Origin of the sequence: Tenacibaculum halocynthiae (assembly GCF_964512825.1) — a bacterium.
Taxonomy (GTDB): domain Bacteria; phylum Bacteroidota; class Bacteroidia; order Flavobacteriales; family Flavobacteriaceae; genus Polaribacter; species Polaribacter halocynthiae.
Map to the genome: position 1 here is coordinate 1 of NZ_CAZELG010000012.1, position 115,343 is coordinate 115,343.

Annotated in this window: 111 protein-coding genes (1 of these 111 running past the window's edge); 35 read left to right on the forward strand and 76 right to left on the reverse strand. The window is 29.0% G+C overall.

Going from position 1 to position 115,343, the window contains the following annotated elements:
- Positions 1–386: 386 nt before the first annotated feature.
- Entirely contained in the window at positions 387–725 is a 339-nt protein-coding gene (locus ACKTTQ_RS03345) for a helix-turn-helix domain-containing protein (protein ID WP_408048390.1), read from the reverse strand.
- A 483-nt stretch (positions 726–1,208) separates the two neighbouring features.
- Between ACKTTQ_RS03345 and ACKTTQ_RS03350 the strand changes: the two genes are divergently transcribed.
- Positions 1,209–1,766: an REP-associated tyrosine transposase gene (locus ACKTTQ_RS03350; protein WP_408048391.1), complete on the forward strand. Its 558-nt coding sequence runs from the start codon at positions 1,209–1,211 to the stop codon at positions 1,764–1,766.
- Positions 1,767–1,798: 32 nt separating this feature from the next.
- Here ACKTTQ_RS03350 and ACKTTQ_RS03355 read toward each other — a convergent pair whose 3' ends face one another.
- The 3 genes from ACKTTQ_RS03355 to queG form a co-directional block, all read right to left on the reverse strand.
- Positions 1,799–2,059, reverse strand: coding sequence for a Txe/YoeB family addiction module toxin (locus ACKTTQ_RS03355; protein ID WP_408048392.1), 261 nt, complete (start codon positions 2,057–2,059; stop codon positions 1,799–1,801).
- Positions 2,060–2,308: a type II toxin-antitoxin system Phd/YefM family antitoxin gene (locus ACKTTQ_RS03360; RefSeq protein WP_408048393.1), complete on the reverse strand. Its 249-nt coding sequence runs from the start codon at positions 2,306–2,308 to the stop codon at positions 2,060–2,062.
- A 111-nt stretch (positions 2,309–2,419) separates the two neighbouring features.
- Entirely contained in the window at positions 2,420–3,349 is a 930-nt protein-coding gene (queG, locus tag ACKTTQ_RS03365) for a tRNA epoxyqueuosine(34) reductase QueG (protein WP_408048394.1), read from the reverse strand.
- 124 nt (positions 3,350–3,473) lie between these two features.
- Here queG and ACKTTQ_RS03370 point away from each other — a divergent pair, with 124 nt between their 5' ends.
- A complete protein-coding gene (locus ACKTTQ_RS03370; RefSeq protein WP_408048395.1) occupies positions 3,474–6,095 on the forward strand; it encodes an AsmA-like C-terminal region-containing protein in 2,622 nt (873 codons plus the stop codon).
- On the opposite strand, the gene ACKTTQ_RS03375 is transcribed toward ACKTTQ_RS03370, so the two are convergent.
- The 22 genes from ACKTTQ_RS03375 to ACKTTQ_RS03480 all read right to left on the reverse strand — a co-directional run bounded on the left by ACKTTQ_RS03375 (position 6,096) and on the right by ACKTTQ_RS03480 (position 28,292).
- Positions 6,096–7,388, reverse strand: a complete 1,293-nt coding sequence (locus tag ACKTTQ_RS03375) for a phenylacetate--CoA ligase family protein (protein WP_408048396.1) — start codon at positions 7,386–7,388, stop codon at positions 6,096–6,098. It lies immediately after the preceding gene.
- Complete coding sequence (locus ACKTTQ_RS03380; RefSeq protein ID WP_408048397.1) at positions 7,385–9,058, reverse strand: C45 family autoproteolytic acyltransferase/hydolase; 1,674 nt, start codon at positions 9,056–9,058, stop codon at positions 7,385–7,387. The genes ACKTTQ_RS03375 and ACKTTQ_RS03380 overlap by 4 nt, the downstream gene beginning before the upstream one ends.
- Positions 9,059–9,066: 8 nt before the next feature.
- Positions 9,067–10,605 carry a phytoene desaturase family protein gene (locus ACKTTQ_RS03385; protein WP_408048398.1) on the reverse strand — a complete coding sequence of 513 codons (1,539 nt, stop codon included), beginning with the start codon at positions 10,603–10,605 and terminating at the stop codon, positions 9,067–9,069.
- 1 nt (position 10,606) lies between these two features.
- Complete coding sequence (locus ACKTTQ_RS03390) at positions 10,607–14,269, reverse strand: 1-acyl-sn-glycerol-3-phosphate acyltransferase (RefSeq protein ID WP_408048399.1); 3,663 nt, start codon at positions 14,267–14,269, stop codon at positions 10,607–10,609.
- Positions 14,262–15,440, reverse strand: coding sequence for a DUF2062 domain-containing protein (locus tag ACKTTQ_RS03395; protein ID WP_408048400.1), 1,179 nt, complete (start codon positions 15,438–15,440; stop codon positions 14,262–14,264). The genes ACKTTQ_RS03390 and ACKTTQ_RS03395 overlap by 8 nt, the downstream gene beginning before the upstream one ends.
- A 14-nt stretch (positions 15,441–15,454) precedes the next feature.
- Positions 15,455–15,826 carry a hotdog family protein gene (locus tag ACKTTQ_RS03400; RefSeq protein WP_408048401.1) on the reverse strand — a complete coding sequence of 124 codons (372 nt, stop codon included), beginning with the start codon at positions 15,824–15,826 and terminating at the stop codon, positions 15,455–15,457.
- Positions 15,827–15,829: 3 nt separating this feature from the next.
- Entirely contained in the window at positions 15,830–16,441 is a 612-nt protein-coding gene (locus ACKTTQ_RS03405; RefSeq protein WP_408048402.1) for a porin family protein, read from the reverse strand.
- A 71-nt stretch (positions 16,442–16,512) separates the two neighbouring features.
- A complete protein-coding gene (locus ACKTTQ_RS03410) occupies positions 16,513–17,121 on the reverse strand; it encodes a hypothetical protein (RefSeq protein ID WP_408048403.1) in 609 nt (202 codons plus the stop codon).
- A complete protein-coding gene (locus tag ACKTTQ_RS03415; RefSeq protein WP_408048404.1) occupies positions 17,102–17,722 on the reverse strand; it encodes a LolA family protein in 621 nt (206 codons plus the stop codon). The genes ACKTTQ_RS03410 and ACKTTQ_RS03415 overlap by 20 nt, the downstream gene beginning before the upstream one ends.
- Positions 17,715–18,491 (reverse strand): polysaccharide deacetylase family protein, encoded by a 777-nt coding sequence (locus ACKTTQ_RS03420; protein WP_408048405.1) that lies wholly within the window; start codon positions 18,489–18,491, stop codon positions 17,715–17,717. The genes ACKTTQ_RS03415 and ACKTTQ_RS03420 overlap by 8 nt, the downstream gene beginning before the upstream one ends.
- Entirely contained in the window at positions 18,485–19,501 is a 1,017-nt protein-coding gene (locus ACKTTQ_RS03425) for a beta-ketoacyl synthase chain length factor (RefSeq protein WP_408048406.1), read from the reverse strand. Before ACKTTQ_RS03425 ends, ACKTTQ_RS03420 begins: the two co-directional genes overlap by 7 nt.
- Positions 19,501–20,700 (reverse strand): beta-ketoacyl-[acyl-carrier-protein] synthase family protein, encoded by a 1,200-nt coding sequence (locus tag ACKTTQ_RS03430; protein WP_408048407.1) that lies wholly within the window; start codon positions 20,698–20,700, stop codon positions 19,501–19,503. Before ACKTTQ_RS03430 ends, ACKTTQ_RS03425 begins: the two co-directional genes overlap by 1 nt.
- Positions 20,701–20,958, reverse strand: a complete 258-nt coding sequence (locus tag ACKTTQ_RS03435; protein ID WP_408048408.1) for a phosphopantetheine-binding protein — start codon at positions 20,956–20,958, stop codon at positions 20,701–20,703.
- Positions 20,958–21,581 (reverse strand): 3-oxoacyl-ACP synthase, encoded by a 624-nt coding sequence (locus tag ACKTTQ_RS03440; RefSeq protein WP_408048409.1) that lies wholly within the window; start codon positions 21,579–21,581, stop codon positions 20,958–20,960. The genes ACKTTQ_RS03435 and ACKTTQ_RS03440 overlap by 1 nt, the downstream gene beginning before the upstream one ends.
- 2 nt (positions 21,582–21,583) lie before the next feature.
- Positions 21,584–22,711 carry a beta-ketoacyl-[acyl-carrier-protein] synthase family protein gene (locus ACKTTQ_RS03445; RefSeq protein WP_408048410.1) on the reverse strand — a complete coding sequence of 376 codons (1,128 nt, stop codon included), beginning with the start codon at positions 22,709–22,711 and terminating at the stop codon, positions 21,584–21,586.
- A 5-nt stretch (positions 22,712–22,716) separates the two neighbouring features.
- Positions 22,717–23,145: an acyl-CoA thioesterase gene (locus ACKTTQ_RS03450; RefSeq protein WP_408048411.1), complete on the reverse strand. Its 429-nt coding sequence runs from the start codon at positions 23,143–23,145 to the stop codon at positions 22,717–22,719.
- Entirely contained in the window at positions 23,132–23,584 is a 453-nt protein-coding gene (locus ACKTTQ_RS03455; protein ID WP_408048412.1) for a hypothetical protein, read from the reverse strand. Before ACKTTQ_RS03455 ends, ACKTTQ_RS03450 begins: the two co-directional genes overlap by 14 nt.
- 7 nt (positions 23,585–23,591) lie before the next feature.
- A complete protein-coding gene (locus tag ACKTTQ_RS03460) occupies positions 23,592–24,473 on the reverse strand; it encodes an LpxL/LpxP family acyltransferase (RefSeq protein WP_408048413.1) in 882 nt (293 codons plus the stop codon).
- Between the two features lie 15 nt (positions 24,474–24,488).
- Positions 24,489–24,731, reverse strand: a complete 243-nt coding sequence (locus ACKTTQ_RS03465) for an acyl carrier protein (RefSeq protein WP_408048414.1) — start codon at positions 24,729–24,731, stop codon at positions 24,489–24,491.
- A 6-nt stretch (positions 24,732–24,737) separates the two neighbouring features.
- Positions 24,738–25,955 (reverse strand): beta-ketoacyl-[acyl-carrier-protein] synthase family protein, encoded by a 1,218-nt coding sequence (locus ACKTTQ_RS03470; RefSeq protein ID WP_408048415.1) that lies wholly within the window; start codon positions 25,953–25,955, stop codon positions 24,738–24,740.
- Positions 25,956–25,965: 10 nt separating this feature from the next.
- Positions 25,966–26,712 (reverse strand): 3-oxoacyl-ACP reductase FabG, encoded by a 747-nt coding sequence (gene fabG, locus ACKTTQ_RS03475; RefSeq protein WP_408048416.1) that lies wholly within the window; start codon positions 26,710–26,712, stop codon positions 25,966–25,968.
- A gap of 59 nt (positions 26,713–26,771) precedes the next feature.
- A complete protein-coding gene (locus ACKTTQ_RS03480) occupies positions 26,772–28,292 on the reverse strand; it encodes an HAL/PAL/TAL family ammonia-lyase (RefSeq protein WP_408048417.1) in 1,521 nt (506 codons plus the stop codon).
- Positions 28,293–28,378: 86 nt separating this feature from the next.
- Here ACKTTQ_RS03480 and ACKTTQ_RS03485 point away from each other — a divergent pair, with 86 nt between their 5' ends.
- On the forward strand, positions 28,379–29,632 hold the full coding sequence (locus tag ACKTTQ_RS03485; protein WP_408048418.1) for an NAD(P)/FAD-dependent oxidoreductase: 1,254 nt from the start codon (positions 28,379–28,381) through the stop codon (positions 29,630–29,632).
- 35 nt (positions 29,633–29,667) lie between these two features.
- On the opposite strand, the gene ACKTTQ_RS03490 is transcribed toward ACKTTQ_RS03485, so the two are convergent.
- Positions 29,668–30,276, reverse strand: coding sequence for a hypothetical protein (locus tag ACKTTQ_RS03490; protein WP_408048419.1), 609 nt, complete (start codon positions 30,274–30,276; stop codon positions 29,668–29,670).
- Between the two features lie 313 nt (positions 30,277–30,589).
- On the opposite strand from ACKTTQ_RS03490, the gene ACKTTQ_RS03495 reads away from it, so the two are divergent.
- On the forward strand, positions 30,590–33,055 hold the full coding sequence (locus ACKTTQ_RS03495) for a DUF5686 and carboxypeptidase regulatory-like domain-containing protein (RefSeq protein ID WP_408048420.1): 2,466 nt from the start codon (positions 30,590–30,592) through the stop codon (positions 33,053–33,055).
- On the opposite strand, the gene ACKTTQ_RS03500 is transcribed toward ACKTTQ_RS03495, so the two are convergent.
- The 3 genes from ACKTTQ_RS03500 to ACKTTQ_RS03510 form a co-directional block, all read right to left on the reverse strand.
- On the reverse strand, positions 33,050–33,298 hold the full coding sequence (locus ACKTTQ_RS03500; protein ID WP_408048421.1) for a hypothetical protein: 249 nt from the start codon (positions 33,296–33,298) through the stop codon (positions 33,050–33,052). The two genes, ACKTTQ_RS03495 and ACKTTQ_RS03500, sit on opposite strands and share 6 nt — an antisense overlap.
- A gap of 80 nt (positions 33,299–33,378) precedes the next feature.
- Positions 33,379–34,461: a CNNM domain-containing protein gene (locus ACKTTQ_RS03505; RefSeq protein ID WP_093869717.1), complete on the reverse strand. Its 1,083-nt coding sequence runs from the start codon at positions 34,459–34,461 to the stop codon at positions 33,379–33,381.
- Positions 34,462–34,543: 82 nt separating this feature from the next.
- Positions 34,544–34,927: an ankyrin repeat domain-containing protein gene (locus ACKTTQ_RS03510; RefSeq protein WP_408048422.1), complete on the reverse strand. Its 384-nt coding sequence runs from the start codon at positions 34,925–34,927 to the stop codon at positions 34,544–34,546.
- Between the two features lie 176 nt (positions 34,928–35,103).
- On the opposite strand from ACKTTQ_RS03510, the gene ACKTTQ_RS03515 reads away from it, so the two are divergent.
- The 3 genes from ACKTTQ_RS03515 (at position 35,104) to ACKTTQ_RS03525 (ending at position 39,180) form a co-directional block, all read left to right on the forward strand.
- Complete coding sequence (locus ACKTTQ_RS03515) at positions 35,104–36,051, forward strand: OmpA family protein (RefSeq protein ID WP_408048423.1); 948 nt, start codon at positions 35,104–35,106, stop codon at positions 36,049–36,051.
- A gap of 23 nt (positions 36,052–36,074) precedes the next feature.
- Positions 36,075–36,662, forward strand: a complete 588-nt coding sequence (locus ACKTTQ_RS03520) for a hypothetical protein (protein ID WP_113786138.1) — start codon at positions 36,075–36,077, stop codon at positions 36,660–36,662.
- 187 nt (positions 36,663–36,849) lie between these two features.
- Positions 36,850–39,180 carry a GH92 family glycosyl hydrolase gene (locus ACKTTQ_RS03525; RefSeq protein WP_408048424.1) on the forward strand — a complete coding sequence of 777 codons (2,331 nt, stop codon included), beginning with the start codon at positions 36,850–36,852 and terminating at the stop codon, positions 39,178–39,180.
- 41 nt (positions 39,181–39,221) lie between these two features.
- On the opposite strand, the gene ACKTTQ_RS03530 is transcribed toward ACKTTQ_RS03525, so the two are convergent.
- The 8 genes from ACKTTQ_RS03530 to ACKTTQ_RS03565 form a co-directional block, all read right to left on the reverse strand.
- A complete protein-coding gene (locus ACKTTQ_RS03530) occupies positions 39,222–40,361 on the reverse strand; it encodes an ATP-binding protein (protein WP_299133174.1) in 1,140 nt (379 codons plus the stop codon).
- Positions 40,362–40,367: 6 nt separating this feature from the next.
- Entirely contained in the window at positions 40,368–41,120 is a 753-nt protein-coding gene (locus ACKTTQ_RS03535; RefSeq protein ID WP_113786141.1) for an SDR family NAD(P)-dependent oxidoreductase, read from the reverse strand.
- Positions 41,121–41,256: 136 nt separating this feature from the next.
- Entirely contained in the window at positions 41,257–42,183 is a 927-nt protein-coding gene (locus ACKTTQ_RS03540; RefSeq protein WP_408048425.1) for a hypothetical protein, read from the reverse strand.
- Between the two features lie 151 nt (positions 42,184–42,334).
- The gene (locus tag ACKTTQ_RS03545; RefSeq protein ID WP_299133168.1) at positions 42,335–43,183 is read right to left on the reverse strand and encodes a DUF3078 domain-containing protein; all 849 of its coding nucleotides are present in this window, start codon (positions 43,181–43,183) and stop codon (positions 42,335–42,337) included.
- 78 nt (positions 43,184–43,261) lie between these two features.
- Positions 43,262–44,110, reverse strand: coding sequence for a DUF3078 domain-containing protein (locus ACKTTQ_RS03550; protein ID WP_408048426.1), 849 nt, complete (start codon positions 44,108–44,110; stop codon positions 43,262–43,264).
- A gap of 28 nt (positions 44,111–44,138) precedes the next feature.
- Entirely contained in the window at positions 44,139–44,645 is a 507-nt protein-coding gene (locus ACKTTQ_RS03555; protein ID WP_408048427.1) for a DUF2480 family protein, read from the reverse strand.
- Positions 44,646–44,653: 8 nt separating this feature from the next.
- Positions 44,654–44,974, reverse strand: coding sequence for an iron-sulfur cluster assembly protein (locus ACKTTQ_RS03560; RefSeq protein WP_093869706.1), 321 nt, complete (start codon positions 44,972–44,974; stop codon positions 44,654–44,656).
- Positions 44,975–44,984: 10 nt separating this feature from the next.
- Positions 44,985–45,410, reverse strand: a complete 426-nt coding sequence (locus ACKTTQ_RS03565) for a SufE family protein (protein ID WP_408048428.1) — start codon at positions 45,408–45,410, stop codon at positions 44,985–44,987.
- Positions 45,411–45,600: 190 nt separating this feature from the next.
- On the opposite strand from ACKTTQ_RS03565, the gene ACKTTQ_RS03570 reads away from it, so the two are divergent.
- Complete coding sequence (locus tag ACKTTQ_RS03570) at positions 45,601–46,527, forward strand: PfkB family carbohydrate kinase (RefSeq protein ID WP_093869704.1); 927 nt, start codon at positions 45,601–45,603, stop codon at positions 46,525–46,527.
- A gap of 79 nt (positions 46,528–46,606) precedes the next feature.
- Positions 46,607–48,505: an amidophosphoribosyltransferase gene (locus ACKTTQ_RS03575; RefSeq protein WP_093869703.1), complete on the forward strand. Its 1,899-nt coding sequence runs from the start codon at positions 46,607–46,609 to the stop codon at positions 48,503–48,505.
- 87 nt (positions 48,506–48,592) lie between these two features.
- Here the strand turns inward: ACKTTQ_RS03575 and ACKTTQ_RS03580 are convergent, their stop codons facing one another.
- The 8 genes from ACKTTQ_RS03580 to ACKTTQ_RS03615 form a co-directional block, all read right to left on the reverse strand.
- Entirely contained in the window at positions 48,593–48,991 is a 399-nt protein-coding gene (locus tag ACKTTQ_RS03580; RefSeq protein WP_093869702.1) for a hypothetical protein, read from the reverse strand.
- Between the two features lie 107 nt (positions 48,992–49,098).
- Positions 49,099–51,765, reverse strand: coding sequence for a TonB-dependent receptor (locus ACKTTQ_RS03585; RefSeq protein WP_093869701.1), 2,667 nt, complete (start codon positions 51,763–51,765; stop codon positions 49,099–49,101).
- 146 nt (positions 51,766–51,911) lie between these two features.
- Entirely contained in the window at positions 51,912–53,480 is a 1,569-nt protein-coding gene (gene pgi / locus ACKTTQ_RS03590) for a glucose-6-phosphate isomerase (protein WP_408048429.1), read from the reverse strand.
- Between the two features lie 2 nt (positions 53,481–53,482).
- A complete protein-coding gene (locus ACKTTQ_RS03595) occupies positions 53,483–54,760 on the reverse strand; it encodes a peptidoglycan DD-metalloendopeptidase family protein (protein WP_299133153.1) in 1,278 nt (425 codons plus the stop codon).
- Between the two features lie 88 nt (positions 54,761–54,848).
- A complete protein-coding gene (locus ACKTTQ_RS03600) occupies positions 54,849–55,625 on the reverse strand; it encodes a DUF3108 domain-containing protein (protein WP_093871975.1) in 777 nt (258 codons plus the stop codon).
- Positions 55,626–55,712: 87 nt separating this feature from the next.
- Entirely contained in the window at positions 55,713–56,633 is a 921-nt protein-coding gene (locus tag ACKTTQ_RS03605) for a tryptophan 2,3-dioxygenase family protein (protein WP_093869698.1), read from the reverse strand.
- 166 nt (positions 56,634–56,799) lie between these two features.
- A complete protein-coding gene (hppD, locus tag ACKTTQ_RS03610) occupies positions 56,800–57,963 on the reverse strand; it encodes a 4-hydroxyphenylpyruvate dioxygenase (RefSeq protein ID WP_093869697.1) in 1,164 nt (387 codons plus the stop codon).
- 148 nt (positions 57,964–58,111) lie between these two features.
- On the reverse strand, positions 58,112–59,269 hold the full coding sequence (locus ACKTTQ_RS03615; RefSeq protein WP_093869696.1) for a homogentisate 1,2-dioxygenase: 1,158 nt from the start codon (positions 59,267–59,269) through the stop codon (positions 58,112–58,114).
- Between the two features lie 290 nt (positions 59,270–59,559).
- Here ACKTTQ_RS03615 and ACKTTQ_RS03620 point away from each other — a divergent pair, with 290 nt between their 5' ends.
- From ACKTTQ_RS03620 to ACKTTQ_RS03650, 7 genes are all read left to right on the forward strand, one after another.
- On the forward strand, positions 59,560–61,968 hold the full coding sequence (locus ACKTTQ_RS03620; RefSeq protein ID WP_408048430.1) for a TonB-dependent siderophore receptor: 2,409 nt from the start codon (positions 59,560–59,562) through the stop codon (positions 61,966–61,968).
- A gap of 124 nt (positions 61,969–62,092) precedes the next feature.
- Positions 62,093–62,422: a hypothetical protein gene (locus ACKTTQ_RS03625; RefSeq protein WP_093869694.1), complete on the forward strand. Its 330-nt coding sequence runs from the start codon at positions 62,093–62,095 to the stop codon at positions 62,420–62,422.
- Between the two features lie 2 nt (positions 62,423–62,424).
- The gene (locus ACKTTQ_RS03630) at positions 62,425–62,727 is read left to right on the forward strand and encodes a hypothetical protein (protein WP_093869693.1); all 303 of its coding nucleotides are present in this window, start codon (positions 62,425–62,427) and stop codon (positions 62,725–62,727) included.
- Positions 62,727–64,793 (forward strand): PepSY-associated TM helix domain-containing protein, encoded by a 2,067-nt coding sequence (locus tag ACKTTQ_RS03635; RefSeq protein ID WP_408048431.1) that lies wholly within the window; start codon positions 62,727–62,729, stop codon positions 64,791–64,793. The genes ACKTTQ_RS03630 and ACKTTQ_RS03635 overlap by 1 nt, the downstream gene beginning before the upstream one ends.
- Before the next feature lie 7 nt (positions 64,794–64,800).
- Positions 64,801–65,466, forward strand: coding sequence for a class I SAM-dependent methyltransferase (locus ACKTTQ_RS03640; protein ID WP_408048432.1), 666 nt, complete (start codon positions 64,801–64,803; stop codon positions 65,464–65,466).
- 2 nt (positions 65,467–65,468) lie between these two features.
- Positions 65,469–66,014 (forward strand): flavodoxin, encoded by a 546-nt coding sequence (locus ACKTTQ_RS03645; protein WP_408048433.1) that lies wholly within the window; start codon positions 65,469–65,471, stop codon positions 66,012–66,014.
- Between the two features lie 185 nt (positions 66,015–66,199).
- A complete protein-coding gene (locus tag ACKTTQ_RS03650) occupies positions 66,200–67,336 on the forward strand; it encodes a DinB family protein (RefSeq protein WP_299133137.1) in 1,137 nt (378 codons plus the stop codon).
- Positions 67,337–67,362: 26 nt separating this feature from the next.
- Here ACKTTQ_RS03650 and ACKTTQ_RS03655 read toward each other — a convergent pair whose 3' ends face one another.
- The 11 genes from ACKTTQ_RS03655 to ACKTTQ_RS03705 form a co-directional block, all read right to left on the reverse strand.
- Positions 67,363–67,698: a 2Fe-2S iron-sulfur cluster-binding family protein gene (locus ACKTTQ_RS03655; RefSeq protein ID WP_408048434.1), complete on the reverse strand. Its 336-nt coding sequence runs from the start codon at positions 67,696–67,698 to the stop codon at positions 67,363–67,365.
- A gap of 6 nt (positions 67,699–67,704) precedes the next feature.
- Entirely contained in the window at positions 67,705–68,052 is a 348-nt protein-coding gene (locus ACKTTQ_RS03660; protein ID WP_113786153.1) for a hypothetical protein, read from the reverse strand.
- 12 nt (positions 68,053–68,064) lie between these two features.
- Positions 68,065–68,964 (reverse strand): sterol desaturase family protein, encoded by a 900-nt coding sequence (locus ACKTTQ_RS03665; RefSeq protein WP_233487119.1) that lies wholly within the window; start codon positions 68,962–68,964, stop codon positions 68,065–68,067.
- Positions 68,965–69,037: 73 nt separating this feature from the next.
- A complete protein-coding gene (locus ACKTTQ_RS03670; RefSeq protein WP_408048435.1) occupies positions 69,038–69,358 on the reverse strand; it encodes a hypothetical protein in 321 nt (106 codons plus the stop codon).
- Between the two features lie 48 nt (positions 69,359–69,406).
- Positions 69,407–70,462, reverse strand: a complete 1,056-nt coding sequence (locus ACKTTQ_RS03675; RefSeq protein WP_093869685.1) for an NAD(P)/FAD-dependent oxidoreductase — start codon at positions 70,460–70,462, stop codon at positions 69,407–69,409.
- Positions 70,463–70,593: 131 nt separating this feature from the next.
- Complete coding sequence (locus ACKTTQ_RS03680) at positions 70,594–70,830, reverse strand: NifU family protein (RefSeq protein ID WP_093869684.1); 237 nt, start codon at positions 70,828–70,830, stop codon at positions 70,594–70,596.
- A 6-nt stretch (positions 70,831–70,836) separates the two neighbouring features.
- Complete coding sequence (locus tag ACKTTQ_RS03685) at positions 70,837–71,967, reverse strand: Mrp/NBP35 family ATP-binding protein (RefSeq protein ID WP_093869683.1); 1,131 nt, start codon at positions 71,965–71,967, stop codon at positions 70,837–70,839.
- Positions 71,968–72,123: 156 nt separating this feature from the next.
- On the reverse strand, positions 72,124–72,459 hold the full coding sequence (locus tag ACKTTQ_RS03690; protein WP_093869682.1) for an MGMT family protein: 336 nt from the start codon (positions 72,457–72,459) through the stop codon (positions 72,124–72,126).
- A gap of 3 nt (positions 72,460–72,462) precedes the next feature.
- Positions 72,463–73,074: a LysE family transporter gene (locus ACKTTQ_RS03695; RefSeq protein ID WP_408048436.1), complete on the reverse strand. Its 612-nt coding sequence runs from the start codon at positions 73,072–73,074 to the stop codon at positions 72,463–72,465.
- 12 nt (positions 73,075–73,086) lie between these two features.
- Complete coding sequence (trmB, locus tag ACKTTQ_RS03700) at positions 73,087–73,758, reverse strand: tRNA (guanosine(46)-N7)-methyltransferase TrmB (protein WP_093869680.1); 672 nt, start codon at positions 73,756–73,758, stop codon at positions 73,087–73,089.
- Between the two features lie 12 nt (positions 73,759–73,770).
- Positions 73,771–73,989: a DUF6341 family protein gene (locus ACKTTQ_RS03705; RefSeq protein WP_093869679.1), complete on the reverse strand. Its 219-nt coding sequence runs from the start codon at positions 73,987–73,989 to the stop codon at positions 73,771–73,773.
- A 42-nt stretch (positions 73,990–74,031) separates the two neighbouring features.
- Here ACKTTQ_RS03705 and ACKTTQ_RS03710 point away from each other — a divergent pair, with 42 nt between their 5' ends.
- Positions 74,032–74,937 carry a DUF6427 family protein gene (locus tag ACKTTQ_RS03710; RefSeq protein ID WP_408048437.1) on the forward strand — a complete coding sequence of 302 codons (906 nt, stop codon included), beginning with the start codon at positions 74,032–74,034 and terminating at the stop codon, positions 74,935–74,937.
- Between the two features lie 2 nt (positions 74,938–74,939).
- Here the strand turns inward: ACKTTQ_RS03710 and upp are convergent, their stop codons facing one another.
- From upp to ACKTTQ_RS03735, 5 genes are all read right to left on the reverse strand, one after another.
- Complete coding sequence (gene upp, locus ACKTTQ_RS03715) at positions 74,940–75,593, reverse strand: uracil phosphoribosyltransferase (protein ID WP_113786157.1); 654 nt, start codon at positions 75,591–75,593, stop codon at positions 74,940–74,942.
- A gap of 83 nt (positions 75,594–75,676) precedes the next feature.
- The gene (locus tag ACKTTQ_RS03720) at positions 75,677–76,225 is read right to left on the reverse strand and encodes a hypothetical protein (protein ID WP_408048438.1); all 549 of its coding nucleotides are present in this window, start codon (positions 76,223–76,225) and stop codon (positions 75,677–75,679) included.
- Between the two features lie 74 nt (positions 76,226–76,299).
- Positions 76,300–78,675 carry a TonB-dependent receptor domain-containing protein gene (locus tag ACKTTQ_RS03725; protein WP_408048439.1) on the reverse strand — a complete coding sequence of 792 codons (2,376 nt, stop codon included), beginning with the start codon at positions 78,673–78,675 and terminating at the stop codon, positions 76,300–76,302.
- A 140-nt stretch (positions 78,676–78,815) separates the two neighbouring features.
- Positions 78,816–79,943, reverse strand: coding sequence for a helix-turn-helix domain-containing protein (locus ACKTTQ_RS03730; protein WP_408048440.1), 1,128 nt, complete (start codon positions 79,941–79,943; stop codon positions 78,816–78,818).
- Positions 79,944–80,012: 69 nt separating this feature from the next.
- A complete protein-coding gene (locus ACKTTQ_RS03735; protein WP_408048441.1) occupies positions 80,013–80,786 on the reverse strand; it encodes an alpha/beta fold hydrolase in 774 nt (257 codons plus the stop codon).
- A gap of 65 nt (positions 80,787–80,851) precedes the next feature.
- Between ACKTTQ_RS03735 and brnQ the strand changes: the two genes are divergently transcribed.
- A complete protein-coding gene (brnQ, locus tag ACKTTQ_RS03740) occupies positions 80,852–82,144 on the forward strand; it encodes a branched-chain amino acid transport system II carrier protein (protein ID WP_408048442.1) in 1,293 nt (430 codons plus the stop codon).
- A gap of 37 nt (positions 82,145–82,181) precedes the next feature.
- Here brnQ and ACKTTQ_RS03745 read toward each other — a convergent pair whose 3' ends face one another.
- The 5 genes from ACKTTQ_RS03745 to ACKTTQ_RS03765 form a co-directional block, all read right to left on the reverse strand.
- Positions 82,182–82,823 (reverse strand): hypothetical protein, encoded by a 642-nt coding sequence (locus tag ACKTTQ_RS03745; protein ID WP_408048443.1) that lies wholly within the window; start codon positions 82,821–82,823, stop codon positions 82,182–82,184.
- Positions 82,810–84,489, reverse strand: coding sequence for a hypothetical protein (locus ACKTTQ_RS03750; protein ID WP_408048444.1), 1,680 nt, complete (start codon positions 84,487–84,489; stop codon positions 82,810–82,812). The genes ACKTTQ_RS03745 and ACKTTQ_RS03750 overlap by 14 nt, the downstream gene beginning before the upstream one ends.
- Before the next feature lie 222 nt (positions 84,490–84,711).
- On the reverse strand, positions 84,712–85,212 hold the full coding sequence (locus tag ACKTTQ_RS03755; protein WP_093869672.1) for a DUF3575 domain-containing protein: 501 nt from the start codon (positions 85,210–85,212) through the stop codon (positions 84,712–84,714).
- A gap of 62 nt (positions 85,213–85,274) precedes the next feature.
- On the reverse strand, positions 85,275–88,652 hold the full coding sequence (locus ACKTTQ_RS03760) for a hypothetical protein (protein ID WP_408048445.1): 3,378 nt from the start codon (positions 88,650–88,652) through the stop codon (positions 85,275–85,277).
- 87 nt (positions 88,653–88,739) lie between these two features.
- Positions 88,740–89,522 carry an amidohydrolase gene (locus ACKTTQ_RS03765; protein WP_408048446.1) on the reverse strand — a complete coding sequence of 261 codons (783 nt, stop codon included), beginning with the start codon at positions 89,520–89,522 and terminating at the stop codon, positions 88,740–88,742.
- A gap of 78 nt (positions 89,523–89,600) precedes the next feature.
- Here ACKTTQ_RS03765 and ACKTTQ_RS03770 point away from each other — a divergent pair, with 78 nt between their 5' ends.
- Positions 89,601–92,354, forward strand: a complete 2,754-nt coding sequence (locus ACKTTQ_RS03770; protein WP_408048447.1) for a PD-(D/E)XK nuclease family protein — start codon at positions 89,601–89,603, stop codon at positions 92,352–92,354.
- A gap of 25 nt (positions 92,355–92,379) precedes the next feature.
- Here the strand turns inward: ACKTTQ_RS03770 and ACKTTQ_RS03775 are convergent, their stop codons facing one another.
- On the reverse strand, positions 92,380–92,913 hold the full coding sequence (locus tag ACKTTQ_RS03775; RefSeq protein WP_299133101.1) for a GNAT family N-acetyltransferase: 534 nt from the start codon (positions 92,911–92,913) through the stop codon (positions 92,380–92,382).
- 48 nt (positions 92,914–92,961) lie between these two features.
- The gene (locus ACKTTQ_RS03780; protein WP_299133100.1) at positions 92,962–93,384 is read right to left on the reverse strand and encodes a molybdenum cofactor biosynthesis protein MoaE; all 423 of its coding nucleotides are present in this window, start codon (positions 93,382–93,384) and stop codon (positions 92,962–92,964) included.
- 107 nt (positions 93,385–93,491) lie between these two features.
- Between ACKTTQ_RS03780 and ACKTTQ_RS03785 the strand changes: the two genes are divergently transcribed.
- The 3 genes from ACKTTQ_RS03785 (at position 93,492) to ACKTTQ_RS03795 (ending at position 96,311) form a co-directional block, all read left to right on the forward strand.
- A complete protein-coding gene (locus tag ACKTTQ_RS03785; protein ID WP_093869666.1) occupies positions 93,492–93,782 on the forward strand; it encodes a YciI family protein in 291 nt (96 codons plus the stop codon).
- A gap of 59 nt (positions 93,783–93,841) precedes the next feature.
- Complete coding sequence (locus ACKTTQ_RS03790) at positions 93,842–95,029, forward strand: phosphoglycerate kinase (RefSeq protein ID WP_408048448.1); 1,188 nt, start codon at positions 93,842–93,844, stop codon at positions 95,027–95,029.
- A gap of 241 nt (positions 95,030–95,270) precedes the next feature.
- On the forward strand, positions 95,271–96,311 hold the full coding sequence (locus tag ACKTTQ_RS03795; protein ID WP_408048449.1) for an NADP(H)-dependent aldo-keto reductase: 1,041 nt from the start codon (positions 95,271–95,273) through the stop codon (positions 96,309–96,311).
- A gap of 99 nt (positions 96,312–96,410) precedes the next feature.
- Here the strand turns inward: ACKTTQ_RS03795 and ACKTTQ_RS03800 are convergent, their stop codons facing one another.
- The 3 genes from ACKTTQ_RS03800 to ACKTTQ_RS03810 all read right to left on the reverse strand — a co-directional run bounded on the left by ACKTTQ_RS03800 (position 96,411) and on the right by ACKTTQ_RS03810 (position 102,169).
- Positions 96,411–97,688: a porin family protein gene (locus tag ACKTTQ_RS03800; RefSeq protein ID WP_408048450.1), complete on the reverse strand. Its 1,278-nt coding sequence runs from the start codon at positions 97,686–97,688 to the stop codon at positions 96,411–96,413.
- 82 nt (positions 97,689–97,770) lie between these two features.
- Complete coding sequence (locus ACKTTQ_RS03805) at positions 97,771–99,288, reverse strand: G-D-S-L family lipolytic protein (RefSeq protein WP_408048451.1); 1,518 nt, start codon at positions 99,286–99,288, stop codon at positions 97,771–97,773.
- A gap of 4 nt (positions 99,289–99,292) precedes the next feature.
- Positions 99,293–102,169, reverse strand: coding sequence for a TonB-dependent receptor (locus ACKTTQ_RS03810; protein ID WP_408048452.1), 2,877 nt, complete (start codon positions 102,167–102,169; stop codon positions 99,293–99,295).
- Positions 102,170–102,360: 191 nt separating this feature from the next.
- Here ACKTTQ_RS03810 and ACKTTQ_RS03815 point away from each other — a divergent pair, with 191 nt between their 5' ends.
- The 3 genes from ACKTTQ_RS03815 (at position 102,361) to serS (ending at position 105,021) form a co-directional block, all read left to right on the forward strand.
- The gene (locus ACKTTQ_RS03815) at positions 102,361–103,299 is read left to right on the forward strand and encodes a bifunctional riboflavin kinase/FAD synthetase (protein WP_113786171.1); all 939 of its coding nucleotides are present in this window, start codon (positions 102,361–102,363) and stop codon (positions 103,297–103,299) included.
- Between the two features lie 151 nt (positions 103,300–103,450).
- Complete coding sequence (locus tag ACKTTQ_RS03820) at positions 103,451–103,678, forward strand: helix-turn-helix domain-containing protein (protein ID WP_158530821.1); 228 nt, start codon at positions 103,451–103,453, stop codon at positions 103,676–103,678.
- Between the two features lie 68 nt (positions 103,679–103,746).
- Complete coding sequence (gene serS / locus ACKTTQ_RS03825; RefSeq protein ID WP_113786172.1) at positions 103,747–105,021, forward strand: serine--tRNA ligase; 1,275 nt, start codon at positions 103,747–103,749, stop codon at positions 105,019–105,021.
- Between the two features lie 57 nt (positions 105,022–105,078).
- Here serS and ACKTTQ_RS03830 read toward each other — a convergent pair whose 3' ends face one another.
- A complete protein-coding gene (locus ACKTTQ_RS03830) occupies positions 105,079–105,222 on the reverse strand; it encodes a hypothetical protein (RefSeq protein ID WP_176974359.1) in 144 nt (47 codons plus the stop codon).
- Between the two features lie 207 nt (positions 105,223–105,429).
- On the opposite strand from ACKTTQ_RS03830, the gene ACKTTQ_RS03835 reads away from it, so the two are divergent.
- The 5 genes from ACKTTQ_RS03835 to mgtE all read left to right on the forward strand — a co-directional run bounded on the left by ACKTTQ_RS03835 (position 105,430) and on the right by mgtE (position 109,966).
- On the forward strand, positions 105,430–107,205 hold the full coding sequence (locus tag ACKTTQ_RS03835) for a tetratricopeptide repeat protein (protein WP_093869657.1): 1,776 nt from the start codon (positions 105,430–105,432) through the stop codon (positions 107,203–107,205).
- A gap of 82 nt (positions 107,206–107,287) precedes the next feature.
- Positions 107,288–107,617, forward strand: coding sequence for a DUF4286 family protein (locus ACKTTQ_RS03840; protein WP_408048453.1), 330 nt, complete (start codon positions 107,288–107,290; stop codon positions 107,615–107,617).
- Between the two features lie 2 nt (positions 107,618–107,619).
- Entirely contained in the window at positions 107,620–107,814 is a 195-nt protein-coding gene (locus ACKTTQ_RS03845) for a hypothetical protein (protein ID WP_408048454.1), read from the forward strand.
- Positions 107,815–107,823: 9 nt separating this feature from the next.
- Positions 107,824–108,636, forward strand: coding sequence for a 16S rRNA (adenine(1518)-N(6)/adenine(1519)-N(6))-dimethyltransferase RsmA (gene rsmA / locus ACKTTQ_RS03850; RefSeq protein ID WP_408048455.1), 813 nt, complete (start codon positions 107,824–107,826; stop codon positions 108,634–108,636).
- Positions 108,617–109,966: a magnesium transporter gene (gene mgtE, locus ACKTTQ_RS03855; RefSeq protein WP_093869653.1), complete on the forward strand. Its 1,350-nt coding sequence runs from the start codon at positions 108,617–108,619 to the stop codon at positions 109,964–109,966. Before rsmA ends, mgtE begins: the two co-directional genes overlap by 20 nt.
- Here mgtE and ACKTTQ_RS03860 read toward each other — a convergent pair.
- Together ACKTTQ_RS03860 and ACKTTQ_RS03865 are read right to left on the reverse strand one after the other, a co-directional pair.
- A complete protein-coding gene (locus tag ACKTTQ_RS03860) occupies positions 109,953–110,639 on the reverse strand; it encodes a LysE family translocator (RefSeq protein ID WP_093869652.1) in 687 nt (228 codons plus the stop codon). The genes mgtE and ACKTTQ_RS03860 overlap by 14 nt on opposite strands.
- A gap of 59 nt (positions 110,640–110,698) precedes the next feature.
- The gene (locus ACKTTQ_RS03865; RefSeq protein ID WP_093869651.1) at positions 110,699–111,742 is read right to left on the reverse strand and encodes a ferredoxin--NADP reductase; all 1,044 of its coding nucleotides are present in this window, start codon (positions 111,740–111,742) and stop codon (positions 110,699–110,701) included.
- A 163-nt stretch (positions 111,743–111,905) separates the two neighbouring features.
- Here ACKTTQ_RS03865 and ACKTTQ_RS03870 point away from each other — a divergent pair, with 163 nt between their 5' ends.
- The 5 genes from ACKTTQ_RS03870 to ACKTTQ_RS03890 are packed head-to-tail and all read left to right on the forward strand — an operon-like array spanning position 111,906 to position 114,934.
- On the forward strand, positions 111,906–112,244 hold the full coding sequence (locus ACKTTQ_RS03870) for a PadR family transcriptional regulator (RefSeq protein ID WP_408048582.1): 339 nt from the start codon (positions 111,906–111,908) through the stop codon (positions 112,242–112,244).
- A 2-nt stretch (positions 112,245–112,246) separates the two neighbouring features.
- A complete protein-coding gene (locus tag ACKTTQ_RS03875) occupies positions 112,247–112,903 on the forward strand; it encodes a hypothetical protein (protein WP_408048456.1) in 657 nt (218 codons plus the stop codon).
- Complete coding sequence (locus tag ACKTTQ_RS03880; RefSeq protein ID WP_093869649.1) at positions 112,903–113,571, forward strand: hypothetical protein; 669 nt, start codon at positions 112,903–112,905, stop codon at positions 113,569–113,571. The genes ACKTTQ_RS03875 and ACKTTQ_RS03880 overlap by 1 nt, the downstream gene beginning before the upstream one ends.
- 2 nt (positions 113,572–113,573) lie before the next feature.
- Positions 113,574–114,230 carry a hypothetical protein gene (locus tag ACKTTQ_RS03885; RefSeq protein WP_093869648.1) on the forward strand — a complete coding sequence of 219 codons (657 nt, stop codon included), beginning with the start codon at positions 113,574–113,576 and terminating at the stop codon, positions 114,228–114,230.
- Entirely contained in the window at positions 114,227–114,934 is a 708-nt protein-coding gene (locus tag ACKTTQ_RS03890; protein ID WP_093869647.1) for a hypothetical protein, read from the forward strand. Before ACKTTQ_RS03885 ends, ACKTTQ_RS03890 begins: the two co-directional genes overlap by 4 nt.
- Before the next feature lie 10 nt (positions 114,935–114,944).
- On the opposite strand, the gene rsmI is transcribed toward ACKTTQ_RS03890, so the two are convergent.
- Positions 114,945–115,343 carry the 3' portion of a 16S rRNA (cytidine(1402)-2'-O)-methyltransferase gene (rsmI, locus tag ACKTTQ_RS03895; protein WP_093869646.1) on the reverse strand. It continues 273 nt past the right edge of the window, so only the last 399 of its 672 coding nucleotides appear in the window; its start codon lies beyond the right edge, outside the window — the gene reads right to left on this strand; the stop codon is at positions 114,945–114,947.

The following is a 115,343-nucleotide window of genomic DNA, read 5'->3' on the forward strand; positions in this document are numbered from 1 at the left end:
ACTAACTAGCTAGCATTCATAGTTCACTTTTACTTTTCTTTTTAAATATAACTTATATCTTAATAAGTTACCTTATCACAAAGTAAAGGCTAGTTTGTAACTAGTGGCGTATATGAGTAAGCGGTAAGAATAATAAAATATAAAGTCATAACGATAAAATGTTATGGCTTTTTTGCTATAAAACTATCATCAAGATTAAGGACTAGAATTTTTAACAAGAAAATGCAATTATAAAAATCATAAACTATTGATTTCCTCTGATGGTGCTAGTATGTCCGAGTGATGCTACTGCTAGTTTTTATAACTAGTAGCGGTTATGAGTAAGTAAATAGAATTTAAATTATTAAAATAATAAAGATGAAACCACCTTTAACGAGGTGGTTTTTCTATTTATAAGCTTGTTGTGTTTTATCATCACGTAAACACATATCAATAAAGTCAAAAATATACTTTTTCTTCTCTTCCGATAAATTAGAAATATCTTCAATACGCTGTAAAACTTCTTTATCCTTTACCAAAACAGAAGTGTCGCCAGCAAGAAAATCAAGAGAAACATTAAGAGCTTGTGCAAGGTTTTTGGCAATGTCAATCGATGGTGTACGCTCGTTACGTTCGTATCTTCCAATAATAGCAGAAGACGTACCAATCATAGAAGCTAAATCTTCACGTTTGATATTCTTTTCTGTTCTAATATTTTTTAATCTATTACCAAAAGTTGTGCTCATAATGTATCAATAGTTACCGTTCTGTAAGGGATTAAGCAAAAATATAGCAGCAAACTGTAAAAAAAAATCCAAAAGTATTGTTTAGAAATAACAGATTGTTTACTTTTGTTACCAAAGTGTAATAAAAAATATTTTTAATTATGTTCAATACTTCCAATCCAAACAACTACAGTTATATCACAAAACCCCCAGCTCCCGCTATTTTGTAACTAGTGGCGTATATGAATAAGCGGTAAGAGAAATAAAGTATAAAGCCATAACGGTAAAATGTTATGGCTTTTTTGCTATAAACTATCTTAATAAGTAGCTATTTTAGATAAAAAATTCTAAAAGACTATGGGTGGAAGTTCTATAATATAGATTTTATTTTGTTTAACTAAATAAAACTAAACTTGTTGGCCACTAGTTAATACTAGCGGTAGCAAATGAACCAAAATAATTAATAGAAAATAAGAAACCTATTTTTTGTATTTTAGCTATGCTATGAGTAGAAATTATAAATTCCATAATAAATCAGGTTTATATTTTGTAAGTTTTGCAACTATAAATTGGATAGATGTATTTACAAGACAAATATATTTTGATGTGTTAGTAGATAGTATAAACTACTGTAGAAAAGAAAAAGGAATGGAATTATATTGTTATTGTTTTATGCCAAGTCATGTCCATTTTATATTCCGTTCCTCAAAAAGTGAACCTTCAGAATTATTGCGAGATTTTAAACGACATACTTCTAAAAAAGTAATAGAATGTATAGAAAACAACCCACAAGAAAGCAGAAAAGAATGGTTGTTATGGATGCTTGAAAGAGCAGGTAAAAAGAATGCAACTACTACTAAACGTCAATTTTGGCAACAAAACAACAAACCTATAGAATTATGGAGTGAGAAAGTTATCAAACAGAAAATAGACTACATACATAATAATCCAGTAGAAAGTGGTTTAGTAGTAAACCCTGAAGATTGGAAATATTCAAGCGCAAGAAATTTCCAAGATGATGCTACAATTTTAGAAATTGATGATATTGGTTTTATTAATTAAATCTTTTCTTAATAACATGACAGTATCATAAGTTACTTACCGTAATGATACCGACATGCTGCTATCAAAATTTGTTCCTTATCATATTTATAAACTAATCGATGCTCTGATGTTATTCTTCTTGACCAATACCCTTGTAAGTCACCTTTTAAAGCTTCAGGCTTCCCTATGCCCTCGAAAGGTGTCCGTTTACAACTTTTTATCAAATCGTTAATTCGTTTAACTATTTTTTTATCAACTTTTTGCCAATACAAATAATCATCCCAAGAAGAACTAGACCAAGTTAATTTCATCTATTCTATTAAATCTTTATCTAAGCCAGAACCTCCTTCTAGCTCTTTAATAGAATCTAATAAAACATCTCTATTTTTTCCCGTTAATAAATAAGTGGTTTCCTTTAGTGAGTTATATTCATCTAGTGAAATTAATACAAGGTCTTTACCGTTTTTACGTTTAATAACAATATCACTTACATCATTAACTACTTTATCAAACCAATGCTTTAAATTTGAACGAAAATCTGTATAATTTACTGTTTCCATAAAGCAAAGATACATAAAAAGTACTTAAACAAGTACTTTATTAGTTAATAAATATCATTAAACTAATTAAATAACAAAATCTGATTGAATAATATAAAGAAAAAGATTTAGTTAATCACTCTCCAAAAAAGAAATAGTACATTGCAAACCACTAAACTTGGTTCGTTTTACTGCAGATTTTTTAAATACTTTACTAAACGTTTCTTGGGTTAACTCTTGCCAATCTCGCTTAGTCATTTCTAATAAGTTTTCTTGAGGTGAAAACAAAGGTTCAGTATGTGGTTTTGAAAAACGATTCCATGGACAAACATCCTGACAAATATCACATCCAAACATCCAGTTTTCCGTTTTTTCTTTGAACGCTGTAGGAATAGCATCTTTTAATTCAATTGTTAAATATGAAATACACTTACTACCATCAACCGTATTATTTGGCAAAATGGCTTCTGTTGGGCATGCATCAATACAACGAGTACATGATCCACAATGATCAGTAGTAAATGGATGATCATACACCAATTCTAAATCAATAATTAATTCAGCTAGAAAGAAAAAAGACCCTTGCTGTTTCTGTATTAATAATGAATGCTTCCCATTCCAACCCAAACCTGCTTTTTCTGCCCAAGCACGTTCTAAAACTGGAGCAGAATCTACAAAACAACGCCCAGACACCTCCCCTATTTCATCATGTATAAGCTGTAATAATGCTTTTAACTTATTTTTTATAATATGATGATAATCTTGCCCATAAGCATATTTAGAAATCTTATAGCTATCTTTTGATTGAACTTCCTCGGGAAAGTAATTATACGTTAGTGATATTACAGATTTTGCGCCCTCTACTAACAATGTTGGATCTAAACGCTTATCAAAATGGTTTTCCATGTACTTCATTTCACCATGAAAATCATTTTTTAACCACGCTTCTAAACGAGGCGCTTCTTTTTCTAAAAATTCGGCTTTTGCAATACCACATTCTAAAAACCCTAATTTCTTAGCTTGGGCTTTTATAAAATTAGAATATTGCTCTTTTTTACTCATTTATTGTTCGTTTTCAAAAGCAAAATTACCAAAACTTTTATTTTTATAGTTTTCTTAGCGATATGTTAACAAATAAATACTGAACTTTGCCCGTTAATAATATATACTTTAAAATATTTCCTCTATGAAAAAAGTTTATAAAATATTGATTGGCTTTATTTTAGTCATTTTCATTTTATTAGTAAGCATTCCTTTATTATTTCAAGATAAGATTCTTGGTTTGGTTAAAGAAACTGTAAACAACAACGTAAATGCAAAGGTTGATTTTTCTGATGGTAACTTAAGTTTACTCAGGAATTTCCCAAATGCATCTGTTACACTTTCTAATGTTTCAGTAATAAATCATAAGCCTTTTGATGGAGATACTTTACTGTATGCGAAAGACGTTGTTTTAAAACTAAAACTTACTGAACTTTTTAAAGCTTCTTCTGACCAATTAAACATAAAATCTTTTACTATTGACAATGCTTTGGTAAACGTAATGGTTAATGAAAAAGGAAAAGCAAATTATGATATTGCTAAACCTTCTACTGAAGTTACAATTAATGAAGAAGCTTCAGAAGAAAGTGAACCTTCTACTTTTGGATTATCAATTGACGGTTATAGTATTAGTAATACCACTATTAAATACAACGATAAAAAAGGAAAAATGTCTCTTTTATTGAACGACTTTAATCATAGTGGTTATGGTGATTTTTCTCAATCAAACTCAGAATTAACTACCAAAACAACATCTACTATTTCATTTGGAATGGACAATGTTTACTATGCAAAAAATCAAAAGATATCTTTAGATGCTATTCTTGGAATGGATTTAGTAAACAAAAAGTTTTCATTTTTAAAAAATGAAGCTAAGCTGAATAACCTTGCACTTGTTTTTAATGGTTTTGTTCAAATAAATGAGAATAACCAAGAAGTACATATCGATTTTAAAACTCCATCATCTGACTTTAAAAATTTTTTAGGCTTAATTCCAGAGGTTTATGCTAAAAACATCGCTGATGTTAAAACCTCAGGAAACTTTAGTGTAGCCGGAAAAGTATTTGGAACCATTGATGAAAAAAACATTCCAAAACTGGATATAGCAGTAAATGCTAAAAATGCCTCTTTTAAATACCCTGACTTACCTAAAAGTGTTCGCAACATAAATATCAACGCTCAATTAAAAAACACTACTGGAAAGGTTAAAAACACCTTTATAACCATTGACAATCTTTCTTTTAAAATTGATGAAGATGTTTTTTCTGGAAAAGGAAGTTTATACAACTTAACCACAAATCCGTTAGTAAAAGCAAATTTAAACGGAACCTTAAATTTAGCCAATATTAACAAAGCCTACCCTGTTGATTTAAAAAATGAATTAAGCGGTAAATTAAAAGCAAATTTGCGAACTAGCTTTGATGTTGATGCTATTAAAAAGAACATTGTTGGGCGTATTAAAAATGATGGTACTATTGAGGTAAGCGATTTTGTTTTTTCTTCAAAAGATATTGTAAACCCTCTTGAAATAAAAAACACCAAAATTAATTTTGATCCTAAAGTAATTTCACTAACAAAGTTTGACGCTAAAACTGGAAAAAGTGACATGAATGCTACTGGAAAAATTAATAACCTTCTTGGATTTTTATTGTCAAACAAAAAACTACAAGGTACTTTTAATGTGAAATCTAACAATTTTTATGTGAGTGATTTCATGCAAAAAAACACAGATACTCCTACCAACGATGATACTTCAAAAGAAGAATCGGAAACTAAAGAGATTTCAACAGAAGAATCACTAAAAATTCCAGCTTTCTTAGATTGTAAAGTTTTAGCAGATGCTAAAACTGTTCATTATGACAACTTAACTTTAAAAAATGTAAAAGGAACTTTATGGTTAAAGGATGAAAAAGCTATTTTACAAAATGTAAATGCAGGAATTTTTAACGGGCAAATAGCATTAAATGGAGAAGTAAATACCCAGAAGAAGCAACCTACTTTTGCTATGAAATTAGGAGTTAAATCATTTGATATTTCTCAATCTTTTACTAGTATGGATTTATTAAAATCATTAAGCCCAATTGCTGGTGCTATGAATGGAAAATTAAATTCAGACATTAATTTAAGCGGTAGTTTGAATAAAGATTTCACCCCAAACTTAACTTCTGTTTCTGGAAAAGCTTTAGCTCGACTTTTAACTACTAAAATTAACCCTGAAAATTCAAAAGCTTTAAGTTTATTAGATAATAAATTATCATTTATAGATTTAACAAAACTAGATTTATCAGACATAAAAACACATTTATCGTTTAAACAAGGAAAAGTAGCAGTAGCTCCTTTTAAATTAAAATATAAAGATATTGGCATTAATATAGGAGGAAGTCATGGTTTTGATCAGAGTATGAATTATAACGTTACTTTAGATGTTCCTGCTAAATACTTAGGAAGTGAGGTATCTGGCTTATTATCAAAACTAAGCGCTAAAGATCAAAACATAACGGTACCAGTTACTGCAACGATTACAGGAAACATGACATCTCCAAGTGTTACTACTGATTTATCTTCTTCTGTTTCAAAATTAAGTCAGAAATTAATTCAACAACAAAAAGACAATTTAGTTAAAAACACGTTAGGAAATTTACTAGGAAATTCTAAAAAGGATACAACTAAAACCTCAACAAGTACCAAAGATGCAACCGTTAATAAAGTAAAAGATGTTTTAGGAGGTTTATTTGGTAAAAAGAAGAAAGAAAAGAAAAAGAAATAACTATGTTATTCTTTTATCAATAATATCTACAGGTTTCCTACTTAATTTAGGAAACCTTAGTTTTTGTATTTCGTCTTTGCTAGTAAATTCTATATGTGGAACAACTCTTAGCTTTGTTTTACATCTTTCTGCAACTCGTGTTTTTAGCTTTCCTTCATCTGAATTTGTTTCTATTTTTAAAACAACCTCATCTGTATCAATTTCATTATGATAAATTTCAATAACAAAATTTATTATTTCATTAAATTCATTTAAAACACTTTTAATAGCTTCAGGGAAAATAGTAGTTCCTTTTAGCTTTATCATTTGTTTCTTCCTTCCTAAAACTGACCCTATTCTATATGTGTTTCTACCACATTTACATGGTTCATTATGTATCGTAACAACATCTCCTGTTTTATATCTAAGCAAAGGCATTGTTTCTACCCCCAAAGTGGTTATTGTTAACTCTCCAGGCTCTCCTTCTTTAACAGGTTTATTATTTTCATCTAACAACTCAGTTATAATAAGTTCTGGATGATGATGCCCTCCGTTTTTTTCTTTACAATCTGTAAAAGCTGTACTCATCTCTGTAGAAGCATAGGTGGAAAATAATTCAATATCCCATTCTTCTTTGATTTTTTTAGCCAATGCATTTAACGTGAAATTTTGGTTTCTTACCGGCTCACCTATACAAACTGCCTTTTGAACACTAACTTCTTTTAAGTTTATTTGGTGTTTTTTAGCATAGCTTATGAGTTTTAATAAAAAAGAAGGCACAACTACTAAACATGTTGGTTTTAATCTAATAATTGAATCCCATTGTAATTCAGGACTACCAACACCTGTTCTTATAACTGATGCACCTAACTTTCGTATTCCTAAAAAATACGCTAGCCCTGCCATAAAACGTTTATCAAGGGTTGTGGTAAGTTGTACTACATCTTTATTCGTTATTCCCGCACAAGCAAACGAAATATATTCATTATAAGAAAGTCTATCTAAATCATTGTTAGATAACATAAAAGTAACAGGGTCTCCTAATGTTCCTGAAGTAGTAACAATATCAATTATTTCTTCCTTTTTTACACAGATAAAATCTTCATTATTTATTTGCAAATCTTCTTTTGTAGTAACCGGTATTTTTTCTAGATCTTCTACTGTTTTAATTGTAAAAATATCGATACTATTATCTTTGAATCTTTTTTGATAAAATTTCGAATTTTCTTCTAAGTAACTCAAAAGAGTTCTCATTTTTTTTTCTTGAAAAATCTTAATTTCTGAAAGGGATGCTTGTTCTATTTTAGGAATCATTTTTTTAACTTTCTCTTTAATTTTCTAATATATGATTCAATACTCTTTTTATCTTGATAAGTAGTTACTTCTTTTTCTTTAGCTTTTAAAAACATCGTTAAAGAAGCTCGATAATATTTTTTACTATAATAATATTTTCCTACCAAATAATACACTTTCCAAAAGCTTTCATTATTTTCTATATAACTTTTTAAAAGTGTACTGTTTATATTTTGCTTGTTTTTTAATAGTAGTTCAATTTCTTTTTCTTGTTTTCTATAGATTTCATAGTTTTTATATGCTTGTGAATACAAGAAATCATCCTCTTTTATTAATAATTCTTTTTTAGATAATGAGTAGTTTGCTTTTTTGTTTTCATTATTAAAAATCTCATTCAAATCGTACGCTACAAACTTCCCTAATTGGTATGGGTTAGTTGACACCCAAACTAATCGTTCTGATGGCTTAAATACTATTCCGTGATGTGCTAATAACTGGTTCAATGCTTTCTCATTCCCAAAACCTATCTCTTTTCCCTTAAGCCCTTCTTTATTCCTTAAAATATCAACAGCATCTTTTGGTGTTACCTTTTTAGTTGCCCCTATTAATTCTTGCATTTTTAAATATCTATACTTAGAATGACTTTCTTCAATGTGTTTTGTGTTTTTTTTATCATTTTTATATGCTTCACTTTGAAAATGATTAGAACAAATTAACTGACTAGTATTTTCAACATCATAAACCCCAAAATTACTAGGAGAAACTTCTATTGTAACTGCTTTATTATCTTTTGCACTACCAACTAAAATAGACTCTGACACAAAAACTTCTCTCTTTTTTGCAATTTCTATTGCTTCATCTATGGTTGATGCATATTGTAAAATTTCTCTGGTAACTATAGATATTGGTGTTTTAGCAACAAGAGGCATTTTTGATTTCCCTGCATTTATAGTTACTGTTAATCCATGCTCATTCATACCAGACATAACACCAATCATTCCTGCCCAAGTTACCGACATAAATTTATGTCCGTTTGTAGGATTTACAAATGCAATTATTTTTTCTTTAGCGAAATCATCACCTGCATAAAAATCAAAATTTCTTCCTAAAACCAACTTCCCATCAACTGTTTTATCTCCCCAAACGGCAAATGAAGAACAGCCTACTAATGCTAAATCTTTTAATGCATGCCCAATATCATGAGCACCATGCAAGTACAATATTCTTAAATATTCATTTGCTATTGAATTGTATTTTGGAGATGCATATTTTGACAATCCATAAATCTCCGTTTTATACTCCTCTGATATATGCAAATACATTTTTCGATTAAACCAAGCTAAGAATTTCCTTAATAAAAATTGTTTGAATTTTGAAGGGACTATCTTTTTTACTTTTGAAAGAAATGCATCTTCTTGTTTATGAAAAAGTTCTTGAGTTAAACTTCCTGTTTTTAAGCCTATTTCTAGCGGATTTCCAGACACATACAATTCCCATAATCCTTCTTCGTTTTTTGAAATAAAATTAGCACCAATATTAAAAACAGTATCTGAAATTTTATTTCTCTTTTCAATGGTCGTTTTATAGTGTGATATATCAGGAATATCATGCAATGACTTTGATATACCACAAGAACTGAAAACCAGTGCTATTAATGCAATTAAAATATATGTATATCTTCTTTTACACATTACACACATTATTTTTTAATTGAATTCGCTTCTAAAATTTTGTCTAATAAATATTCTCTCCCTACTAATTCTGAACAGGTTATTACAGCACTTATAGTTACTCCTAAAATACCATGCATGTTTAAACTTTGTCCGGTAAACAGTAAGTTTTTAATTTTTGTTTTTGGAGCTATAAAAGATTTTAAAGGATTGCTAATATCTTTAACATATCCATAAGCTGCTCCTTCATTATTACCTATATAATCTCTATAAGATAATGGAGTTGATGTGTGTATTTCTTCAATACATTCTCTTATATTAGGTATTTTCTTCTCTATTTCTTTAATAAAAACCTCAGCTTTCTCTTCTTTAAACTCCTCATACGTTTGCCCTCTTTCGTTTTTGTCTGCAACTGTATTTTTAGTAGTAAGCCATGGTTGCATTTCTGAAAAATGCATATAAGTCATTCCTGTAAGACTCTCTCCCCACTCTTCAGTTCCTTTTTTTATCCCCATAGATAACATATATGATTTGGGCCAATTTTCTTGTGTATAATCTTGTCCTTCCCAAACTGAATTTTCATCTTTAAAATGGTAATAGTTTCTATTTTTATATTTTAATGTTTTTGGTTTTAAAACTATATACAAACTAAAAACAGAAATGCCGTTTTCTATATTATGTATTCTATTAACGTATGATTTTCTTAATGTTATTTTATCTTCTACTAATCTTAATGTTTGTTTAGGGTCTACATTAGATATAAAAGTATCCCCTTTAACAATGGTTCCATCTCTAGTAACTACAGATGTTATTTTATTGTTTTCATCAAAATTAAATTTACTCACTTCTTTATATTTATATGCTTCTCCTCCAAACTCTTTAATTTTTTTTATCAGTGCCTTAGATATTTGACCACCTCCATTTACACACCTATAAGCACTTTCTATATATGAATTAACAGCGAGTGCATGAACATAAAAAGGTGTTTTATTCTTATCTCCTGCATACAATAAATTTGTTCCAGATAATACAGCTTTTAGCTTTTTATTAGTGGTAATACTATCAATATAATTTTTAGCTCCTAATTCAAACATTTCAACATTATCATAATACGGAGCACCATGTTTTAAATGATACAAAGGAAATTGATTACATGTTTCTAGTAACTTTTCACTATATGCTTTTATTGCTATTTTCTCTTCTGGAAACTCTTCTACTAATTTTTTAATAAAGTTTTCATAACCTTGGGCATGTTTGTATTCTTTTACATCATTATCAAATGTAATTATATCAAATCCGTCTTCATCCATTTTATGTAGATTAAGACTGTCCATAATACCTAAATACTTAAAATACTTATATAGGTTTTGCCCTTCAGACAATCCTCCTATATAATGTACGCCTGTATCAAAAATAGTTTTATTCCTTACAAAGGTTTGTAAATTACCTCCAAACTGATTGTTTTTTTCTAGTATACATACACTTTTCCCCTCTCTAGCCATTATGTTAGCTGAAACTAATCCTCCTAAACCACTTCCGATAATTACGATATCGTATTTTTCTTTCATTCTATCTTTTTAAAGTAACTAGTTTATCTTCTTCACTAATCGTATAATTATCAAAGTTATAATTATTTTGATATGTATCTTTTATAAAAAAGATAGTGCTATTATTTTTCTCCTTAATTTGTTTAAGTTCGCTATCTTCTAATTTTCTATCTATAATAATTATAGCTTCTTCCTGTAAAAGAACTTCTTCTAAATTTTCAGAGATTTTAATTTTCTTGTTTTCCATTAAATAATTACTCTCTATAATTTCTTTAATCTCTTTAGTCTTCGCATGAATAAAAACCTTCCTATCTAATGAGTTTAATGTCAGTAAAAAATCAAGTCCTCCATAACTTTCCGTTACATGAATAATAGTTGTTTTTTTTGCTATTTTTTTTAGTAAATTATTATACAGTACTATATGTTTTTTAAAATCTTTTTTAACATAGCTTCTTACATTTTTTTCTTTATACTGATAGCTTTCTAGTATTGTTTTATAAAAATAAGTGTGATCTTCTAACTCCTCTCTTAAATTATTATGCTCTTCTTTAAAATACGTACTTATTTTTTTTGTTCTCTCACTATAGTTAACTCCAAAGGATACATCTGAACTTGAAATTCTCTTTAAAATTTTTGTCGTTATCGTTCCTTTATTTATAATAAAACTTGTTTTAGGAAGTACTTCTGAAGCTCCATGAATTAAAACAGGAATAATATCTAATTTAAATTTTTCAGCTAGGTAAAATGCTCCTTTGTGAAATCTTTTTATTTTATTAGTTTCTGACCTAGTTCCTTCTGGAAAAACCATTACGCTATATCCTTGCTTTATTTTTTCTTCTAAATGCTCTAAACCGTTTTCTATTCCTGCAGAAACAGGATAAAAACCTGCTAATTGCACTGCTTTTCCAAATATAGGCGAGTTATAAACCCAATCATTTACTAAAAAAATAAGTTTTGGGTGTAATTTACCAATAGTCAATATGTCTAAGAACGAATTATGATTGGCAATGATTAATGCTTGTTTAGAAAAGTCTTCTTTAAATTCATTAATTGTTTTATTTCTTAAAAAAGGATAAGACCATAAAACAGATCCCATAAATTTGGAAATCACTTTATGAAACCATTTCATCTTCTTCTTTTTACTAATAGGTATAATTTTCATTATACTTACACTAAATAACGATAGTACTATACCTCCTACTCCAAAATAAGTAAACGATAGTATTGAAAAAATAAACTGAGGTATTTTTAATTGCTTTTGCTTATGTGTACCTATAAAAAGTTTAAACAATAATGGCTGAATTGTAAATGCTATAAAAATAGCAGAAATAATACCAATAACAGAAACTATTGAAATAGAATATAATGCTGGATGTTTTGCAAATATTAAAACCCCTACTCCTAAAATTGTGGTTAAAACTGATAAAAGTATTGCTATTTTATGATTAGGTAAGTAACTTCCTTTTGTTTGGTATTCTTTTACTAATGCGTTAGTAATAAATATGCTATAATCAATACCTAACCCAAAAATAAATGTAGATATTATAATATTAAAAATATTAAACTCAACTTTTAAAAGCCCCATTAAACCAACGGTTATCACCCATGTTAAAAAAACTGGTATAATACTTATTAGAGTTAAATAAATGTTTCTGTAAAAAAATAATAACAATACTGCAACTACTAAAAAAGACCATATCATTAATGAATTAAAGTTATTTTTAAGCCCTCCTAAAAAAACTTCATTCATTTCTTTTCTATCTATAAGTATTTCTTCTTCATTATCTTTAAATAACTCTCTAACTTCTTGGGTAAATTCTTTTTCAACCTTTAGAATGTTGGTTATCGTTGTAAACCCATTTTTTGTAACAATATAATCTTTCACAGGGATTATTGAACTTTCCTTGTATGTATTAATATCTATTTTGTTAACCGTAGCTGAAAGTTTATTTATAAAACCAGAAAAAGTTGTTGGTTTAAATCCAACTTTTTTCGCACTTATTTCTATATTATTCGTTAATTCTTCTATTTTTTCATCAGTCCAAAAAGCTTTCCATTTTTCTGATTTTATATTTTGACTTTTTTCTGATCCAATAAAATTACTGATGGTTTTTATTTCAATAATTTTATTTTCGTTTTTTAATTTTTGTAGTTTTCTTAATATTCTTTCATTAATTTGTAAAGCTTCTTCTTCAGAGTTTCCGTAAGCAACTAAGTATATAGATTTTTTTGAAATATTAATTAAACCATCTAATTCTTTTTCTATTTCTATTAGTTGATCTGATTTATAATTTAATGCTGATAAATCTTGATTAAAAGATACTTTTTTATACGTAAAACAACTAATTATTATTAATAGTAAAGAACCTATTATAAGTATTTTACTAGTATGAAATTTATACGTAACAATACGTTCTAATATATTTTGTTTTGCTTTTTTATTCTTCTTAAATGTATAAACATGAGGTATAAAAAATAAAGCAAACAATGATGCCCCTATAACGCTTATAGCTGCAAAAATCCCCAAATCTTGCAAAGCTTGTGAATTAATAAAAAGTAAACATAAAAAAGCGCTAGCTGTAGTTAAGCTACTTATAAGAATTGGTTTACAAATTTCATTATATAACTTTTTCACACTTCCTTCGTTTCTTAAAAAAGTAAGGATATGAAGTGAATAATCTAAAGTAATTCCTAACAATACTGAACCAATACCTAATGATATAGCTGAAACTTTTCCTCTTATAAAAAAGAGTACCGCTACAGCCAAAACCCCTCCAAAAAGTGTAGGTATAAATAATATAAAAGGGATGGTTATTTTTTTATAGAAAACAATTAAGATTACTATTAATATTGATAAAGCAATGCTTACTGTTATTTGAATATCAGATTTTATCTGTGTTGCATTTTCTACTGCTCCTACAGTAGCTCCGTAGTATTTTCCAGAAATTTCATCTTCATATTTAACTGTAAGTTTTTTAGCTATATTTTTTAATTCATTTATAAAGAACGTATTCTTTGCTGTTTCACTTGAGGCGTATTGAGTATTAATGAATAGAAGAATGTTCTCTTCATCTTTACTCATTAAAAAACCATTCTTTAAAATAAAATTATCCCCAACGCTTAAACTTTTTAAATTATTTAAAACCAAAAAGGTTAATCCTAAAGGATCTCTTATTATTTGCTTTTTTACAATGCTTCCTGTAGGAGATACTAATGTTTTAAAATTTTTCCGTGTTAAACTCTCTATATTCTCTTTTTTAAGTTTTTTTTTAATTTCAATATAATCGCTTTCACTTAAAAACAACGGAAGGTTTTTATATATAAAATCCGTAGTGTTTAGAATATTAGAATCATCTATCTTTCCTTCTATACTTTTTATATATGGAGCTGTATGCTTTGAAATACTATCTACTAATTCGGAAGCGTAACTTATTAATTCTTTTACTTTAGAATTTTCTTTTCTAGTTATTTTAACTATTAATTTATCAGAAAAATTTGTGGTGTTTAGTACTTTTTCAAGTTTTTTAGACTCTTGTGATTTTGGAATTAACTTTAAAATATCTTCTTCAAAAGATATTTTAGAGGCTAAAAAAAAGGTGCTTAAAAACAATACGACAAAAACAATAATACCTACTGTTTTTCTTCTTTTAAAAAAATTATATGTTATATAAAAAAAATTACTCATTGATACCTTTACTTGCTTTTCTAAATATAAAATATGCTATCACACTACTAACTAAGGCTAAACAAAAAGCTAAAGAGAGACTTCCTATAACATATACTTTTAAATGAGTTAGCATTTTTAAATTTTTAATATTTTCAAACTTAAAAGCAACTTTTTCATTTAAAATTAACTCCCCCATTTTTACACTTAAAAATACGATGACAGGAATTAAAGGAGGTAAACTTATATTAGAAAAAGCAAATGAAATTGCTTTATTTAGTTTAAAAATGTATGCAAATGAAATTGCTAAAACCCCTTGAAAACCCCAAAATGGTGATATTCCTAAAAATATCCCTAAAGCAATTGATAATGCTTTTTTTAAAGGCGACTCATTACTTCCTAAAACATCTTCTTTAAAGAACTTTTTTAGCCCTTTTTTTTTTAACCTTCTTAAAAGGTTTCTTGGTTTAATGTATAAAAAAGTTACTAACACCAACCAAGTGTTTAAAATACTTATTCTTGTAAAATCTTTTACTGGTCTGAAGTGTGATACCCGTTCACTTTCATCATATAATACTTTTACTGGTACATTTTCTACAGGAATATCTCGCCAAGCAATTTTTACAATAACTTCTATTTCAAATTCAAATTTAGTAGTATAAAATTGAACTTGACTAATCGGTTTTAATGGGTATAGTCTATAACCTGATTGGGTATCTTCTAGTTTTATTCCAGTTTCTACCCAAAACCAAAAATTAGAAAACTTATTTCCGAAACTACTTTTTTTAGGAACTGAGCTTTGATCCATGTTTCTAGCTCCAATAAGTAAAATATCTTTTTTAGTATATTCTTTTAGTCTTTCTAAAAAAACAGGGAGGTCATCTGGAAAATGTTGCCCATCAGAATCAATTGTAATAGCAAATTCATACTCAAGGCTATTTGCTAATTTAAATCCTTGTCGTAAAGCACTTCCTTTACCTTTGTTTTTTGTGTAGCTAATTTGTTTTAAAAAAGAGTAGTTTTTTAAAATGTTTGACGTTTGATCTGTAGATCCATCATTGACAATAATAATATTTTGGGTGTATAATAAAACCCCTTCAATTACTCTTTGTAAGGTTTTTTCATTATTATAAGTTGGTATAATTACACAACACTTATAATCATCAAAATTATATTTACGTTCATTATTCACCCTACAAAAATATTTTATTTTATGTTAAAGGTAGCATTATATTTTAAAGCTATTGTTCCGTTAGTAAATTTACTAATGTTTTTAATTCTTATTGAATTCAACTCTTTAATAATTACTGTTTCTAGTTGTAGTTCTTTATTTACATTGGGATTTATTAATGCTGTAAATTTCACATTAGAAACTTTAAATAGTTGCAATTCTAATTGTAAAGTATGCTCTACAATTTCTTTTATTATTTGCATCATGCAAACACCTGGTGTAACCGGGTTGTTAGGAAAATGACCATCAAAAACTTGATGGTCATTATTCAAAATCATTGTTGATTTCACAACGTTATCATCAAGTAAACTATTTGACTCTAACGTATAAAAATTTTCTAATAACATTTCTTATAGGTCAAATTCGTATCCTAAACTTAGTTGAAAAACTTGGTTTAACACTAAATCATTGATATTAGTTGTAGAAGCATTAGTCCCAACATTTCTACCAAATAGATCTGTTATTCCTTGTTTATACCTAACATCAACATTTAATCCAAAAGGAAAGTTATAACCAACTCCTCCCATTACACTAAAATCAAAACTTGATGGATCATTAATATTTTCGTTACTTACAAGAATATCTATAACTGGAGCAACTTGTAAGTTAAATCTACCTCTTCCTAAAAAGAATTTATTATTTACCACAAAAGAAAGGTAATTTGCTTTTATTTTCACGTCACTAACACTTGTTCCGTTTATTCTTATCCCTTTAAGTTCAGCACCTTGTTCAGAGTATAATACTTCAGGGTGTAAAGTATATAAATCAGTAAACTTAAAAGATACAGTTCCTCCAATATGAAATGATGTTCTTCCTTCATTTCCTGACGTGTTATTTACTGTATTTAAGTTTGTAAAGTCAGAAAAGTTTAATCCAGCTTTAACACCAGGTTTAATCTTTACTTGTCCATACGAAATAACACTTGTTAAAATAGCAATTAGTAATAGCGTAATTTTTTTCATTCTATAAATTTTAATTTAAATTAGGTGGCAAAAATACTGATTCAGTGAGAAACAGGCAAAAGAAGTTTTTTTTAGAAATCAAGTAGTTTTAAACTTATTTCAATCGGATATTTTTTATGTTGAATTTGTATTTCTTTATCTTCTTTTTTAAATGTAAATAATGTTTTTTCTTGATACCTAGATGTAGTTACAATTTTTTTTAACTTCTTAGTAGTATTATCTATAAAATAGTAATTGTATTTTTTATTGAATTTTGTTTTATAAACTAAATCTTCTTTCGATTTGTATGTTTGTAGTATCTCAATTTTGTTTTTTAAAAGCGTTAAAAAATCATTTTTCAACAACTTAATCACTGCTTTTTTATTAATCTCCTCTAAAATAAAACGTGTTATTATCTTATCTTTTTCTTTTTCAAAATCAAATATTTTATTTCCAAAACTAGATGTAAAAACAATCCTGTAATTAAGTCCTTTTATCTTTTTAAATACTAAAAACCCTCCAAATTTATTTCCAAATGCTTTTATTTTTGTTTTATAAACATAATCTTTAGACAATGAAAAATAAGGGTTTTCAATGTGTGTTTTCTGCTGTAAGGTTTCTTCTAGCAACCCTTTCGTTGTAGGTAAAGAGCATGATACTACACTAAATAAAATAAGAATACTAATGGTTAAAAGCCTCATTAGAAATTTGTTTGTTTAGTTGTTTGTTTTTAAATATGATTTTAGTGTAGTCCGTTTTATTTTCTTTCATTTTTATTTCTACAACATCAGTCGTTTTACTATCAAAAGTTAACTCAAAACTAGCTATTAAACCTTTAACCATTTCGTTTTCAGGTTTAAAACTTACTAAGTACGTTTTTTTTGTTTTATAATATTCCATTATAAAATCTTCATCATTAAAAAGGTTTCCTTTGATACTATTAATAATCATATCATTGAAATTCTTAAAAAGCTTATTTGAACCAATATCAAAATTATTTTTATCTCCTTCGTCATTAATGTATAACTTATCATCTTTAAAAATGGCAATATATTTATACGGTTTTTGATATTCCCATTTTATTAAGTTTGGAGACTTAAATAAAAGCTTCCCTTCAGTTTTTATTTCATTTGTTAAAAACTCTAGGTGTTTATATTGAATAAAATCACTTGTAATTGTTTCAGTATTTTTAGCAGTTTCTTTTACTTTTAATTTTAGTTCATTAACTTCTTTTACTGTTAGTTTTGTTTGAGAAAAAACTATTTGTGTTAAAAACAAGAAAACTATAATTAATCTATTCATATGCTTTTTCATTTGTTAATGTTTCTAATGACACTATATTGTAGTTATTATTTTTTAAAAAAATCAATAATTGTTCCAAAACGGGTACTACATTATTTTGGTTATCGTGCAAAAGTATGATTGCTCCTGGTTTTATCTTAGGAAGAATTCTTTTTAAAACTTTATTTTCATCTTCTATAACCGTATCTAAAGACCTAATACTCCATCCTAAAACACGGTGTTTTGTTTTATTTAAAGCTTTTGCTATTGACGGATTAGTAACGCCAAAAGGAGGTCTAAAAAACCTTGGTTTCTTATTTATTACCTTTTCTATTACCCTGTCTGTAAACAGTAACTCTTTTTCAATTTTCTTAGTAGATAAAAAACCCCAGTTATTACTATGATTAAATGTATGATTTCCTATTACATGCCCTTTCTCGTTAATCTCTCTTAATAACTCAGGATACTTTTCTATTTGTTTTCCTATACAAAAAAAACTGGCTTTTGCATTAAACTCTTCTAGTAATCCCAATACTTTTTGAGTGTATTGAATATTAGGACCATCATCAAATGTTATGGCTATTTGCTTCGTTTCAGTTTGAACAAAATTAATCGCTTTTACGTGATAATTCCATGTAATATTAAATGAACCAATGCTTGTTATAATTAACCAAGCAAAAAAAACAATTAAATAAAAATATAAGGGAATTACTGTAAGAAAAACAGCATATAAAACCATGCTTAATAACAGAATAACAGCACTTATATTTACTCGTTTAAAATTTAGCATCTTTTTACTAATACTAAACTGTGCTGTGTTCCTTTATATTGATTATAAAGTAACACATGTTTATACTCTTTTTTAACAATGTTATTTATATAAAACTCTTTCGGTAATTCTTTTTTTCTTAAAAGATTTACTGATGTATATAATCCAAAGGCTGATGCTGTATAAAATTCACCACATACATTCTTGTATTGTAACTGTGTCGTTTCTTTAAATAGTTTTTTTTGTAAAACAGTATAAAAACTATCATACTCACTTCCATTAATTCCTAAACAAATGGCATCAATATCATCTAGTTCTACTTTGTTCTCTTTCAAAAAAAGAATTACTTTGTTCTCTAGATCTTCTTCTTTTATTTTTTGAAAACAACAAACATCAACTAATTCAGCTAAGGTGTTTTCTTTTTTTTCATTTTCTATTACAAAAAAATTTGCTCCTTCACTAAATGGGACTTTTTGAGTGTTTCTTTTGCAATATTCTTTTATAAATTTATTCCCTAACTCATCTACCCCTCCTACTAATATTTTAGTACTCCCTTCGTTTAGTTGCATTTGAGCATCTATTAATGCAGCTTCAAATGAATTAGCTCCATTTACATAAGTTACATTATAAGCATTACTTTTTTCTAATAATGCTATTTGTGCAGCAACGGTATTATGAGTTGATTGAATAAAAGAAGTTGGAGTTAAATATTGTTCATCATTATCAATTACAGCATCCAAGAATTTTTCAGAATCTTCAATACATCCTAAACCTGTTCCTGTAATAATTGCATCTATTTCTGATACTTCTGCCGTATTAAGTGCTTTTTTTGCAGTAACAACCCCCATTTTAACTCCTGAAGCCATCCTTCTACTTTTTATAGGAGAGATATATTCTTTATAATTAGGTTTAATTGCATTTACAATCTTTTCATTAGGAAACAACAGTATTTGATTTGTTTCAAACACATCTGCATTAAATGTTTCTTGTGAAGAAATTGAAACTGCGCTATTTATAAAACTAGATTTCATTAAACTTTTGAAAAAATTAATGTTGAACAATTACCTCCAAAACCAAACGAATTAGACAACACTGTTTTCACTTGCTTTTTACTCGTTTTTGTTACTGGAATAAGTTTTGTTTTTTCCATTTCTTTTTGAAAATTCAAATTAGCAAATAATACATTGTTCTGTATTGCTAAAATAGAAAAAACTGCTTCTATAGCTCCAGCAGCTGCTAATGTATGGCCTGTAAAACCCTTTGTTGAACTAAAATCAGGTACTTCAGTATTAAATATTCTTTGCAATGCTACACTTTCTGAAGCATCATTATTAGGTGTTGCTGTTCCGTGTGCATTGATATAATCAATATCTGAAGGTTTTAAATTAGCTGTTTTTATTGCTTTTTGCATTGCTAAAAAAGCTCCCTCTCCATTTTCTGACGATGCTGTTTGGTGATGTGCATCATTTGCGTTTGCGTACCCAGATATATAAGCTAATACCTCTTTATTTTCTTTTTGAATAACTGCTTCTGATTCTAAAACTAAATATGCAGCAGCTTCGCCTAAATTTAAACCTTTTCTATTATTATCAAATGGGTGGCATTTTTCATCAGATAAAATCATTAGTGTTTTAAATCCATTAATTGTAAATTTTGATAAACAATCAGTACCTCCAACAATTACTCTATCCATTTTTTTTGCTTTAATTAAACGCGCTCCTAACATTATAGCATTGGTTGCTGATGAACATGCTGTACTAATTGTTGTTACAAAATCTTCAACACCTATAATTCCTGCTATTTCCTTAGTACTTTCAGCAGCATTATGACTATTTAAATATTTTTCATTTTCTTTTTTTTCGAAAAATGAATTACAATATTTCTCAGTCATATCCATTCCACCTACACTAGTAGATGATATGAATCCTGTTTTATACGCATTAATATTTTTTATTTTGGCGCTTTTCACTGCTTCTTTCGCTGCAATCCCTCCTAATAAAGTAGTTCTAGAAAAACGAATCTCTTCAGGTAATAAAAGTTCCTTTGTCAGTTCAGCGTTACTTCGTTTTATTTCTCCTACTTTAATATCGTTTACGTGTCGTGTATTAATGTTTTCTAGCCTAGTTATTCCATCTTTTTCTTGAAGTAATGACGTTAAGTTTTCTTCAACATTTTTACCTATTGATGAAATAATTCCAATACCAGTAATTGCTACACCTTTATTTTGCATTTATTTTATTCTATTTTCAGCAATATAACTTGATAAAACGGCTATTGATTTAAATATTTCTTTCCCTTCAGCTGGATCCGTTAATTTTATTCCATAGTCTTTATCTAACATCACAATAAGTTCTAATGCATCAATAGAATCTAATCCTAAACCGTCTCCAAATAAAGCATCATTATCTTCAATATCTTCAATAGTTAAATCTTCAAGATTTAATTGCTCTATTATTTTTTCTTTAAGTTCCTTTTTTAATGCTTCCATTATCTTATTGATTGGTATAATTTATTAATTTTTTCTTCAGAATACTCTTCTCCCCCTTCTTTTGACACTAAATACATAACTGATGTATACTCATCATTATCAACATCAACCCATCCGCATAGTACAAATTTAGCTTTATTTGTGTTAATTAAAATAGTAGCGTATTCCGTTATTCTTTTAACATCAAATTTTTCTGCTACTAAAAAAGCATTTTCCCCATAAATTTTATGTTTTATACAAACTTCACCAATACCTATATTAGGTAATGTATATACAAATACTGCTGGACTTGGGTAATAATTTTCTTTTTCTTGTATAGATTCTTGGTATTTTCTATCTGTATTTAAACTTGCACTTTTATTTGCTAAAACAATAGCTAACTCATCTTTCTCTTCTTCGAGAATAGCGCAGTTTTTTAATAAGATTTCAGCTGTTAAAAAAGTAAGTTTACTAGCATCATCCATTTTAAAAAACTTACTATAGTCATTACTATATTCCCTGTAAAGAGTTTTAAAGAACTCTTTTACTGTTAATCCTTCTTCTTCAATATTCACTTCACCATTACATAAAACAGTGTTTTTTGTAATAGCACAATATCCATTTATTTTTAATCTTTCTTCCAATATTATTTTTTAAAAATAGCTGCAGCATTACAACCTCCAAACCCTGATGCTGTTTTAAGAAATGCGTTTATTTTATGTTTTTTAGTGTCTTTTATTACATTTATAGCTTTTGAAGCACCTAATTCATCAAATCCTAAAGAAGGAAATAAAGTATCAGTTTTCATAGATTCAATACCTAATATAGTTTCTAATAAACCTGAAGCTCCCAATGTATGCCCATAATACCCTTTAAAACTATTTACAGGAATTTCATCTAAATTCATTCTATTAAAAGCGATAGCTTCCATTTCATCATTAAACAAAGTTGCAGTTCCATGTGCTGATATATAATCTATTTTTTCAATATACTTTTTTGATTCTTGTTTTGCTTTTTTTATACTTCTAAATAATCCTTCTCCTGTTCTAGATGGTCCTGATATATGATTTGCATCATTACTTGAGGCTTCTCCTATAATTTGAACTCCCTCTTTTTCAGCTGTTATTACTATAGCGGCGGCGGCTTCACCTAAAGTTACTCCATTTCTATTTTTAGAAAAAGGCTTACAAGGTGCATTACTAATTGCTTTAAATGAGTTGAAACCTGATAGTGTAAATTCAGAAATTATATCTCCACTCACGATAAATATAGTATCATAAATACTAGATTGAATAAATCTTTTAGCCATAATTACAGCTAAAAGACCAGAAATACATGCATTGGAAACAATTATTGGATCTTCTTTAAATCCGAAAAAACTTTTAATTGTTTCTCCAAGTTTTGGTAAATAAGCTCTTTTAGGTGAAAACTTATTCTCTTTATCTAAAGCATCTATATTCCCTTTAGTAGTTGATATTATGACTCCTATTTTACCAAGTCTTATATCTTTAGTTTTATTTACGACATTACTTAATGAGAGTATCATCATTTTTTCTAACTTAGTGTATTCATTAACTGTTTCACTTAGTTTAGAAAATTCTTCATCAACTTTTTTTTCATTTAATTGTGAAGCATAATATGGCTCATCAAAAATCTTAGTGTTTTCCCAACGTTTAATTCCTGATTTCTTTTGCAAAATATTATTCACGTTTTCTTGGGTTGTAAACCCAAGTGGTGATATTATATTAGTATATGAAGCATAAACGTTTCTCATTGAATTTATAAATTCATTTTCATTTTCCACTCTTCAAAAAATGACGGTACATTTAATGATAGTTCTCCTTTTTTATTTAAAAAAACTTGAGTAGTTTCTCCTGTACAAACCACCTGATCTTTTTCATTTTTTATTTCGTAAGTAAAAATCATTTTTGCAGCTAAAGTATCTATAAAGCGTACTTCTATTTTTGCTATTTCCCCGTATTTAAGAGGTAATTTATGCTCACATGACGATTTTACTATAGGTGTTACGTACCCGTAATCATTTACATCTAAATAGGTTATTCCATATTTTCTACCAAAGGCCTCTCTTCCATCTTCGAAATATTTTATATAATTTCCGTGCCAAACAATACCTAAAGGGTCCGTTTCATTAAATCGTACTCTTATTTCATATGTAGCCGTTAAATCTGTTTCTTTATTCTTTTTCATTTTCCTTTTTAAGAACTGTTTTCATTTGGGCAGACATAATAATTTCACCATCTAGCTTAGTCATTCCTTTTACTAAAGTTACTCCCATAATTTCTTGTAAGATTTCAACTTCAGTTTCTAGTATTTCTCCTACTCTAGGTAGTTTTTTTATTTCTATTCCTTTAATCGCACCAATATAACCTTCCGGTGCTTCTAAATTATTTATATAAAAATGATATCCCGTATATAAAGCTACTGTTTGTGCCATATGCTCTATCAGCCCTGGTTCCTGTAACTCTGAATTTTTAACAAAAAGGTTTTCTTTCTCAATTTTCAACTCAGAAGCCACCTTATTCTCATCGTAATATGTAAGAGTAGAGACCATTACTATTGGGGCTCTTTGAGGAATTAATTTAAGAATTGTTTCTCTTTCTGTGATTTTTTCTTTTAATAAATTCATATCCTTTTTATTTAAAATCCTCCCAAAAATCAAAATAATTAAACCATTGTAAAGGGTATCTTTTCACAATCATTTCTAGATTTTTTGTGTATGTATTTAATAACCCTAAACTATCTCTATGTTTTACTTGTGTTGTTCTGGCAAATAAGTGATAATGCTTTTTATTTTCTTTCATTACATAAACAAAAACAACTGGAACCTTTAACCTTGATGCTATTAAAAAAGGCCCCGCTGGAAATTTCGCTTTCTTCCCTAAAAAATCACTCTCTAAAAACTTTGTTCCTTCAACATATCTATCACCAGTTACACAAACTAATTGGTTTTTTGCTAATGCTGCATTTATTTCAAAAATATGAGATAAATCATCTTTGATTATAATAAAACTAATATCAGATTTTACTGTAACAGAATCTAAATATTCTTTTATCGCTTTACGCTCTAAATCTGTTGTAAGTAAACTTATTTCAGCTTTTTCTTCTAATTCATTTAAAAAATATTGTGCTATTTCGAAGTTACCAACATGTGCACTAATAAGTACTCCTCCCTTTTTCTCTTTCAAAAGTGTTCTTAAATTCTCAATTCCATCAAATTCATATGTAAACTTATTTCTTAGTCCTGAAGAAATGGCTATTTTATCAATAAGTATTTGACCAAATTTGAAATAACTTTTATAAACCTTTACGAAACTCAGTGTTTTTGAAAACTGATGTCTTCGATTGAAATATGCAAAGATAACCTTAGTGCTTTTTCTAGAAAAAACAAAAAAGTAAGCGGCAACAAAATATAATAGAAGATACGCAGTAGAAACTCCTAGTTTTTTAATACTATAGACAAAAATCTTGTATCCTAAAACAGTTCCTCTTGATTTCCCGTTCCAAGTTTCTGCCATTTACACAAAGTAAGTTTAACTTATTTTACTTTCTATTAAGTCATAAAAGTTTTGCAACGTTACAATGTTTACAAAATCTTCTCCTACCAATTTAACTCCAAAATTAGCCTCAATTGCGACTACTAAATCCACAAAATCTAGACTATCTAATTCTAAAGTTTCCTTTAAATTAGCTTCTGGCTTTATATCTTCTGCTTCAACCTCAAATTCATCAATAAGAAAATCATTTATTTTCTCTATGATTGCTCCTTTATCCATCCTCTTTTAACTATTTTTAATTACTAATGCTGAGTTGGTCCCCCCAAACCCAAAAGAATTCGACAAAAATACATTTATTTTTTTATCTATCGTTTTTGTGACTAAATTTAATTTTTTTGCATTCTCATCAGGGTTCTCTAGGTTAATATTTGGTGCAATGAAAGAGTTTTTCATCATTAATATTGAATAAACCACTTCACTTGCGCCTGCCATCCAACACTCATGTCCTGTCATAGACTTTGTTGAACTTACATAAGGCCCTTCTTCTCCAAATATTTCAAATATTGCTTTAGCTTCATTAGTATCTCCTACAGGTGTTGATGTTGCATGGGCATTTACATAATCTATTTCATCAGGTTTTAAACCTGCCTGTTCTATTGCTTTTTTCATTGCTCTAGATGGTCCTTCAACATTAGGTGTAGAAATATGTTCTCCATTAGATGAAAAGCCATAACCTACAATCTCAGCTAAAATTGGAGCCCCTCTTTTCATTGCAGACTCATAACTTTCAACTATTAATGTTGCACCGCCACCACTAGGAACAAGTCCATCTCTATTAGAATCAAATGGTTTAGAAGCTTTTTCTGGTGTTTTAGTTAAAGTTGAAAATACACCTAAACCATCAAAACTACCCATAGCTAAGTCATTTATCTCTTGTGCTCCACCACAAACAATACAATCTTGTAAACCGCTTTTTATAAGCTGATAAGCCATACCTATTGAATGAGATCCGCTTGCACAAGCTGCACTTACAGTGAAATTAATTCCTTTAAACTTAAATATTGTTGAAAGATTCATTGTTACTGAAGAATTCATTCCTTTAAAAATTGCTCCAGACCCAACAAGTGTCGTATCTTTTTTCTCTCTAATTTTATCGACAGATTCTATTACTGATTTTGCAGTACTATCATTACCGTAAAGGATTCCTACTTCATTATTTAATAAAAAATCTTCGTCTATTTTTGCGTTTTCTAACGCTTCTATAGTAGCTAAATAGGCATATTCTCCTTCTTGTCCTAAACTTATTCTTTGCCTTCTTGTTAATTGTTTTTTCAAATTTGGCTCATCTACCATACCAGTTAAACAAGACCTATACCCCATTAACTCTCTTCGTTCATCATAAATGATTCCAGATGTACCATTATATAAAGATTCTTTTACTTCTTCTATGTTTTTACCTATACAAGAGTAAATACCCATTCCTGTTATAACAACTCTTCCCATCTCCTTTAAATTATGAATATATTCCTCCGTTAATATTTATTACCTCTCCTGTTATATAAGATGATTTTTTTGATGCTAAAAAAGAAACAACATGTGCTACTTCTTCGGCTTCCCCAAACCTGTTTGCTGGAATTAATTTCTTTAATTCTTTTTCATCTAACTCACTCGTCATATCAGTTTTTATAAATCCAGGTGCTACTGCATTTACAGTTATCTTTCTTTTTGCAACTTCTTGAGCTAATGCCTTGGTTGCTGCTATTACTGCTCCTTTTGCTGCAGAATAATTTGTTTGCCCCGGTGTTCCTTTTAAACCTGAAACTGAAACTAGGTTTATTATTCTACCATATCTATTAACTAATAACTTTTGAATTAAATGATTTGTTACATTAAAGAAGCCTTGTAAACTTGTATTTATAACTGAAGTCCAGTCTTTATTAGTCATCCACATAAATAACATATCTTTAGTTATTCCAGCATTATTAACTATTACTTCTACAAAAGCATTCTTGTTATTTTCTTGCCATGCATCTAACTTCCCTTTAACATCATTCTCGTCAACTACATCAAATTGTAATAATTCTCCCGTACTTCCTAAGCTAATAATTTGAGATAATGTTTCTTCTGCAGCTTTTTTATTCCCTTTATAGTTAACAATTATATGATACTCTAAGTCTTTTGCTAATTGAATACTTATAGCTCTACCAATACCTCTTGACCCTCCAGTAACAAGAGCACATTTTTTTACATTTTCTTTCATATTTCACTTTTCAACTTTAATAAATAATTTAGTTTTTTACTTTCTAAAAACCTTCATTTCTAATTATTCATCAAATAGTTTTTCACTTCTTTTATGTATGGGTACATAGCCACATCTTCTTTAATTACGGGCATTAATTTACGAAGACTTTTGTATACTTCTTTTGTTGAAGTAGAAATTTCGTCTTGAATTTCTAAATATTCTATGGCTTGAATAATTGTCATTAGTTCAATACTCAATACTTCAAAAGCGTTTTCTATAACTTTTTTTGTTATAATAGCAGCGTTAGTTCCCATACTAACAACATCTTGATTGTCATTATTGTTAGGAATACTATGAACATACATTGGGTTAGACAACATTTGATTTTCTGCTGTAGTTGATGTAGCTGTAAACTGAACTCCTTGCATACCAAAATTAAGTCCTAATTTGGCTAAATTAACAAATGGTGGAAGTATATCATTTAACCTAGGATTCAATAAATAGTTTAACTGTCTTTCAGCTAACATGGTCATCTTTGTCATCACAACCTTCAATTTATCCATTTCTAGCGAAACATAATCACCATGAAAATTACCTCCATGATATACATTTTTACTTTTTGTGTCTATTATTGGATTATCATTTGCTGAGTTTACTTCATTAATTAAAACTTTCTCAACTCCATTAACCGTATCTAAAACTGGTCCTAAAATTTGTGGAACACATCTTAAAGAATAATACTCTTGTACTTTCTCTTTAAAAACTACCTCTTCATTTCCTGAAGTATATAAATGTTCTTCTCTATTTCTAATCAATTTACTATCTACTAACAACACCCTCATTTCTTCAGCAACTTCTTGTTGACCAGAGTGTTTTTTCGCATGATTTAATTCTAATGATAAATGATCATCATAAGCTTTTACTATTTCATTAATAGCACAAGATGCCTTCATCATCCAATTAAATGCTTTTTTTGCATAAATAGTATTTACGATACCTATTCCTGTCATCACCGAAGTACCATTAATCAATGCTAATCCTTCTCTAAGTTCAACATTAATAGGTGTAATGTTTTCTATTTTAAAAACTTCTTGTGTTGGTTTTAATTCTCCTTTATAAAAAACTTCTCCTTCACCAATTAAAACTAGTGCTAAATGGGCCAATTGAACCAAATCACCACTGGCTCCTACACCTCCATGCTCATAAATTAAGGGTGTTATATTTTTATTTAAAAGACTGGTCATTACTTCTACTACAGACTTATGCACTCCTGAATACCCTAAACTAAGTGTATTTAATCTTCCTAGTATTGCTGCCTTTACATATAATGGCTCTATAGCTTTCCCTACACCTGAAGCATGACTCCTTATTAAGTTATATTGTAATTGGACTCTGTCTTTATCTGCAATTTTATATTGAGCCATAGGACCAAAACCTGTATTAACTCCATATATAACCTTATCGTCAGAAAACTCTTTTAAAAACTTAAAACTTTCTTCAACCTTTTTAACAACTTCTTCATCTACGTTTATCTGTTCTTTATTAAAAACAACAGCATAAAAATCCTGTATATCTAATTCTTCCTTTAGAGTTAGCATTTATTGTATATTAAATATTTATATGAATATTTCTTTAATAACTAAAAGTAAAATAGTTATTTTGAATGCAAATATATAATAATAGTATGAACAACATAAATGTTGATGTTTTAATTATAGGAGCTGGTCCCTCAGGCTGTGTTTCAGCATCATACCTTCACACAAAAGGTATAAATGTTAAGGTTGTTGAAAAGAGTTCATTTCCAAGATTTGTTATAGGTGAAAGCTTATTGCCAAGATGTATGGATCATTTTGAAGAGGTTGATTTATTAGAATGCTTGAAAGAGAAAAATTTTGAAGTTAAAAAAGGAGCACGTTTTTTAAAAGATAATGTGGTTTGTAATTTTGATTTCAGTAAAAAACATACTGAAGGTTGGGATTGGACATGGCAGGTTCCTAGAGCTGACTTTGATAAAACATTAACTGATGAATTAATAAAGAAAGGAGTTGATATTGATTTTAATACCGAAGTAATAGACGTTGAATTCAACAAGGATAACTCTTCTATAACCACCGTTAAGAATTTAGAGAATGAAACCTCAACTATAACGGCTAAATATATTATTGACTCAAGTGGTTACGGTAGGGTATTACCTAGAATTTTACAGTTAGAAAAACCTTCAGAACTTTCAAAACATTCATCTATTTTCAACCACATACAAGAAACCAATAAACCTAAAGGAGAGGAAGGTTCTTTAATTACTTTTGATGTATTAGATACTCAAGTTTGGTTTTGGGTGATTCCTTTTTCTAATGGCACAACAAGTATTGGTTTTGTTGGACCAACAGAATATATCGATTCTTTTAAAGGTTCTCCTGAAGAAAAAATGAAAGAATTACTTAAAACCTCACCTTATTTTTACAATCGTTTTAAGGATGAAGATTTTTTATTCTCTCCTAAAATCATTAAAAATTTTTCAAAATCGGTGAAAAAATTATATGGTGATGGTTTTGTTATCACTGGAAATAGTGCCGAATTTTTAGATCCTGTTTTTTCTTCTGGTGTTACTTTTGCTACTGAATCTGGTTTATTAGCTGCTAAATTAGTACATAAAGAACTTATAAACGTCTCTGTTAACTGGGAAAAAGAATATGTAAATTACATTAAAGACGGGGTAACTGTTTTTTCTTCATATGTAAAAGAATGGTATACTGGAAATCTTCAAAAGTTATTCTTTCATCGACCAGAAAATCCTGAAATAAAAAAACAAATCTGTGCTGTTTTAGCAGGTTATGTGTGGGATAAAACAAACCCCTTTGTTACAAAACACAATAGAATTATAAAAACTATCGCTTATTTATTAGAAATGGAAAGCAATAAAAAAGAGAAGCAATTTTAAAATTGCTTCTCTTTTTTATTGCTTATTTTATTTAATTAAAATGCTTTTCTCAATATTAATTTCGCAAAGCTTTTTCCTGTTTTTGCATATCCTTCTCCTATTCTATCTTCATTACTAAAAGTTCCTCCAAATCTATTCCCTGGCGCTTTCTTACTAGTAACTTCTAAAAGCACATTTTCTTTATTTGCAGTTTCTACAAACTTTAAAACTGTACTAACTTTTGCTTTTTGTCTCATAACAGCAGCATTCCATCCCGGATAAACCCATACGGTTTGAACAATTAAAGTGTATTTAGCATCTTTTAAATTCTCACCAAAAAAGATTCCTTTTTTCTTTTCTAAATACCTATTCATTAACTCTAAAAATTTTGGAGCATAAATAATGTCTCTACTAGCAATCCAAGATTTTTTCCAAGCTTCTCCTTTTCCTCTAGCTTTCTCTTCCAGTTTTTCAGAATGCTCTTTCATATACTGATCATTAGATAAGTTCTTTTTTAAAACTTTCATGTTATCATATACAAACTCTACATTAATTTCTTTTTGATCTTTTATAAAATCAAAGTTTCCATTAACAACTTTCACTTTTTGAGAATACCCAAAAATTGTAAAAAAACCAATTAGCAATAGTAATACTTGCTTTTTCATAAATTAAAATATTTTAAATATTATAGTTCACAAAGTAAACCTTTTAATTCTGTTCTTCCAAACACAAAACCAAACCGTTTACCTATAATTAAGACTTGCTTTTGTTTTTAATTAGTTGTAATTATTCATTTTAGATATTGTATTTTATCTTTTTAAATATTTAAAAAAAAAAGTAAAGTATTCAGGCAACCATTTATAAAAAACGTGTGTCTATGTTTTTAAGATTTCTTTGTAACATCTTTAACATTTTGTAGTCATATTACTGATTTTATATCTGTTAAGTTTGTTACCAAACTAATATTAAACCAAAACTATGAAGAAAATAACTACATTTATTTTTTTACTTTCCTCTATTATTAGCTTTTCTCAAATGAAAGGTAAAATTACTGACACTAAAGGAAAATCACTCCCTTTTGTTAGTGTTTATTTAGAAAACAGCATTACAGGAACTACCTCAAATAACAATGGTGATTATAATTTGAATATTGAAAAAACAGGAAACTATACTATTGTTTTTCAATTTTTAGGATATAAAACAGCTAAAAAAAATGTAACAATTAACAAGTTCCCTTTTACTCTTAATGTTTCACTTCAGGAAGAACAAGTTTCTTTAGATGAAGTTCAAATTAATTCAAAAGAAAACCCAGCAAATGCAATTATTAGAAATACCATTGCAAATAAAAACAAGAATACAAATAAGCTAGGTAAATACACTTCAGACTTTTATTCTCGTGGAATGTTTAAAATTAAAAACGCTCCTAAAAAAATTCTAGGTCAAGAAGTTGGTGACTTAGGCGGAGGGTTAGATTCTACCCGTAGTGGTATTATGTACCTTTCAGAAACTATTTCAAAAATAACATATCAAAAAAAAACAAAGAAATTTAAAGAACACATCGTTGCTTCTAAAGTTTCTGGTCAAGATAACGGTATAAGCTTTAACCAAGCAGATGAAGTAAACTTCGATTTTTATGAAAACTCATTTGATTTAGCTGGAAAACAAATGGTTTCTCCAATAGCAGATGGTGCTTTTGGATATTACAAATATAAATTAACTGGTGTTTTTTACAATAAAAATGGTAAGCTCGTTAACAAAATTGAATTACTTCCAAAAAGAAAAAACGATCCTGTTTTTAATGGTTTTATATACATTGTAGAAGACGATTGGTCAATATATGGTGCCGATGTTAATGTTTCTGGTTCTCAAGTAGGTGTACCCATGGTTAAAAGTTTACATATTAAACAAAACTACAATTATGTACCTGCTATAAAAGCCTGGACTTTGGTTACACAAACTATAGATTTTAATGCTGGTATGTTTGGTATTAACTTTAATGGTCGTTTTTCAGCAGCATACTCAAACTACAATTTCACGCCAAACTTTACTGAGAATACATTTACAAATGAAGTATTATCTTTTGCTAAGAATGCAACTAAAAAAGATACCACCTACTGGAATACTATAAGACCTGTTGCCTTAACTGATGAAGAAGTTTCTGATTACAAGTTAAAAGATAGTATTAAAGTAATACGAAAATCTAAAAAATACTTAGACTCTATTGATCGTAAAAGAAACAAATTCAAACCTCTTAACATTCTTACAGGGTATAGCTATGATAACTCATATAAGAAATGGTCTGTTAATTTTTCTTCACCAATAGAAAACTTAAATTTTAATACTGTTCAAGGATGGAACTCAAGTTTAAGTTTGAACTTTAATAAACGCTTAAATAAAACAGGAAAAGGGTTTAGCACAGGTGTTGCTGTTAATTATGGACTATCTGATAAAAAAGCTAGACCTACAGGGTATTTCTCATATAAATGGAACAATACTTCTCGACCTATTTTAAATATTTCTGGAGGAATAACTACAAGTCAATTTGATGCTAAAAATCCAATTTCTAAATTTTGGAACACCATAAGTTCTACCATGTTTGAAAGAAACTACATGAAAATTTATGAAAAATCTTTTGCAAAAGTATCTTTTTCTCAAGAAGTGATTAATGGATTACGTTTATATTCAAGCATAGAATTTGCTGACAGAAAGCCTTTATTCAATACAACAGACTATGTAATGTTTCCAAAAAAAGACATAGCATACACTTCTAATAACCCTATTCAGCCCTCAAACTTTAATAGTTCTTTTACACCTCATCAAATGTGGTCGTTTAATCTAGGTGCATCAATACAATTTGGTCAAAAGTACTGGTCGTATCCAAATAGAAAAATAAACATTGGTAACAAAAAATACCCTTCATTATACATTGGATATAAAAAGAACTTTGGTTCTGGAAATAGTAACTGGAATTCAGATGTTATTTATTCACAATTATATCAAAACATTGGACTTGGAAATTGGGGAAGATTTAAATATAAAATTAAGGGAGGACTATTTTTAGACAAAAAAGATATACCTTTTATGGATTATGCCCACTTTAATGGAAATCGCCTATTAATAGCTCCGAATAGTAATTATTTAAACGGCTTTTTAGCGTTACCTTATTACCAATTAAGCACAAATGATAAATATGGTGAACTACATGCTGAACAAAACTTTAAAGGCGCACTATTAAGTAAAGTACCACTTTTAAATCAATTAAACTTTCATTTAGTAGCAGGAGCTAAAGGTTTATTTACTGGTGGAAACAAGCCGTATTCAGAATTCTCATTAGGCTTAGATAATATTGGCTTTGGAAAATGGCGCTTTCTTCGTGTAGATTTTGTACGTTCTAACTTTAATGGGCAAAAACAAAATAGAGTTCTTTTTGGAATTAAATTATAACTTATATCCTATACCAAATAATATAATTCTAGGCATTATATATGTTCTAGTATCAGAAATTAGATAGTCTGAAAAACTATTGCTCTGTTTAAATGTTTCATCTGTTAAATTTTGAGCAGTAATTTTAAAATTCCAAGGGCTATCTTCTTTCTGATAAAATAAAGATGCATCTGTTATACTATACCTATTACTTTGGTCTACTGTTTGATTTTTATAATTGTAATAACTATAATCAAAAGTCAACTTAAAAACTAGTCCTTATAATTTAAAAAAGCGAATAAATAATTTATTCGCTTTTAATATTTTATAAAACAGAAAACAACTTATTCTTTTTTTTCTTCCTCATCCTCACTAACGATCCCTAAGCGTTTAGCTCTTTGTTCCCAGTTTTTTCTAGCAAAACTTTGTAAATCTGCAACATTATCACTTTCATCCATAATTTCAAATCCTAGCAAGGTTTCAATTACATCTTCTTGAGTAACTAATCCGCTTACTGTTCCAAATTCATCAACAACCAACGCTAAATGTTCTCTTTGTTCAATTAATTTATCAAATAAATTAGGAATAGAAAGCTCTCTATCTGCAATAATAATATCTCTTTTAATACTTTTTAAAGGCTCATTTCCTTTATTATTAATTAGAGAAAGTAACAATTGATCTTTTAAAAAATACCCAGTAATAGTATCTGGATTTTCAGAATAAACTGGTATTCTAGAAAAACGTAATGCTTTATGTTCGTCAAAAAACGACTGTATTGTTTGATTTTCATCAGCTGATTTTAAAACTGTACGTGGTGTCATGATATGCTTTGCTTGTACTTCTTTAAAACCTAACATATTACGTATCACATTACTTTCATTTTCATGAAAAACACCTTCTTGTTCAGCTATATCAGTCATAGCAGTAAAATCTTCTCTACTTAAAACACTTTCACCGTGAGCTCCTTTACCAAACATTTTTGTAAATAACTGCAAAACCCAGATAAGTCCTGTGTACTTACATACAAATATTAATATATTTAAAGCCTTAGTAGAAAACCCTGCTAAAGACTTCCAATAGGTTGCTCCAATAGTTTTAGGTATAATTTCTGAGGCAACAAGTATTAATATTGTCATTATTGCAGATACAATAAAAACTCCATTTCCATCGTCACTAAAAGCTTTTTTTGCCTCAGCACCAACCATAATAGCACCTACAGTATGGGCAATAGTGTTTACAGTTAAAATTGCTATTAATGGCTTATCTACATCCTTTTTCAAAGTTTCTAAACCTTCCGCAAACGCTTTTCCTTCTTTCTTTTTTACATTAACAAAAGTTGGTGTTACACTTAACAGAACTGCTTCTAAAATTGAACATAGAAATGAAAAGAGAATAGATAAAGTTGCGTAGATTATTAATAAAGTCATGTTTTTAATTTTTTTGCTAAATTAAATAAAAAAAGACTGTCCTTTATAGACAGTCTTCATTCAAATAATTATATGCTATTTTTTAGTTTTTCTCTAAGGCTCCTTTTAAAACTTCGTAAGCCTCATTTGCCTTAGACATTTTTGCATACTGTAAAGCAGTATATCCTTTATTTGATTTTGTTTTTAACTTAGCTCCGTTACTTATTAAAAGCTTAAGTATTTTTACTTTATTATACCTGGCTGCAAACATTACAGGAGTTAGTCCCATAGACTTTCTATTGATGTTTGTTCCATTATTTATAAAAGCTTTTACACTTTCATAATTCCCTTGTTTTATCATTTCGCAAAACGTACTAAGTTTTACATATTCAACAGAAGTTTTTATAGGTGCTTCTATTGTGTTAGATGCTTTAATTGTGTTAGCAGATACAAGAACGATTAATGCTGTAAATAATATTTTTTTCATGAGATTGATTGTTAAGTTATGTTTCCTATAAGACTATGTTTTTATAAAAGTGTTTCATTAATTTATACACCTTAACATTTATTTAGCAGTAAGTCTTAAAATTTCGTGAAAAACAAAATTTTATTTTTCAATTAATTTTTAATAATTTAACAATCAATAATTTAAACCGTCAACTAATGAGTAAAAAATCAATTTATTTATTAGGTATTCTGCTAACCATTATTATTGGATCAATTTTATATTGGTATATGTGTTGTACTGTTTGCTATGCTGAAAGTTGCGATAGTTCTAAACAAAAAACCCAAAAAACAAGTAATGAAGAAGTAAGTAAACCTAAAACTAAGCACCCAACTTCACTACCTTTTAGTATTAAAGATACTCGTGGGAATTTAGCCTATGAAATCAATGAAAATTTCAATTTTAACACCTCCGGTTTTTCCATTCGTGACTCTGTATCTACTTCATTAAATAATGGGATTTCAATGATTAGAGAATATTTAAACTCAGATGAAAACAAACGCCTTAATATTACGGGGTATTATATGAATGATGAAAACAACAACTCAGCATTTCCTAACTTAGGGTTAGCTCGAGCTAACTCTGTTAAAAATTATATGGTTTCTCAAAATATTTCGTCAAAACTAATTAATACCTACGGAGAGTTAAATAATGATTTAGTCGCTAATAAAAACAACATTTTATATGGCCCTTTAAAGTTTGATGTTTTTACAAGAACTGATGAGGCTTTAAAAAGTGATGAAACTCTAAAAAAAGCTTGTGAAACTATTAAAGAAAGCCCATTGCTTATATACTTTAAAACAGGGCAAGCAAGTATTAATTTAACTCCAGAACAGCGTCAAAAATTTGCTGATATCTCAAAATGTGTAGATAAATTAGGTGTTATAATTCAAGTTACTGGCCATACAGATAATACAGGAAATAATGATGGGAATATGAAGTTAGGTTTGGATAGAGCTAACTTTATAAAAACATATTTAATTAAAAATGGGATTTTATCTCAAAATATAACTGTTGCTTCTGAAGGTCAAAATACTCCTATTTCAGATAACACAACTGAAGAAGGTAGAGCAAAAAACAGAAGAATTGAAATAACTATTAATTAAAATAATCATAAAAAATTAAAAACATGACTTTATTAGCAATCCATATACCATGTTGGTTAATTCCATTATTAGTTGGTGCCATTTGTGCTTTTCTAGGATATTTATTAGGTACTAGCAAAAATAACAACAACGATACCCTTAATGATAAAATTGCAAGATTAGAGGCTGACTTAGCTGCTTGTTCAAAAGCAAAATCTACATTACAAGCAGATTTAGATCTTTGTACTAAAAACGCTAAAAATTTAGAAACTAGTTTAGAAACTGCTAAAACAAATATCGCTTCTTCACTTACAAGTAACGCAAACAATAATATACCTTTTAATGCTACTGATGCAAAAGCTGCTTTTGGTAAAAAAATAAAACAAGATGATTTAAAAGTGGTTGAAGGAATAGGTCCCAAAATTGAAGGTCTTTTTCATAATTTCGGAATTAAAACATGGAAATCCTTAGGGGAAACTTCAATAGAAAAATGTCAAGAAGTACTAAAGAGTGGAGGAGATAGATATAAAATACACAAACCTGGAACTTGGCCTAAACAAGCTCAACTTGCTTATGAAGGTAAATGGAAAGAACTAAAAGACTGGCAAGACAAACTTGATGGTGGTAAATAATAAAAATACGTTCTATTAAAACAATAAAACCTTGATTAATTCGAGGTTTTTCTTTTTTTGTTTATTAATTAACAAAAAGAATTATTTTGTTTGAATTCGATAATTATTGATATAAAAATATTTTCAAGGAGGTTTTTAGATGTTTTTTTGCTTTTTTAGCACTACAAACACCTTTTTATTAAAAATTATGAAACCTTCAATTAAATTCCCTTTTCTTTTAAGCTTATTTCTTTTAGGAATAAGTTGTCAAAAAAAATCAACAGATAATATTGTTGAGAGTAAATCAAATATAGATTTTACAAAATATGTGAATCCTACTATAGGAACCAGTAAAATGGGACATGTATTTCCTGGAGCAACTGCTCCTTTTGGAATGGTTCAACTAAGCCCTCAAACTAACTTTGAAGTAATGTTCAATAAAGATGGTTCATACAATAAAAAAACGTATGAATATTGTGCAGGATATCAATATAAAGATTCAACCATTATTGGTTTTGCTCACACTAACTTTAGTGGAACAGGTCATGCAGATTTGGGTGATTTTTTAGTAATGCCTACTACAGGTAATTTAGTACTAGATCCTTTAAAAAAGGCAGACAATTCTAAAGGTTTTTATTCTACGTTTTCTCACACTAAAGAAAAAGCATCACCTGGTTACTATAGTGTAAATCTGGATAGTTATGGCATAAAAGCTGAATTAACAGCTAGCGAACGTGTTGGTTTTCATCAATATACTTTTCCAAAATCAGAAGATTCACATATTATTTTAGATTTAGTTTATAATGTATATCATCACAATAATAAAAATGTATGGACATTTATTCGTGTAGAAAATGATACGTTAGTAACTGGATACAGGCAAACTAAAGGATGGGCAAGAACTAAAAAAGTTTTCTTTGCTATGCAGTTTTCTAAGCCTTTTAAAAGTTATGGTCATAAGAAATACAATAAAGAAACTTATGATGGCTTTTATAGAAGGTTTAAACAAAATAAAAACTTTCCTGAAATGGCCGGAAAAGATATTAGAGCCTATTTTAATTTCAATACTGAAGAGGGTGAAAAAATAAATATAAAGTTTGCTTTGTCTCCAGTAAGTACTAATGGAGCTTTAAATAATTTAAAAACTGAAATACCACATTGGGATTTTAACAAAGTCAGAGAAAAAACTAAAGCTAATTGGAACAAAGAACTACAAAAAATTGAAGTAGAAACATTAACCGAAAATGATAAAACTACATTTTATACTGCTTTATATCATACCAACTTGTCACCTATTTTATATGAAGATGTAGACGGAAAATATCGTGGATTAGATCAAAACATTTACACTTCTGATGGTTTTACCAATTACACTATTTTTTCTCTTTGGGATACTTATAGGGCATTACATCCTTTATACAACATTACACAACCTAAGAGAAATAACGACATGATAAAATCAATGCTAGCCCATCATGATCAAAGTGTACATAAAATGCTACCTATTTGGAGCCATTATGCTAATGAAAATTGGTGTATGATTGGATATCATGCTACTTCAGTAATTGCAGATGCTATGGTTAAAAACGTAGGGGATTTTAACAAAAATCATGCTTTAAAAGCTTCAACTAATACGGCAACTGTAAAATATTTTGACGGCATTGGTGAATACATGAAATACAAATATGTTCCAGATGACAAAAGCCATTCTTCAGTCTCAAAAACATTAGAGTATGCTTATAATGATTGGTGTATTGCTCAAGTAGCTAAAAAAACTGGAGATATTAGTATTGAAAAAGAATACTTATCAAGATCAGAGTACTATAAAAATGTGTATGATTCTTCCATTGGTTTTATGAGACCAAGATTAACTAATGGTTCTTTTAGAGAAAATTTTGATCCAATGGACACTCATGGACAAGGATTTATTGAAGGAAACGCGTGGAACTATGGCTTATATGTACCACAAAATATAGATGAAATGATTAAAATGATGGGAGGAAAAGAAAAGTTTAGTAAACAATTAGATGAATTATTTACCACAGAAATTGATGATAAATACATAGCTAATCATGAAGACATAACTCGTGATGGAATTATAGGTAATTATGTACATGGTAATGAACCTGGGCATCATATTCCATACTTATATAATTGGACAGGGCATCCAGAAAAAACTCAAAAACGTGTTCGTATGATTATGGACAGTATGTATGCGCCCTCTGTAGAAGGGTTATGTGGGAATGATGATGCGGGTCAAATGAGTGCTTGGTATATATTTAGTAGCCTAGGGTTTTACCCCGTAACTCCTGGATCTCCTTATTATGCCATTGGTAGCCCTAACATTAAGAACGCTACAATTCATTTAGAAAATGGAAAAACATTAAAAATCACAGTAAAAAAACAAAGTAAAGAAAATGTATTTGTAAAAAATGTTTTGGTTAATGGTAAAAAACTAGAATCCTTTTTGCTTTCGCATCATGATATAACTAATGGTGGTGAAATAATTTTTGAAATGAGTAACCAACCTAATAACTAGTTTTTCAAAAAAGGCGTTGGTAAATAAACACTAACGTCTTTTTAACTGTACTTTACTTTACGTAATACACGTAATGCTTCTTTATACTTTACATAAGTTGTTTTATCCTCCAAATCTCGAATATAGTTTTTTGCTTTCTTTAATTGTTTTGATGCCTCTAAAAAACCATTCAAATAACAAATTAAATAAGTTGTAGGAAGCTTTAAAACATCTACCTGCTCAGTTAAAGTTAAAGAAATTTCTTTTTCAATTTTTGAAACTATACTATTATTAGTATTGTAAATATGGTGCAATATTTTTTTATCAAATTGAGGGGGTTCAAACAAAAACTCTGAAGCTATATCGTGTATTCCATTATCTTTAAAATGAATAATTGTTTTCTCTAATGGATATCTTTTTTCACTAGTATCTATACCTAACAAAATATATTCAGTTATAATAAACGAATGCTCATTGAAAGAAATTTGAACATCATCTAAATCAGAAAAGAATAATCGTACTTGTTCATTAACTAACTCTATGTCTACTCGTGAAAAATAAACCTCTTTATTTATTAAAGTTTCTTTTCCTGCCCAGCACAACACAAATTGCTCTTTAAACACCTTATATTGAGGATTGTATTCTTTTTTATGTTTTTTAAAAAAATCAAAAACCCCATTCAATGTTAACTCTATATTATTCCTAGCATTTTTTTCAATAGCCTCAACAATAGGTTGATTTGTATTTTTTACTTCAAAAAAACCTTCAACTGGTATTGAATTACTTCCTCTTCTATAAAAAACCGCTCCTTTTGGATACTTCCAAGCTGTTTTTTTTAACGATGACATTTCATTATTAGGGTATATAGTAACTAATCCTACTACTTTATAGCGAGGTAATCTAGGAAATGGTACATTTTCATACTCAATCTTAGGAGGATTATTTAAATATGCATTTACCAAATTTTGGATTTTGCTATCATCAAAAAAATCAACTCCAATAATTTTATTCTTCTCATCTTCTACCCCAATAACTATATATGAATTATTATCAGGATTAGAGTTAGACAGTGCACAAACATGCTTTATAAATTTAGCCTTTCCTTCTCTTGAATTTAATGACAACTGTTGCTTCTTATCATAAAAGCTATTTTCATCATTTTTAGAAAGTAAATTCTTAATTAAAAGCCGTTTGTTAATCACTTTTTATTAATTTTTATTTAAAACTGTAGCGCTTGCTTGCGCAGTAGGATACACTATTAAATCTTCAATATTTACATGATAAGGCCTTGTTATCACAAAATGAATAATATCAGCAATATCTTCTGCTTGTAATGCTTTATATCCCTGATAAACAGTTTTAGCTTTATTTGTATCTCCTTTAAATCGTACATCTGAAAACTCTGTTTCAACTAAACCTGGATGTATTGCACAAACACGAATATTATGTTTATTTAAATCTAAACGCATTCCTTTATTTAAAGCATTTACAGCAAACTTAGACGCACAATAAACGTTACCATTAGGATACACTTCTTTTCCTGCAATAGAGCCTATATTTACAATAAAACCATCATTTCTCTCAACCATTTGAGGAATTATTGATTTTGAAACATATAATAGTCCTTTTACATTACCATCAATCATAGCATCCCAATCATCAATACTTCCTTCTTGAATAGAACTTAATCCATGAGCGTTTCCTGCATTATTAATAAGAACATCTATTTTTTTAAAGTCATCTGGCAAACTATTGATTGCTTTTTCTACTTGATCTTTAAAACGAACATCAAATTGTAATGTATGTACTTTAGTATATTTTAAAAGCTCTTTTTCTAGAGTTTTTAACTTTTCAACACGCCTTCCGCAAATTACCAAGTTAATATTGTTTTTAGCAAAAAACATAGCTGTCGCTTTTCCTATTCCTGATGTAGCACCTGTTATAAAAGCAGTTTTTCTCATTTTAAGTGTAATTTCTATAAAGGTAATTTTTTTTATGTAAACAAGATGTTATAAAAAATAAAAAACCGCTCCTCTCGGAGCGGTTTATTTCAATTGGTTATTAAAAATAACCAACCAAAAATCAACTAACCAAACTTTATTTTAAAACCTTTCTTTGAACGGTTTGTCTCTTTATCTTAGTACGTTTTCTTCCACTGTTCCTTACAGCTTGTTTCGCACCTCTTTTTTTATCTCCTTTTAAATATTGTACAAATCCTCTTCCAGAAAATGTATACGTTGTTTCAGATCGTAAATGGTATAAAGATACCGTTTCATCATTTATAACGCTTAATTCAAATTTCTCAGTATCTCCACTATCATAATTAAGTGTTAAAACTTTTAGATCATTATATCCTCTAACATCAGCTACTTCATAGCCTCCAATGAAATCCCACTTTATATTATCAATATTTGTGCCAAACACATCATGAGATGAATAAAAAGTCACGTCATTTTCTGGTGTGAACTGTAAAAAATGCTCTTTATCAAACACATTTGAAGTTCCTCCTTTAGCATCAGTTCTTTCCCAAGCTATGTATTCTTGTAAAAAATATTCTATATTCTCGTAAAACAATTTATCATAATCAAAGTTATTAACTTGGTATCCAACTAAATAATAACTAACATTTTGCGATAAATAATCAATTCTTATTTCATTATCAGATAATTGAACTACTTCAAAATCATAATTTCCATCTAAATTATGGCTGGTTTCAAGAACATTATTAAAAACACCATATCGTCCAACTGAGATCCCAAGTCCATTCCCTGTTTTTCCTATATCTACTATATTATTATTTGCATACATTCTACCACTTAAAAATGATACCGTAAAAGCTTTGGATATAAAAGGAACATCTCCTGAACCTTGAGTTTTATGATAATCTATATACCATAAATCGTAACTAGAAATAAGTTCATTTAATGAAACAGCATCATCTATAAATTCATCATTTGTAACAACACAAGAGGTTAATGTAGTTCCTGTTATTATTAATAGTAAAAGTAATTTTATACGTTTCATAAGCATTAATTATTATGGTTATGTTTAAACATTTTCAAATTTTGTGCCAAAAACAATTTTGCTTACAAGATCATAATTTCATATAACCAAATTCAAACAAAAAAGACTGCCTAAAAAGGCAGTCTTTTTATAAAATACTTTTATAATTATCTTAGAAATTATAGTTTACTCCTAAACCAAAAATTTCTCTTGTTTGAAAACCTTCATACGCATTATCATCATAAATTGCTTGTAGTGCTAAATTAGCTGATAAGTATTTATTAATTTTCATTACAACATTAACTGTATAATCAATATCTACATTTTGAGCTTCATCTAAATAATTACTATATAAATTTAAGATATTTTCAACAGATACATTTTCCATAATATTTATTTTATAATACCCGTTTATTGCAGCTCCAAGTTCATATCTAGTAGTTTCGCCTGGTTTAACACCAAAATAACTTGCTCCAGCAGGTAAACCAGCAGTAAATTGATTATCAACAATAATTAATTTTGAAGTTGCTGGTGCAAAATTAACTTTTAAATTTTCCGATTTTTTCCATAACATACCTGGACCAAACTGAAAGTAAGCAGGAGAGAAAAAATGAGATTGTTGAATACCTTCATTATATGTTGAAGACATTTGTGTTTTAAAATTAAAAAAAGCAGAATAATACCAACTTCCAGAAGCTTTTTTACCTGCTAAAGAGTTAAGCTCAAAACGATCATCTGTTTTTTTAGCACCTTCATTTTTTATTTTTGTTAAACCATAAGAAGCAATAATTTTATTATCCCAAGTCCAATCTCCTTTAGCATAATTGAAATCGTAATTTATCCCTAATGTTCCTGAAATATTATTAACACCTCCAGCTAACCAATTATTAAATGCAGATTGATTGAATAAAAAAGAAATGTTTCCTCCTCTTTTCCATCCTTCTTTTGGCTCTTCTTTTTTTTCTTGGGCGTTAACTACTAACGTTCCAAATAACATTGCGATAGCTACTATTTTTTTCATCACTTTAAAATAATTTAAATTTTAGGGGCGCAAAAGTACGCCTTTACTTTTGTTTAAGACAACCTAATTTTACAAAAGTCACCCTTTATGGAAAATATAATTTAGCCCTAAACCAAATACCTGTTTGAACTGTATTTTACTAGAGGCATTATCATCTATGATGGCATGAAAACCTAAATTCATAGAAAGATACTCATTTATCTTGATAAAAAATCGCATTTGATAGTCAATATCAATATTTTGAGGGCTATTTAAATAATCAGAATACACAGTTAAAATATTCTCCATTTGAACATCTTTCATTACATCAAACTTAAAATATGCAGATAAGTTAAACCCTAAACTAAAACTTGAATTATCACCTTTAGCCACACCGTATTTTCCAGAAAACTCATCAGAAACAAATGTAAATCTTGCAGTAGCTGGCGCTATATTTATTCTTTGATTGTCAGATTTTTTCCACAACATACCAGGCCCAAAACTCCAATAAGCTGGTGATAAAAAATCTGAAATAGGTAACTTTGGTGTTTTTTTATAATCGTATCCTCGTGTATATTGAGTTCTAAAATTACTTAAAAAGGAAAAAAACCAATATTTATCTGCTTTTAACCCTAATAAAGAGTTGTATTCAAATCGGTCTCCTGTTTTTCTAACCCCTTGCCCATCTACATAACTTAACCCATAAATTGAAGTAATCTTATTATCCCAACGCCAATTATTTTTGTTGTAATTAAAATCATAATTTATGGCAATATTTCCAGCAATAGTATTACTACCACCAGCAACCCAATTAGAAAATGTAGATTGATTAAACAAAAAAACAAGCTTACCTGTAACTTCCCATTTTTTAGGGATACTGTCTTTTTTTTCTTGAGAAAAACTAATTAATGAACAACTAATTAATAGCGTAAAAAGAATTTTCTTCATTTTACAAATACTTTACAAATAAGATTAATTATTTTCTTTTAAATAAAGGTACTGTTGAACATGCTTCACCAAACATAATAGTTTTTGCTATAGGTTGAATTTTTTCAATTAGCAAAGTATATGCAGAAGGAGGTATAGGTTTATTAGCACATCCTTTAATTATTACAGGCTTATCTTTAAAACTATTAATATCAAGTTCATTAATTATTCCTTGGTATAAAACAGTTTCAAGTAGCTCTAAATTACCAATTACTACTTTTTTTGCATACAGTGACAATTCCGTAGTTAATAACAAGTATGCCCAAGAAGGTATTATAGCATCTGAGCTGCAAGTTAAAGCAACAAACGAATTTTCATATTGAGACCAATCATGATTTTTAACATCCTGTCTAAAGTCTTTTTCTTTTAAAATTAACTCTTGAAAAAGCCAATCTTTAATATCAAAAACTACTCTAGTACCATTTGGATAATAATCTTCTAAGTCAATAGTAATTAATTTACTACTTGCTACTCTATTTATAATTTCTTCAGTCATTTTTAAACTTATAAAAGACCTAACTCTAATTTTGCTTCTTCACTCATCATATCTTGCGTCCAAGTAGGGTCAAAAGTAATTTCTACTTCGCAATTATTAATCTCTTTTAATGTTTTCACTTTTTCTTCTACCTCTACTGGTAAAGTTTCAGCTACTGGACAATTAGGAGATGTTAAGGTCATTAAAATTTTCGCATCATTTTCCTCAGATATAAAAACGTCGTAAATCAGTCCTAATTCATAAATATCTACAGGTATTTCTGGATCAAAAATTGTTTTTATAACACGTACTATTTTATCTCCTAAATCTTCTAAATTCTCTTCAGTCATAATTAATATTTTAATTTGTCAATTTAGTTTGCTGAGCTATCGCATACATTTTTATTTGCTTAACCATAGACACTAACCCATTTGCTCTTGTTGGACTTAAATGTTCTTTCAACCCAATTTCATCAATAAAACCAGTATCCGCTTCTAAAATAGCTTTAGGTGTTTGATTTGAAAAAACTCTTAACAATAAAGCCACTATACCTTTGGTTAAAATAGCATCACTATCTGCAGTAAATGTAACAATATCTCCTTCTAAACTAGAATGTAACCATACTTTAGATTGACATCCTTTTATTAAATTCTCATCTAATTTATAAGTATCATCTATTAAAGGTAATGATTTACCTAACTCAATAATGTATTCATAACGTTCCATCCAGTCATCAAACATTAAGAACTCATCAATAATTTCTTCTTGTATTTCTTTGATAGTCATTTTTTAAAACTATTTTTGCACAGTCTAAGACTGGTTTTGTATTAAAAGTGCAAAATTACGACAAAAAAGGCATTTTTATGCTTATAAAAAATAAAGTGAACATAATTATTAATTTTTGTTAGGTATTGTTATAAAACCTGACTTAAAACAGTAAAAAGTTCTTTCCTTTTGGAAAGGTTAAATTAAACTTATGAGTAAATTATTAGCGGTTGGTACTGTAGCTTTTGATGCTATTGAAACACCTTTTGGTAAAACAGATAAAATTTTAGGAGGATCAGGAACATTTGTAAGTTTGGCTGCTGCTCAATTTGGCGTTGAAACTGGTGTAGTTTCTGTTGTTGGTGGTGATTTCCCAGAATCATATTTAGATATGATGAAGAACAAAGGAATTAATACTGATGGAATAGAAATTGTTAAAGATGGTAAAACGTTTTTTTGGAGTGGTAAATATCACAATGACATGAACTCTCGTGATACTCTTATTACTGAATTAAATGTTTTAGAACATTTTAAACCAGTAGTTCCTAAAGTATTCAAAGATTCAGAAATTGTGATGTTAGGAAACTTACATCCATTAACTCAAGCTTCTGTATTAGATCAAATGAATGAAAGACCTAAGTTAGTAGTTTTAGATACTATGAATTTCTGGATGGACATTGCTTTAAATGATTTACATGAAGTATTAAAGCGTGTTGATGTAATTACTATTAATGACGAAGAGGCTAGACAATTGAGTGGTGAATATTCTTTAGTAAATGCTGCAAAGAAAATTCATGAAATGGGACCTAAATATGTAGTAATAAAGAAAGGAGAACATGGAGCTTTATTATTCAATGAAGGTAAAATGTTTTTTGCTCCTGCATTACCTTTAGCTGAAGTTTTTGACCCAACTGGTGCTGGTGATACTTTTGCTGGTGGTTTTTGTGGATTTTTAGCAAAAACTGAGGACATCTCTTTTGAGAATATGAAAAACGCCATTATTTATGGTTCAAACTTAGCTTCTTTTTGTGTTGAAAAGTTTGGAACTCAACGAATGGAAGAACTTACGAAAGATGAAGTTCAAGAACGCTTACAAGCGTTTAAAGAGCTAACACAATTTGACATAGAATTATCATAATATACAAGTCCGCAGATAAACTGCGGATTTTTTTATACACAACAACACTAAAAAACACAACTAATAAACACTTTTATAAATGAGCGACGCTTTAAAACATGAATGTGGAATTGCTATGGTAAGGTTATTAAAACCTTTAGAATACTACAAGGAAAAATACGGTACCGCATTTTATGGAGTTAACAAAATGTACCTGCTTATGGAAAAACAGCACAATCGTGGTCAAGACGGTGCTGGGATGGCAAGTATAAAATTCAATGTAGAACCTGGAACAAGATATATTAGTAGAGTTCGTTCAAATAAATCACAACCAATACAAGATATTTTTGGTCAAGTTAATGAGCGAATCAATGGTATTTTTGAAAAGAATCCTGATAAAATTGATGATGTTCAATGGCAAGAAGAAAATATGCCATATATCGGAAATTTATTTTTAGGTCACGTTCGTTATGGAACATTTGGAGGAAATAGCATAGAAAATGTACACCCTTTTCTACGTCAAAGTAACTGGAGACATCAAAGTTTAATTGTTGCTGGTAACTTTAACATGACTAACTCTAAACAATTAATGAAAGAATTAATTGATTTAGGGCAACACCCAAAAGAGTCTGCCGATACAGTTACTGTAATGGAAAAAATTGGACACTTTTTAGAAGATGAAGTTTCTGATACATATTTAAAAGCTAAAGATGTTGGTTTAAATAAAAAGGATGCTTCTCCTTTTATTGAAGAACATCTAGATATACAACGTATTTTAAAACGTTCATCAAGAAATTGGGACGGAGGATATGCAATGGCTGGTTTATTAGGACATGGTGATGCATTTGTTTTAAGAGACCCAGCTGCTATAAGACCCGCTTTTTATTATCAAGATGATGAAGTGGTGGTAGTAGCTTCTGAACGTCCAGTTATACAAACTGTTTTCAATGTTGACATTGATAAAATTAAAGAAATTGATAGAGGTCACGCTTTAATTATTAAGAAAAACGGAAAAACTACAATGGCTCCTATTCTAGAACAAAGACCTAAGAAAGCTTGTTCTTTTGAACGTATCTATTTTTCTAGAGGTAGTGATGCTAGTATATATGAAGAGCGTAAAAATTTAGGGAAATTTGTTTTTCCTGAAGTTTTAAAATCTATTAATAGTGATATAGAAAATTCTGTATTCTCTTATATTCCTAACACAGCCGAAACCTCATTCTTTGGAATGATGGAAGCAGCTGAAGATGTATTAAATCAACAAAAAACTGACGCTATTTTAGCCGGTGGTGGGAAATTATCTAAAGAAAGAGTTATTGAAATTTTATCAACTCGTCCGCGATTTGAAAAAATAGCAATTAAAGATGCAAAATTAAGAACATTTATTACTGATGATAGTAGTAGAGATGACTTAGTTGCCCATGTTTATGATGTTACTTATGGAGTTGTAAAGCCTACTGACAATTTAGTTATCATTGACGATAGTATTGTTCGTGGAACAACTTTAAAGAAAAGTATTATTAAAATATTAGACAGATTACAACCTAAGAAAATTGTAATTGTATCTTCAGCTCCACAAATTCGTTATCCTGATTGTTATGGTATTGACATGGCAAGAATAGGTGATTTTATAGCATTTAAAGCCGCTTTAGAGCTACTTAAAGAAACAAATCAATATCATATAGTATATGATGTATATCAGAAGTGTATAGAGCAGCAGAATAATCATGATAAAGATATTGTTAATTATGTAAAAGAAGTATATGCTCCTTTTACAGATCAACAAATTTCTGCTAAAATAGCTGAAATGCTTAAAACTCCTGAAATTAAATCAAATGTTGAAGTGATATACCAGCCAGTAAGCAAGCTACACAAAGCATGTCCTGAAAACTTAGGAGATTGGTACTTTACTGGTGATTATCCTACTGATGGAGGCCATAGAGTAGTAAACCAAGCTTTCATCAACTTTTATGAAGGTAATGACAAAAGAGCTTATTAAATAGTAACTCTCTTAGGAATACTAAAAAAACAAAAAAGCTAGATATTTTTATATATCTAGCTTTTTTTATAAACTACTTATTAAAGTTTATTTTTTTTGTAAAACATACTTCGTTCCATTAAACTCAACATTCATAACAAAAACATCATCTCCTGGCTTCCATACATTGTAAGAAACAGCAAGTTTTTGCCCTTTTTTGTAGTTAGGAAAATTATTTAATAGAATCTTACTGATTTTTGCTAACCTAACCATTACAGTTTCCTCATCGTACCCTTCTCTTATATCAAAATTACTAAAACCATTGCCTACTAATGAATAATCGTCATCAGTTAATGTATATTTAATCACATCATTTTGCGGCTTAAATTTAGATGTTTTCTCTATAGAAGTAATTGGGGAATTATCTTTTGAAAAAGTTTCTGTAGTGCTAATTAAAATGCAAAATAACACTATAAAAAACCCAAATGAATTATTACTCTTAACCATCTTTTGTTAAATTTTAATTGGGCACAAATTTACTAAATTTATATATATATAAAAACCACCTCATATGAGGTGGTTTTAAATTATATTTAATTAGTAGTTAAATACTATTAAAATTCAAATCTAACAGAAGTATTCCATGTTCTTCCGAAACCAAAGTATACTCTATTTCTTACATCAATTCCTCTATAAGTAGTTGAACCAGATGTAGCATGAATATTAGTTGCTGAATCAGAAATATACACTTCATTAGTTAAGTTGTTAACGTTAAAACGGAATTTTAATTTCATTTTATCATTAAGCTTTAATTTATATGATACACCTGCATTTATTAATGAGTGACCAGGAAGCTGTAAAGATCCTAACGCTGCTGTAGTTTTACTAGAAAAAGCAGCTGGAGATATACTAGCATATAACCTAGAAGCATAAAATTGATCAATATCAAATTTTAAAGACTCAGTAGCTTCATATGTAAAACCAACTCTAGCTGTTGTTTGTGCTTGATTACCAGCTTTAGCTCCATCTAAGTAAAAAGTAATGTTATCTTGTACTAAATCGTTGTTTTGATCGTACTCAGTACCAATAGCTTCACCTTTGTACTCAAAGTCACCTAAAGATATCATACCTTCAATTTTCAGTTTACCAAACTTAGCAAGAGTTTCTAATTCAATTCCAGAGTGAACTTGCTCAACTCCGTTAATTTGTACAAAGTTACCTCTAACTGAACCTCTTCCTCTTAAAAATCTATCTTTCCATGAAGTTCTATATGCATTTAATTTAACAGCATAGTTTTCATGACTAAATCCATAACCAACTTCATAATTTATGATTTTTTCATTAGTTAAGAATGGATTAATATCATTGTTAGTAAAACTTGTGTATACTGAGTTAAAGAAAGGTTGTTTAGAAATAAAACCAGCATTAAAGAATACGTTATGTGCTTCATTAATGTTCCAGTTAAGTCCTCCTTTAATATTACCTCCAATTAAATTTTTAAAAGAAGATGCTTGTTCAGTACCGTTATGAGCTCCTAAGTTAAAGTAATCAACTCTTTGGAAACCTTGTTGAGAAATACCCCCTTGTAAGTAAGTAGATATTTTATCATTTTTGTATTCAACTTGTCCAAAAGCACCTAACCAACGTACATTACCATCATTGTAATATTCAATTTTTTGTTGATCAGAAATATTTTGCCAAGGGTTAAAGCTTGGAGAAGCTTCAACGAAATCAGTAATATTTCTATTTGGGTTATTTCTATCTCTGCTATCAACATAACCAGTAGCTCCTAATAAGTTGTTTACAACTCTATAGTGAATTCCTTTATAAGTTCTTACGTCAATACCTAAATCCCAACTTAAGTTTTCATTTGCATCATTATGGAAGTTAACAACTGCTCCATACCAGTTATGAGAATTCATAGAAGCTCTTCTTGTTAAACCGTTACTTCTATCACTGATAGTACTAGTTCTATCTGCTCCGAAATCAGGAACACTTCCTCCAGCATTCCACTTAGCGATATCATCAAAACGAACAATACCATTAGAATCTCTTAATCTTGAATCAAAGTCTCTGATGTTATTTACATCTCCAATAGGACCTGTTCCTCCTCCACGTCCCCATGAAGCATAAACTACAGTTGATAATTTTGAAGCATCAGAAATTGTCCAGTCATGGTTTAATGACATAACAGGCTTGTGGTAAAAGTTTCTTCTAAATGAAAACTCTTCTCCATTTAAATATCCCCAAGCTGCGTTGTATTTAATATTTGGCTCTCCACCTACTCCATATTTTTGGTAAGTAGAAATAGATTCAGCATAACTTCTTTGGTTGTGCCATTGTGGAGCTCCTGTAAAAGTAAATTCTAATTGGTGATCATCATTTACTGCATACCCTAACCCAATAAAATAGTTATGCCCAACAGCTTTTGTACCATCAACGTAACCATCTTGTTGAGTTCTACTTAATAAAATAGAAGCAGAAAGACCACTTTCTAATTTACCTGTAGAATATGATGCTCTGTATTTCATATAGTTATCATTACCGTAACTAAATCCTACATTACCACCTTCTCTTTGTTGTGAAGTTTTTGTTACAATATTAACTGTACCTCCAACAGAAGCATTAGCTAATTTAGAAGAACCTAAACCTCTTTGTACTTGCATAGCTGAAGTAACATCAGATAATCCCATCCAGTTAGACCAGTATACTCTACCATTTTCCATATCATTTACTGGAACACCGTTAATTAAAACAGCAACATTTTCTTGATCAAAACCTCTAATAGAAAGTCTAGAATCACCAAAACCACCACCTTGTTTAGTTGCATAAACTGAAGGTGTAGATTTTAAAATTTCAGGAAACTCTTGAGACCCTAACTTCTCTTGAATTTCTTCAGCTCTAATAGTAGAAGATGCAACTGGAGTTTGTCTATCTTTAGCGATATCAATTACTCCTGTAATAACTACTTCCCCTAATACATTAGATGGTTGTAATTGAATTTGTCCTAAATTGGTTTTAGCTGATGTAAAAGATACATTTTTAGTGTCGTAACCAACAAAAGAAACCTCAACTACTCCTGAATTAGATTTTGAGTTCAACGTAAATTTACCGTTGAAATCAGTTCCAATTCCGTTAGTAGTCCCCTTAACTACAACGTTTGCTCCTGGTAATGGTTCACCCATTTCGTCAACCACAATACCAGTAATCTTGGTTTGTCCTACAACTGCAGCAGTTATAAAAAACAAAGCCACAAGTAATACATTTTTAATTTTTTTCATTATCTAATCTAATTTGTTATTAAATGCTTGGCAAAATTCCTGATTTTTAACTTTACCAATATTAACTTAACGTTAACATTTTTTCAGATAACCTAAAATAAATCACTTATTCTCAATGATTAGAAACAATTCTAATTAATAAAATTTTAACTATATAGTATTTTTTCTGTTAATTCCTTCCCCAATTCAACACCAAATTGATCATAAGAGTAAATATTCCATAAAACTCCTTGAGTAAATACTTTATGTTCATACATTGAAATTAACATTCCTAAAGACTCAGGTGTCAGCTTTTTAAATATAATTGTGTTGGATTGTTTATTCCCTTTAAACACCTTATACGGAAGTAGTTTGTTAACTTTTTCAAATTCTCCTTTAGTTTTCAATTCTAAATGCACTTCTTCTTTAGTTTTACCAAAAGACAATGCTTCTGTTTGAGCATAAAGGTTTGCCATTAATTTTTTATGATGATCTGCTAATCCATTCAATGGTTCTTCAAAACCTATAAAGTCAGCAGGAACTATTTTAGTTCCTTGATGCAATAACTGCATAAATGCATGTTGCATATTGGTACCTGTTCCACCCCAAACTATAGTACCCGTTTCATAAGTAACTTCATTACCATTTCTATCTACCCCTTTACCGTTACTTTCCATAACAGCTTGTTGCAAATATTCAGGTAATATATTTAAATATTGAGAATACACAAAAACACCTTCAGTATCACAACGAAAAAAGTTGTTATACCACAGGCTTAATAATGCTAAAATTACTGGTATGTTTTTATCAAAATCAGTCTCTCTAAAATGAATATCCATTTTTTCTGCTCCATTTAACAAACGCTTAAAGTTATCGAATCCAACAGATAAACTTATAGATAACCCAACAGCTGACCATAATGAAAAACGACCACCTACCCAATTCCACATTGGGAAAACATTTTTCTTATCTATCCCAAAATTCAGTACCGCATTAATATTTGATGAAACAGCTACAAAATGTTTTGCTACATCAAAAACTGTTGCTGACTTTAAAAACCAATCTCTTATTGTATTTGCATTAGTTATCGTTTCTTTTGTACTAAATGATTTTGATACAACTATAAATAATGTAGTTTCTGGATTTAATTTTTTTAGTATTTCAAAAACATGGTCTCCATCAACATTTGAAACAAAATGTGTATTTAATTTATTTTTATAAAACTTTAACCCTTCAACAACCATTTTTGGTCCTAAATCTGAACCACCTACTCCTATGTTAACTACATCTGTTATAGCTTTACCTGTATAACCTTTCCATTTTCCTGAAATAACCTTATTACTAAAAGCCTTAATTTTTCTTAAAGCGGTTTGAACAGGAGGTTTTACATCTTTACCATCTACAAAAACAGGTTCATTACTATTACTTCTTAATACTGTATGAAGAACAGACCTGTCTTCTGTCACATTAATCTTATCACCTGTATAATATTTTTCTATGGCATCTTTCAAATCTATTTCCTCAGCCAAGGAAATAAGTTTGCTTAAAGTTTCTTTTGTTATATGATTTTTAGAAAAATCTACATGTAACTCTTCAAAATTTATAGAAAAGTTTTCTTTTCTATTTTTATCTTCTTTAAACAACTTTCTAAGCTGATAATTTTTAGCTTCCCCATAGTGCTTTTCTAATTTCGCCCAGGCTTCTGTTTTTGTAGGATTAATGTTTTTTAAAGGCATAATTACTTGGTAGCTAATGTTTCTTTTTCAACAAAAATAGCTGTAGTTTTTTTAAAAAAAGGGATGCTATCTAATTGTTTTTTTAAAGGTTCTATAAATTTAAAATATCTTGGCTTAATGCTATCTTTTAATGGCTTAGCTGAAGGTAATTTTTCACGAAATGGATCTACTTGTCTACCGTTTTTCCAAAAACGATAACATACATGAGGTCCACTGGTATTACCTGTCATACCCACTAAACCTATAATATCTCCTTGCTTCACATAATCTCCGACTCTCACCTTTCTTCTTTTCATATGCAAATACTGAGTACTATATGTGCTATTATGTTTCACTTTAACATAATTACCATTACCTCCTCTTCTAGCAGATTCAACAACTGTTCCACTTGCAGTTGACATTATTGGAGTTCCATAAGGAGCAGCAAAATCAGTTCCTCGGTGCGCTCTAACTCTACCATATAAAGCTATCTTTCTTCTTAAATTATAACGTGAAGATATTCTATACTGAAACTTTATAGGTGATTTTAGAAAAGTACTCCTTAACATATTTCCTTTCTCATCGTAAAATTCAGCTATATTCTTTATAGAGTCAGCTACAAACTTATAAGCATATAAATCTTCCCCTTTATGATTAAACAAGCCAGCTTTTACTTCTCCATACCCAACAAAAACAGTATCATTAATAAATTTCTCTTCATAAATAAGTTTAAATTTATCACCTTTTTGCAATCTATAAAAATCTAATGTCCATGCATAGATATCTGCTACTGTGTTAGTCAATGTAGGTGTTAACCCTAAACTATCCATAGTAACAGATAAATTAGAATAAATTTCTCCTGCTATTTCTTTTTCTACAATTTTAACTTTCTTTTTATGCTTATATGCAGAAATTACAGAATCTTTAAAATTTATAATTGTTGCATTGACTTTATTATGTTTATAAATAAATACCTGAGCTTTTTTAATTGAATCTTTTGATGTCAATATTGTATATGGTTTTCCAGATCTAACTCTTCTTACATCAAAAGTTTCTTTAATTGTAGTGGCTATTTTATTTATTTTAGGATACATTACATGATGTCTATCTAAAATAAGCCCAAAACTATCTCCATTTTTTATTGTATCATGTACAACATTATAATTATCTAAATTAAACCCATACAAGAGCACTGGTTTTGGTTTTTCAATTACCTTAGTCTCAATTATCTCTCTTTTTTCTTCTTTTTTACAAGAGAATAAAAAAGTAAATAACACTAGTAAAATGGTGATTTTTCTCAAGGAGGTTGTTTTTAATTGCCTATTCTCGCAAAAATACAAATATTTATATTTGTATTTAACACTTTAACAATACTTAAACAACTTAAAGTTAATCTACTATTATTTCGAAAGGATTAGCCAATCCTCTGTATGCTTCTAATTCTGCTCGTAACGACCCAACAGCTAGTGATGCTTTCATTTTAATTGGCACTTTATTATCATCTGCAGTTATCCAAACCGTAACACTTTCTTGTGCCTTAAAAACCCTACCAGCCTGAACTAAAGGTCTAAATTTCTGAGTTTTAACCTTTCCGAATTTTGTTTTTAAAGTTTCATAACCTAAAAAACGAAGTTTAAAAGGGTAACTTTTATCATCAAAAAACATATCTACATTAATCTCTTCTCCCTTTTTCATTTTCTGAGTATCATAACTTCTTAAAAAATAAAAAGTAGATATCATATCTTGAGGACTCTTTATTGAAATAACACTATCTTTTTGCTTTGTAAAATCTTGTACATAAGCTGTATTATTTTCATAGTTAAAAGACACATTTCTTTTTTTCTTAAAACCTCCTTCATTAATATCCCTTTTAAATAAATATGGCTTTACCTCATCAGCTGTAAAATAGCTTTCATACTTATCTTTCACTTCAAAAAACCAACTTATCATACCAGTAGTCCAACCTCTTCCTGTTGCATGAATTACATTTCTATTTTTTAACTTTTCATCTTTTAATTCTAACACGGCAGTTCCAGCTCTTAAAAAACCACTGTAACTCATTTTATAACGCAACCATTCTCCTCCTTTAAAAGCCACAGGTCTTTCTTGAGATGAAACATTTATTGCTAAACAAAGCAATACTATTAATAGTTTATTTATTTTCATAATATTCAAACTTATGAAATTTAATAGACAATTACCATTCCAAAAATAAAAAACCATTAATTCAATAAATTAATGGTTTTTTATTTTTTAAAAGGTTCCCCAATTTTTCAATTCTTCTTCACTCCATAAATAAGGAAAAAATATTCTACGCTGGTATTTTGGATGCATATATTTGCGCCAATTACTTCCTCCTGTTGCTTCTAAATCTTTTTCTCCACCACCTAAATATTTTCCTGCAGCATTATAATGTGCCATTACCCATTTTACATTTACAGTATAATCATAATGACGCATAGCTTTTACTAATTCTTCATTCTTTTGAACATCCTCAGGTAATTCTTTGAATTTTTTAGACAAATTACAGTCATTGTAATCTTCCATAAACTCAATAAACTCTCCCATATATTTTTTCTCGAAAAGCTTTATAAGTATTGTTTTCTCTCCTGTTTGATGATTTTTACCAGCCGCTTGCCAATACAAATGCTCAAACGCATTTTTAAAAGATGAATCTCGATCAATTGTATCTCTATATCTAACATCAATCAAGTTAATTAACTCTGTTGAAGCAAACTCTATTTTACGATATTGCGCACTTTGAAACCCACTAGCTGGTGCCAAAGTATTTCTAAACTTTAAATACTGATCAACATCCATTCCTTCTCCCATTACACTAAATGAACTGCACAGCATATCAAAATACCTGCTTACCCTCATTAAGTGTTTTGAAAATTTTTCTGCTGTTATTACTTTTTTTGAAAGTGAAATTTGATCAATTTCCCATAATATCATTTTAAACAACAGTTCATTTACTTGATGATACATGATAAAAACCATCTCATCTTTTTCTGTTGTTCTAGGAATTTGTAAACCTAACAAAGCATCAGTTTGGATATAATCCCAGTATGTAATAGGTGTACTATGCAACAATCCTTCTAACATAGTATTTAAAGGTACACCTAATTTTTCATACTTCTCTTCTAATGCTTTTAATATATCGTCTTTACTCATTTATCTATTTTTTAATTAAAATTTATTTTATATTCTGATTAAAATAAATTTTATGAGAAAGGTGATTTAATATTTTTAAAAATCTGATTCATTTTTTTATAAAAAAGAGAACCAAGAATTTAGAGTTTTATCTTTTTCTTGGTTCTGTTAATCTTAAGATTTAGGTTTAGAGCGTTCCTCTTTTTGCTTGTTCTCTTTCTATAGATTCAAACAACGCTTTAAAATTACCTGCTCCAAAACCTCTTGCTCCCATTCTTTGAATTATTTCAAAAAACAACGTAGGTCTATCTTCAACTGGTTTTGTAAAAATTTGTAATAAATATCCTTCTTCATCAGCATCAATCATTATTGATAGCTTTTGTAACTCACCAATATCTTCTTTCATCATATCTCTATGCTCTCCTAATCTATTAGGAATATCATCATAATATGCTTGTGGTGGTGGTGGTAAAAACTCAACTCCTCTTGCTTTTAATTGACTTACAGTAGAGATTATATCATCAGTAGCTACTGCAATATGTTGCACTCCTGCTCCTTCATAGAAGTCTAAATATTCTTCAATTTGAGATCTTTTCGCTGCTTTAGCTGGTTCATTAATAGGAAACTTAATACGTCCGTTTCCATTAGACATCACTTTACTCATTAAAGCTGAGTATTCAGTATGAATTTGCTTGTCATCAAAAGACAAAAAGTTTTCAAACCCCATTACTTCTTCATACCATTTAACCCAAACATCCATTTGGTTCCACCCTACATTTCCAACCATATGATCAATATATTTTAATCCTACTGGCGTTGGGTTATAGTCAGATTCCCACTTTTTGAATCCTGGCATAAACGTACCTTTATAATTTTTACGCTCAACAAACATATGAACCGTTTCTCCATAAGTATAAATTCCAGCTCTAACAACTTCACCATGCTCATCTGTTTCAACAGTTGGCTCCATATAAGACTTCGCCCCACGCTTGGTTGTTTCTTCATATGCGCTTCTTGCATCATCTACCCAAAGAGCTACTATTTTTACACCATCACCATGCTTCACAATATGATCATTAATAGGTGATTTACTGTTTAAAGGAGTCGTTAAAACTAAACGTATTTTATCTTGAACTAATACATAGCTTACTGAATCAGTAGAACCTGTTTCTAAACCTTTGTAGGCTAATGATTGAAAACCGAATGCCGTTTTATAAAAGTGTGCTGCTTGTTTTGCATTACCAACATAAAACTCTACATAATCTGTTCCTAACAATGGAAGGAAATCTTGTGCTCCTTCAAATATTTTTTCTAAACCGTAGTTTACTGATTTTACTTCTTTTTTACTCATAATAAAACCCCATCCTAACCTTTCTTTGACAGAAAGAAACTCTTAACTGGGAATTAAAAGTCTTTAATTTTTTATTTATTAAACTATAACCTATGTTAAAAAGAAATAGTTTTATTCACCTTATACTCAACCACTAATACTGAACTAATTATTCTAACCAAGATTTGTAATAATCTTCATCTGCAATTTTCATTGCCTCTTCAGTAACTTGTAATGGTTTAAATGTATCAACCATTACAGCTAATTCTTCAGTTTCAGTATGACCAATACTTCTTTCAGCTGCTCCTGGGTGTGGACCATGAGGAATTCCCGCTGGATGCAAAGAAATATGACCTTGATCAATATCATTCCTACTCATAAAATCACCATCTACATAATATAAAACTTCATCTGAATCTATATTACTATGATTATACGGTGCAGGAATTGCTTTTGGATGATAATCATATAAACGTGGCACAAAACTACAAATTACAAATGCATTAGTTTCAAAAGTTTGATGAACTGGTGGTGGTTGATGAATTCTACCAGTAATTGGTTCAAAGTCATGTATAGAGAACGCATATGGAAAATTATAACCATCATAACCTACTACATCAAAAGGATGAGATGCATATACCATTTCTATAATTTCTCCTTGTTTTTTCACTTTAATTAAAAAATCACCTAACTCATTATACGTTTCTAGTTCTTCCGGCCTTCTTAAGTCTCTTTCACAAAAAGGTGAATGCTCTAGTAATTGACCAAACCAGTTTCTGTAACGTTTTGGTGTATATACAGGTGAATATGATTCTACAATGAATAATCTATTATTTTCATCATCAAAATCTAGTTTATAAATAATTCCTCTAGGAATCACTAGGTAATCTCCGTATTTGAACTCTATGTTCCCTAACATTGTACGGAGTTTCCCTGTACCTTTATGAATAAAAATTACTTCATCAGCGTCTGTATTTTTATAAAAGTAATCTTTAGTAGACTCTTTCGGAGCTGATAAAATTATATTACAATCTGAATTTGTTAATACAACTTTTCTACTTTCTAAATAATCATTTTCAGGAGGAACTTGAAATCCTCTGAAACGATAAGATTGTATATTATTAGCTTTTGCTATTTTTGGCGCAACTGAATACTGTTTACGAATCTCTTTGACCATTGTTGGTCTATGTTCATGATAACTATTAGTAGACATTCCGTCAAAACCAATAGTTCCAAATAATTGTTCGTAATACAAACTTCCATCTTCCTTACGAAATTGAGTATGACGCTTTGGTGGAATTTTTCCTAATTTATGATAAAAAGGCATATTTATTTTAGTTTAAAGATTAATACTTAAATTTTTATTGTCTTTAAACTTTATTATTCGGGATTTCTCTTTATGAGAAACTTTAGAAGTATAAGCAAGTCTTCAAAAGGACTACAAGCCATCATAATTTATAATTCTTCTTACAAATATACAGAATATTCTATCTATTAAATATCGAAATTTCAAAACATTAGTTTTTTTTATTTAAATTTAATCTAAATAAGTTTTGTTGTTACATTTTAATGAAATATTTTTGCTGAATTAAATTTTATTAAATCTAAATAAATACAATGAAAGGAGTAATAACTGCCATTATACTATTTTTAGTAATGGCTCATTCTGTAGCGCAAGGGGGATCTATCAGCGGAACAGTAGTAGACAACAATAACGAACCTTTAATAGGTGTTAACGTAATAATTAAAGGAACTAAAAATGGAACTCAAACAGACATTGATGGTAATTTTAAATTAAACACTAACAATAGAGGTGAAAAAACACTTGTCATTTCTTATATCGGATTTAAAACTAAGACTTTAGTAACCGATGGAAATTCAAAAAAATTAACAATTACAATTTATGAAGGAAATGAATTACTTAATGAAGTAATTGTAGACACAAATAGAAAAAATAAATTTTCGAGAAAAAAATCAGCTTATGTAGCAAAATTACCTTTAAAAAATATTGAAAACGCTCAAGTTTACAGTACTGTTACCAATCAATTATTAATTTCTCAATCAGTTATTAGTTTTGAAGAGGCGCTAAAAAACACTACGGGTGTAGAAAAACTATGGTCATCAACTGGTAGAAGTGGTGATGGTGCAGGTTATTATGCAATTCGTGGTTTTTCAATTCAACCTCAACTAGTAAATGGAGTACCAGGAATAACAAATGGATTTATTAATCCTGATAATGTTGAAAGAATTGAAGTTGTTAAAGGACCATCTGCTACTTTGTTTGGAAGTACTGTGACTTCTTATGGTGGTTTAATTAATATTGTAACTAAAAAACCCTACAAAGGAACTGGAGGAAACATTACTGTTGGTGGAGGTTCTTTTGGGTTTAAAAAGTTAACAGTTGATTTTAACACGAACCTTGAAGATAACGAGGATATTTCATTACGATTTAATGCTGGATATCAAACTGAAGATAGTTTTCAAGATGCTGGATTTAGAAAATCTTTATTTTTAGCTCCTGCCATTTCTTATAAAGTAAATAATAGGTTAACATTAAACTTTAACTATGAGCTTTCATCTACTGATCAAACTAACCAAGCTTTTTTATTTTTAAATAGAGGAGCTGCGCTAACTTTTAAAAATTTAGGTGAACTAAATTACGACAGAAACAAATCATTAACTAGTAATGATATTTCTATTAAAAACCCAACTCAAAATTTCAGAGGAGAGATTGCTTATAAAGTTTCTGATAATTGGTCATCACAAACAATTATAGCTGGTGGTAATGCTAAATCCAAAGGACATTACACTTATTTATATAATCTTCGCTCAAATTTATTCGGTTTATATGCTCAACAAACAGATGCAGAAACTAATACATTAGCATTACAACAAAACTTTACTGGTGATTTTAAATTAGGAACTATTAGAAACAGAGTTGTAATTGGTGTTGATTATTTAAAATCTCAAATTATGGATAACAGTTCTGGTTTCAGAGGAATTAATGTTACAACACCACAAGGTCAATTAATTCCAGTACCAGCAGCTTTTGGTTTCGCAAATTTGCCTACAAATCAAGCTAGCCTTAGTGCTGTTTTAGCAAATGTTCCAAGATCAAATACTGATATTAATCAAGATGTTCTTAGTGGATATATTTCAGACGTAGTAAATATTTTACCAGAATTATCTGTTATGGCAGGAGTTCGTTATGATAGATTCAAATATGATGGTGATGCAAACGATGCTACTGATGATCAAAAAGCATATTCAAAATCTACTTTTTCACCTAAGTTTGGAATTGTTTACCAACCTATACTGAATCAATTATCAGTATTTGCTAATTATCAAAACGGCTTCTCATACGTAAACCCAGAAATAGTACCTATTGATGTAGCTAACCCTGCTGCTGGAACAAAATTACAATCATACGATTTAGAACAAGCTAACCAATTAGAGTTTGGTGTAAAAACAAACTTATTCAATAATAAATTAGAAGCTTCTCTTAGCTACTATGATATTACTGTAAAAGATAAAATAATGGGATTCGGTGCTAGCAAGCAACAAGACGGAACTGTTAATAGTAAAGGTTTTGAGTTAGAACTAAATGCTAATCCTATAGAGGGCTTAAACCTTCGTGGTGGATTTAGCTATAATGATGCTAAAGTAACAAAATCAGTTTCTAGGCCAGATTTAATTGGAAAACGTTTAGCTGAAGCTGGTCCAGAAACATCATACAACTTTTGGGCTGATTATAAATTCTTAGAAGGAATTGCTAAAAACTTTGGTTTAGGTTTCGGTGTTAATGGTGCTAGTGATTATAACACTATGGTTGGTTACCCTATAGCTGGTGATTTTATTCTTCCAGCATACACCATTTTTAATGCTTCTCTTTACTATGAGCATGATAAATTTAGAATAAGTGTAAAAGCAAACAATTTAACTGACAAAGAATATTATAAAGGTTGGAGTACGGTAACTCCGCAAGCACCTAGAGCATTTTTAGGAACTTTAACATATAAATTTTAATAATAATTTTCACATAAATTGTGTCTATTATAATTTGAATTGTCATTTATTAAATGCGAGCATAACTCATTGTTTTTGAACTTTGAGTTATGCCTTTTTAAATAATTACATAAATAACTTAAAGATGAATACAGTTATACTATTATTAAATTTTATGAGTGTTTTTATGTTATTAAACACTTCTAAGGAAGCAATTTTGCATAATAATTTATTAGAGAAGTTGATAAAAAACAATGCCTTAAAAGTTAAAATTATTGGCCTTATAGTAGTCCTACTTTCTTTTACTACTTCTGCAGTAACATATGGAATAACTACTGGTATATTAATAAACTTAACTCTTTTATTATTAACTCTAAGCATACTCATACTTTTTAACCCTATTAAGGAAGCAAATTATAAATTTCTCATTCTTCTTTTTATAATAAGTTTAACTATAGAGTTTTTAACATCATAAACATGCCTGCAAACACTAAATATTTAACAAAATCACCTTCACAACAATTCGCTAAAGTATCAGCAGGAGTTTTAGGTGGTTATATAATCAGTGCATTATTGCATATGGTTTTAGCACTATGGTTACCATATTCAAAAGAAATAATGGTTACTTCAATCTTTAGTACGTTTATAGTATGGTGCGCTTGCTTAATTATTCCGTTTCTATTTAAAAATGGATGGAAAGCTTGGGCTTTATACTTAATCATTTCCTTGCTATTATACATAGCATATTATTTTGGTAACCAAAACAATCCCTTTTTATAATGAGCAATCGAAACTACAATGTTTTTTTTAACACGCACACTATTAGTGGAATTGTAATTAGTGTTGCTTTATATATAATATTCTTTGCAGGTGCTTTTGCTTTATTTAAAGAAGAGATTCAACTCTGGGAAGAAGGAAAATCGATTAGTCATACTGAACGAAAAAATATAAATTACGATGATATTTTATCTTCGTTAGATAAAAATCACGAATTAACAGGAAGAGATTTACACATTAATTTTGGAGAAAAAAGCGATCATATTTTTGTTAATATGACTGCAAGTAAAGACACATTAGCTTCTACTAAAGGAAAGGTTCCTAATTATTTTTATGTAGATATTAAATCAAAAGAAACCAAATCTTATATTGAACAATATAGCCTTGGAGAATTTCTATATCGTCTTCACTTTTTTCAACAGTTTCCTGTTATAGGTATTTATTTAGCCGGTTTTGTTTCCTTATTTTTTTTATTTGCTATTGTAACTGGTGTCATTGTACATTGGAAAAAAATTATTCCTAAATTTTATTCTTTTAATCCTAAAGCAATTTTAAAAAAGGTTTGGACTGATGCTCATACAGCACTTGGAGTTATAGGTTTACCCTTTCAATTTATTTTCGCTATTACTGGAACCTATTTTGGGTTAAGCATTTTAGTATTACTTCCTGCTAATTTTTTATACAATGGTAATCAAGATAAGTTATTAGAAGACTTACGTCCTGAACGTAAAAACTATGAATGGGTTTCAACATCAAATGAAGAGATGCCTAGTTTTAATTCTTTTGTTCAAAAAACAGCTGATCATTGGGAAGATTTTCACCTTACGCAAGCGTTTATAAAAAATTATGGTGGTGTAAATATGAAATATACCATAATTGGTGAATTAAAGGAGAGTAATCGTTTTGTTGGAATAGGAAGATTAATTTTTGACCCTTATACTGATAAAATAGAAGTAGAGAAAAATCCAAATAATTTAAATTATAATGAAGATACTCAACGTGTATTAACACGTTTACATTTTGGTGATTATGGAGGGTCATTTATCAAAATCATCTATTTCATTCTTTCATTAATCACTTGCTTTGTCATTATTACTGGCGTTTTAATATGGATTGAGGCTCGTAACAAAAAAAGTATGACTATACGTCAACGTTTATATACTGCAAAAGTTGGACATATTTACCTTTCCATTTGTTTATCTATGTTACCCGTTACTGCGTTAGCTTTTTTATTTGTAAAACTCACCAACGGATATTATACTGACAAACAAACTAGTATCTACTATTTTTACTTTATTACTTGGCTAATATTTATTGCTTTTTACAGATTTAAAAGAGACAATTACTACACCAACAAAACATCTTTATTGCTTGGTACTATTCTTGGATTTTTAATCCCAATTAGTAACGGTGTTATAACTGGGAATTGGGTTTGGAAAACATACATCAATCATCAATTTGAAATTTTATGTATTGATTTATTATGGACTTTCATTGCACTCTTTTCATTGCTGTTTTACTTTAAAATAAAACCAACTATTAAAACTAAAAGTGCCTTTTCTAAAGCACCTATAGATTATAAAAACTTAAAAGCTTTAAAAGAGGAAGAAGCTTTAAAAAACAATACAACTCCTCAAAATAAAACTACTATTAACACTAATACACAAATACCAATGAAAACAAAAATTTCACTTTTATGGATATTCATCGCTATCGGATTTATTTTTCATCATATATACGGTTTAGCAACAGTATTTTTTAACGAGTCTGTCTTTATTGAAGGATCAACAGGAGAAACACCATTCTGGGCCCACCAATGGCGTATTTTAATGGAAGGACTAGCACTTACATTTGGGTTATTAACTATTGAAGTTTCTAAAAAGTGGTATATCTTAACATCATTTGTCTGGGCTATTATTTTAGGCTTATTTAATGTTTATCACATTATTACTGCTGTTATATATGAAGCCTCAAATATATCTGAGATTTTAATTTTATTATTATTAGTCATAGCAAATGTGTTTTTGATTAAGAACATAAACGAATGGAGAAAAGAAACTATTAACTAAAAATACAATGGAAAAGAAGCTCACAAAAGAAGATTTAAAAGAAATAGAAAACCAATTGAGTTGCCCTAATGGTTCAAAAGGTATAGAAATTGCAAACTCTATGAATGTTAATAACATTAGCATGACCAAAACTTCTATTGAACTTCTAAATATTGCTAACAATGATATTGTTTTAGAAATTGGCCACGGGAACTGTGGCCATCTGAAATACCTTCTAAACAAAGCATTGAATATTCATTATATAGGTTTAGAAATTTCTAAAACAATGAATCAAGAAGCTATACTTAATTCAAATAATATAGATAGCGCTATAAATGCATCTTTTCAACTATATAACGGGGAAAAACTTCCTTTTGAAAACAATTCAATAGATAAAGTTTTTACAGTAAATACAATATATTTCTGGAAAAAACCAATAGCTTTTTTACAAGAGATCTCAAGAGTTTTAAAAAAAGACGGTGTTTGCATTTTAACTTATGCTAAAAAAGAATTTATGAAAACACTTCCTTTTGTAAATTCAAAATTTAAACTATATACAACTGAAGATATAAGATTATTGTTGAAAAACACTCCCTTTAAGATAACTAATACAATACATAAAACAGAAAACATAAAAAGTAAAACTGGTGATTATGTAAATAGAGAATATACATTAACCATATTAAAACAATGAACATGAATAATAAAATAGGAATAATTTACGGATCAGACACTGGTATGACAGAAGAAATTACTCATAACATTGTGGATGAATGGAATGTTAGTAATGTTGAAGTTATAGAAGTTTCAAATGCAAGCTTGTCAGATTTTGAAAAATTTGATTTTTTAATTTTGGGGCTTTCAACATGGTATGATGGGGATTTACAAAGCGACTGGGAAAGCTATTTTGATGAATTTAAAACTATTGATTTTTCAAACAAAACAGTTGCCATTTTTGGTTTGGGTGATCAATATGGTTATGGAGAGTATTTTATAGATGGTGTTGGTATGCTAGCCAAAGTTGTTATTGCAAATGGTGGAGAAATAATAGGAAAATGGTCTACAAAAGGCTATGATTTTACCGAATCAAAGGCTGAAATTATAGGGGAAAATTTATTTTATGGCTTAGCTATAGATGAAGACAATGAGCCAGAACTAACTCAAAATCGTATTAATAACTGGTTAGCCATTTTACAAGAAGAATATAATAATGTTACTGTTGAATTAGCTCTTGGAGGCTAATTCAACTTCTAAGCTAACTACTTTTAGTTTTATCTATTATCACTTCAATTGATATTTCATAAAAACCAAGAGGTAAACAATTAAATCAATAGTTTATTTATATTTTAACTTTTCTATTAAGGTTTTCTTTAAAAATTATATTTTCGCCTAAATTTTTAATTCACTTAACATAATTATTTAAAACCATGAAAAAGTTATTTTTTATTTTCTTTTTATTCAGTTTCTCTATTTTTTCTCAATCTAAAAAAGAAATATCTAGAAGCTGGACTTCTTTTACACAATCTATTGATATAACATCTGATTCTGAAATAAAATTCAAGTTAATTGGAAGTATTAAAGTTGAACCTGCTGACAAAATTGCTTGGGCAGGCTTATGGGCAAGAGTAGATACAAAAAACTCTGAACGAGGTTTTTTTGATAACATGCAAGATAGAGGTGTAAAAGATAACAATTGGAAAGAATACACCATTGAGGGTACTTTGAACAAAAACTCTAAAAGTTTAAATTTTGGGGGATTATGTATTAATAATGGTAAGTTTTATTTTGACAATATAAAATTGTTCATAGAAGATGAAAATGGAGAATTTAAAAAAGTTAGCATTCTAAATAGTGATTTCGAAAAAAAAGTAGCTAATCAAGAAATAAAAAGCTGGAGAGAATCTACTAATAAGAAAAAAATTAGACGAATAAAAGAATTTAAATTATCATCTAGTTCAGATGCAGTTTCTGGTAAAAGATCATTATTAATCATCGGTTCAGGTATTAAAGTTCCTGAATACGAGTATGGTAAAATAGGTAAAAAGGATGCTGAAAATCCTCAAATTGACAATATGATTTCTATGCTAGAAGATTTAAAAGCTAGAGTTCATCGAATAGTAAAAAACTTACCTCTTGAACATGTTGATCACTTACACGATCCTAAAGCAAATCGTATTGGTGCATTGGTAATGCATTTAGCTGCAGCCGAAGTTTATTATCAGAAATACACGTTTGGCAAATCTGTTTTTGAAGAAAAAGAACCTGAATTATGGAAAGCTGGAATGGATTTAGATGAAAAAGGTAGAGAAATACTTAAGGGCAAACCAATAAGTTATTACTTAGAAATATTTGATGCAGTTAGAAAAAAAACTATTGAAGAATTACGAAAAAGAGATGATAAATGGTTTAAAGAAGTAAACCCTGGAAAAACATTATCTAATCAATGGTCTTGGTTTCACATTATGGAACACCAATCTAGTCATTTAGGTCAAATTTTATTTTTAAGAAAAAGATTACCTCCAATCAAAAAAGAAGTAAAGATCAAAGAACAAGTTAAAAATTAAATTTAACCAACAATAACACAGTTGAATTAGCTCTCAGGAGCTAATTCAACTTCTAAACCATCCATTTCAGGAGTCATTTGTATTTGACACCCTAAACGACTGTTATCTTCTACATCAAAAGCTTCAGCTAACATTGCATCTTCATCATCAGTCATTTCAGGTAATTCATGATTAGATTTCACATAACACTGACATGATGCACACATTGCCATACCTCCACAAATACCTATTGTACCTTCAGGAGCTAATTCATAAGAACGAACAACTTCCATTAAATTCATTGCCATATCAGTAGGTGCAATAACCTCATGAGTAACCCCTTCCCTATCAGTAATTTTTATTTTTATATCCTGAGTATCCATTATTAATTATATATATAATTGTAATCCAAAAAGCTTAAATAAAGGAGTTGTAGCAACTAATACTATTAAAACATATATGATTGCTTTAACCCAAATTGAAGTACTCTCTCCTATTAAATAATTGCTTTCTATAGTTCTTTCTTGTAAAAGAATATCTTTTGAATCGTAAATTGAAGCACTTACATTTAACTTGATTGTTTGGCAGCTTGATATTTTACCATAATACCAAATCAATAAACTAACAACAATGCATGACCCTAAAAAAAAAGCAAATAAATCATAACCTGACAAGCCCGTTTTATAACTTAATCCCAAACAATTAATTACTCCTAATAAATCAGCATTTAAATTCATAGTTTACTTTTTTTAACAATTCACTTTCTTTTTTCTCAAAGTCTTTGCTCTTTTATCTTCTCCGTCATGGCTCCAACCTGGTGAGTTAAAAATATAATTTAGCTTATCTTTCAACTTACTAGCTCTCTTAACATCCTTCCAAATTGCTCCATATTCATGAGTTGCTACTTTAATAGGGTTGAATGTTTCAATATTTACTGTTAATCCATATACAGGTTTATCAATATTGGTTAATTCTTTAGAAAATGTGCCAAAAATTCTATCCCAAATAATTAAAATTCCTGCATGATTACAATCCAAATAACGAATATTTGAGGCATGATGAACTCTATGATGTGATGGTGTATTAAAAATAAACTCAATTGGTTTAGGCAACTTATTTACTAACTCTGTATGTACAAAAAACTGATAAATTAAACTTACTCCCATCATAATAAACATCATTAATGGATCAAAACCTAAAAGAGGTATCCATAACCAAAAGAAAAACTTATGAACACGTTCACCAACTCCTTGACGCAATGCTGTTCCCAAATTCATATGGATTGATGAATGATGCGGTACATGGCCAGCCCAAAATAAACGAACTTCGTGATTTAAACGATGAAACCAATAATACGCAAAATCATCTGCAAATAATAAAATAACCCATGCCCACCATTGACGTTGAACGATATCTTTCAAAGGACTTATTTCATGTAAATAGAAAAAAGCTACGAAAGCAAGAATCTTAGGAATAAATTCAATTATTGCAGAAAAAACCATCATTAATAACGAAACGCCAGTGTCTTTACCATGATATTTTTCTTTTGCAAATTGATATTCAACCAACATTGAAATAAAAAATACTGGTAATGCAAAATATAAAAGCTTATCGCTTGCTAATTGTTCTATGTAATCAGTTAATGTCAATTATTTTTCTCTTAATATAAATTCAACTTCCTTTCTTAAGATACTTTTTTAATGTGTTGTTTAAACAAGTTATTTATAAAAAGTATTCAATACCTAATAACTCATGCAAAGGAGTAATAATAACTATAAAAACAAAAGCAATTACAAATAAATCAACCCAAATAGAATTTTTATCTTTTGTAAAGTAATTATTCTTTCCTTGTAAAAGAATGTCTTTAGATTTATAGATTGGAATATCTAATTCAAAAACAGTAGCCTCTTCCTTTCTTTTTATAGGTTTTTCTATATATTTAAGATAAGAAATTAAAATAAATAAAGAACTTATAACAAAAACATCAAAACTTGTAATCAAGTTTTCAAAAGGATTAATTATTAAGAAATTTAAAGCAATCATATTTTTAATTTAATTATTATCTAAAGTAAAACTTAAACTCTAATTGAGTTACTCAATTTTTTTAACTACAGCTTTAGGCGCCTCTTTTCTAGTCCCATCAAAACCATCAACACCACCTACAGTAGTATATTTCATTACATATTTTTTATCTGGGAAAATTCTTTTATAAGCGCTTTGGCACATCAATGTTGCTTCATGAAACCCGCATAAAATTAACTTTAATTTACCAGGATATGTATTAACATCACCAATTGCGTATATACCAGGAATATTAGTTTGATAATCTAATGCATTGTTTACTTTTATGGCATTTTTTTCAATTTCTAATCCCCAATCAGCAATAGGACCTAATTTTGGAGATAAACCAAACAATGGAATGAAATGATCCGTAGGTAAAGTAAATGCTTCTTTATCTTTTTGTTCAACTATAACACCTTCTACCGTATCAGTACCAACTATTCCTTTTACTTCAGCTGGTGTTATTAACATTAACTTTCCAGCATCTTTTAACTCTTGTACTTTGTCAACAGAATCTAATGCTCCACGGAATTCATTTCTTCTATGAATTAAAGTTACAGATTTAGCTATATCAGTTAAGAATATTGACCAATCTAAAGCAGAATCACCACCTCCAGCAATTACTACGTTTTTATCACGATACAACTCAGGCTCCTTAATAATGTATTCAACTCCCTTATCTTCAAAATCAACTATATTTGGAATAGGTGGTTTACGTGGTTCAAAACTTCCTAACCCACCTGCAATAGCAACTATTGGTGCTTGATGTTTAGTTCCTTTATTTGTAGTAACAATAAAGCTTCCATCATCTTGTTTTTCAATAGTATCTGCTCTTTCTCCTAAAGTAAACCCTGGCTCAAATTGTTTAATTTGCTCCATTAATTTATCTGTTAGATCACCTGCTAATATTTCTGGGTAAGCTGGAATATCATAAATTGGCTTTTTAGGATATATCTCTGAGCATTGACCACCTGGTTGTGCTAAAGCATCAATTAAGTGACATCTAAGTTTTAGTAGCCCTGCTTCAAAAACCGTAAATAATCCTGTTGGTCCTGCACCTATAATTAATATGTCTGTTTGTATCATTTCTTTTACAAAAATATTCTTTTTTTATACTGAGATTCCTGTCTTAAAATATAAAGACAGGAATATTTTTTAAATAATTAAATGTTCAAATTTACAGTGTAAACTTAAATTAAAAACTGATTTATATCAGCCTATGCTACATTAATCACCTCTTTAATTTCTGGTGCATATTTTTTAATAGTAGCTTCAACTCCATTTTTCAAGGTCATTTGATTTACTGAACATCCACTACAAGCACCTTCTAATTGAACTTTAACTGTATTTTCTTCAATAGATAACAACTTAATATTTCCTCCATCACTTACTAAAAAAGGACGAATTTCTTCTAAAGCTTTCTCTACGTTATTTCTTGTTTCTGTTGCTGCCATAACTACTTATTTTGTACTACAACCACTCATTGTTGTTATTCTAACAACTTCTGTTGGTGGTAAATTTGCATTTCTTTTTAATAATTGTGAAACCATTTCTTTTGTAGCGTTTGTAAACGCTTCAGCTAATGGTGTGTTTTCTTGTAACGCTACGGGATGACCCACATCACCTGCTTCACGAATACTTTGCACTAAAGGTATCTCTCCTAAAAAGCTTGTATCTATATCTTCTGCTAAATTTTTAGCTCCTCCTTGACCAAAAATATAATATTTATTATCAGGTAATTCCGCTGGTGTAAAATACGCCATGTTTTCAACAATTCCTAATACTGGTACATTGATGCTTTCTTGTTTAAACATTGCTACTCCTTTTTTAGCATCAGCTAAAGCAATATTTTGTGGAGTACTAACTACAACTGCTCCATTAATTGGTACAGCTTGAACTATTGATAAATGTACGTCTCCTGTTCCTGGAGGTAAATCAATTAATAAGAAATCTAGCTCTCCCCAATCTGCATCAAATATTAATTGATTTAATGCTTTTGAAGCCATTGGGCCTCTCCAAATAACTGCTTGATTAGGGTCTGTAAAAAAACCTAAAGACAATAACTTTACTCCATAATTCTCAACTGGCTTCATTTTTGAACGCCCTTTAACATTTACAGCTAATGGTTTTTCTTGAGCTACATCAAACATTAAATGTTGTGAAGGTCCATACACATCCGCATCTAAAACACCAACTTTAAATCCCATTTTTGCTAATGAAACTGCCATGTTAGAAGTTATTGTAGACTTCCCTACACCACCTTTACCAGAAGCTATAGCTATTATGTTTTGGATATTTGGAATTTCTTTTCCTCTTATTTGATTTGGGTTTTCTTTAGGCGCTACCTCAACTTTAACGTTTACCTTAACGTCTATCTTTTGATCTACATGCTCATGAATTGCTTTCATGATTTCAACTTCAATTTTCTTCTTTGCTTGTAAAGATGGATTATTGATTGTAACATCTACTATTACCTCTTCACCAAAAGTTACAACATTCGTTACATTTTCGTTTTCTACTAAACTTTTACCTTCTCCTGGAGCAGTTATTGTTTCTAACGCTTTGTATATATCTTGTTTTTTAAAACTCATTTTGTCATTAACTTTATACAACTAGCTTTAAACAGGTTGTTTATATCTATTTTATCTCAGCTACAAAGATACGTTTTAGCCCTTAGAAAATAAAGCCTTTAAATTAGGAATATTTATAAGGCAATAAGTAGTATTTATATAGCTTATCATCTTATTTTAACTCAATTCTTCTAAAGGATTCCAAAACACATTTTTAAAATTTTGAATTTGGTTATCAACAACTTCAATCCCTTCGCTTTCTAACAATTGCTGCATTAAATTTGTTCCATCAAAATGATGTTTTCCAGTAAGAAGTCCTTTTCTATTCACTACTCTATGTGCTGGAACTTCTTCTTTTTGATTACTTGAGTTATTCATAGCCCACCCAACCATTCTTGCAGATTTGGCCGCTCCTAAGTAGGTAGCAATTGCACCATAACTTGTTACTTTACCATAAGGAATTAAACGTGCTACATCATACACTCTTTCAAAAAAATTATCTGATTTGCTCATGCTTTAAAAATACGATATTAAAAAAGAGTACAAAGCAACTAAGCTCATTACAATTCCAATAAAAACATTGAAATATTTTGTTACCCTTAACAAATTGTTTTTAAACTTATTAACCAAAAAAACATAACTTGATAGTACCAAAAACACTCCTAATACAGAGCCTAATCCAAAAAAAATAGTTGAACTTGTCGTTTTCATTAGCCAACCATACATTAAAAAAAATTTGTACTCTACAATAAAAAAAGGAATGGCAAACATATTTATTAAAGACAGTACCATTCCTAAAGAAAAGCTATTTTCAATATATACTCTATTTTCTGATGTTTTTTTGGTAAGTCCTTTTTTAATGAAAACTATTGAAAGTATAAAAAAAACTATTGCAGCAATCTTTTTAAGATAAGCAATTAGTTCAGGGTATTTATTCAAAAAAGACATTAATGAAATTGAAACAAATAATTGAAGAACTACAATTAATAAAACTCCTAAAATAAACTTATGAGCTTCATTTTTACTTTTCTCTAACCTTATCTTGCTTGCTGTAATATTTAACATGCTCGGAGACATGTAACCAATGTAAGATGTTACAAAACCAAGAACCAAGTTAGACAAAATCATTTTTAGGTGTTTTTAATATTTCACCCTAAATTTGACGTATGTTATTGGTTTTCCTTTCTCCAAATATTGTTTTTCGTAAAAAGTTTGAGTACCCGTTACTTCCTCTGGCGAGTAATAATCTTTATATACATCATGATTAGCATGCAATATTTCATGCCCTTCACCATGCAATAAACCTAATGTATAACCATGCATAAATTCACTATCAGTTTTTAAATTAATAGTTCCTTCAGGCTTTAATATATGGTTATACTTCTTTAAAAATTCAGAATTTGTTAAACGATGTTTTGTTCGTTTATATTTTATTTGTGGGTCTGGAAAAGTTATCCATATTTCATCAACTTCATTTTCAGCAAAAATAAAATTAATTAATTCTATTTGTGTTCTAATAAAAGCAACATTTTTCATGTTGTTTTCAATAGCAGTTTTTGCACCTCTCCAAAATCGAGCTCCTTTAATATCAATTCCAATAAAATTTTTATCTGGATTTTTTTCAGCTAGTGCTATTGTGTATTCACCCTTACCACATCCTAATTCTAAAACGATAGGATTTTCATTCTCAAAAAAGCTTTTCCACTTCCCTTTGTGCTGAAAGTTGTCTATTACTTCTTCTCTTGTAGGTTGAATAACGTTAGGAAACGTATCATTTTCTTTGAAACGTTTTAATTTGTTTTTACTTCCCAATGTATGTAGAAATTAAGCTTTGTCTTCTATTCCTTCATTTTTGAAACGTAAAGATTCTTTCATCCAATACGCTAATAAAACGATAAGAACTAACAAAAACACCCAGTTTATAAGGTTAGAAGTCCACCAACCAGCATCTGATTTTGCCACTTCTAAGCGTAACCACTTAAATGGTGTTAATATGAATTCAAAAAAATCTCCTATTAATCTAAAAATATTTAAACCTAACATAACTTGATTATCTTTACGTTTGCAAAAATATAAAAAGAATCGATGTTAGCCAATTTTTTCAGCAAATCTAAGCCTGTAAATTTTATAGTGCTTTTTCTACTGTTTTTGAGTTACTATTTTGTAACCTTATTTTCGAAAAATATTACGCTTTTTTCTATTGGTAAAGAACTTTTTTTATTTATCGTGCTTTTTTCTATTTACATTTTTATAATCACTAAAAATGAAGTAACATACGATAATTCTTATGCCTTTCTTTTTTATACTATTTTAATAGGTTTTTTTATGAATAATATTGCAGTAGGTTCTGTTTTTTATGCCAACTTAACCATTTTACTTTTTCTTAGAAAAGTATACAGCTTACAATCTTCTAAAAACATTTTTCATAAACTTTTTGACGGAGGGCTATGGTTAGGTATTTCTTTTATAATTGAGCCATTTACAATCTTTTTTGCTTTATTACTTTATGCATCAACATACTTACATCAACGCTTTACTTATCAAACATTATTAACTCCTGTTTTAGGATTTATCTCTCCTGTTATTTTATATTTCACCTATTGTTTTTGGTATAATGCTTTAGAAAACTTTTTTCTACTTTTTTCTTGGAAGGCTCCTTCTGACTTTAGCTTATATTTAGAAAACGATTATTTATTTCCTATTGTTTTTATTGGTTTTTTTACATTATTCGCCATATTATTAAAAACTCCAAAAGCTTTGGCTGTTCTTAATCGTTTTAGAAAAAATTGGATCTTAGTTTTATTTCATCTTATTGTTTCTGGAGCTGTATTTGTTTTAATACCAAACAAATCAGGTATTGAATTTTTATTTTTATTATTTCCTACATCAGTTATTTTAGCTAATGGACTAGAAATATTTCAAAAAAAATGGTTTGCTGATGTTTTCATTATAGTATTTGTAATTGCTTCAATTACTGTGTTTTTTCTATAACTTTACATTTTAACTCCAAATGCTAAATCGCCAGCATCACCTAAACCAGGTACTATGTAGCCTTTTTCATTTAAATTTTCATCAATAGCTGCTATCCATAAATCTGTATTATCAGGAAAATACTTTTTTATATAATCAACTCCATCAGATGACCCAATAACTGATACAATATGTATTTTTTTAGGACTTCCATATTTTTTAATAGCTTCATGAACTGCTACTAAAGATTTACCAGTTGCCAGCATTGGATCAATTAACAATAATGTTTTATCGTTTATAGATGGCGAAGCAAAATACTCTACCACAATTTCAAATGCTTCATCATTATTTGGATGATGCCTATAAGCAGAAATAAAAGCATTTTCTGCATCATCAAAATAATTTAACAAGCCGTTATGAAGAGGTAATCCTGCTCTTAAAATTGAACACAATACCACATCATTTACCGGAATCTCTTTTTTCTTTTCACCAAGCGGTGTTGTTGTTGTTATTGAAGAAAAGTCTAATTTTTTACTTAACTCATATCCTAATATTTCTCCTATTCTTTCAATATTTCTTCTAAAACGCATTGCATCTTTTTGAACTGAAACATCTCTTATTTCTGATAAGAACTTGTTTAAAATAGAATTTTCTTGAGATATGTGGTGTATTTTCATAAAAAACAGATTTAACGCTAAAATACAAAAAAGAAAGCTTTACTATTAACTAGTAAAGTTATTAAAACATATCGTATTTTCTTTTAAAATCTATACCCTACTCTAAAGCCTAAGTCTACTCCAGTTCCTCCTTCATTGAAATCAAAATCATAAACATATCCTACTCCAACAGAAAATTCATATTCAAAATTTTTAGCAAAACTTCTCCTTAATCCCCATTTTGGAATCACTGTAATATGCTTATGTACATAACTATTATAATTTGAAATTGTAAATAAATTAGGGTTATAACTTGTTTTTAAACTAAAATAGTTACCGTTATTATTTGCTGTTTTTTTATTAAGTTTTGTTCTTCTATTTAAATTATGATAATATCTAGGTTCTACAGAAATTGTAGGAAATAAAATATAACCTGTTTTTGGATAAGAAGTTCCTCCCCAAATGCCCATATTTAATCCTAACTCTGTTCTTAAACTTATAGTATTTGATAGTCTCGCTTCATTGTAGCCCCAAATTCCAAATAAACCTGCTTGAACGCCAAATATTGACTTTTCTACAGAAACTTCTTTCTCTTGAGCAAAAGATGAGACACTTAACACAATAGCAATTAAAAATAATAATTTGTTTTTCATAATAGTAGTAATTTGTAGTTTTAAACAGCCTGTGATTAAACAATAACTATACCATAAAAAATTAAAAAACATATTTATTGAGTTCTATTTTTCTCATCTTCATTACCAAAATCTCTCTTATTTTCTTTTACTTTTCTATTTCCAAAATCATACGATAATCCCAGTTGAATACTCCTTGAACTTGGATTATTAAAATATGTTTGTTTTATCCCATTTACAATAGATTCATAATTGTTTAAACTAGCAGTATTTAAAATATCATTTGCAAAAATTGACATTTTTATATTACTCTTCTTAAAGTTATGTTGTAAACCAAAAGACAAGTTATACATACTGCCAACACTATATAAACCAGTGCTAACTTTTGAATTATACCAAGAGTTAACTTGTAATTTTGTGTTTTCGGAAAGTAAAAATGTATTATTTGATGAAACACGTACTCCAAATCCATTTTTAGGTTGTGAACCGACTTCTTTAGTAAAAGTAGTTTTATATCCTACAAAAGTTATATCATTTTGACTTTCCCACCAAGATATTTTATTATACGAAAAACTTTCTGTGAAACCATAATTATATTGATTATAATAATTCTGCCTTGTTACTATTTGAGTTTGGTTAACTTCATTTGAAGTAAAAACAGTACCCCTTCCTTCATTTGTGCTATTAAAAAAAACACTAGAAATTAAATTTCTCTTATATGAATGTGTTAACTCAAAACTATCTGTAAAAGAAGGTTTCAAAAAAGGATTTCCTTCGCTATAGCTATTATCACTAACATATACTCTAAATGGATTCAAATTACCAAAAGAAGGTCTACTTATTCTTTTACCATAAGAAAAATTAAAGTTATTAAAGTCATCCTTTGAATATGAAATGTAAAGAGTAGGAAATAATTTAGTGTAGTTATTATTATTTATCTGATTAATTGTCAAGTTCATTCCTTCCGTTATTGTATTTTCTATTCTTAAACCAAATTGTAACTCTAACTTATCATTTAATTTAGTGTTTCCTGATATGTAACCTGCATAGTTATTCTCATTATATTTAAATTCATTAGAAATATTTTTATCTAACACAGGAACTCCAGTAATAGTATTAAAAAACAAAGCATTACTAGTAGAACTAACAAAACTAGCTTTTACTCCGAATGACAAGTTCACTTTGTTTAAAGGGTATTCTACATCTATTTTTGAACTAACGTTTTTAACTTCTTGAGTTGATAAATTTAATCCTGCTGAATTTATCCCAATAAATGAATTATTCCCATCAAAAGTTTCTGTAATAAAATCACGTTTTTTATCAGAAACATATTCAAAATAATCAACATCAAAAGATATATTTTTCTTAGAGTTCTCAAACTTTTTTATTCCATGAAAATTAAAACTGTTATTTGTATTATTAATATCAAAATCACCTTTATTTACCAATCTCTTTTCTAATTGATTATTTGAATTATAAATACTCGATGTGGTAGTTGGTAAGTAATCAGGCTGTCCAAAACCACCTAAATACTGTACTCCCAAAGTAAATGTTTTTGACACTTCATAATCAACTAAAAAACGCCCAGAAACATTATCCTTTTTTGACTTATTATCAACTTCCATGTTCCAGAAATTTGATGGATATGCAATTTGCAAATTTTCAAAATTTAGAAAACTTCCTTTGGTAACATTTATACTAGCCGTCAATGAAATCTTATTTTTATTTAAAAAGAAGCTATTTCTAAGACTGGCATAATTATACTTATTCTTATTATACGTTAAACTAGTAGTGTTTTTCCAAGAGTTTTGTACTCCTTTTTTTAAGATAATATTAATTAAGCCTCCATTTCCTGCCGCTTCATACTTTGCTGGCGGATTAGTAATAACTTCAATACTCTTTATCTCATTAGCTCCTAACCCACTTAAAAAATCAATTAACTCTTCTCCTCTCAAAGGTGAAATTCGCCCATTTATCATTATTCTAGAAGCACCTTTTCCTATAATTTCTATAGCTCCATTTTGAACCTGTACTCTTGGCGAAACTTTTAAAATCTCAAACCCATTTCCTGTAGAGGCTACAATACTTTTTTCTACATTAAAAACTAACCTATCTACTTTTCTTTGAATTACTCTTTTTTTTGTTTTTACAACAACCTCATCTAATGTTTCAGCGTCTTCATTTAAGGTAATTTTTCCTAAGTTTAAATTTTTAGAAACAATCAATTCCTTACTCCAACTTTTATAGCCTAAAAAAGAAATCAGAATTGTATAAGTTCCTTCTTTTACTTTAACACTAAACTTTCCATTATCATCAGTTGTAGCTCCAACTATTATTTTATTTGTACTATTTTTTATAATAACATCAGCAAATGCAATATTTTCTGTAGCATCTTTTACAGTACCTACAATTGTTTGAGAAAATGTACTTATTGATACAAATACTAAAAAAGTTAAAATTAAGCGTCTCATTTTATTTTGTTTTTATTTCGATGAGACAAAAGTGCACAAGTGTATAAACCTATACGACCGAAAACGCAAAGTCGAACTGATTTTCACTAAAAAAATCAGTTCGACTATTTTTTAAAAACGTTCGACTTTACGTTAAACCTTTAATTTACAGAAGACTTTCTGTATTGAGTTGGTGTTAATCCTGTATGTTTTTTAAATGCGGTATTAAAAGATGATTTTGAATTAAAACCAACTTCATATAAAATTTCAAGCACAGTTTGTTTGCTTTTCGAAGTATCTTTTAAAATATTTTTTGCTTTTTCTATACGATATTCATTTACAAAATCGAAAAAGTGTTGTTTTAAATCTTGGTTTATTAATACCGATAATTCTCGCATAGGTATTTTTAATTGTTCGGCAAGATTTCTAATAGTTAGTGAAGGATTTAAATAAGGTTTTTCTTCATTCATATAATCTTTCAATAGCTTAATTTGTTGATTATTTTTAGCTTCTCCACCTACATTCCCTTTCATTTCTTTTGATGTATTTAAGTTTACATCAACTCCTCTAAATAATTTAGGCGAATTTAACGCCTTAAACACTAACCAGAATATAAAAAACACTCCAAAAAGTAGGGTCACTATTCTAAGTACATCGGTAGTTTCTGAAGAATAAAATCCCCTAGAAACGTTTTTAATAACTGTGATAATTTGTCCAATGGTTAATAAAACTAATAATTGCTTAAGCCAATTGTAATTTTTAAAAGCATTTTTATCTGTATAATTTTCTAATAATAATTTTCGATATCTAATCACATAATATATTTCAGAAAACAGATAAGCTAGAGAAACTAAATATCCAAAAATATTTAAAAATTTTCCTTCCGGTTTTTCATCATAGCTATTAAAAAAATCAAGCTTAGTAGCATTATCTGCTAAAAAAAAGTTTGGCATTAAAACTATTATACCTAATAACCAAGGAACAGCATAAATTAAGTGTATTTTTTTTAACTTGAAATTTGAATAAATAATTGATAAAATATATAGAAAAAGTAATGGGTCTTTAAAACTAGATATCTTTATTCGTAACATTTCTATTGCTAATGGCAGCTCTATAAAGTTTGAATAAAAAAAAGCACTGATATCAATTGCTGTAACTACTAAAAAAGCAGCCAAAAGATAATTACTTGTTTTTTTTTCGGTTTTAACTGTAAATAAGAAAACAGAAAAAAACAGAAAAAGTAATACTATAATAACACCTAAAACACTTATAATTGATGAATTATCCATGATTCAATTTACTTTTCTATATTTTAAAAACATTCAATTCAAATATAGCTCTTATTCTTTTTTATAAAATCAACTTCTTATAAATTCTAATAAAGTTTCAAGTAATTCTTTCTTATTCTCAATATGACTCATATGCCCATTATCTAGTACCTTCAAATCTGTATTAGTTCTTGTCGCTTCTCTTTTTATAGATTCGTAATTTAAAATAGGATCTTCTTTACCTGCAATAATTATTCTTTTTTGTATTTGTTCTAAAACTTCTTCACTATTTTTTCTTAATCGCATGCCTTCATTGGAAGCCATATAACCTCTTACAGGAGTTTTTAGAGCTTCATTTAACACTTTTTCTATTTCATTAGAAAAAAGTTCTTTTGATGTTGAAGCAAATAAATTATTTATCGCCATTTTAACCATCATATTAAAGTTTTTCCGAACTATTTTATTTGCCTTTTCGCGAATTTCTTTTCGTTCATCATCATCAGGTTGTGCTGTTGAGTTCATTAAACAGATTCCTTTAACATTCTTAAGGTATTTATTAGCAAATGCTAATGAAACATATCCTCCCATAGAATGCCCTACAAAAATAGCCTTACGAATTCTCAAATGGGTTAACACTTGCTTTACTGCTTCGGCCATATCTTCCATAGTATGTACATACCCTAAACAATCTGATTTTCCATGCCCCAGTAAATCAATAGTTATAACACGATTTCTCTTTGAAACTTCTTCAACAAGTCCATTCCACATTGTTAAGTTTTCTAAAAAACCATGTAATAACACAACAGTACTACCTATACCCTTTTCCGTATAAAAAATATTTACTCCTTTATATACTACAATCATTTTTAACTTATCTTCGGCAAAGATAGCCTCATTGTAGCAATAGGCAGAAATAATTAGTACTCAAAATGAATAAAACAAAAGAAATTCTCGTTACAGGTTTTGCACTATTTTCACTTTTTTTTGGAGCAGGAAATTTATTATTACCTCCTCTTTTAGGTTATAATGCAGGTGATAATTGGTTTTGGGTAACCCTTGGTTTTATGATTACTGCTGTTGTAATTCCTATTCTTGGAATTTTAGCACATGCTAAGCTACAAGGTACTTTATATGACCTTGGAAAAAAAGTATCTCCTACTTTTAGCTTACTATACTGTGTAATTATTTATATTATTTCAATAGCTATTCCATCACCCAGAACAGCCTCTGCAACTCATGAAATTGCTATTCATCCTTTTTTGGGAACAAGCCCTTTGATAACTAGCTGTTGCTATTTTGCCTTAGTATTAATCTTTGTTTTAAATAGGTCAAAAGTTTTAAACCTAGTTGGTAAATACTTAACTCCTTTTATTGTACTTATTTTAGTGCTAGTTATTGGTATTGGATTGTTTTCTAGTGATATGATCATGAATCCTAGTATGTTCAAAACCCCTGTTGTTAGCGGTTTACTAGAAGGATATCAAACTTTTGATGCCATTGGAGCCGTAGTAGTTGGTGGTGTTGTTATAATTTCTTTAAATTTAAAAGGGTATAGCTCTTATACAGATAAAAAAGAATTAATTAAAAAAGCTGGATTCATTGCAGGAACTGGACTTTTTATAATATACGCTGGTTTAATTTCGGTTGGTGCTTTTTATGGCTCTGAAATATTAGTTGATGGTACTCTAAGTAACGATATGCAAAGAGCTAATTTATTGCGAGGAATTAGCATAGCAACACTAGGTAATATTGGCGCTGTATTTTTAAGTGTTTTAGTTGCTTTAGCTTGCTTTACTACTGCAGTTGCAATAATTACTGGTACTGCCGATTACTTTAAAGGCTTGTTTAAAAACTCACAAAAAGCATACATCATTACTGCAGTAATTAGCTGTTTATTTGGTGTTTTAGTTGGACAATTAGATTTTCATTCTATTATTGTAATAGCTCTTCCTGTACTAATGTTTATTTATCCAATTACAATTGTATTAATTTTATTAAATATAGCTCCTAAAAAACTAACCACTCCTGTTGTTTTTAAAATTGTTGTTTTAATTACTTTTATTTTTAGCATTCCTGATTTTCTTCAGTTTATTATTGATAAAAAACAATTGGTAAGTGTAACTAACTTAATTCCTCTTTCAAAACATCATTTAGGATGGGTAGTTCCTGCTATTTTGAGTTTTGTAGTAGTAAATATTATAAAAACAAGTAGGAGAAATTAATTTCTCCTACTTGTTTTTATAAAGTATAAATATCTTTTTACGAAATAGTTAATCCTTCTTGACACTTTATTTTCCAAACTCCATATTTTTTTTCTAGATATATCAATGTAGTAAAACTATTTAGCTTTTCATAAGTAACACCAACTATTAAAAAAGCTTTTGAATAATCTTTATTGAAACTTATTCTTGAGAAACTAAGTAACATATCTATTTCTATAAAACCTCTCCCTAGCATTTTTTTATGCTTATCAGTATAATAAATTAAAGAATCTTTCTTAAAAGATGTTATTTTGTTTATCTCTATTTTTCTTGTTTCTTTTTTACTGAATAGCGAACTAAGTAATTTCTCTTCCTTAAAACAATTACTATTAAAATCTGCTTTATTCATAGGTACAAACATTTCGGATGTAAAAGCTATTGTTTTTTTTCTAATAGTTTGCTTATAAAAATATTTATAACTCCTAAGACTATCTTGTGTAGTATGATTATATTCGCTGCCATCAGGTGTTGGTGGAAAGCTAGGATCTAAAACAATTGACCCTCTTAAATTATCAGTCAAATAACTGACAATTTGATAAACACTTTCTTCTTCCTTTTCTTGAAAATTAGAATCTTTACATGAAATAAAAAAAGTGATATTAATAAGAAAAAGATATTTAATAAATTTATTCACATTCATTGTCTTTTAATTTAGTGTTGTCATTAACTATTTTTTGCTTTTTATAATAATCCGAAGATTGATTTTTTGTTAAAGATACCCACTTACCATTATCAAAATACCCGTCATAACCATATCTCCTTAAACCATCCCATCCAAACCCCATGTAATATTCTAAAGGGTAACTATAATTATCTAATTTTCTAATTGCTTCAGCAATTGGTTTAACAAATTTATCCGCCATATGCTGATGTTGTGCATTACTAGAAGCATATCTTGGGTCACCCTTAGCCTTATAAAAGAAATAATAATTTAATAAATTAGGTCTTTTGTTTGGATCATATCCTTTTTCATACCTATATACATATCTCGAGATTTCAGCGTGTATTCCTTCATGTAGTAATGCTGTGGCAAAATCTAAAGGTTTTCCACCTGCACCAGTCTCAATGATTATAGTAACCAAACCTTTATCAATCTCAGAATCATCAGTGCAAGCTGTATTGGTAGTAGTGCAATTACCGTATTTAATTTTCAAATTATACGCATTACTTCTTTCAAATTTTCTAATCGTAGCTTTAAAAAGATTTAATTCTTTTAATTTATTATAAATACATTTATCCTGTCCTGTAAGTTGGTTAATAATTCTATCCTCAAAATCAATTACAGCATTAGGGTTTTCTTTTTTAACTTTAAGTACTTCTTTCACAAATCCCCTTGCTTCTTCTGAGTTTGGGTTTTGCTGTAAAAAATAAAGTATAGTATCATACAATATGTTGTTGTTTATTAAAACATCAGCTTCTTCTGAGTTTATAAATACATTGTATTCACTTAATTTTTTTGATATTTCTTCAAGTTTAGTTACATAACTATCTATAGTAGTTGGTTCAGTAGGGCCGTTTCCTCCTGAGCCATTTCCGCCTCCAAAATCAGGGTTACCTATAGAGCCATCACCACCTCCTATACACATATTTAATTTATACCCCATTAAAGGACTCCCTTTACAACATGGTGCCCCTGAAGGAGAGTGACCGTTTGCATTACCTCCACAACCACACCTTTTATAATTAGGTTCTAATCCAGGTACACAACCACTACCACTTTCTTTTGATGAATACCCTCTTTTTTTATTACTTTTTTCGGCATAGTTGTCATCTGTAATGTTTCCTCTTGATATAACTTCTCCTTTAGCATCATAAATAGTTATTCCGCCTTTATAAAAATTATGCGTTGTTGTTTTATTTAATTTATTAGCTAACCATTCATTTGAGGGGCTATACTTAATAACATAACTAATAGTTTGTTGCTTTGTTTTTTTAATAACTAAATTAAAAAAGTCGTTTTTGTTTTGTTCTAAAGTAGTTAATACGGGTATCGTATAAGTAGTAAGTTTGTCATCTTTAAATGATACTATATTCTTTTTGTGTAGGTAGTATATGTACTTAAAATCACTATTCCCTTTTTCTTTTTTTGAGATAGCAACTTTTTTTGCTAGTTCAGAAAATTCAAAGCTGTTGTTTTTTAAGGTTTCATAGTTTACAATTTCTTTTTTGTACAATTCTTCAATACCAAAATGTTCATTATAATGCTCATTGGTACTAATTTCTTTTTCACAGCTCCATAATAATAAGGAAAACCCAAATAAGATGGTTCCTGATTTTAAAAAATTAATTACTTTGTTTTTTTTCATTTTCAAAATTGTATTTTTTTTCAAAGATAGACAATCAAAAACTGAACCATGTAAGTCAACGGCTTACTATTAGTAAGTCAGCGACTTACTTTTTAATTATTTTTACATTATTTTCCCTAAATTATAGCTTTTATTAAAAAAGCGATAAGCTTATCGCTTTCATCTATAAACAAAAAAAGTCCACATTCGTGGACTTTTTTTGTTTATTTTCTGATGATTTTCTTAGAATCTGTATCCAACATTAATACCAACTCTTGGCACTACTGAATAGGAATCAGAAGAAAACATGTTTCTCCCTAAACCAGCATACGCACCTACTACCAAACCTCCATTAGACACATATTTAGACCCTACTGCAACCCCTAAAGCTCCATCAGTATATTTTTTATATCCAATTGTTTTTCCTCCAGCTTCAATAGCTGTTTCTCCAGAGTTTATTCCTAAAAATATTTCTCCAAAATGATTCCAGTTACGATTCGTAGTAAAATAATGACGAAAGTATGGCGTAAACATTTCATTTTCATTATATCTAAAATCTGAACTCTTCTTTTCAAAATTAAACAACGCAGATATACCAACTGATGACTGTTCACTTAAATAGTATTCATACGACACTTCTAAAGTTTTCATTACTAAAGCATCTGCTATATCTACCTTTATTTCTTGCTGTGCATTTGCAAATGAGCTGATAAAAATTACAGCTGCTAAAATTACTTTCTTCATGTATAAATTTTTATTAATTAATATAATGTTGTTACTATGCAATTATAATACCACAAACTTACTTAAAAAATAGCTTTTAATTGTACAGTACCCGTATGTATTGCACTAGAATTCGTACTTTTTCTACCTAAATAAGATACCGATAAATTTAAAACAGATGTTAATTTTTGATTCAATTGCAAGTTCCAGGTATAGTTCCTACCAATCTGGAGTCCTTCTAACATTTGATACCCTACTGGTGAATTTGAATTTCCTGTAAAATCATTTAAAAACATAGCTGTATCGGCACTAATTTGATTCTTTTTTGAACTTATAAAAAAATAAGAAAGTCCTATTTTTTGCTGCTGTAACTTTTCAAAATTCAACATATTGTTTTCTTTATTCTTATAATGATAAGAAACTGAAAAACGATGATCTTTATTGTATAAAAATGTAAATTTAGGTTGTAATTCTTTTACTGAAATTTCATAATTTCTATTTGCTAAGTTTTCTGTTTTTAATTTATTTTCTCCTACAGATGCTTTTGTTTCAAATAACCAGAATTTTGCTAGTTTATGTTGAAATTCTAATTGATGAATAAATGAATTTCCTTCTTGATTTCCCACAGAAAACTGTTGTTTGTTTTGCGATTTACCAAATGTATAAGTCCAACTATAATTCTGAAGGTTTCTATTAAAGTAAAAACTATTTCTAAAGTTAAAATTTAACCCTAATAACCCATCACCAGATGTATTGAAAGGATTCCAATTAAAACCACTTCCAGCTCGTAAACGTTCGTTATCAATAGTTACATACGTTTGATTATAAAAATGTGAAAGTGTTTTTTTAAATCCTTTTTTACTACCCCATTGTTTAGGGTTTAAAGTAATGGATTGTTTCCATTTTACACGTTGAGTAGCAAGAAATCGTATGTTAGGTAACGCTATTCGTAAATAAGTGGCTTGGTCTTGAAATTGCGCTATTTCAAACTCATTAAACTGTTGTTCTCCATCATTATTATAATCTATCCAAGTATAATATCCTTGCCCTGGTTCTGTTTTTACATAAATAAAATCCTGTCGCGCTATATTACCTGAAGATGTTTCATAAGCCGTTCCTAAAGTTAAAAGGTTTTTAAAAAATCGTTGATTATATAATATTCTAGAATTCAATGTTGTTTCATTATCAGCTAATCTATTTTCTGTAAACCTATAATTAGCATAGAGTGATAAATTTGTAGTTGTATTCTGTATTATTTTACTATTAATATAAAAAGTTTTACGGTTATTAATTTGTGTAAATGCGTTACTCTTTATACTATCATTCGTTCTATAATTCACACCAAATTTCGCAAATACTTTAGTACTATCACCAATTCCATAATATCCTTCATACTCCTTAAATTGATGACTTGTTATATCAAAATTATTAGTAGCCGTTTCTTTCTTTTCATTGGTTTCAAAATTTACAAAACCCCCTAACCATGATTTCTCAAAACTATGTTCAACTTTTGATTGCCACCTAAAAAAATTATCTTTTCTAGTATTTGTACTATTTTTTAACCAACTTCCATTCACCCATACACTAGTACTATCAAATTTCACCTTTGATTGAAGAGTATGCTTACTTCCTGAAAAGTTATTGCTAAACTTTAAATGATGAAATCCATAAGAAATAGTAGTTTTTTTATTTTTTTGAGCAGTTAAAACAGTTCCTATTTCATGTTGATCTCCTGTTGGACTGTCTAAATTCCAATTTCTATTAAATTCTACCGCTTGAAATCGTTCTACTGTTTGAAAATTATTTTCAATAAACTTGTAGTTCACATCACTGGTAATTTTCCAATCTTTATCTAACAATCGTTGATTCCATCCAATCTTAGTAGCTAGTCTCTTATTTTTAGAATCGTCAATGTTTGAAAATAGATTCACATCATTATCACTAAACGCTAGTTCAGCTTGTATCGTTGTTTTATCTGAAGGTGAATACTTTGAGTTTACAACAGCTACTTGTAGTTTTGAAGGAGCTACTAACTGAACTACGGGATTATAACTTCCTTGGTTTTTACCTAGATATTTATAAATAGTTCCAATAGCAATGGTTTTATCAACAACATAATCTCCTTTACTAGCTCCTACATTTGAAAAAACTACCGAAAACACCTCATCATTCTCATTAGTGGTATATTCAAAAAATTCATTTCCACTGATTATTGTTTTTTTATATTGAATCCTATTAACAGAAAATTCATCTGCAAAAAAACTAGGCGCCATCATTTTAGTTATATCATTACCTGCATTCGCTAAAATTTGTTTTTGAGCATCTGTAAGCGCTTGTTGTATGGGTTGACTTTTGGCATCATTCTCATTATAAAAATAACCAGCTATTGAAAAGTTATCCTTTTTATATTGAGCTTTTTCATAGGTAATAAATCGTGTGTAATTTCTATCAGAATATTGAAATTCAATACGAATACGCATATCGTTGGTTATAGGGTAGGCTGTATTAAATCTAATTTCCGCTAAGTTATAATCAATAGTATAGTCTTTATTTTCTCCTCTTTGCAACAACACCCCGTTTACAAACACTTTATCACTCCCCGAAACTATAATAATACCCGATTCATTATTTGATCCGAAAATTTTATACGGCCCTTGATTCCCTTCAACACCAACAAAATTAAATGACGAAAACCTACCACGAACAATAGCTCCAGATGCTAAAACGTTAGTACTTTCACTTAAATTAGCTCCTACCTCAACTCCTGAAACCTGCTTGTTGAAATTCAAAAAGTAACTGTCTTTATTCTCTAAACTTACATCTCCTCCTTTAACTCGCCAGTTCTTACTGTATAATTCAACAAAAATTCGATCAAAATCAGTGATTTTTTGTGAATATCCATTTTGTTGCAACGGAATGTTAGTGTCGAAAATATTTGCTTTAATCCCTACTTTATCTGATAACTTCCCAGAAATTGTTAAATCTAACGATGAATTTGTTACTGCATTTTGGTTGTTCCCTCCAGTAACACCTCTGGTAATAAACCCTTGTGTAGTTAAACCATCAAAAAAACGAACATCCGAAGTTTTTTTATTCGTAGTTTCACTATATAATTTCCCTGTATTTTTAGTGTTTTCTACAATTAATCGCTTGTCAAAAGGAGAATACTCTTTTGTTATAAATTCTGGATATCGATAATATTCAACGGTTATTTCTGAATACTTTTCTTTATCAATAATCAGTTGAGACAACCCAAAATTAACTTTATAATTTGATGGATTTATAAGACTACCTTCTTTAGAAAGAAGTTTGAAGTTGGTTGGGTTAATACTTACACTATCAATTTGAACTGTATCTTTTTTTATCAATATTTTTTTTAAACGAAATTCTTTTGGTTTTGTTTGTGCATATGCAACAACACCGATTAAAAAACACAAAACACAAAAGATTTTTTTGATCATACCTTAACAACGTAGCATCAGCAAAAATAGTTTAAAATTAGATATGATAGTTACAATACAAAATCATCTAAACAACCATTCCATTAGCTACTCTACAAACCGAAAAGCATCACTATCTTCTAAAAAACGAAATTTATCTCTATAATTATTTTGTATTTCCTTATCTAACTCAACAATTAAAATCGATTCTTCTCCTTTATCACTTTTAGCCAAGCAATTTCCCAAAGTGTCATAACAAACGGTATTTCCCGAATACTCATAATTATTTGCATCAACCCCTACTCTGTTCACTCCTATAGTATAACTCATATTTTCAATAGCTCTTGCTTTTAACAAAGAATCCCAAGCATTAATTCTAGGCTTTGGCCAACTAGCAACATACATAAGTAAATCGTAGTTATTTGTGTTTCTTGCCCAAACAGGAAAACGTAAATCATAACAAATTAATGGGCGGATTCTCCACCCTTTAAACTCAATTAAAATATTGTTTTGACCAGCAGTATATGTTTCATGCTCTTTTGCTAACGTAAATGTATGTTTCTTATCATATGTTTCAATCTCTTCTGATGGGTGAACAAAAAGAAGTCTATTAAAATAATGTTCATTCTCTTCAATTATAATACTCCCTATTACAGCTACATCTAAAGAACTTGCTATCCCTTTCATCCATTGTACGGTTTCACCTTCCATAGTTTCAGCATTTTCACTAGCATTCATAGTAAACCCAGTAGAAAACATTTCTGGGAGAATAATCACATCTACTTTTGATGTAATTCCTTTTATTTTTTCTTCAAAAAACATTCTATTTGCTATAGGATCTTCCCAAACTAAATCTGATTGAATTAATGCAACACTAAGCTTTTTTGTCATTTTATTTTAATTGAAATGAGGTGTTTTATATCTCAAAAATAAGATAAAAATTGTACTTTGCTCCTATATAATTAGCCAATGCAATCATTTATTTCTGATACATTAGATAGTATTTTAAAAACAACCAAATCATTTGAAGATGTTGAGTTTATACTACCTTCTCAAAGAGCAGGAGTATTTGTTAAAAAGGCATTGAAAGATAAAATCTCTACTGGTTTTCTACCTAAAATAAGTAATATTGGTGATTTTATAGAGGATGTTTCTGGAATGAAGAAAGCAGATTCTGTTCAACTACTATTTTATTTCTATTCCATTTATAAAAAAGAAGAACCGAAACCCGACACTTTTGATGTTTTTTCTTCCTGGGCTTTTACCGTATTGCAAGATTTTAATGAAATAGATCAACACTTAATAAATGCACGTGAAATTTTTGTGTATTTAAGAGATATACATCGCTTGAGAAAATGGTCAGTTTCTGGAACATTCCAAGAAACAGAATTGATGAAAGATCATTTTGCTTTTATGGAAAAACTACATAAGCTTTACACCATTTTTTATGAGTTTTTAATTTCGGAAAAGAAAGGATATCAAGGAGTGATTTATAGAGAATCTGTCAAATTAATTGATGATTATATTCTAAAAAACAAAAAAAAGAAATTCTTTTTTATAGGTTTCAATGCATTAAATGCAGCTGAAGAGTTGCTCTTTCAAAAAATGTTAGAAGCCAAAAACACTGAGGTATACTGGGACATTGACCAAGCTTTTTATGAAAGTAACCACCAAGCTGGAAGCTTTATTAGAAAATATAAAACCCGATGGAAATATTATCAAAAGAACCCTATACAAACAGTTGCAACACATTTTTCATCTCCAAAGAATATTCAAGTAATTGGAGCATCAAAAAACATAACGCAAATAAAGTATGCTGGAGAGTTATTATCAAAATTTTCTAACCATAACAATACAGCATTAGTATTAGCAGATGAATCTTTACTTCCAATAACCTTAAACTCATTACCTGAAAATGTTGATGCAATAAATATTACAATGGGATATCCGTTAAAAGATGTTCCTACCACAAGTTTATTACTCATTATTTTTCAGCTTTTTATAAATCAAGAAAAATTACAAAAAAAAGATCACCATCTTTTTTATTATAAAGATGTAATAGCTTTACTAAAACACCCCGCTATATATCAATTATTATATATTGAAGAACATAATATTGCAGACAGTATTTCTGAAGTAATTGTAGCAAGTAATACAACATTTGTCAATCAAGAAAAAATTACAGAGTTTTTTACGCAAATACCCATAGAAACGCAAAATGTTATTTTACCTCTTTTTAACCCTTTTACTACTGTTGATGACTTTTTATCACGTATTTTAAATGTTATTATTGTTTTAAAAGAAGTTGCTAATGAGTTAGAAAAAGAATACTTATATCGTTTTTTTACTGCATTTATACAGTTACAAAACTTACATGACACCTTTAATTATATTCAAGATTTAAAAACACTTCAGCAGTTTTTTAAACAACTAATACAATCTGAAAGTTTATCCTTTCAAGGAGAGCCACTACAAGGATTACAACTAATGGGAGTATTAGAAACTCGTGTATTAGATTTTGAAAACGTAATTATTACTTCAGTAAACGAAGGTGTTTTACCAGGTAATAATCAACAAAATTCTTTTATCCCTTTTGATGTAAAAATAGAGTTTGGATTACCTACCTATAAAGAAAAAGATGCACTTTTTTCATATCACTTTTTTAGATTGTTACAACGTGCCAAAAACATATACATATTATACAATACAGAACATGATGTTTTTGGAAGTGGAGAAAAAAGTCGTTTTGTTACTCAGTTAGAAATGATGAGAGGTGACTTAAAAGAAGAAATTATAAGTCCTAAAATAATTACAACCGTAACCCAACAAAAAGAGATAACAAAAAATAAGGAAGTTTTAGAAAAATTACGAGAACTAGCTAAGAAAGGGATATCTCCATCAGCCTTAACCAACTATTTATACAATCCGATAGCTTTTTACAAACAAAAAATATTAAAAATAAAAGAGTTTGATGATGTAGAAGAAACTGTTGCTGCAAATACTATGGGAACTGTTGTACATGACACTTTAGAAGCTTTATACAAGCCTTTTGAAGGTAAATTTATATCAGTTGAGATCATTACTAAAATGCAACAAAAAACTAAAGAGTTAATTGTTTTCTATTTTTCAGAGCATTTTAAAAATGGAGACATTAGCACTGGTAAAAATCGATTAATTTTTGAAGTTGCTAATCGTTTTGTTATTAATTTTTTAAAACAAGAAAAAGAACTTCTTAAAGATGACAATAACCAATTAAAAATAATTGCTACTGAACAAACATTAGCTACTCAAATAACTATTGAAGGGTTTGATTTTCCTATTAAAATTCATGGTCAAGTAGATAGGATTGATGAATTAAACGGAGTTACTAGAATTATTGACTACAAAACGGGTAAAGTAGATGCGTTAAACTTAAAAGTATTAGATTTTAGTTTATTACCTGAATTAAAATATCATAAGGCTATTCAAGTAATGCTGTATACATTCTTATATACACAACATACTAACTATGATTTTTCAAAACCATTAGAAGCTGGTATTATTTCATTTAAAAATTTAAAAAATGGTTTTTTAAAAATGAATTTTTCTTCAAATTACAAAACTCCTGACAATGAAATTACAGAAGAAAAATTGGAAGAATTTATGCATGAAATAAAAGAAATACTAAAAGATCTTTACAACCCAGAAACTTCTTTTATTGAGCCTACAGATTTGAAGTATTAGATATTTAAAAAAGTAAATTTAGTCACTAAATATCCATATACACTACAACCCACGTTTGATTGTTATAATCGTAACGTACTAATTCTTCAAAACCAACGGCTTTATGTGCATTTATTGAACGAATATTTAAGGCATCTATTTCAGTAATTATACAATCATATGTAGCTGTAAAAGCATCTCTCATCTTTGCATACAAACCTCTAAAAACACCTTTTCCTCTATATTCTTTGCCAATACAAACCTGTCCCATAATAATATAATTACTATCAGATTTTATAGAATTATCTATTTCAGTAAACATAGGAGCTAAAACAGCTATTTCACCTCTAAATTTTTTAGACATAGATAAAGCATACCCAATAACATTTCCTTTACAGGTAGCAATACTATGCGCATGTACTTCATGCATGTTTTTTAATATTGCTAAATCATGTTGTACGGTAACAAAACCCTGCTCCTTTTTGTCAACTTCAGTTAAATTAACAGGTATATTTTCAGCTTGTAATGCTAATATTTGCTCTAGCTCTAATAGATTTTCAGTTGTTTTAAATTCAATCATAAATTCACTTTTTAATGAAATATTACCAAGTTTGGATTGGTATTATTTTTATGGATGTGCATTTACCCATACTTCGCCATCAGAAAAATATTCTTTTTTCCATATAGGCACAGTCTCTTTAAGCGTATCAATAGCATACTGACAAGCCTCAAAAGCAGCTCCTCTATGCGGAGAAGAAACTGTTATAATAACAGGAATATCTCCAATAGTTAATAAGCCCTCAGCATGATGGATTGCTATTTTTTTTACTGAAAATTTTGTTAAGGCAATATTAGCTATCTTTTTCATTTCTTTTATAGCCATAGGCTTATATGTAGAAAAATCTAACTGAGTTACTTCTTTATTTTTTGTAGCGTTCCTAACTGTACCTACAAATACAGCGATTCCTCCACAAGAAGGATCTTCTACAAAATCATAACATTCTTGTAAATTTAGTTTTTCAGACAGTATTTTTACAGAAATAGTATCCATTCTTTTTTAACAAATATATAAGTTTGTTATTAAATCAAATCCTATTTTAATATAGTTTTAAATAGTTATTTTTGTTGAAGAAAAAGAACAGTATTAAAATAGTAAATATGTTTATTATAAATCTTACCTACAAAGCTCCTTTGAAAAAAATTGATCAATTTTTAGAAGCACACATACAGTTTTTAAATAAACAATATACAGACGGTTTTTTTTTAACATCCGGAAGAAAAGAGCCTAGAAACGGAGGAATTATACTCTGTAAAGCAAAAAATAAAGATAATGTTGAGCAAATTATAAAACTAGATCCTTTTAAAATAAATAATTTAGCAGATTACGAAGTAATTGAATTCACACCAACGAAAACTAATGAAAAACTTAAGTTTTTAATAGAGCACTAAAAACTATTTGCTTTTTAAATACAATTTTTTTGACAAGAACAAACACACAATAACAATACATGAAAACACTAAACGATTATAATTTTGAAAACAAAAAAGCATTAATACGCGTTGATTTTAATGTTCCTTTAAATGATGTTTTTGAAGTAACCGATGACACAAGAATTCAAGCTGCAAAACCAACAATTATTAAAATTTTAGAAGATGGAGGAAGTTGTGTACTTATGTCACATTTAGGACGCCCAAAAGGTGTTGAAGAAAAATATTCATTACGTCATATTGTAGAAACAGTAACTACTATTTTAGGTGTAAAAGTTTCTTTTGTTGAAGATTGTATTGGAGATAAAGTGGAAACTGTTATCTCAAATTTAAAAGCTGGTGAAGTTTTATTATTAGAAAATTTACGTTTCTATGGTGAAGAAAAAGCTGGTGATGTTACATTTGCTGAAAAACTTTCAAAATGGGGAGATATTTATGTAAATGATGCTTTTGGAACTGCGCACAGAGCTCATGCATCAACTGCTGTAATAGCTCAGTTTTTTTCTGAAAATAAATGTTTTGGAAATTTATTAGCTCAAGAAATTGAAAGTATTGATAAGGTTTTAAATAATTCAGAAAAACCAGTTACAGCAATTTTAGGTGGCGCAAAAGTATCTTCAAAAATTGGAGTAATTGAAAATATTATTGATAAAGTAGATCATATTATAGTAGGTGGAGGAATGACATTTACTTTTATCAAAGCTTTAGGTGGAAAAATAGGAAACTCTTTAGTTGAAGATGATAAATTAAATTTAGCATTGGCTATTTTAAAATTAGCAAAAGAAAAGAATACTGAAATTCATTTACCAGTTGATGCACTTATTGCTGATTCTTTTAGCAATGAAGCAAATACTAAAACAGTAAACACTAATGAAATCCCTGACGGTTGGATGGGACTAGATTGTGGTCCACAGACCTCTGAAAAATTTGCAGAAGTTATCGCAAAATCTAAAACTATTTTATGGAATGGACCATTAGGAGTTTTCGAAATGGAAAACTTTGCAAGCGGAACTATTGAATTAGGAAAAGCAATTGCAGAAGCAACCCAAAATGGGGCTTTTTCATTAGTAGGCGGTGGTGATTCTGTTGCTGCAGTTAAACAATTTGGCTTTGGAAATAAAGTAAGTTATGTATCTACTGGTGGTGGTGCAATGCTAGAAATGTTAGAAGGTCAAACCTTACCTGGTATAGAAGCGATACTTCAATAAGTATACTTATCATATTAAAAAAATAAATCCCGCAATTTTCGGGATTTATTTTTTTATAAAAACTTTACATTTTTCTTTTCAGAAATATTGGTATTTTTATGTTTTTAAGTAATTAAATCAACATTCAAAAAAGAAAGATTTAAAAGAATTTGACTCTCATCAAATTTTATTGAATCAGCTAAGGAGTGTAAAAGAAGAAATTGCTAGATATTCATAAATTAAATGACTAAATATTTCAAAAATGAAATACACAACATTACCAAATACTGATGTAAAAGTTTCTAAAATATGTTTAGGAACCATGACTTGGGGAAATCAAAACACTGAAGTAGAAGGGCATGAACAAATGGATTACGCTTTAGAGCAAGGGGTAAACTTTTTTGATACTGCTGAGTTATATTCCGTACCTGCAACTCCAGAAACTTATGGAGCAACAGAAAAAATTATTGGATCATGGTTTAAGAAAACAGGAAATCGTGATAAAGTTATTTTAGCTTCAAAAATAGCTGGTGGTGGCGATTATACAGCTCACATTAGAACTGGAGGTTTTAACAAAAAAAATATTTCTGATGCTATTGAAGGAAGTTTAAAACGCTTACAAACTGATTATATTGATTTATACCAATTGCACTGGCCTGATCGTGGCGTGAATTGTTTTGGTGTTCGTGATTACCCATATAAAACCTCAACTAAAGAAGCTGAAAAGCATTTAGAAATTTTAGAAACCCTTAATGATTTTGTTAAACAAGGGAAGATAAAACATGTTGGTTTATCTAACGAAACTCCATGGGGAACCATGAAATATTTGCAAACTGCTGAGAAGCATAATTTACCCAAAATGGTAACTATTCAAAATTCATATTCATTAATTCACAGAAGTTATGAATATGGAATGAGTGAAGTTTCAATGAGAGAAGATGTTGGATTGCTAGCTTATTCTCCACTAGCGCAAGGTGTTTTGTCAGGAAAATATTTAGGAGGAAAGAAACCTGAAGGAGCAAGAGGTACATTGTTTCCACGTTTCATTTCTCGTTACATGGGTGAAGGATCTAAAAAAGCAGTTTTAGAGTATCAAAAAATAGCTGATAAACATGGATTAACATTAACACAATTATCACTTGCTTACATTAATCAATTACCATTTGTAACAAGTAATATTATCGGAGCTACAAAAATGAGTCAATTAAAAGAAAATATTAACTCTATAAATATTGAGCTTAGTGAAGATATCTTAACGGAAATTGAAATAGCTCACAATAAGATGCCAAATCCTGCTCCTTAAGGATTTTTATTGTTTTTTAACCCTTATGTGTTAAAACTCAAAATAAACACTTCTATCAAATAAAAACCCGATGAAATAAATCTCATCGGGTTTTCAAATTTAAAAAGTATACCCAATTGTTATGGACATAGTACTATATTTTGAACTTATATTAGAATGTGTCGTTAAAAAATCACGATTATTTTGATATGTCAACTCTAAACTATAATTGTTCTTATAAACATATCCTATATGAAAACCAATACTATTACCTGTTTTTATATTAAAATCCTTAAGAATAGTTCCATCAGTTCTTGTATATCTTAAGTATGAATCAAAATTAAAATCTAAAACAACAGATCCACCTATAAACATTTTAGAAACATCGTTCAGAAAAAAATAGCGTTTAATCCCAATTGGAACTTCAATAGATTTATAATTAGTTTCTACTATTATTTTTTTCTCAACTAAAAACGCAAAAGGAAGTTCTTTTTTAGCACTAAAAAATTGAAAAGTTGGTTCTACAAATAAAGACCATTTATTTTTGTTAAATGGCAAAAAGTATTCACCTTCCACTCCTATTTTGTATGTAGTTTTAGAATCGAAACTAATACTTGGTAAAAAACTAGAAGAATTATCAATATCTAAAGTAGTATTTCTTACTCCTCCTTTTAAAGAAACTTTAAAAACATCCTTGGTTCCTTTTTCATACTGACCATCAATTAAATACCCTGAGCATTTATTGTATTTAATAAAAAACTTACTTAGACTTTGCTTTTTATATCTTAACTTCTCTATCTCTTTTAAAGAAATCGTTTTACAAGTTAAGTTTTTAAATAACTGCTGCTTATACCTTTCATTTACATAAATAAAATTTCGATTAAGATTTTTGTTTACAATACTTCCGTTAAAAGAACTCAAATTAGCATTATGCTTTGAGTTTAAGTATCTTTTATAAATAAGAGGTTTAATAGATTTCTCTTTATTACTATAAAAAAATCTTTTTAAATTACCTCTCTTGTATCTATATAAATTTGATGTACCTTCTACCAACACTTTTAAAAAAAGGGTTTCTTTTTTTAAAATAGGTTTTCTAGAACCATCCAATTCACTAGTCTCATCACTTGACTGATCAATATCAACATTTCCTCTTATATACTTTGAAAAATTATAAACTCCAAATTCTTTAACTGATTCTATAGTATTAAAAATTTTAGAAGCACCATGATTAAGTTTATATTTAAATTTCAAAGGATTATTATCCCAATCTTCATTTTTTATTAAACATTCTACTCTTTCATTATTATTTTTTATAAAATAACCTTTTTCGAATTCAATTTGTGAGTAACAATTAATTGTTGCTAAAAAAACAGCAACATAAAATAGCATTTTTTTCATTAATTCTTTTTTTTAAAATTTTCGCAAAAATAAAAAAGCCTATCAAATGATAGGCTTTTAATATATTTATTTTCAATAAGAATTAATTCAACAAAGCTGGAGAGTAATTCGTTGGATAATCAGCAGCTTTAGCTAAACCTTTAGTAGCTTTCATAAAGTTAGAACTATATTTACCATCAATAGCTTCTAACATTTTATTTGCCATTAAAGCATAACCTCTAGCAGTTAGGTGAATTCCATCTAAACTAACTAAACCACCAAAAATTAAACTAGTATTCAACGTATACTCATCAAACTGTAAACCAGAAGTTGAGGCAGTTTTTAAAATAACATTAAAATCTACAAAAGCCAATCCTTTTGAATCTGCCATTGCTTTAATGGTTGTATTATAACCATCTGTAGCAGTTTTTATAGCGTCAACCTCAGTTTTTGTTAACACCCATTTATCTTCTAATGGAACTGAAACTCCATTAACTAACAAAGGATTACCTCCTACAGTAGTACCAATAAAAGTAGAACTAGGTAATACTAATAAATCTTCACTAGTTGCTTGTCTATAATTTTTTAATCCTGAATTAATCGCTGTTAAATTTGTTAAATTTTTATCTACAATAACAACAGCATTTTTCCCTTCAGAAAAATTAATTGTTCTTTTTGCTATTTCAGCATCAGCCATAGCTTGAGTCATAGGAGTATTAGCTACTAAGAAAGCAAAAGCTTGTTTTATACCTGCATTATACAGTGCAAATCCCTGATTAGAAGCAGCAGCTACTGTAGCTGTCATAGGCACTGGGTTATGAGGCACTGTTGTAAAATGAGGTAATGTAGTTATGTACGGTAAATTTGCAACAACTCCTTTAGCCCCTTGTGCAGTTAATGTATTAATAATAGCACCAAAAGCGGCATCAAAAGTAGCTTTTGGAGTAATTGCTCCACTAGCACCTCCGGCCACAGCATAGTCTAATACATCATTTCCACCAACTTCAGAAAGCGTAAAAAATGTTGGTAATTTTGACGCTGCCTCAGCTAATAATGTAGATTGCGTTGGCATCATTCTTACAAAGTAAGGATTTGCAGTTGCAGGAACTGTAGCTAAACCAGCTGCACTTCCATAATTAGGAGCTAAAAAATGAAAACTTTTTGCTCCAGGAATACCATAATTATTAAAAGCAGGTGCATTATCTGCTGGAAAACCAACTTTAGTTGTTGGTTTAACTGTTAACCTTGTAGGACCTGAACCATTAAAATAAAATCTAGGCTGTAAAGCTACATTAGCTCCGCTTACCATTCCTCCAATATTATCTTTCATTAGAGGTTGATTAAAATCACCTCCTTTAGCCATTGAAAACTTACTAGCTAAAATATTTGGGAAAGAATTTTTTTGAGCTTCCTTAAATAAAGCTCCATCTGTAAAACCTGCAGTAAAAGAAGCTCCTAATGATATATATTTAGAAAAATCTGCAGTTCCTTCTGTCACAGCAACAACTGGAACTTCTGGAGTATTATCCTTAATTGGATCTAAATCATTATTTACATCACAAGCTACTAATCCTATAAAAAGAACTGGTAACCAATTATATTTAAAATTTATTTTTTTCATCTTTTTAGTTGTTAATTGTCCAAGAAAGGAAATACTGAGAACCTATTGCTCCAACACCTGGTGCACTAAAGTATTCTTTTCCTGTTAAGTTAGCTCCTCCTAATTTAATTACTGACTTCCATGCTGGAATTCTATAATTCACCTGTGCATCTAACACAGTTCTTGAATCTACATCTCCTTCGAAGAAAGAAGACTCCCAGTAAAATTCATTCTGCCATCTAGCACTAACATTAAAACCAAAGTTTTTAAATAAATCTGTTTTACCTAATTGTAATTTTACTTTGTGCTCAGGAGTATTAAATCCTGCTTCAAAATCTGGATCAGAAGTTTGATCAAAATCAAATTTAGACCAAGTATAGTTTAATCCAACGTTAAATCCATTGAAAACTTTAGTAGTTAACCCTAAACCAACTCCATAAGAAGTAATATCTGCTGCTGAATTTGTTCTAAAACCAACACCTGCGAAATCTCCATTTCTTAATGCTAATAAAGCTAAATCACCTTGAGTAGCACCTGGCACTCCACTAGGAGCAGTACTTCCTACTTTTCCATAAAAAGGAACTGCAATATTTTTAATAGCAATAAAGTCTTGATAATCGTTATAATAAGCACTAAAATCAACACCTACTTTTTTATCTGAAACAGATAAAGCACTTCTATATCCAACTTCAAAAGAGGTTACTTTTTCAGGTTTAACTAAACCAAAATTTGCTTTAGATGGAGCTCCTGCTTCGATTGAACTTAATGAAAAGGCATTCTCAAAAGCATCTCTACCTGTATATGTTGTAGTAGCACCTAAACCAGATACAGCTCTACCAGCTGGACTTACACCTATTGGTAAAGAAGTAAAACGATCTAAGTTATCTTCAGCTGTACCTATTAATGTACCACCACCAGTTGTTAAACCAATATATTGATCTTGTGTCGTTGGGTTTCTAAATCCTGTTTGAAAAGATGCTCTAAAGTTATGATTCTTAAATTCTCCAGCTGAATACGCTAAAGATAAACGAGGAGAAACATTTCCTTTAAAGTTTTTAGCTTTGTCATAACGAGCAGAACCAGTAAACTTTAAACGGTCTTCTAAAAATTTCTTTTGTATTTGTGTATATACACCATACTCATCATAAGCAATAGGACTATCAGCATCCGTAAATATAGTTCCAAAAGAATTTAAGTTAAATTGCCTGTATGAACCTCCTACTTGTACCTCTGCCCAATCAATATAATCACGTAAATTTAAGTTTGCATCAACATGATATAAACTTGTTTGATCTTGAAATTTAGAACCACTTGTTAAATCTGGATCTTTAGTTACCTTATCAAAAGCAGCTTTAAATTCAGGAGTACCTGGTATATAACGACCTTGATCAGCAAAACTTCTAGCCGCAACGTGAGCATTAGCAGGATTAGCACCACCTTGTGTAGCAGCGTTAAAATATCCTAATACATATCTTGCAAACCAAGTATTATCTGCATCTTTTGGATTAGCTAATTGACCAGTAGCTGGATTTATAACCCATTGGTTGTTTATGTTTAAACCTGCAAATCTTGTATCATAAGAATCTCCAGCATCTTCTCCTGTATAATATCCTCTTACAAAGAAGTTTTTACCTCTAAACTCTAATTTATGTTGCTCCATAAAGAAGTTAGCAATATTATATCTGTTTTGACCTTGGTAAATAGTATTACCAGTACCATACTTAGAATTCCAAATAATTTCTAAACGGTCATTACCCCAAGGGCGGTAATGTAAAGAAGCACCAAACTTTAAACTTTTTGCTTCATTACTCATTAAATCTACCTCATTGTAACCTGTTCTACTAACTCTAACGTTAGGAACAACTCCTTGTGCAGATGCTGGTAAAGTTCCATTTGCTACTAAACCATCAACTACTCTTTTCAAATCAGTAACTGCCTCATCACCATAAACATTAAGTCCATCAAAATCTAGTCTTGAGTCTCTATCTCCTGGTAAATAATTCCCACCTACTCCACTTGTATTTCTATAATCTGTAGCGTGCCACTCTTCCCCTTTTAAGTAAGAAAACGTAGCTTTAACAGCAAATTTGTTATCAAATGCATGAGCCATACGAATACTAGCATCATCAAAACGATTGTTTCCAGCAGCTTGCTGAACTGTATATCCTGTTTTATAAACAACACTTATACCTTGATCGTCAAAAGGATTTTTACTAGTCATTAACATAATACCATTAAAGGCATTTGCTCCATATAATGCAGAAGCAGCTCCTGGTAATATCTCAACTGTTTTTACATCTAATTCAGACATCCCTAAAAGGTTACCTAATGCAAAGTTTAAAGCTGGAGAAGAATTATCCATTCCATCAACTAACTGAACAAATCGTTCGTTTGCAAAAGCAGCAAAACCACGAGTGTTTACTGATTTAAATGTTAATCCACTTGCGTTAATATCAACTCCTTTTAAATTCTCTAAACCATCATAAAAAGAAGGAGAAGATGTGTTTTTTATCGCTCTTGAATCAAAACGCTCAATTGTAACAGGAGATTCCATAATACGCTCTGGCGTTCTTGATGCTGAAATAACTACCTCATCTAATGAAGTTGCATTTTCAGTTAAACTCACCTCTACTATTTGGTTATTCTGTGTTATTTCTACTTTTTTTGTTTCATACCCTAGCAAAGAAATTTCAAGAGTAAAAGGAGGAGTGTCGGTTACTTTTAAAGTAAATTTCCCATCAAAATCGGTACTAGTTCCGACTGCCTTTCGGGAAACCTTAATGTTTGCACCTGGCAGCGGTCCACCAAGCGATGCGTCATTTACTGTACCCGTAATAGTAGTCTGTGCAAACATCCCACTACTAAGCACTGCAAATGCAACAAGTAATAATCTTTTCATCATAATGTGTAAAATAATTTGTTAACTTACCGCAAAATACGATTTTTTTTCATTTTCAAAATATTTGTGTTAAATTTTATTAAAAATTAAATAATAACTCAATCTTTATTGCTAATCACAATTCTCTCATTATTACTAACTATGCTTTTTCTATATGTTATACATATTGTACATTTGCTAAAACTTTTTAAAAATTGGAAATAACTCACTCAATTTTTGACTTTACTCCTACTCAAAAAACATTTGTTACCATTGGTACCTTTGACGGTGTACATATAGGACATCAAAAAATTATAAAAAAGTTAGTTGATGATGCTAAGTCAGCCAACATGAAATCGGTTTTATTAACTTTTTTTCCTCATCCAAGAATGGTACTTCAAAAAGAAGTTTCAATTCAATTAATAAATACGATTAAGGAACGCACAAAGTATCTAGAACAATTAGGGCTAGATTACCTAATAATCCATCCTTTTAGTAAAGAATTTTCTAGATTAACAGCTTTAGATTTTGTTCGTGATATTCTGGTTAATCAACTTAACACTTCAAAATTAATTATTGGTTACGACCATCATTTTGGAAAAAATAGAGAAGGTAACATTGAACAATTAACCGAGTATTCTCACTTATACGATTTTGATGTTGAAGAAATTCCTGCACAGGATATCAATGATGTTTCTGTAAGTTCTACTAAAATTAGAAAAGCCTTATTAGGTGGCAAACTTAAAACTGCAAACAAATATCTTGGCTATAATTTTCCGCTTGCTGGCAAAGTTGTAAATGGAAAACAACTAGGTAGTAAAATAGGGTTTCCAACTGCTAACATAGCCATTATTGAAAATTATAAACTTATTCCTAAAACAGGTGTTTATGTAATTAAATCTAAAATTAACAATGAATTATTTTTTGGTATGATGAATATAGGTAACAGACCTACAGTTGATGGGAAAGATCAAACTATTGAAGTTCATTTTTTTGATTTTAATCAAAATATTTATGATCAAGAAATAAGTGTTAATTTACTTTACTTTGTAAGAGATGAACAAAAATTTGAATCTATAAACGATTTAAAAAATCAATTAAAAATCGACAAAGAAACTTCTATTAGTTTTTTAAAAAGTTACGCCAATTACTAATTTTAAATTTCATTTAAAGCCCCCCGGTTTTAAACATTACATAGTTTGTTTGACGTAACTTCCAAGGCAAAGTTAGTCTTTTTAATTTCTTAATAATGACAGACTTGTCATTATGTTTTCAATATGTTTTTTAGAATTTGTATCAAAAAAAATGATACTTACCAAAGACGAGATAATTTTAAGAAAAATAGCCCTTTGTATTAAAACTTTACGAACTAAATACGATGTTACTTTAAGTGAATTTTACATTGATACGGGCATTCATTTAGCAAGAATAGAACAAGGAAAAACAAATGTAACGGTTTTTACTATTCAAAAAATATGTGATTATTTCAATATTACACTATCTGATTTTTTCATGATGCTCGAACAAATTTAGTATCAAAAACACATTGCTTAAATGTATTACATCCTGTATCTTTGCCTTTCTTAAAAAAATAATAAAAGATGTTACAGGTTCAGTTTATTCGAGAAAACAAACAAGCTGTTTTAGAAGGATTAGCAAAACGTAGTTTTACTAATGCTCAAACAATAATTGAAGAAGTATTAAGTACTGATGAAACCAGAAGATCAACTCAGGTTTTATTAGATAATATTTTAGCTGAATCAAACAAACTGTCCAAAGAAATTGGTAATTTATTTAAATCAGGAGAAGCACAAAAAGCTAATCTTTTAAAAGAAAAAACTGGTCAGTTAAAAGATCAATCTAAAGAGTTAACAGAAAAGTTAAATATCGCTACGAGTGAATTGCAAGAGTTATTATACCAAATACCTAATATACCTCATACTTCTGTTGTAGCTGGAAAGAACGAAGAAGATAATGAAGAGATTTTTTCTGAAGGTATTATTCCTGAGTTAAATGAAAACGCACTTCCACACTGGGAATTAGCTAAAAAATACGATATTATTGATTTTGATTTAGGCGCAAAAATTACTGGAGCTGGTTTTCCTGTATACAAAGGAAAAGGGGCTCGTTTACAACGTGCTTTAATCAACTATTTTTTAGATAAAAATATTAAAGCTGGCTATAAAGAGGTTCAAGTACCACATTTAGTTAATGAAGCTTCTGGTATAGCTACAGGTCAGTTACCAGATAAAGAAGGACAAATGTACCATGCATCTGTAGATGATTTATACTTAATTCCTACTGCTGAAGTACCAATAACTAATATACATAGAAATGATTTAGTAAAAGAAGCTGATTTGCCTATTCAATATACAGGCTATACACCTTGCTTTAGAAGAGAAGCCGGAAGTTATGGTGCTCATGTACGAGGATTAAATCGTTTGCATCAATTTGATAAAGTTGAAATAGTAAGAATTGAACATCCAGATAATTCTTATAATGCATTAAATGGAATGGTAGAGCACATTAAAGAAATTTTACGTGAATTAAAATTACCATATAGAATTTTACGCTTGTGTGGTGGCGATACAGGATTTGTTGCTGCCTTAACTTTTGATTTTGAATTATATTCAACTGCGCAAAAGCGTTGGTTAGAAATAAGCTCTGCTTCAAACTTTGAAACTTATCAAGCAAACCGTTTAAAGTTACGTTTTAAAAACAGTGATGGAAAAAGTCAATTAGTACATACTCTTAATGGTAGCTCGCTTGCTTTACCTAGAGTTTTGGCTGGTATCTTAGAAAACTACCAAACAGAAAATGGAATTAAAATACCTGAGGTATTAATACCTTATTGTGGATTTGATACCATTGACTAAATTGCAAACAAATAACTAAAATTAAAAAAGTAAGTTTCAAGTTTGAAACTTACTTTTTTAATTTGCTATAATAGCTGTCATTATTTTTTTGCATTTATTCATTTCTAAAAGTGCCTCAAAATATTGAGATATTTGACCTTTCTTCATAAACTCATTTGCTCTTTCTTTTGCCGAGTTGTATTGTATAGATAAGTTTTTCATACTAGTATTTGTTTAGTTCTTTTATTAGTAAGACAAAGTTCGTGCCAAAATGTTACAAAGACTTTAATAAAAAACATAATTTTAATGAATTTTTAACAAAAACACACATATTTTACTAAACTTTTAAAAGGCTAAATATTTGATTATATGGTCTTTTTTCAAGAAGTTTGTGTACATTGTATTCAAAATAAATACATTTAATTTTTAATGAAAAAACTTATCTTCTTATTTACTTTTTTTATTTCCAGTCTATTTTGTTATTCTCAACAAAACGGTTTTATAATTGCTGAAAATTATTTTAGAAATGGTGAATATGAAAAAGCAATACAATTATATAAAGAACTTCATAACAAAAGTCCTTATAATACAACTTATTTAAAAAGATTAATTAGTTGTTACCAAGAAACTAACCAATTTTTAGTTGCTGAATCTTTACTTCTCAAAAAACTAAAGAAATACCCAAAACAAACATACACATATGTGATGTTAGGGTATAATTTTGAACGTAAGCAAGAAATTAACAAAGCCGATGAGCAATATAAAAACGCATTAGAATCTGTAAAAAACAATAGTGGATATGGTGGTATAATAGCAAACCTTTTTAAAAACTATAACAAGTTAGATTATGCTTTAAAAGCTTACAATGGCATTATGGATAATAATCCAAAAGCAAATTACGGATTTCAGCTTGCTCAAATTTATGGTGAAAAAGGTGATTTTGAAAAGATGTTTGACTCGTATGTTAATTTAGTTGATAGAAATGAAAAATACCTCAATAATATTAAACGATATGCGAGTAAATATATTAACGATGATAGCGAGAATGAGAATAATACTTTATTAAGAAAATCAATTTTAAAAAAATCAATTAGTAAGCCCAAAAATGTGTGGAATGATTTGCTTGCTTGGTTATTTATTAAACAAAAACAATATCAAAAAGCACTAATACAACATAAAGCTTTACTTGCTAGGGACGCTGATAATTTATCTGGTATAAAAAATTTAGGTAAAATAGCTTTTGAAAACAAAGACTACGAAACCGCTAAAGAATGTTTTGATATCGTAATAGAAAAAACTAATTACCCTACTGATAAATTCAGAGCTGTTTATATGAATTTACAGGTTGATATTGTTACAAAACAACCTAATATTGAAGAGAAGTTTCAACAAATATTTACTAAGTTTGGCTCAAACAGAAATACATTATTTATTCAATTAGCTTACGCAGACTTTTTAACCTTTACCAAAAATAACCCTGAAAAAGGAATTAAAGTTTTAGAAAAAGCAATGAGTTTTACTAATTCAAAATTCACCAAAGCTTCCGTTAAACTTAAACTAGGAGAAATATTAGTTTTTACTAGAAACTTCAATAAAGCACTCATTTATTTTTCACAAGTACAAACTCAATTTAAAAATCACTTTTTAGCACAGGAAGCTCGTTTTAAAGTTGCTCAAGCCTCATATTTTAAAAATGATTTTAAATGGGCTAAAGCACAATTAAAAATATTAAAAGGATCTGCAACTCAACTTATAGCCAACGATGCCGCAGAGCTTTTTTTAACAATTTCAGACAATCAATCTAAAGACAGTATATCTACTGGACTAAAAGAATACGCAAAGGCAGATTTATTAGCGTATCAAAATAAAAATAAAGAAGCCATCGGTTTATTATCAGAAATAATAACAACTTATAAAAGTCAACCAATTGAAGATGAAGCCTTATATAAACAAGCTCAGTTATTTGTAAAACAGGAAGCATATGCAAATGCTATTGATAACTTTACTAAAATTTTACAATTAGATCCTGAAGGAATCTTAGTTGACAATAGCCTATATGAATTAGGCGAGTTATATAATAAAAAATTAAATAATCCTGAAAAGGCATCTGAATACTACCAAAAGATTATTTTTGACCACGCTTCCAGTATTTACTTAGTAGATGCTAGAAAAAAATACAGAAAATTAAGGGGAGATAATATTTAATTAACTATTTATATCATATACAATAGCCACAAGAATTAATCTTTGCTATTACACTTATTGATATAGTATTACATTACAAATTATGTATATATATAACGTAACAATAAACGTAGACGAAAGCATTCATAATGAATGGCTTATTTGGATAGAAAGACACATACCTGAAGTATTAGCTACAGGTAGGTTTATAAGCGCTAAAATGACACAGGTTTTAGTGGAAGAAGAAATGGGGGGTGCTACCTACTCTATTCAATATACAGCAAAAACAAGAGAAGATTTAGACAATTACTATAACCATGACGCAAATAAACTTCGTACTGATGGAATGAAGAAATTTGCTGACAAAATGTTGGCCTTCAGAACTGAATTAAAAGTAATTAACGAATTCTACCCTACGGTAAGCAGCAATTAAAAATGCGAAACAAAATTTACCAAAACAGAAACACTATTCTTTATTTAAGTGTTTTTTTAATAGTTTTAGGTGCCCTAATAACCTACTTTTACTATGGTATTGAACCTTGGGAAACAATTGGAGGCTTTTTAGGTGGTTTTGGATTGGGAGCACTTATAATTGTATTTTCAATAAAAAAACCTACTATAAATAATTAGTATTAGAACATGACAGTAAGAGCAAAAAAACATTTAGGACAACATTTTTTAAATGACGAGAGTATTGCTAAAAAAATAGCAGATTCTTTAACCGAAACAGGATATGAAGATGTACTTGAAATTGGTCCTGGAATGGGTGTTCTAACTAAATATTTGTTAGAGAAAAAGTCAAAAGTTACGGTTATGGAATTAGACACTGAATCTGTAACTTATTTAAAAGAAACCTTTCCTTTAGAACATTTAAAACTAAATACTTCTTCAGAAAAATTTACCATAATTGAAGGCGATTTTTTAAAACAAGATTTCACAAAAGTTTTTAATAAAAAACAAGTTGCTATTATTGGCAATTTCCCATATAATATTTCTTCTCAAATAGTTTTTAAAGCAATTGAAAACCGTGAGTTTGTTCCTGAATTTTCTGGAATGTTTCAAAAAGAAGTAGCTAAACGAATTGCGGAAAAAGAAGGGAGTAAAGTATACGGTATTATTTCTGTATTAACACAAGCTTTTTTTGATGCAGAATATTTATTTACAGTTCCTCCTACTGTTTTTAATCCACCACCTAAAGTAGATTCTGGGGTTATCCGTTTAACTAGAAAAGAAAATTACACGCTTCCGGTTGATGAAAAATTATTTTTTAGAGTTGTAAAAACTGCTTTTAATCAGCGAAGGAAAATGCTTCGTTCTAGTTTAAAATCTTTTAATCTTTCGGTTACTTTAAAAGAAGACCCTATATTTGCGAAGCGTCCCGAACAATTGTCGGTACAAGACTTTATAAGCTTAACGTCTAAAATCGCAAACGATGGCATTAGAGATCACTAAAGACCTTATTGATAACGTACGAGAATTAATAAAAAATCAAAAAGACACTGCTCTTTCTAATTTTTTTGCAGAAGTACATCATGCAGATATTGCTGAAGTATTAGATGAGTTATCATTTGATGAAGCCGTTTATATTATTCGTTTGCTTGACTCTGAAACCACTTCAGAAGTGTTAATGGATGTTGATGAAGATGTTCGTGAAAATGTACTAGAACAACTATCTGCCAAAGAAATTGCTGAAGAAATTGACGAACTTGATACAGATGATGCTGCTGATGTTATTGCTGAATTACCTGAAGAACGTAAACAGGAAGTAATTCAAAAAATTGAAGATAAAGAACATGCTAAAGAAATTGTTGAACTTCTACGTTATGATGAAGATACTGCTGGTGGTTTAATGGCTAAAGAGTTAGTAAAGGTTAATGAAAACTGGAATGTGCTTACTTGCGTAAAAGAAATGCGTAAACAAGCAGAAGAAGTTACCAGAGTTCATTCTATTTATGTAACAGATAATGATGGAAAACTAAAAGGACGTTTATCATTAAAAGATCTTTTAATGGCCTCTACTCGGTCAAAAATTGCTGATGTATATATTCCTAAAGTAGATTTTGTTGACGTTCATGAAAAAGCTGAAGATGTTGCTAACATTATGCGCAAATACGATTTAGAAGCGATTCCTGTAATTGATGAATTGGGTGTTTTAGTTGGACGTATTACTATTGATGACATTGTTGATGTAATTAAAGAAGAAGCAGAAAAAGATTATCAATTAGCTGCAGGTATTACACAAGACGTAGAAGCTGATGACACTATTTGGCAATTAACTAGAGCACGTTTACCTTGGTTATTTTTAGGTTTGATAGGTGGTGTAGGTGCAGCAAGAATTATGGGTTTTTTTGATGATGCTATTGCTGAAAACGCAATTCTTTTTATGTTTACTCCGTTAATAGCTGCGATGGCTGGAAATGTAGGTGTACAATCATCAGCTATTATAGTTCAAGGTTTAGCAAATGATGATGTAAAAGGAAGCATTACCGATAGGTTATTAAAAGAAGTATCTTTAGCAATGATTAATGGACTTGCTTTGGCTATTTTACTTTTTATATATGTTTTTGCTACTGAACAAGACATGAATATAGCTAGTGCTATTTCTGTATCTCTTTTTGTAGTTATTATTGTAGCTGGTTTGGTAGGTACTTTTATTCCTTTATTTTTAAATAAAAGAGGAATTGATCCGGCAATAGCTACCGGTCCATTTATAACTACAAGTAACGATATTTTTGGAATTTTAATTTACTTCTGGATAGCCAAAGTTATTATTGGTTTTTAGTTGTTTGCTCTACTTTTTGGAACAAACTATCTATTTGATCTTTAGGTATAAAACTTTTTAACATTATAAGCGCTCCAAAAACTATTAATAAAACTCCCATCCCCCTTTTGATTCTATATATTACCAATGGTGTTAACTTGCTTTTTAATTGTTTCGCTAAAAGTATTTTACCTAGATCGCTTAAAGCATACCCAATTATTACGGTAAAAAAGTACCAAAACATATAACTAGGATTCATATTTAATGTTGGGCCTACTACCACAATTATACCTAACCATCCTGCCAAAACACCAACATTAATAAAATTTAAAGCGAATCCTTTTAAAACTAATTTCAAATAGTTGTTGCTTTCTGGAATATCTACTTCACAAACTTCAACCTCCTTTTTATTACTTTTATCTAAGTAAGTTATTAATCCGTATACAATTAATATTAAACCCCCAATTAAAAATAATCGAGGGTCATCTTTAATTTTTTCTAATAAACTTCTACTTCCAAAATATGCTATAAGCATAAAAAATATATCGCCTAAAATTACACCTATATCAAATGCAATTGCTGCTCTAGCGCCTTTTAAAATACTTGTTTTAATAAGCATAAAAAACACCGGACCAATCATAAAAGACATTACTACACCTACAAAAAAGGCATTTTTTAAATCGTAAAAATCCATTAATTTTTATTTATTTATAAATAATAGCCATCATTTAAACTACTAGAGTATTCAACAAATTATACCTCGTCGTAATCTACAGTTACTTTAGCTGTCGTTGGATGAGCCATACAGGTTAAAACTAATCCTTCTTCTAACTCATCATCTGTTAAAATAGAGTTTTTAGTCATCACAGCTTTACCTTCAGTTACCAAAGCTATACAACTACTACAAACACCTCCTTGACATGAATATGGAGCATCAAGTTTATTTCGTAAACTTGCAGCTAACAACGTATCTGTTTGTTTCATTGTAAAGGTAGTTTCCTCATCATCTAACATCACAGTAATTTCTGTTTCACCATCTTTTATTTCAGAAACATTTTCCTCATTAACTGACGCTGTAAACAATTCAAAATGAATCTCATTCTCACTTAATCCATTTTCACTTAATGCTGAAGAAGCTATTTTTATCATTTCTTCAGGACCACATAAAAACGCTTCGTCAAAAGAAATTTCTTTATATAAATTCTTTATAAAATAATTAACATTGCCTTTATCTATTCTACCAAATAACGATGGTTCATTACGCTCCCTACTAAAAACATAATTTAACTTAAATTGCTCAGGATATTGTTGTTGTAAATCACCTAATTCTTTATAAAAAATAGTATCAGCAACACTTTTATTTCCATACACCAATGTAAATGTAGAAGTAGAATTTTCTAATGTTGATTTTATCATTGAAAGCACAGGAGTTATTCCACTTCCTGCAGCAAATCCAATATAATTTTTATTAGTTGCTGGTTGCAATATAAATTTACCTTCTGGTGCAGTAACCTCTATTTCATCACCTGCTTTAAGTTCTGAAGTTGCATATGAAGAAAACCTCCCGTTTTCAACAGCTTTTACTGCTACTTTAAGCTCTCCACTTTTAGGTGATGAACAAATAGAATACGCTCTTCTTACTTCTTCTTCTTTTATTTCTTTCTTTAAAGTAACGTATTGTCCTGCTACAAACGAAAAAGTTTCTTTTAATGTTTCAGGAATTGTAAATAAAATAGAAACTGCGTCAGTAGTTTCTTTAATAACTTCTTTTATAGATAATTTGTAAAATTTTGCCATTCTTTAAGTAATATCATGCAAAAGTAACAAACTAATAACGAATGAATAGTTAGAGTTTCCATAAAATAATACCTAAGAATTTTATACATAAGAAAATTATGCATACATTTACACCATGTTTTAAGCGTTTTTTAAAATGCAAAACAGTAAGACAGGTAACGAAATGGGAAATCAAAAATTATATAAAGGTTCATTACAAACCATCATTTTAAAACTTTTAGCACAAAATGATAAAATGTATGGCTACGAAATAACACAAAAAGTAAAAGAACAAACAAAAGGAGAATTGCAAATTACTGAAGGCGCTTTGTATCCTGCTTTACACAAACTAGAAGCTGAAGGCTTATTAGATGTAGAAGTAGCTAAAGTTGGAAACAGATTACGCAAGTACTATAAGTTGACTGAAAGCGGTACAAAAGAAACGGCTAATAAATTAGCAGAAATGCAAGAGTTTTTAAAAACTATGCAGCAATTAGTAAATCCAAAATTAAATTTAGATTAAGTATGGAGCTAACTAAAAACCAAACACAGCAAGTAGAAAAGTATCTAGATAAAAAAATGGTTTACTATATAGATATTAGAGTTGAAGTACTTGACCACATAATTTCGGAAATAGAAAGCACTATGCTTACTGAAAAAGACTTTGATCATTCATTTAATAAAGCAACTGAAAAATGGAATGTTCTTTTACAAAATTCTTCTAGTATTTATTTAGGGTATTGCTATGTAAAACCTTTACTTATTATAAATAAAATGAAAAAATATGGAAAACCACATGCTATAAAAATATGGAGTATATTTATTCTAATGCTACTCTCAATAGGTTTCAATGATAGTATTTCTTTAAATGTTTCAACCCTTATAACGGATATCGCAAACATTACTTTTCAAACCGTATCCTATGCTCTTTCTTTATTAATCATATTAGGTTACGTCCATATATATTCTACGAAGCAAAAAACATCTTTCAGGTTTTTATATGAAACTCAAGTGTTGGCTGTAGTTTTATTTCCTTTTATGATTTCTGGTTCTTTTATAACCAAACATGATGGCTTAGATTTATTAAAAACAATGATTTTAGTTGTTAGTTTATTTATGTTTCAACTAGCTATAAAGCTTTATAAAAAGCACTTTACATTGTTGAAAAAATATTCTTTTTAATGGAATTAACTAAGGAACAAGTACAACAAATAAATAATTTTTTAGAGGCTATTGGTGTCGAATATATAGACATCCGATTTGAAATGGTAGATCATATCGCTTCAGAAATAGAAAATAAAGTGAGTAATATTCCTGCTTTTTATGAAGACCAACGACTTCATACTCATTTTTTAAAATATATGTTAAGTAGAAAAGAAGAACTAAAAAAAAGGTATGATTCAATATTGAAGAAAAAGTTTTGGTCTGATGCTTTATTTATTTTAAAAGATATGGTTCAACAGACAATTAAACCAAGAAACTTAGCTATAATAAGCATAGTCGCTAGCATTAGTTTTTATATGAATAAATTACAAAACATAAACACTTTGTATTTTCCAATAATTTTATTGATTGGATACATCACATATTATGTATTAAAAACAAGAGAATTTATAAAAACATTTGGAAAATTAAAAATTGTTCATTCATACTCTTTAGCAGGAGGAATCATAATCAATATAGCTTTTCAATTTTTTAATTTATCAAAAATTGGTAATAATAATGGTGATTGGAATTCTTCCCTTTTTAATACAATGCTTATTTCTTTTTTTGGTTTATTTCTTTCAGGAGAAAGCTTTATCTCAAAAATGAATACTATCAAAGAAAAATATAATTACTTAATTGAATAAGTATGGAATTAACTAAGGAACAAATACAATTCATAGATAATTATTTAAAGGAAAACGGAATTGAATATTGGGATCAAAGGATAGAAATGGTGGATCACTTAGTCTCTGATATTGAATTAAATTCTGAAACTACACTTTTTAAAAGTGAATTTAAAAATGCTTTAGAAAGATCTGGTTGGAATAAAAACTTACGTGAAATCCATAAAAACGGTTGGAAAACTATAAATACTCTTTACAGAAAACAATTTTCTAAAATGTTTATAGATTTCTTTAAATCATTTAAAAAAGTATTAGTTTTTTTCACACTTACATTAACCTACTTTTTTTTAGCTCAAAGTATTTCTTTGAAATATTTTAAACAGCTAAACATTATCTTGTACATAATACCCATTGTTTTTTGTTTAATACACACAGTTATACTCTATTTTAAAAAATTTGGGAAATCTGTTCATATAAACTATGGGGTTTTCTATTTCTCTTTTACTTTTTTAATTCTTAACATGGTTATCCAATTTATACCATACACTTCTGAAGTAATTCAAAAAAAAGTGTGGTTATTATTAATTCCTTTATACTATGTAGCAATGCATACAGGTTACAAAATTTTTCGAATGGCATACACTAAAATTGAAAACATAAAAAGAGAATTATCATTATGAAAAAGCTAACAGAAAAACATATAGAAGAGTTGTATATATTTACCCGACAGCATTATGTAGAATATTATGATGTACAAACTGAACTTGTAGATCATTTAGCTAATGATATTGAGCAAATATGGGATAATAAACCACAACTATCTTTCGAAAAAGCAAGAGATATTTCTTTTAAAAAATTTGGAATATTTGGTTTTATGGATGTAATTGAAGAAAAACAAAAGCAACTAAATAAAAAATATATTAAAATTGTATTTCAATTTATTAAAGATTGGTTTAAGCTTCCTAAAATCATTTTAACTGTATTAATGTTATTGTCTTTTTATCAAATTCAACAACTAAATTTTGCTTATTACATATATACTACGACCTATTTATCTCTTTGTCTACTACAAACCATAGCAGTTTATTATTCTAGCAAAAATTTAAAGAAAAAAAATAAGAAAACAGGAAAAAGATGGATGCTAGAAGACATCATAAAAACTCAAGGCATTGGAAGTCTTACTCTTATTCTTTTTTACATTTTCGATATTAGTTTACCTACCAACAAAGATTTTTATGAAATGGGACTATTCTTTTGTATGTTTTCTTCTTTCATGATTGTCTTTTCAATAATTATAACATATATAACCCTTAAAGTTATTCCTGAAAAATCAGAAAAATTATTACAAAAACAGTATCCAGAATATCAATTAGTTTCTTTTTAGAATGAGAAACCTATTTTTTACCATCAACAATAATAACTATTTCACCTTTAGCAGGTTTAACTGTATAATATGATAACACTTCTTCTACGCTTCCTCGTTTGGTTTCTTCAAATAATTTTGTTAATTCTCTAGATACTGACACTTGCCTATCGTTACCAAAATATTCACCAAAATGAGTTAATGTTTTTAAAAGCTTATGCGGACTTTCATAAAATATCATCGTTCTAGTTTCTTCAGCAAGTAATTTTAAACGAGTTTGCCTTCCTTTTTTAACAGGCAAAAAACCTTCAAAAACAAATTTATCATTTGGTAAACCAGAGTTAACTAAAGCTGGAACAAAGGCTGTAGCACCAGGCAAACATTCAACATCTATTTCGTGTTGAATACAAGCTCGTGTTAGTAAAAAACC

Excerpts from the sequence above, each read along its gene's own strand:
- ACKTTQ_RS03885 (WP_093869648.1), top strand. The coding sequence starts at position 113,574 with ATGGAATTAACTAAGGAACAAATACAATTCATAGATAATTATTTAAAG.
- ACKTTQ_RS03695 (WP_408048436.1), bottom strand. The coding sequence starts at position 73,074 with ATGATTTTGTCTAACTTGGTTCTTGGTTTTGTAACATCTTACATTGGT.
- ACKTTQ_RS03650 (WP_299133137.1), top strand. The coding sequence starts at position 66,200 with ATGAAAAAGTTATTTTTTATTTTCTTTTTATTCAGTTTCTCTATTTTT.
- ACKTTQ_RS03685 (WP_093869683.1), bottom strand. The coding sequence starts at position 71,967 with ATGAGTTTTAAAAAACAAGATATATACAAAGCGTTAGAAACAATAACT.
- ACKTTQ_RS03640 (WP_408048432.1), top strand. The coding sequence starts at position 64,801 with ATGGAAAAGAAGCTCACAAAAGAAGATTTAAAAGAAATAGAAAACCAA.
- ACKTTQ_RS03745 (WP_408048443.1), bottom strand. The coding sequence starts at position 82,823 with ATGAATGTGAATAAATTTATTAAATATCTTTTTCTTATTAATATCACT.
- ACKTTQ_RS03710 (WP_408048437.1), top strand. The coding sequence starts at position 74,032 with ATGTTAGCCAATTTTTTCAGCAAATCTAAGCCTGTAAATTTTATAGTG.
- ACKTTQ_RS03890 (WP_093869647.1), top strand. The coding sequence starts at position 114,227 with ATGAAAAAGCTAACAGAAAAACATATAGAAGAGTTGTATATATTTACC.
- ACKTTQ_RS03860 (WP_093869652.1), bottom strand. The coding sequence starts at position 110,639 with ATGGATTTTTACGATTTAAAAAATGCCTTTTTTGTAGGTGTAGTAATG.
- ACKTTQ_RS03355 (WP_408048392.1), bottom strand. The coding sequence starts at position 2,059 with ATGAAATTAACTTGGTCTAGTTCTTCTTGGGATGATTATTTGTATTGG.
- ACKTTQ_RS03415 (WP_408048404.1), bottom strand. The coding sequence starts at position 17,722 with ATGAATAGATTAATTATAGTTTTCTTGTTTTTAACACAAATAGTTTTT.
- ACKTTQ_RS03725 (WP_408048439.1), bottom strand. The coding sequence starts at position 78,675 with ATGAGACGCTTAATTTTAACTTTTTTAGTATTTGTATCAATAAGTACA.
- ACKTTQ_RS03495 (WP_408048420.1), top strand. The coding sequence starts at position 30,590 with ATGAAGAAAATAACTACATTTATTTTTTTACTTTCCTCTATTATTAGC.
- ACKTTQ_RS03480 (WP_408048417.1), bottom strand. The coding sequence starts at position 28,292 with ATGCTAACTCTAAAGGAAGAATTAGATATACAGGATTTTTATGCTGTT.
- queG (WP_408048394.1), bottom strand. The coding sequence starts at position 3,349 with ATGAGTAAAAAAGAGCAATATTCTAATTTTATAAAAGCCCAAGCTAAG.
- ACKTTQ_RS03880 (WP_093869649.1), top strand. The coding sequence starts at position 112,903 with ATGGAATTAACTAAGGAACAAGTACAACAAATAAATAATTTTTTAGAG.
- ACKTTQ_RS03405 (WP_408048402.1), bottom strand. The coding sequence starts at position 16,441 with ATGAAAAAAATTACGCTATTACTAATTGCTATTTTAACAAGTGTTATT.
- ACKTTQ_RS03630 (WP_093869693.1), top strand. The coding sequence starts at position 62,425 with ATGCCTGCAAACACTAAATATTTAACAAAATCACCTTCACAACAATTC.
- ACKTTQ_RS03380 (WP_408048397.1), bottom strand. The coding sequence starts at position 9,058 with ATGTGTAAAAGAAGATATACATATATTTTAATTGCATTAATAGCACTG.
- ACKTTQ_RS03675 (WP_093869685.1), bottom strand. The coding sequence starts at position 70,462 with ATGATACAAACAGACATATTAATTATAGGTGCAGGACCAACAGGATTA.
- ACKTTQ_RS03565 (WP_408048428.1), bottom strand. The coding sequence starts at position 45,410 with ATGACTATCAAAGAAATACAAGAAGAAATTATTGATGAGTTCTTAATG.
- ACKTTQ_RS03540 (WP_408048425.1), bottom strand. The coding sequence starts at position 42,183 with ATGAAACGTATAAAATTACTTTTACTATTAATAATAACAGGAACTACA.
- ACKTTQ_RS03450 (WP_408048411.1), bottom strand. The coding sequence starts at position 23,145 with ATGAAAAAGAATAAAGAAACAGATTTAACGGCTACATATGAAATAAGA.
- ACKTTQ_RS03445 (WP_408048410.1), bottom strand. The coding sequence starts at position 22,711 with ATGAGAAACGTTTATGCTTCATATACTAATATAATATCACCACTTGGG.
- ACKTTQ_RS03835 (WP_093869657.1), top strand. The coding sequence starts at position 105,430 with ATGAAAAAACTTATCTTCTTATTTACTTTTTTTATTTCCAGTCTATTT.
- ACKTTQ_RS03750 (WP_408048444.1), bottom strand. The coding sequence starts at position 84,489 with ATGAAAAAAAACAAAGTAATTAATTTTTTAAAATCAGGAACCATCTTA.
- ACKTTQ_RS03515 (WP_408048423.1), top strand. The coding sequence starts at position 35,104 with ATGAGTAAAAAATCAATTTATTTATTAGGTATTCTGCTAACCATTATT.
- ACKTTQ_RS03420 (WP_408048405.1), bottom strand. The coding sequence starts at position 18,491 with ATGCTAAATTTTAAACGAGTAAATATAAGTGCTGTTATTCTGTTATTA.
- ACKTTQ_RS03730 (WP_408048440.1), bottom strand. The coding sequence starts at position 79,943 with ATGGATAATTCATCAATTATAAGTGTTTTAGGTGTTATTATAGTATTA.
- ACKTTQ_RS03795 (WP_408048449.1), top strand. The coding sequence starts at position 95,271 with ATGAAATACACAACATTACCAAATACTGATGTAAAAGTTTCTAAAATA.
- ACKTTQ_RS03390 (WP_408048399.1), bottom strand. The coding sequence starts at position 14,269 with ATGAGTAATTTTTTTTATATAACATATAATTTTTTTAAAAGAAGAAAA.
- ACKTTQ_RS03635 (WP_408048431.1), top strand. The coding sequence starts at position 62,727 with ATGAGCAATCGAAACTACAATGTTTTTTTTAACACGCACACTATTAGT.
- ACKTTQ_RS03345 (WP_408048390.1), bottom strand. The coding sequence starts at position 725 with ATGAGCACAACTTTTGGTAATAGATTAAAAAATATTAGAACAGAAAAG.
- ACKTTQ_RS03680 (WP_093869684.1), bottom strand. The coding sequence starts at position 70,830 with ATGGCAGCAACAGAAACAAGAAATAACGTAGAGAAAGCTTTAGAAGAA.
- ACKTTQ_RS03780 (WP_299133100.1), bottom strand. The coding sequence starts at position 93,384 with ATGGATACTATTTCTGTAAAAATACTGTCTGAAAAACTAAATTTACAA.
- ACKTTQ_RS03870 (WP_408048582.1), top strand. The coding sequence starts at position 111,906 with ATGGGAAATCAAAAATTATATAAAGGTTCATTACAAACCATCATTTTA.
- ACKTTQ_RS03605 (WP_093869698.1), bottom strand. The coding sequence starts at position 56,633 with ATGAGTAAAGACGATATATTAAAAGCATTAGAAGAGAAGTATGAAAAA.
- brnQ (WP_408048442.1), top strand. The coding sequence starts at position 80,852 with ATGAATAAAACAAAAGAAATTCTCGTTACAGGTTTTGCACTATTTTCA.
- ACKTTQ_RS03830 (WP_176974359.1), bottom strand. The coding sequence starts at position 105,222 with ATGAAAAACTTATCTATACAATACAACTCGGCAAAAGAAAGAGCAAAT.
- ACKTTQ_RS03720 (WP_408048438.1), bottom strand. The coding sequence starts at position 76,225 with ATGAAAAACAAATTATTATTTTTAATTGCTATTGTGTTAAGTGTCTCA.
- ACKTTQ_RS03755 (WP_093869672.1), bottom strand. The coding sequence starts at position 85,212 with ATGAAGAAAGTAATTTTAGCAGCTGTAATTTTTATCAGCTCATTTGCA.
- ACKTTQ_RS03465 (WP_408048414.1), bottom strand. The coding sequence starts at position 24,731 with ATGGATAAAGGAGCAATCATAGAGAAAATAAATGATTTTCTTATTGAT.
- ACKTTQ_RS03770 (WP_408048447.1), top strand. The coding sequence starts at position 89,601 with ATGCAATCATTTATTTCTGATACATTAGATAGTATTTTAAAAACAACC.
- ACKTTQ_RS03375 (WP_408048396.1), bottom strand. The coding sequence starts at position 7,388 with ATGATTCCTAAAATAGAACAAGCATCCCTTTCAGAAATTAAGATTTTT.
- ACKTTQ_RS03545 (WP_299133168.1), bottom strand. The coding sequence starts at position 43,183 with ATGAAAAAAATAGTAGCTATCGCAATGTTATTTGGAACGTTAGTAGTT.
- ACKTTQ_RS03505 (WP_093869717.1), bottom strand. The coding sequence starts at position 34,461 with ATGACTTTATTAATAATCTACGCAACTTTATCTATTCTCTTTTCATTT.
- ACKTTQ_RS03490 (WP_408048419.1), bottom strand. The coding sequence starts at position 30,276 with ATGAAAAAGCAAGTATTACTATTGCTAATTGGTTTTTTTACAATTTTT.
- ACKTTQ_RS03400 (WP_408048401.1), bottom strand. The coding sequence starts at position 15,826 with ATGTTATTAGAAAATTTTTATACGTTAGAGTCAAATAGTTTACTTGAT.
- ACKTTQ_RS03455 (WP_408048412.1), bottom strand. The coding sequence starts at position 23,584 with ATGAATTTATTAAAAGAAAAAATCACAGAAAGAGAAACAATTCTTAAA.
- ACKTTQ_RS03485 (WP_408048418.1), top strand. The coding sequence starts at position 28,379 with ATGAACAACATAAATGTTGATGTTTTAATTATAGGAGCTGGTCCCTCA.
- ACKTTQ_RS03460 (WP_408048413.1), bottom strand. The coding sequence starts at position 24,473 with ATGGCAGAAACTTGGAACGGGAAATCAAGAGGAACTGTTTTAGGATAC.
- ACKTTQ_RS03370 (WP_408048395.1), top strand. The coding sequence starts at position 3,474 with ATGAAAAAAGTTTATAAAATATTGATTGGCTTTATTTTAGTCATTTTC.
- ACKTTQ_RS03760 (WP_408048445.1), bottom strand. The coding sequence starts at position 88,652 with ATGATCAAAAAAATCTTTTGTGTTTTGTGTTTTTTAATCGGTGTTGTT.
- ACKTTQ_RS03705 (WP_093869679.1), bottom strand. The coding sequence starts at position 73,989 with ATGTTAGGTTTAAATATTTTTAGATTAATAGGAGATTTTTTTGAATTC.
- hppD (WP_093869697.1), bottom strand. The coding sequence starts at position 57,963 with ATGAGTAAAAAAGAAGTAAAATCAGTAAACTACGGTTTAGAAAAAATA.
- ACKTTQ_RS03800 (WP_408048450.1), bottom strand. The coding sequence starts at position 97,688 with ATGAAAAAAATGCTATTTTATGTTGCTGTTTTTTTAGCAACAATTAAT.
- ACKTTQ_RS03775 (WP_299133101.1), bottom strand. The coding sequence starts at position 92,913 with ATGATTGAATTTAAAACAACTGAAAATCTATTAGAGCTAGAGCAAATA.
- ACKTTQ_RS03735 (WP_408048441.1), bottom strand. The coding sequence starts at position 80,786 with ATGATTGTAGTATATAAAGGAGTAAATATTTTTTATACGGAAAAGGGT.
- ACKTTQ_RS03535 (WP_113786141.1), bottom strand. The coding sequence starts at position 41,120 with ATGAGAAAAACTGCTTTTATAACAGGTGCTACATCAGGAATAGGAAAA.
- ACKTTQ_RS03555 (WP_408048427.1), bottom strand. The coding sequence starts at position 44,645 with ATGACTGAAGAAATTATAAATAGAGTAGCAAGTAGTAAATTAATTACT.
- ACKTTQ_RS03620 (WP_408048430.1), top strand. The coding sequence starts at position 59,560 with ATGAAAGGAGTAATAACTGCCATTATACTATTTTTAGTAATGGCTCAT.
- rsmA (WP_408048455.1), top strand. The coding sequence starts at position 107,824 with ATGACAGTAAGAGCAAAAAAACATTTAGGACAACATTTTTTAAATGAC.
- ACKTTQ_RS03820 (WP_158530821.1), top strand. The coding sequence starts at position 103,451 with ATGATACTTACCAAAGACGAGATAATTTTAAGAAAAATAGCCCTTTGT.
- ACKTTQ_RS03350 (WP_408048391.1), top strand. The coding sequence starts at position 1,209 with ATGAGTAGAAATTATAAATTCCATAATAAATCAGGTTTATATTTTGTA.
- ACKTTQ_RS03660 (WP_113786153.1), bottom strand. The coding sequence starts at position 68,052 with ATGAATTTAAATGCTGATTTATTAGGAGTAATTAATTGTTTGGGATTA.
- ACKTTQ_RS03600 (WP_093871975.1), bottom strand. The coding sequence starts at position 55,625 with ATGAAAATAAATAAACTATTAATAGTATTGCTTTGTTTAGCAATAAAT.
- ACKTTQ_RS03580 (WP_093869702.1), bottom strand. The coding sequence starts at position 48,991 with ATGGTTAAGAGTAATAATTCATTTGGGTTTTTTATAGTGTTATTTTGC.
- ACKTTQ_RS03875 (WP_408048456.1), top strand. The coding sequence starts at position 112,247 with ATGGAGCTAACTAAAAACCAAACACAGCAAGTAGAAAAGTATCTAGAT.
- ACKTTQ_RS03840 (WP_408048453.1), top strand. The coding sequence starts at position 107,288 with ATGTATATATATAACGTAACAATAAACGTAGACGAAAGCATTCATAAT.
- ACKTTQ_RS03645 (WP_408048433.1), top strand. The coding sequence starts at position 65,469 with ATGAATAATAAAATAGGAATAATTTACGGATCAGACACTGGTATGACA.
- ACKTTQ_RS03625 (WP_093869694.1), top strand. The coding sequence starts at position 62,093 with ATGAATACAGTTATACTATTATTAAATTTTATGAGTGTTTTTATGTTA.
- ACKTTQ_RS03585 (WP_093869701.1), bottom strand. The coding sequence starts at position 51,765 with ATGAAAAAAATTAAAAATGTATTACTTGTGGCTTTGTTTTTTATAACT.
- ACKTTQ_RS03520 (WP_113786138.1), top strand. The coding sequence starts at position 36,075 with ATGACTTTATTAGCAATCCATATACCATGTTGGTTAATTCCATTATTA.
- ACKTTQ_RS03615 (WP_093869696.1), bottom strand. The coding sequence starts at position 59,269 with ATGCCTTTTTATCATAAATTAGGAAAAATTCCACCAAAGCGTCATACT.
- ACKTTQ_RS03845 (WP_408048454.1), top strand. The coding sequence starts at position 107,620 with ATGCGAAACAAAATTTACCAAAACAGAAACACTATTCTTTATTTAAGT.
- ACKTTQ_RS03425 (WP_408048406.1), bottom strand. The coding sequence starts at position 19,501 with ATGAAATCTAGTTTTATAAATAGCGCAGTTTCAATTTCTTCACAAGAA.
- upp (WP_113786157.1), bottom strand. The coding sequence starts at position 75,593 with ATGAAAATACACCACATATCTCAAGAAAATTCTATTTTAAACAAGTTC.
- ACKTTQ_RS03765 (WP_408048446.1), bottom strand. The coding sequence starts at position 89,522 with ATGACAAAAAAGCTTAGTGTTGCATTAATTCAATCAGATTTAGTTTGG.
- mgtE (WP_093869653.1), top strand. The coding sequence starts at position 108,617 with ATGGCATTAGAGATCACTAAAGACCTTATTGATAACGTACGAGAATTA.
- ACKTTQ_RS03525 (WP_408048424.1), top strand. The coding sequence starts at position 36,850 with ATGAAACCTTCAATTAAATTCCCTTTTCTTTTAAGCTTATTTCTTTTA.
- ACKTTQ_RS03360 (WP_408048393.1), bottom strand. The coding sequence starts at position 2,308 with ATGGAAACAGTAAATTATACAGATTTTCGTTCAAATTTAAAGCATTGG.
- fabG (WP_408048416.1), bottom strand. The coding sequence starts at position 26,712 with ATGAAAGAAAATGTAAAAAAATGTGCTCTTGTTACTGGAGGGTCAAGA.
- pgi (WP_408048429.1), bottom strand. The coding sequence starts at position 53,480 with ATGCCTTTAAAAAACATTAATCCTACAAAAACAGAAGCCTGGGCGAAA.
- ACKTTQ_RS03430 (WP_408048407.1), bottom strand. The coding sequence starts at position 20,700 with ATGCAAAATAAAGGTGTAGCAATTACTGGTATTGGAATTATTTCATCA.
- ACKTTQ_RS03810 (WP_408048452.1), bottom strand. The coding sequence starts at position 102,169 with ATGATGAAAAGATTATTACTTGTTGCATTTGCAGTGCTTAGTAGTGGG.
- ACKTTQ_RS03385 (WP_408048398.1), bottom strand. The coding sequence starts at position 10,605 with ATGAAAGAAAAATACGATATCGTAATTATCGGAAGTGGTTTAGGAGGA.
- ACKTTQ_RS03510 (WP_408048422.1), bottom strand. The coding sequence starts at position 34,927 with ATGAAAAAAATATTATTTACAGCATTAATCGTTCTTGTATCTGCTAAC.
- ACKTTQ_RS03655 (WP_408048434.1), bottom strand. The coding sequence starts at position 67,698 with ATGGATACTCAGGATATAAAAATAAAAATTACTGATAGGGAAGGGGTT.
- ACKTTQ_RS03410 (WP_408048403.1), bottom strand. The coding sequence starts at position 17,121 with ATGAGGCTTTTAACCATTAGTATTCTTATTTTATTTAGTGTAGTATCA.
- ACKTTQ_RS03690 (WP_093869682.1), bottom strand. The coding sequence starts at position 72,459 with ATGAGCAAATCAGATAATTTTTTTGAAAGAGTGTATGATGTAGCACGT.
- ACKTTQ_RS03560 (WP_093869706.1), bottom strand. The coding sequence starts at position 44,974 with ATGACTGAAGAGAATTTAGAAGATTTAGGAGATAAAATAGTACGTGTT.
- ACKTTQ_RS03785 (WP_093869666.1), top strand. The coding sequence starts at position 93,492 with ATGTTTATTATAAATCTTACCTACAAAGCTCCTTTGAAAAAAATTGAT.
- ACKTTQ_RS03865 (WP_093869651.1), bottom strand. The coding sequence starts at position 111,742 with ATGGCAAAATTTTACAAATTATCTATAAAAGAAGTTATTAAAGAAACT.
- serS (WP_113786172.1), top strand. The coding sequence starts at position 103,747 with ATGTTACAGGTTCAGTTTATTCGAGAAAACAAACAAGCTGTTTTAGAA.
- ACKTTQ_RS03805 (WP_408048451.1), bottom strand. The coding sequence starts at position 99,288 with ATGAAAAAAATAAATTTTAAATATAATTGGTTACCAGTTCTTTTTATA.
- ACKTTQ_RS03790 (WP_408048448.1), top strand. The coding sequence starts at position 93,842 with ATGAAAACACTAAACGATTATAATTTTGAAAACAAAAAAGCATTAATA.
- ACKTTQ_RS03570 (WP_093869704.1), top strand. The coding sequence starts at position 45,601 with ATGAGTAAATTATTAGCGGTTGGTACTGTAGCTTTTGATGCTATTGAA.
- ACKTTQ_RS03670 (WP_408048435.1), bottom strand. The coding sequence starts at position 69,358 with ATGATTGCTTTAAATTTCTTAATAATTAATCCTTTTGAAAACTTGATT.
- ACKTTQ_RS03470 (WP_408048415.1), bottom strand. The coding sequence starts at position 25,955 with ATGGGAAGAGTTGTTATAACAGGAATGGGTATTTACTCTTGTATAGGT.
- ACKTTQ_RS03575 (WP_093869703.1), top strand. The coding sequence starts at position 46,607 with ATGAGCGACGCTTTAAAACATGAATGTGGAATTGCTATGGTAAGGTTA.
- ACKTTQ_RS03550 (WP_408048426.1), bottom strand. The coding sequence starts at position 44,110 with ATGAAGAAAATTCTTTTTACGCTATTAATTAGTTGTTCATTAATTAGT.
- ACKTTQ_RS03435 (WP_408048408.1), bottom strand. The coding sequence starts at position 20,958 with ATGGAAGCATTAAAAAAGGAACTTAAAGAAAAAATAATAGAGCAATTA.